Origin of the sequence: Janthinobacterium sp. MP5059B, from assembly GCF_001758645.1 — a bacterium.
Classification (GTDB): Bacteria; Pseudomonadota; Gammaproteobacteria; order Burkholderiales; family Burkholderiaceae_D; genus Janthinobacterium; species Janthinobacterium lividum.
Genome location: NZ_LRHX01000016.1, coordinates 973,899 through 1,086,387 on the forward strand (window position 1 = coordinate 973,899; position 112,489 = coordinate 1,086,387).

115 protein-coding genes (2 of these 115 only partly in view) are annotated in these 112,489 nt (G+C 61.9%); 62 read left to right on the forward strand and 53 right to left on the reverse strand.

Annotation, left to right across the window (positions count from 1 at the left end; translation table 11 throughout):
* From JAB1_RS21430 to JAB1_RS21475, 10 genes are all read right to left on the reverse strand, one after another.
* On the reverse strand, positions 1-942 hold the 5' portion of the coding sequence (locus JAB1_RS21430) for an SGNH/GDSL hydrolase family protein (protein ID WP_070281676.1). It extends 450 nt beyond the left edge of the window; 942 of the gene's 1,392 nt are visible here — the first part of the coding sequence; it begins with the start codon at positions 940-942; the stop codon falls past the left edge of the window.
* A 239-nt stretch (positions 943-1,181) separates the two neighbouring features.
* On the reverse strand, positions 1,182-2,204 hold the full coding sequence (locus JAB1_RS21435) for an L-threonylcarbamoyladenylate synthase (RefSeq protein WP_070281677.1): 1,023 nt from the start codon (positions 2,202-2,204) through the stop codon (positions 1,182-1,184).
* Positions 2,201-3,397, reverse strand: a complete 1,197-nt coding sequence (locus tag JAB1_RS21440) for a 5-(carboxyamino)imidazole ribonucleotide synthase (protein WP_070281678.1) — start codon at positions 3,395-3,397, stop codon at positions 2,201-2,203. The genes JAB1_RS21435 and JAB1_RS21440 overlap by 4 nt, the downstream gene beginning before the upstream one ends.
* Before the next feature lie 15 nt (positions 3,398-3,412).
* The gene (gene purE, locus JAB1_RS21445) at positions 3,413-3,910 is read right to left on the reverse strand and encodes a 5-(carboxyamino)imidazole ribonucleotide mutase (protein WP_034780600.1); all 498 of its coding nucleotides are present in this window, start codon (positions 3,908-3,910) and stop codon (positions 3,413-3,415) included.
* A gap of 1 nt (position 3,911) precedes the next feature.
* Positions 3,912-4,805, reverse strand: a complete 894-nt coding sequence (locus tag JAB1_RS21450; RefSeq protein WP_034780603.1) for a phosphoribosylaminoimidazolesuccinocarboxamide synthase — start codon at positions 4,803-4,805, stop codon at positions 3,912-3,914.
* Between the two features lie 104 nt (positions 4,806-4,909).
* Complete coding sequence (fba, locus tag JAB1_RS21455; protein WP_010401625.1) at positions 4,910-5,974, reverse strand: class II fructose-bisphosphate aldolase; 1,065 nt, start codon at positions 5,972-5,974, stop codon at positions 4,910-4,912.
* An 82-nt stretch (positions 5,975-6,056) separates the two neighbouring features.
* On the reverse strand, positions 6,057-7,505 hold the full coding sequence (gene pyk / locus JAB1_RS21460) for a pyruvate kinase (RefSeq protein WP_034780607.1): 1,449 nt from the start codon (positions 7,503-7,505) through the stop codon (positions 6,057-6,059).
* A gap of 112 nt (positions 7,506-7,617) precedes the next feature.
* Complete coding sequence (locus JAB1_RS21465; protein ID WP_070281679.1) at positions 7,618-8,829, reverse strand: phosphoglycerate kinase; 1,212 nt, start codon at positions 8,827-8,829, stop codon at positions 7,618-7,620.
* A gap of 77 nt (positions 8,830-8,906) precedes the next feature.
* Complete coding sequence (locus JAB1_RS21470) at positions 8,907-9,257, reverse strand: AzlD domain-containing protein (protein WP_034780613.1); 351 nt, start codon at positions 9,255-9,257, stop codon at positions 8,907-8,909.
* Positions 9,250-9,984 carry an AzlC family ABC transporter permease gene (locus tag JAB1_RS21475; protein WP_034780616.1) on the reverse strand — a complete coding sequence of 245 codons (735 nt, stop codon included), beginning with the start codon at positions 9,982-9,984 and terminating at the stop codon, positions 9,250-9,252. Before JAB1_RS21475 ends, JAB1_RS21470 begins: the two co-directional genes overlap by 8 nt.
* A 258-nt stretch (positions 9,985-10,242) precedes the next feature.
* Between JAB1_RS21475 and JAB1_RS21480 the strand changes: the two genes are divergently transcribed.
* From JAB1_RS21480 to JAB1_RS21495, 4 genes are all read left to right on the forward strand, one after another.
* Positions 10,243-10,437, forward strand: a complete 195-nt coding sequence (locus tag JAB1_RS21480) for a zinc-finger domain-containing protein (RefSeq protein WP_034780619.1) — start codon at positions 10,243-10,245, stop codon at positions 10,435-10,437.
* 74 nt (positions 10,438-10,511) lie between these two features.
* Entirely contained in the window at positions 10,512-10,937 is a 426-nt protein-coding gene (locus JAB1_RS21485) for a nuclear transport factor 2 family protein (protein ID WP_034746103.1), read from the forward strand.
* Positions 10,937-11,974 carry an alpha/beta fold hydrolase gene (locus tag JAB1_RS21490; protein WP_070281680.1) on the forward strand — a complete coding sequence of 346 codons (1,038 nt, stop codon included), beginning with the start codon at positions 10,937-10,939 and terminating at the stop codon, positions 11,972-11,974. Before JAB1_RS21485 ends, JAB1_RS21490 begins: the two co-directional genes overlap by 1 nt.
* Positions 11,967-12,557 carry a DUF2946 family protein gene (locus tag JAB1_RS21495; RefSeq protein WP_070281681.1) on the forward strand — a complete coding sequence of 197 codons (591 nt, stop codon included), beginning with the start codon at positions 11,967-11,969 and terminating at the stop codon, positions 12,555-12,557. Before JAB1_RS21490 ends, JAB1_RS21495 begins: the two co-directional genes overlap by 8 nt.
* Positions 12,558-12,560: 3 nt before the next feature.
* On the opposite strand, the gene JAB1_RS21500 is transcribed toward JAB1_RS21495, so the two are convergent.
* The gene (locus tag JAB1_RS21500; protein WP_254672206.1) at positions 12,561-14,069 is read right to left on the reverse strand and encodes a M48 family metalloprotease; all 1,509 of its coding nucleotides are present in this window, start codon (positions 14,067-14,069) and stop codon (positions 12,561-12,563) included.
* Positions 14,070-14,346: 277 nt separating this feature from the next.
* Here JAB1_RS21500 and moaC point away from each other — a divergent pair, with 277 nt between their 5' ends.
* Positions 14,347-14,853, forward strand: coding sequence for a cyclic pyranopterin monophosphate synthase MoaC (gene moaC, locus JAB1_RS21505; RefSeq protein ID WP_070281683.1), 507 nt, complete (start codon positions 14,347-14,349; stop codon positions 14,851-14,853).
* On the opposite strand, the gene JAB1_RS21510 is transcribed toward moaC, so the two are convergent.
* A complete protein-coding gene (locus tag JAB1_RS21510) occupies positions 14,854-15,234 on the reverse strand; it encodes a DUF6713 family protein (protein ID WP_070281684.1) in 381 nt (126 codons plus the stop codon). It lies immediately after the preceding gene.
* 163 nt (positions 15,235-15,397) lie between these two features.
* Between JAB1_RS21510 and JAB1_RS21515 the strand changes: the two genes are divergently transcribed.
* Positions 15,398-16,120 carry a flagellar brake protein gene (locus JAB1_RS21515; protein WP_070281685.1) on the forward strand — a complete coding sequence of 241 codons (723 nt, stop codon included), beginning with the start codon at positions 15,398-15,400 and terminating at the stop codon, positions 16,118-16,120.
* A 21-nt stretch (positions 16,121-16,141) separates the two neighbouring features.
* Here the strand turns inward: JAB1_RS21515 and JAB1_RS21520 are convergent, their stop codons facing one another.
* The 4 genes from JAB1_RS21520 to JAB1_RS21535 all read right to left on the reverse strand — a co-directional run bounded on the left by JAB1_RS21520 (position 16,142) and on the right by JAB1_RS21535 (position 19,518).
* Complete coding sequence (locus tag JAB1_RS21520; protein WP_083299881.1) at positions 16,142-16,606, reverse strand: pilin; 465 nt, start codon at positions 16,604-16,606, stop codon at positions 16,142-16,144.
* Between the two features lie 214 nt (positions 16,607-16,820).
* Complete coding sequence (gene sucD / locus JAB1_RS21525) at positions 16,821-17,702, reverse strand: succinate--CoA ligase subunit alpha (protein ID WP_034746085.1); 882 nt, start codon at positions 17,700-17,702, stop codon at positions 16,821-16,823.
* Positions 17,703-17,715: 13 nt separating this feature from the next.
* Positions 17,716-18,885: an ADP-forming succinate--CoA ligase subunit beta gene (gene sucC, locus JAB1_RS21530; RefSeq protein WP_034788653.1), complete on the reverse strand. Its 1,170-nt coding sequence runs from the start codon at positions 18,883-18,885 to the stop codon at positions 17,716-17,718.
* A 72-nt stretch (positions 18,886-18,957) separates the two neighbouring features.
* Entirely contained in the window at positions 18,958-19,518 is a 561-nt protein-coding gene (locus JAB1_RS21535; RefSeq protein ID WP_034788654.1) for a DUF2889 domain-containing protein, read from the reverse strand.
* A gap of 198 nt (positions 19,519-19,716) precedes the next feature.
* On the opposite strand from JAB1_RS21535, the gene JAB1_RS29670 reads away from it, so the two are divergent.
* Positions 19,717-19,926: a hypothetical protein gene (locus JAB1_RS29670; RefSeq protein WP_139144628.1), complete on the forward strand. Its 210-nt coding sequence runs from the start codon at positions 19,717-19,719 to the stop codon at positions 19,924-19,926.
* A gap of 83 nt (positions 19,927-20,009) precedes the next feature.
* On the opposite strand, the gene recX is transcribed toward JAB1_RS29670, so the two are convergent.
* Together recX and recA are read right to left on the reverse strand one after the other, a co-directional pair.
* Complete coding sequence (gene recX / locus JAB1_RS21540; protein ID WP_070254658.1) at positions 20,010-20,465, reverse strand: recombination regulator RecX; 456 nt, start codon at positions 20,463-20,465, stop codon at positions 20,010-20,012.
* A 227-nt stretch (positions 20,466-20,692) separates the two neighbouring features.
* Complete coding sequence (gene recA / locus JAB1_RS21545; RefSeq protein WP_034788660.1) at positions 20,693-21,796, reverse strand: recombinase RecA; 1,104 nt, start codon at positions 21,794-21,796, stop codon at positions 20,693-20,695.
* 241 nt (positions 21,797-22,037) lie between these two features.
* On the opposite strand from recA, the gene JAB1_RS21550 reads away from it, so the two are divergent.
* The 5 genes from JAB1_RS21550 to JAB1_RS21570 all read left to right on the forward strand — a co-directional run bounded on the left by JAB1_RS21550 (position 22,038) and on the right by JAB1_RS21570 (position 27,994).
* Positions 22,038-22,772 (forward strand): response regulator transcription factor, encoded by a 735-nt coding sequence (locus JAB1_RS21550; protein ID WP_034746066.1) that lies wholly within the window; start codon positions 22,038-22,040, stop codon positions 22,770-22,772.
* Complete coding sequence (locus tag JAB1_RS21555) at positions 22,769-24,307, forward strand: sensor histidine kinase (protein ID WP_230520490.1); 1,539 nt, start codon at positions 22,769-22,771, stop codon at positions 24,305-24,307. Before JAB1_RS21550 ends, JAB1_RS21555 begins: the two co-directional genes overlap by 4 nt.
* Entirely contained in the window at positions 24,300-24,605 is a 306-nt protein-coding gene (locus JAB1_RS21560) for a DUF4212 domain-containing protein (protein WP_070281688.1), read from the forward strand. The genes JAB1_RS21555 and JAB1_RS21560 overlap by 8 nt, the downstream gene beginning before the upstream one ends.
* Positions 24,602-26,650, forward strand: a complete 2,049-nt coding sequence (locus JAB1_RS21565; protein WP_070281689.1) for a sodium:solute symporter family protein — start codon at positions 24,602-24,604, stop codon at positions 26,648-26,650. Before JAB1_RS21560 ends, JAB1_RS21565 begins: the two co-directional genes overlap by 4 nt.
* A gap of 117 nt (positions 26,651-26,767) precedes the next feature.
* Positions 26,768-27,994: a 6-phosphofructokinase gene (locus JAB1_RS21570; protein WP_034788665.1), complete on the forward strand. Its 1,227-nt coding sequence runs from the start codon at positions 26,768-26,770 to the stop codon at positions 27,992-27,994.
* On the opposite strand, the gene JAB1_RS21575 is transcribed toward JAB1_RS21570, so the two are convergent.
* Complete coding sequence (locus tag JAB1_RS21575) at positions 27,991-28,839, reverse strand: IclR family transcriptional regulator (RefSeq protein WP_083299882.1); 849 nt, start codon at positions 28,837-28,839, stop codon at positions 27,991-27,993. The genes JAB1_RS21570 and JAB1_RS21575 overlap by 4 nt on opposite strands.
* 163 nt (positions 28,840-29,002) lie before the next feature.
* On the opposite strand from JAB1_RS21575, the gene JAB1_RS21580 reads away from it, so the two are divergent.
* Together JAB1_RS21580 and JAB1_RS21585 are read left to right on the forward strand one after the other, a co-directional pair.
* On the forward strand, positions 29,003-30,619 hold the full coding sequence (locus JAB1_RS21580; RefSeq protein WP_034788671.1) for a choline dehydrogenase: 1,617 nt from the start codon (positions 29,003-29,005) through the stop codon (positions 30,617-30,619).
* A 130-nt stretch (positions 30,620-30,749) separates the two neighbouring features.
* The gene (locus JAB1_RS21585) at positions 30,750-32,081 is read left to right on the forward strand and encodes an MFS transporter (protein WP_034788673.1); all 1,332 of its coding nucleotides are present in this window, start codon (positions 30,750-30,752) and stop codon (positions 32,079-32,081) included.
* Positions 32,082-32,145: 64 nt separating this feature from the next.
* Here JAB1_RS21585 and purM read toward each other — a convergent pair whose 3' ends face one another.
* Positions 32,146-33,189, reverse strand: a complete 1,044-nt coding sequence (gene purM / locus JAB1_RS21590; RefSeq protein WP_034788683.1) for a phosphoribosylformylglycinamidine cyclo-ligase — start codon at positions 33,187-33,189, stop codon at positions 32,146-32,148.
* Positions 33,190-33,377: 188 nt separating this feature from the next.
* Between purM and JAB1_RS21595 the strand changes: the two genes are divergently transcribed.
* From JAB1_RS21595 to panB, 6 genes are all read left to right on the forward strand, one after another.
* Entirely contained in the window at positions 33,378-34,460 is a 1,083-nt protein-coding gene (locus tag JAB1_RS21595; protein WP_070281690.1) for an AI-2E family transporter, read from the forward strand.
* Between the two features lie 216 nt (positions 34,461-34,676).
* A complete protein-coding gene (hda, locus tag JAB1_RS21600; RefSeq protein ID WP_058048421.1) occupies positions 34,677-35,345 on the forward strand; it encodes a DnaA regulatory inactivator Hda in 669 nt (222 codons plus the stop codon).
* Complete coding sequence (locus tag JAB1_RS21605; protein WP_070254851.1) at positions 35,345-36,016, forward strand: HAD family hydrolase; 672 nt, start codon at positions 35,345-35,347, stop codon at positions 36,014-36,016. The genes hda and JAB1_RS21605 overlap by 1 nt, the downstream gene beginning before the upstream one ends.
* Positions 36,009-37,379: a polynucleotide adenylyltransferase PcnB gene (gene pcnB, locus JAB1_RS21610; RefSeq protein ID WP_070281691.1), complete on the forward strand. Its 1,371-nt coding sequence runs from the start codon at positions 36,009-36,011 to the stop codon at positions 37,377-37,379. The genes JAB1_RS21605 and pcnB overlap by 8 nt, the downstream gene beginning before the upstream one ends.
* Positions 37,379-37,867: a 2-amino-4-hydroxy-6-hydroxymethyldihydropteridine diphosphokinase gene (gene folK, locus JAB1_RS21615; protein WP_070281880.1), complete on the forward strand. Its 489-nt coding sequence runs from the start codon at positions 37,379-37,381 to the stop codon at positions 37,865-37,867. The genes pcnB and folK overlap by 1 nt, the downstream gene beginning before the upstream one ends.
* Before the next feature lie 110 nt (positions 37,868-37,977).
* On the forward strand, positions 37,978-38,853 hold the full coding sequence (gene panB, locus JAB1_RS21620; protein WP_175445090.1) for a 3-methyl-2-oxobutanoate hydroxymethyltransferase: 876 nt from the start codon (positions 37,978-37,980) through the stop codon (positions 38,851-38,853).
* A 93-nt stretch (positions 38,854-38,946) separates the two neighbouring features.
* Here the strand turns inward: panB and JAB1_RS21625 are convergent, their stop codons facing one another.
* The 7 genes from JAB1_RS21625 to JAB1_RS21655 form a co-directional block, all read right to left on the reverse strand.
* On the reverse strand, positions 38,947-40,434 hold the full coding sequence (locus JAB1_RS21625) for an aldehyde dehydrogenase (RefSeq protein ID WP_070281692.1): 1,488 nt from the start codon (positions 40,432-40,434) through the stop codon (positions 38,947-38,949).
* Between the two features lie 36 nt (positions 40,435-40,470).
* Complete coding sequence (locus JAB1_RS21630) at positions 40,471-41,316, reverse strand: ABC transporter permease subunit (RefSeq protein WP_070281693.1); 846 nt, start codon at positions 41,314-41,316, stop codon at positions 40,471-40,473.
* Positions 41,313-42,254, reverse strand: a complete 942-nt coding sequence (locus JAB1_RS21635; RefSeq protein ID WP_070281694.1) for an ABC transporter permease subunit — start codon at positions 42,252-42,254, stop codon at positions 41,313-41,315. The genes JAB1_RS21630 and JAB1_RS21635 overlap by 4 nt, the downstream gene beginning before the upstream one ends.
* 7 nt (positions 42,255-42,261) lie before the next feature.
* A complete protein-coding gene (potA, locus tag JAB1_RS21640; RefSeq protein ID WP_070281695.1) occupies positions 42,262-43,410 on the reverse strand; it encodes a polyamine ABC transporter ATP-binding protein in 1,149 nt (382 codons plus the stop codon).
* Positions 43,411-43,547: 137 nt separating this feature from the next.
* Positions 43,548-45,008, reverse strand: coding sequence for an aspartate aminotransferase family protein (locus JAB1_RS21645; protein WP_070281696.1), 1,461 nt, complete (start codon positions 45,006-45,008; stop codon positions 43,548-43,550).
* Between the two features lie 12 nt (positions 45,009-45,020).
* Positions 45,021-46,391 carry a glutamine synthetase family protein gene (locus JAB1_RS21650; protein WP_070281697.1) on the reverse strand — a complete coding sequence of 457 codons (1,371 nt, stop codon included), beginning with the start codon at positions 46,389-46,391 and terminating at the stop codon, positions 45,021-45,023.
* A gap of 54 nt (positions 46,392-46,445) precedes the next feature.
* Positions 46,446-47,213 carry a gamma-glutamyl-gamma-aminobutyrate hydrolase family protein gene (locus JAB1_RS21655; protein WP_070281698.1) on the reverse strand — a complete coding sequence of 256 codons (768 nt, stop codon included), beginning with the start codon at positions 47,211-47,213 and terminating at the stop codon, positions 46,446-46,448.
* 282 nt (positions 47,214-47,495) lie between these two features.
* Between JAB1_RS21655 and JAB1_RS21660 the strand changes: the two genes are divergently transcribed.
* Entirely contained in the window at positions 47,496-48,641 is a 1,146-nt protein-coding gene (locus JAB1_RS21660) for an MFS transporter (RefSeq protein WP_070281699.1), read from the forward strand.
* A 6-nt stretch (positions 48,642-48,647) separates the two neighbouring features.
* On the opposite strand, the gene JAB1_RS21665 is transcribed toward JAB1_RS21660, so the two are convergent.
* The 5 genes from JAB1_RS21665 to JAB1_RS21685 all read right to left on the reverse strand — a co-directional run bounded on the left by JAB1_RS21665 (position 48,648) and on the right by JAB1_RS21685 (position 55,114).
* The gene (locus JAB1_RS21665) at positions 48,648-49,460 is read right to left on the reverse strand and encodes a hypothetical protein (RefSeq protein ID WP_070281700.1); all 813 of its coding nucleotides are present in this window, start codon (positions 49,458-49,460) and stop codon (positions 48,648-48,650) included.
* Positions 49,457-50,023, reverse strand: coding sequence for a sigma-70 family RNA polymerase sigma factor (locus tag JAB1_RS21670; protein ID WP_070281701.1), 567 nt, complete (start codon positions 50,021-50,023; stop codon positions 49,457-49,459). The genes JAB1_RS21665 and JAB1_RS21670 overlap by 4 nt, the downstream gene beginning before the upstream one ends.
* Before the next feature lie 49 nt (positions 50,024-50,072).
* On the reverse strand, positions 50,073-51,962 hold the full coding sequence (locus JAB1_RS21675) for a beta-propeller domain-containing protein (protein WP_070281702.1): 1,890 nt from the start codon (positions 51,960-51,962) through the stop codon (positions 50,073-50,075).
* 94 nt (positions 51,963-52,056) lie between these two features.
* The gene (locus JAB1_RS21680) at positions 52,057-52,680 is read right to left on the reverse strand and encodes a trimeric intracellular cation channel family protein (protein ID WP_070254674.1); all 624 of its coding nucleotides are present in this window, start codon (positions 52,678-52,680) and stop codon (positions 52,057-52,059) included.
* 4 nt (positions 52,681-52,684) lie between these two features.
* On the reverse strand, positions 52,685-55,114 hold the full coding sequence (locus JAB1_RS21685) for a PBP1A family penicillin-binding protein (RefSeq protein ID WP_070281703.1): 2,430 nt from the start codon (positions 55,112-55,114) through the stop codon (positions 52,685-52,687).
* Positions 55,115-55,252: 138 nt separating this feature from the next.
* On the opposite strand from JAB1_RS21685, the gene JAB1_RS21690 reads away from it, so the two are divergent.
* Positions 55,253-56,146 carry an HTH-type transcriptional regulator ArgP gene (locus JAB1_RS21690; protein ID WP_208672440.1) on the forward strand — a complete coding sequence of 298 codons (894 nt, stop codon included), beginning with the start codon at positions 55,253-55,255 and terminating at the stop codon, positions 56,144-56,146.
* Here the strand turns inward: JAB1_RS21690 and JAB1_RS21695 are convergent, their stop codons facing one another.
* From JAB1_RS21695 to JAB1_RS21710, 4 genes are all read right to left on the reverse strand, one after another.
* The gene (locus tag JAB1_RS21695) at positions 56,147-57,019 is read right to left on the reverse strand and encodes an ABC transporter permease (protein WP_070281704.1); all 873 of its coding nucleotides are present in this window, start codon (positions 57,017-57,019) and stop codon (positions 56,147-56,149) included. It abuts the gene before it with no gap.
* Positions 57,016-57,861 carry an ABC transporter ATP-binding protein gene (locus tag JAB1_RS21700; protein WP_070281705.1) on the reverse strand — a complete coding sequence of 282 codons (846 nt, stop codon included), beginning with the start codon at positions 57,859-57,861 and terminating at the stop codon, positions 57,016-57,018. Before JAB1_RS21700 ends, JAB1_RS21695 begins: the two co-directional genes overlap by 4 nt.
* Before the next feature lies 1 nt (position 57,862).
* On the reverse strand, positions 57,863-58,819 hold the full coding sequence (locus JAB1_RS21705; protein WP_231958498.1) for an ABC transporter substrate-binding protein: 957 nt from the start codon (positions 58,817-58,819) through the stop codon (positions 57,863-57,865).
* 91 nt (positions 58,820-58,910) lie between these two features.
* Positions 58,911-59,795, reverse strand: coding sequence for a TauD/TfdA family dioxygenase (locus JAB1_RS21710; RefSeq protein WP_070254678.1), 885 nt, complete (start codon positions 59,793-59,795; stop codon positions 58,911-58,913).
* Positions 59,796-60,006: 211 nt separating this feature from the next.
* Between JAB1_RS21710 and JAB1_RS21715 the strand changes: the two genes are divergently transcribed.
* The gene (locus JAB1_RS21715; RefSeq protein WP_083299841.1) at positions 60,007-60,492 is read left to right on the forward strand and encodes an SEL1-like repeat protein; all 486 of its coding nucleotides are present in this window, start codon (positions 60,007-60,009) and stop codon (positions 60,490-60,492) included.
* Between the two features lie 21 nt (positions 60,493-60,513).
* Here JAB1_RS21715 and can read toward each other — a convergent pair whose 3' ends face one another.
* From can to JAB1_RS21750, 7 genes are all read right to left on the reverse strand, one after another.
* Positions 60,514-61,185: a carbonate dehydratase gene (can, locus tag JAB1_RS21720; RefSeq protein ID WP_034788731.1), complete on the reverse strand. Its 672-nt coding sequence runs from the start codon at positions 61,183-61,185 to the stop codon at positions 60,514-60,516.
* A gap of 135 nt (positions 61,186-61,320) precedes the next feature.
* Positions 61,321-62,454, reverse strand: a complete 1,134-nt coding sequence (dnaJ, locus tag JAB1_RS21725) for a molecular chaperone DnaJ (RefSeq protein WP_034745985.1) — start codon at positions 62,452-62,454, stop codon at positions 61,321-61,323.
* Positions 62,455-62,615: 161 nt separating this feature from the next.
* Positions 62,616-64,559, reverse strand: coding sequence for a molecular chaperone DnaK (dnaK, locus tag JAB1_RS21730; protein WP_034745982.1), 1,944 nt, complete (start codon positions 64,557-64,559; stop codon positions 62,616-62,618).
* A gap of 91 nt (positions 64,560-64,650) precedes the next feature.
* Positions 64,651-65,187, reverse strand: a complete 537-nt coding sequence (gene grpE, locus JAB1_RS21735) for a nucleotide exchange factor GrpE (RefSeq protein WP_034788734.1) — start codon at positions 65,185-65,187, stop codon at positions 64,651-64,653.
* 344 nt (positions 65,188-65,531) lie between these two features.
* A complete protein-coding gene (gene hemH / locus JAB1_RS21740; RefSeq protein WP_070281706.1) occupies positions 65,532-66,641 on the reverse strand; it encodes a ferrochelatase in 1,110 nt (369 codons plus the stop codon).
* A 272-nt stretch (positions 66,642-66,913) separates the two neighbouring features.
* Positions 66,914-68,581, reverse strand: a complete 1,668-nt coding sequence (gene recN, locus JAB1_RS21745; RefSeq protein ID WP_070254680.1) for a DNA repair protein RecN — start codon at positions 68,579-68,581, stop codon at positions 66,914-66,916.
* Positions 68,582-68,630: 49 nt separating this feature from the next.
* The gene (locus tag JAB1_RS21750; RefSeq protein WP_231958491.1) at positions 68,631-69,590 is read right to left on the reverse strand and encodes an NAD kinase; all 960 of its coding nucleotides are present in this window, start codon (positions 69,588-69,590) and stop codon (positions 68,631-68,633) included.
* A gap of 256 nt (positions 69,591-69,846) precedes the next feature.
* On the opposite strand from JAB1_RS21750, the gene JAB1_RS21755 reads away from it, so the two are divergent.
* The 4 genes from JAB1_RS21755 to gloA all read left to right on the forward strand — a co-directional run bounded on the left by JAB1_RS21755 (position 69,847) and on the right by gloA (position 72,536).
* Positions 69,847-70,113 carry a hypothetical protein gene (locus JAB1_RS21755; RefSeq protein ID WP_034788743.1) on the forward strand — a complete coding sequence of 89 codons (267 nt, stop codon included), beginning with the start codon at positions 69,847-69,849 and terminating at the stop codon, positions 70,111-70,113.
* A gap of 51 nt (positions 70,114-70,164) precedes the next feature.
* On the forward strand, positions 70,165-71,475 hold the full coding sequence (locus tag JAB1_RS21760; protein WP_070281883.1) for a sorbosone dehydrogenase family protein: 1,311 nt from the start codon (positions 70,165-70,167) through the stop codon (positions 71,473-71,475).
* A 106-nt stretch (positions 71,476-71,581) separates the two neighbouring features.
* Positions 71,582-72,004: an OsmC family protein gene (locus JAB1_RS21765; RefSeq protein WP_034788746.1), complete on the forward strand. Its 423-nt coding sequence runs from the start codon at positions 71,582-71,584 to the stop codon at positions 72,002-72,004.
* 124 nt (positions 72,005-72,128) lie between these two features.
* Positions 72,129-72,536 (forward strand): lactoylglutathione lyase, encoded by a 408-nt coding sequence (gene gloA / locus JAB1_RS21770; protein WP_071653386.1) that lies wholly within the window; start codon positions 72,129-72,131, stop codon positions 72,534-72,536.
* A gap of 4 nt (positions 72,537-72,540) precedes the next feature.
* On the opposite strand, the gene JAB1_RS21775 is transcribed toward gloA, so the two are convergent.
* Positions 72,541-73,446: a LysR substrate-binding domain-containing protein gene (locus JAB1_RS21775; RefSeq protein WP_070281707.1), complete on the reverse strand. Its 906-nt coding sequence runs from the start codon at positions 73,444-73,446 to the stop codon at positions 72,541-72,543.
* Positions 73,447-73,537: 91 nt separating this feature from the next.
* On the opposite strand from JAB1_RS21775, the gene JAB1_RS21780 reads away from it, so the two are divergent.
* Positions 73,538-74,005 carry a DMT family transporter gene (locus tag JAB1_RS21780; protein WP_070281708.1) on the forward strand — a complete coding sequence of 156 codons (468 nt, stop codon included), beginning with the start codon at positions 73,538-73,540 and terminating at the stop codon, positions 74,003-74,005.
* Positions 74,006-74,080: 75 nt separating this feature from the next.
* Here the strand turns inward: JAB1_RS21780 and JAB1_RS21785 are convergent, their stop codons facing one another.
* From JAB1_RS21785 to JAB1_RS21800, 4 genes are all read right to left on the reverse strand, one after another.
* Complete coding sequence (locus JAB1_RS21785) at positions 74,081-75,421, reverse strand: TolC family outer membrane protein (protein ID WP_070254684.1); 1,341 nt, start codon at positions 75,419-75,421, stop codon at positions 74,081-74,083.
* A 141-nt stretch (positions 75,422-75,562) separates the two neighbouring features.
* Complete coding sequence (locus JAB1_RS21790; protein ID WP_070281709.1) at positions 75,563-75,886, reverse strand: rhodanese-like domain-containing protein; 324 nt, start codon at positions 75,884-75,886, stop codon at positions 75,563-75,565.
* A 13-nt stretch (positions 75,887-75,899) separates the two neighbouring features.
* A complete protein-coding gene (locus tag JAB1_RS21795; RefSeq protein ID WP_070281710.1) occupies positions 75,900-76,550 on the reverse strand; it encodes a protein-L-isoaspartate O-methyltransferase in 651 nt (216 codons plus the stop codon).
* A gap of 169 nt (positions 76,551-76,719) precedes the next feature.
* The gene (locus tag JAB1_RS21800; protein WP_034788763.1) at positions 76,720-77,370 is read right to left on the reverse strand and encodes a TetR/AcrR family transcriptional regulator; all 651 of its coding nucleotides are present in this window, start codon (positions 77,368-77,370) and stop codon (positions 76,720-76,722) included.
* Between the two features lie 338 nt (positions 77,371-77,708).
* Here JAB1_RS21800 and JAB1_RS21805 point away from each other — a divergent pair, with 338 nt between their 5' ends.
* From JAB1_RS21805 to JAB1_RS21845, 9 genes are all read left to right on the forward strand, one after another.
* On the forward strand, positions 77,709-78,578 hold the full coding sequence (locus JAB1_RS21805) for a head GIN domain-containing protein (protein WP_070281711.1): 870 nt from the start codon (positions 77,709-77,711) through the stop codon (positions 78,576-78,578).
* 71 nt (positions 78,579-78,649) lie between these two features.
* Positions 78,650-78,922 carry a YkgJ family cysteine cluster protein gene (locus JAB1_RS21810; protein ID WP_070281712.1) on the forward strand — a complete coding sequence of 91 codons (273 nt, stop codon included), beginning with the start codon at positions 78,650-78,652 and terminating at the stop codon, positions 78,920-78,922.
* Positions 78,923-79,012: 90 nt separating this feature from the next.
* Complete coding sequence (locus JAB1_RS21815; protein ID WP_070281713.1) at positions 79,013-79,783, forward strand: DeoR/GlpR family DNA-binding transcription regulator; 771 nt, start codon at positions 79,013-79,015, stop codon at positions 79,781-79,783.
* A gap of 33 nt (positions 79,784-79,816) precedes the next feature.
* The gene (locus JAB1_RS21820) at positions 79,817-80,965 is read left to right on the forward strand and encodes an MFS transporter (protein ID WP_070281714.1); all 1,149 of its coding nucleotides are present in this window, start codon (positions 79,817-79,819) and stop codon (positions 80,963-80,965) included.
* A 156-nt stretch (positions 80,966-81,121) separates the two neighbouring features.
* Entirely contained in the window at positions 81,122-81,967 is an 846-nt protein-coding gene (locus tag JAB1_RS21825) for an undecaprenyl-diphosphate phosphatase (protein WP_034785863.1), read from the forward strand.
* A gap of 6 nt (positions 81,968-81,973) precedes the next feature.
* Positions 81,974-83,797, forward strand: coding sequence for a DNA helicase RecQ (recQ, locus tag JAB1_RS21830; protein ID WP_070281715.1), 1,824 nt, complete (start codon positions 81,974-81,976; stop codon positions 83,795-83,797).
* Positions 83,797-84,318 (forward strand): hypothetical protein, encoded by a 522-nt coding sequence (locus JAB1_RS29675; RefSeq protein WP_139144629.1) that lies wholly within the window; start codon positions 83,797-83,799, stop codon positions 84,316-84,318. The genes recQ and JAB1_RS29675 overlap by 1 nt, the downstream gene beginning before the upstream one ends.
* Positions 84,319-84,336: 18 nt before the next feature.
* On the forward strand, positions 84,337-85,314 hold the full coding sequence (locus JAB1_RS21840; protein WP_070281717.1) for a LysR family transcriptional regulator: 978 nt from the start codon (positions 84,337-84,339) through the stop codon (positions 85,312-85,314).
* A gap of 162 nt (positions 85,315-85,476) precedes the next feature.
* On the forward strand, positions 85,477-86,763 hold the full coding sequence (locus JAB1_RS21845) for a Glu/Leu/Phe/Val dehydrogenase (RefSeq protein WP_034785857.1): 1,287 nt from the start codon (positions 85,477-85,479) through the stop codon (positions 86,761-86,763).
* 176 nt (positions 86,764-86,939) lie between these two features.
* Here JAB1_RS21845 and galE read toward each other — a convergent pair whose 3' ends face one another.
* Together galE and trmB are read right to left on the reverse strand one after the other, a co-directional pair.
* On the reverse strand, positions 86,940-87,959 hold the full coding sequence (gene galE, locus JAB1_RS21850; protein ID WP_070281718.1) for a UDP-glucose 4-epimerase GalE: 1,020 nt from the start codon (positions 87,957-87,959) through the stop codon (positions 86,940-86,942).
* Positions 87,960-88,108: 149 nt separating this feature from the next.
* Complete coding sequence (gene trmB, locus JAB1_RS21855; RefSeq protein ID WP_070281719.1) at positions 88,109-88,789, reverse strand: tRNA (guanosine(46)-N7)-methyltransferase TrmB; 681 nt, start codon at positions 88,787-88,789, stop codon at positions 88,109-88,111.
* Positions 88,790-89,378: 589 nt separating this feature from the next.
* Between trmB and dcm the strand changes: the two genes are divergently transcribed.
* Genes dcm through JAB1_RS28915 form a run of 3 tightly spaced genes read left to right on the forward strand, consistent with a single transcriptional unit; the run spans position 89,379 to position 92,414 of the window.
* Positions 89,379-90,434 (forward strand): DNA (cytosine-5-)-methyltransferase, encoded by a 1,056-nt coding sequence (dcm, locus tag JAB1_RS28905; protein WP_071653387.1) that lies wholly within the window; start codon positions 89,379-89,381, stop codon positions 90,432-90,434.
* A complete protein-coding gene (locus tag JAB1_RS28910) occupies positions 90,434-91,306 on the forward strand; it encodes an FRG domain-containing protein (protein WP_071653388.1) in 873 nt (290 codons plus the stop codon). Before dcm ends, JAB1_RS28910 begins: the two co-directional genes overlap by 1 nt.
* A gap of 1 nt (position 91,307) precedes the next feature.
* Positions 91,308-92,414, forward strand: a complete 1,107-nt coding sequence (locus JAB1_RS28915; protein ID WP_071653389.1) for a DUF262 domain-containing protein — start codon at positions 91,308-91,310, stop codon at positions 92,412-92,414.
* Positions 92,415-92,756: 342 nt separating this feature from the next.
* Here the strand turns inward: JAB1_RS28915 and JAB1_RS21860 are convergent, their stop codons facing one another.
* Genes JAB1_RS21860 through JAB1_RS21870 form a run of 3 tightly spaced genes read right to left on the reverse strand, consistent with a single transcriptional unit; the run spans position 92,757 to position 95,775 of the window.
* Positions 92,757-92,972: a hypothetical protein gene (locus JAB1_RS21860; RefSeq protein WP_070281720.1), complete on the reverse strand. Its 216-nt coding sequence runs from the start codon at positions 92,970-92,972 to the stop codon at positions 92,757-92,759.
* A complete protein-coding gene (locus JAB1_RS21865; protein WP_254672210.1) occupies positions 92,969-94,009 on the reverse strand; it encodes a phage portal protein in 1,041 nt (346 codons plus the stop codon). Before JAB1_RS21865 ends, JAB1_RS21860 begins: the two co-directional genes overlap by 4 nt.
* A gap of 14 nt (positions 94,010-94,023) precedes the next feature.
* Positions 94,024-95,775, reverse strand: a complete 1,752-nt coding sequence (locus JAB1_RS21870; RefSeq protein WP_254672212.1) for a terminase ATPase subunit family protein — start codon at positions 95,773-95,775, stop codon at positions 94,024-94,026.
* Positions 95,776-95,971: 196 nt separating this feature from the next.
* Between JAB1_RS21870 and JAB1_RS21875 the strand changes: the two genes are divergently transcribed.
* The 22 genes from JAB1_RS21875 to JAB1_RS21970 all read left to right on the forward strand — a co-directional run.
* Entirely contained in the window at positions 95,972-96,760 is a 789-nt protein-coding gene (locus tag JAB1_RS21875; protein WP_083299843.1) for a GPO family capsid scaffolding protein, read from the forward strand.
* 47 nt (positions 96,761-96,807) lie between these two features.
* Positions 96,808-97,827, forward strand: coding sequence for a phage major capsid protein, P2 family (locus JAB1_RS21880; RefSeq protein ID WP_070281722.1), 1,020 nt, complete (start codon positions 96,808-96,810; stop codon positions 97,825-97,827).
* Positions 97,827-98,543, forward strand: a complete 717-nt coding sequence (gene gpM, locus JAB1_RS21885; RefSeq protein WP_070281723.1) for a phage terminase small subunit — start codon at positions 97,827-97,829, stop codon at positions 98,541-98,543. Before JAB1_RS21880 ends, gpM begins: the two co-directional genes overlap by 1 nt.
* Positions 98,544-98,651: 108 nt before the next feature.
* The gene (locus JAB1_RS21890; protein ID WP_070281724.1) at positions 98,652-99,155 is read left to right on the forward strand and encodes a head completion/stabilization protein; all 504 of its coding nucleotides are present in this window, start codon (positions 98,652-98,654) and stop codon (positions 99,153-99,155) included.
* Positions 99,155-99,370, forward strand: coding sequence for a tail protein X (locus JAB1_RS21895; protein ID WP_070281725.1), 216 nt, complete (start codon positions 99,155-99,157; stop codon positions 99,368-99,370). The genes JAB1_RS21890 and JAB1_RS21895 overlap by 1 nt, the downstream gene beginning before the upstream one ends.
* Before the next feature lie 64 nt (positions 99,371-99,434).
* Positions 99,435-99,806 carry a hypothetical protein gene (locus tag JAB1_RS21900; protein ID WP_035820867.1) on the forward strand — a complete coding sequence of 124 codons (372 nt, stop codon included), beginning with the start codon at positions 99,435-99,437 and terminating at the stop codon, positions 99,804-99,806.
* Positions 99,806-100,366 carry a glycosyl hydrolase 108 family protein gene (locus JAB1_RS21905; protein ID WP_070281726.1) on the forward strand — a complete coding sequence of 187 codons (561 nt, stop codon included), beginning with the start codon at positions 99,806-99,808 and terminating at the stop codon, positions 100,364-100,366. Before JAB1_RS21900 ends, JAB1_RS21905 begins: the two co-directional genes overlap by 1 nt.
* Positions 100,363-100,875, forward strand: a complete 513-nt coding sequence (locus JAB1_RS21910; protein WP_070281727.1) for a lysis system i-spanin subunit Rz — start codon at positions 100,363-100,365, stop codon at positions 100,873-100,875. The genes JAB1_RS21905 and JAB1_RS21910 overlap by 4 nt, the downstream gene beginning before the upstream one ends.
* Positions 100,859-101,347, forward strand: a complete 489-nt coding sequence (locus JAB1_RS21915; RefSeq protein ID WP_070281728.1) for a phage tail protein — start codon at positions 100,859-100,861, stop codon at positions 101,345-101,347. Before JAB1_RS21910 ends, JAB1_RS21915 begins: the two co-directional genes overlap by 17 nt.
* The gene (locus tag JAB1_RS21920; protein WP_070281886.1) at positions 101,344-101,811 is read left to right on the forward strand and encodes a phage virion morphogenesis protein; all 468 of its coding nucleotides are present in this window, start codon (positions 101,344-101,346) and stop codon (positions 101,809-101,811) included. The genes JAB1_RS21915 and JAB1_RS21920 overlap by 4 nt, the downstream gene beginning before the upstream one ends.
* A gap of 287 nt (positions 101,812-102,098) precedes the next feature.
* A complete protein-coding gene (locus JAB1_RS28920; protein WP_083299844.1) occupies positions 102,099-103,151 on the forward strand; it encodes a hypothetical protein in 1,053 nt (350 codons plus the stop codon).
* Positions 103,152-103,335: 184 nt separating this feature from the next.
* The gene (locus JAB1_RS21925) at positions 103,336-104,007 is read left to right on the forward strand and encodes a phage baseplate assembly protein V (protein ID WP_254672184.1); all 672 of its coding nucleotides are present in this window, start codon (positions 103,336-103,338) and stop codon (positions 104,005-104,007) included.
* Positions 104,004-104,348 carry a GPW/gp25 family protein gene (locus tag JAB1_RS21930; RefSeq protein WP_070281729.1) on the forward strand — a complete coding sequence of 115 codons (345 nt, stop codon included), beginning with the start codon at positions 104,004-104,006 and terminating at the stop codon, positions 104,346-104,348. The genes JAB1_RS21925 and JAB1_RS21930 overlap by 4 nt, the downstream gene beginning before the upstream one ends.
* Positions 104,345-105,256, forward strand: coding sequence for a baseplate J/gp47 family protein (locus JAB1_RS21935; protein ID WP_070281730.1), 912 nt, complete (start codon positions 104,345-104,347; stop codon positions 105,254-105,256). The genes JAB1_RS21930 and JAB1_RS21935 overlap by 4 nt, the downstream gene beginning before the upstream one ends.
* Positions 105,249-105,869, forward strand: coding sequence for a phage tail protein I (locus JAB1_RS21940; RefSeq protein WP_070281731.1), 621 nt, complete (start codon positions 105,249-105,251; stop codon positions 105,867-105,869). Before JAB1_RS21935 ends, JAB1_RS21940 begins: the two co-directional genes overlap by 8 nt.
* Positions 105,866-107,554 carry a phage tail protein gene (locus JAB1_RS21945; RefSeq protein ID WP_070281732.1) on the forward strand — a complete coding sequence of 563 codons (1,689 nt, stop codon included), beginning with the start codon at positions 105,866-105,868 and terminating at the stop codon, positions 107,552-107,554. Before JAB1_RS21940 ends, JAB1_RS21945 begins: the two co-directional genes overlap by 4 nt.
* Positions 107,555-107,556: 2 nt before the next feature.
* Complete coding sequence (locus JAB1_RS21950; protein ID WP_070281733.1) at positions 107,557-108,090, forward strand: hypothetical protein; 534 nt, start codon at positions 107,557-107,559, stop codon at positions 108,088-108,090.
* Between the two features lie 30 nt (positions 108,091-108,120).
* Positions 108,121-109,296: a phage tail sheath protein gene (locus JAB1_RS21955; RefSeq protein WP_070281734.1), complete on the forward strand. Its 1,176-nt coding sequence runs from the start codon at positions 108,121-108,123 to the stop codon at positions 109,294-109,296.
* 62 nt (positions 109,297-109,358) lie between these two features.
* A complete protein-coding gene (locus JAB1_RS21960; protein ID WP_070281735.1) occupies positions 109,359-109,868 on the forward strand; it encodes a phage major tail tube protein in 510 nt (169 codons plus the stop codon).
* A gap of 39 nt (positions 109,869-109,907) precedes the next feature.
* Complete coding sequence (locus JAB1_RS21965; RefSeq protein WP_070281736.1) at positions 109,908-110,216, forward strand: phage tail assembly protein; 309 nt, start codon at positions 109,908-109,910, stop codon at positions 110,214-110,216.
* An 8-nt stretch (positions 110,217-110,224) separates the two neighbouring features.
* Positions 110,225-110,338, forward strand: a complete 114-nt coding sequence (locus tag JAB1_RS28925) for a GpE family phage tail protein (RefSeq protein ID WP_071650284.1) — start codon at positions 110,225-110,227, stop codon at positions 110,336-110,338.
* 15 nt (positions 110,339-110,353) lie between these two features.
* Positions 110,354-112,489 carry the 5' portion of a phage tail protein gene (locus JAB1_RS21970; protein WP_139144630.1) on the forward strand. The gene runs 720 nt beyond the window's last position, so 2,136 of the gene's 2,856 nt are visible here — the first part of the coding sequence; the start codon lies at positions 110,354-110,356; its stop codon lies off the right edge, out of view.

Here is a 112,489-nt window from a genome sequence, read left to right on the forward strand (position 1 = left end):
CAGTTCGGTACCCGCTTGTTTCATGGCGGCAACCAGCAAAGGCCCCTGAGCCGCAGCGTAATCGGCACCGGCCTTGGCGCCGGCGGCGTTGCCCGTCACTGTCGCATCGGCTTGCGCCTTGGCAACCAGCGGACCATATACGGCAGGCGAAGCGACGGCCGTATTACCGGCAATGACAGCAGCTTGCACGGCGGCACCAACGATGGTCGCCGACGTGGCGCCAGGCGCCGCGCTGGCCGTCTTGACGGCGGCGCCGATGGCAGCCGCTGCCGTGGCAGGGTTGGTGGCGCCGGCCGCCAGGGCCATGGTCAGGTTGGTGGCGAAGGCCTGGGCGCCAGCGGCCGCGCCAGCAGCCTGGCCAGCGGCAGTCGCGCCCGTTTGCAATGCGCCCAGCTGATACAGCACGTCATTGCCGCCTGCCATCACGAAAACGGCTTCCGTGCCGCTGAACTTGCCGCCGGAAACTGCCAGGTGGTTCGCGATCTGCGTCACCACGGGCACGGTCAGGGCGCCCAGCGGACTGCCCGTGGCCTTGTTATTCGGGCCAACCGGATTGGTGACGCGCGAACCGCCCATGGCGTAGCCGAAGCAGCCGGCATGCTTGACGCGCGCAACGGCCAAGCCCTGCGCCGCATTGCCTTCCAACCCAGTCTCGGCAGCACATGGCGCGGCCAGGCCGAATTGCGCGGCCAGGTGCTCGGTCCAGTTCTTGCCCGTCAGTTCAGGATTGATCTTGGTATTGTCGCCATTGATGGTGAACTTGCCACCACCGAGCTTGGCCACGGTACCGACGGCATACGAGCCGACATCGGACAGGCTGTCGCCGAACGACACCTGCGCCGTGTATTTGACTTTCAAGGTTTGATCACCGCCACTGGCGCCGCCGCAACCTGCCAGGACAGCCGCAGCCAGCACGGCCAGCGCGAATTTTGTTTGATGCATTTTGTCTCCTCGGTCTTTTTTCTGGTTTCTAAACGAACGGGCGTGCTATTCGCTACCCAACTAATATGCCATCGTTCCTCAGGCTTGTATAGAAAATATGTTTTAAAAATCAACGGAATAACAACACCGCCGGTGCCCTGTCACAACCGGGCGATCCGCTGAATTATGGAGGATTTACTATGTTTCGTGGCAAGCATCTCTATTGCGCTGCATCAAGAAAAAGCCCCTTGCGGGGCTTTTTATGATGGGGACAGGAATTGCTGCAAGATACCACTTGAGCCGAACGCGGCACGCCGCAAGCGGTCATTCACGCCCAGCCACGCGGGGCCAGTGGGCGGTGCTTCAACGAGTATCAGCTCGGCGCCGACCTGGTCCATCGTGCGCAGCGAGGCATACAGCGCATGTGCGTAATTTTCCGGGGTCGCCGCCAGGCGCACGCTGGCGCTGGCTGGCGGCAGATCCGAGTAGTGGATCAGGGCCACGCGGCGCCCGTCATTGAGCAGGCGGTTCAGGGTGGCGCCCACGTCGTCGCTGTGTTGCATCGCAACAGGCGTGTGCGGCGCGTAGTGCGATTCCAGGGTGCCCGAGGCGCGCGGCGCGGCTGCGTCCGCCACGGCCGGTGCGCGGCCAATGACGGCAGCGATCTGCTCGCTGCTGATATGGCCGGGACGCAACAGCACGGGACCGTGCGTGGCCAGGCGCGACAGGTCGACGATGGTCGACTCGATGCCCACGTCGCTCTGCCCGCCATCGAGGACCAGGCCCAGCAAGCCGCTATCGAGTTCCGCCGCGAATTCATCGCGCACATGCTGCGCCGTGGTCGGGCTGACATTGCCGAACTTGTTCGCCGACGGTGCCGCCAGGCCGCCGTTGCCGCCCTTGAAGGTGCGTAGCAATGCGATAGCCACCGGATGCGACGGGCAGCGCAAGCCCACCGTATCCTGGCCGCCGGAAACGGCGTCGGGAATATGCGCGGCGCGCTTGACGATCAGGGTCAGCGGACCAGGCCAGAAGGCAGCCACCAGTTGCTGCGCTTCCACGGGAATGTCGTCGGACCAGTGCGCCAGGTCGGCGCCGGGCGCCACGTGCACGATCACGGGGTGGTCCGATGGACGGCCCTTGGCTTCATAGATGCGCGCCACGGCGGCCGGGTTTTCCGCATCGGCGCCCAGGCCATACACCGTTTCCGTCGGGAAAGCGACGAGGCCGCCCGCCTCCAGCACGGCAGAAGCCGCTGCCAGGTCTTGTGCGGGCACGCTCACGGCGCGATTCCCAGGATCAGGCAAGCGTCATGCAGGCGCTGCTGCGCTTGCGGCAAGGTGGCGGCGATCAGGGTCAGATGGCCCATCTTGCGGCCACGGCGCGGGTCATCCTTGCCATACAGGTGCAAACAGGCGCCCGGCAGCGCCAGCACCTGGTCCCACGCCGGCTCGCAGGCGACATCGCTGCCGTCGGCAAACCAGGCGTCGCCGAGGATGTTGAGCATCACGGCCGGCGAATGCTGGCGCACGTCGCCCAGCGGCAGACGCGCCATGGCCCGCACCTGCTGCGCGAACTGGCTGGTGACGCAAGCGTCCATCGTGTAGTGTCCGCTGTTGTGGGGACGCGGCGCCATTTCATTGACTACCAGGCTGCCATCTTCCAGCACGAAAAATTCGATGCACAGCACGCCGACATAACCGAGTTCGGCAACCATGGCTTGTGCCGCCCGCTGCGCCTTGGCGGCGCAGTCGTCCGACACGTTCGGACCCGGCACGGTGGTGGTAAACAGCACGCCGTCGCGGTGCACGTTTTCGGCGATCGGATACACGACCGATTCGCCGTCCACGCCGCGCGCCGTCAGCACGGACACTTCATATGCCAGCGGCAGCATCTTTTCCAGCAGGCAAGTTACTTGTCCCATTTCCGCGAAGGCGGCGCGCACATCGTCGCGCGTGCGCACACGGAACTGGCCCTTGCCGTCATAGCCCATGCGCACGGTTTTCAAGATGCCCGGCAGCAAGTCGTCGTCGATGGCATCGATGTCGTCCTGCGTGGCGATGACCATGTGCGGCGCCGGCAGCACGCCCGACTTGCCCGCACAGTCGACAAAGAAACGTTTTTCCGCGATGCGGTCCTGCGCCACCGACACGCCGTGGGCATCCGGCGCCACGAAGACGTGGTTGGCCAGGCGCGACAGGCTGTCGGCCGGCACGTTTTCGAATTCCGTGGTGACGGCCAGGCATTGTGCCGCCAGGGCGTCGAGACCCGCCACATCGTCATAACCGGCATTGACGAGGCGCTGCGCCACCTGCCCCGCAGGGCAGGCATCGGACGGTTCCAGCACAGCTACCTGGTAGCCCATGCTCTGGGCGGCCTGGGCAAACATGCGGCCGAGCTGGCCGCCGCCCATCACGCCCAGCCACGCCGGTGGATGAGCGGCGGGCAGCAATGGGGAAGTCGATTTACTATTCATTATTTTTCAAACACATTATTCAGGCAAGACCATGGCCTTGGCGGCGGCCGTTTGCGTGGTGCGGAAGGCTTCCAGGCGCTCGGCCAGGGCGTCGTCATTGGCCGCAAGCATCGCCACCGCCGTCAGCGCCGCATTTGCCGCGCCAGCTTCGCCGATGGCGAAGGTGGCGACCGGCACGCCCTTGGGCATTTGCAGGATGGACAGCATGGAATCTTCGCCACGCAAGTATTTCGATGGCACGGGCACGCCCAGTACCGGGACGATGGTCATCGCGGCCACCATGCCAGGCAGGTGGGCCGCGCCGCCGGCGCCGGCGATGATGGCGCGCAAGCCGCGCGCGCGCGCGCTTTTCGCGTACGCATACATTTCGTCGGGCATGCGGTGCGCGGAAATGACTTGCGCTTCGTACGGCACGCCAAACTGTTTCAGCATGGCAACCGCGTTCTGCATCACGTCCCAGTCCGAGGACGAACCCATGATGACGCCGACCAGCGGCTTATTTTGCTCGCTCATCTCAGGCCTTCAGCTTCTCGCCCGTCAGGCGTTCGATGGCTTCGAAATACTTGGCCTGGGTTTTTTCGATGACGTCGGCCGGCAGGGCTGGCGCCGGTGCGGTCTTGCCCCAGGTCAGGGTTTCCAGGTAGTCGCGCACGAATTGCTTGTCGAACGACGGTGGCGAAATGCCAGGCTGATACGAATCGGCAGGCCAGAAGCGCGACGAATCGGCCGTCAGCACTTCATCCATCAGATGCATGACGCCATTGTCGTCCAGGCCGAATTCAAACTTGGTGTCGGCGATGATGATGCCGCGCGTGGCAGCGTATTCAGCGGCCGTCTTGTACAGGGCAATGGCGACGTCGCGCATCTTGGCGGCCAGGTCGGCGCCGATGCGCTCTTCCATTTCAGCAAAGCTGATGTTTTCATCATGCTCGCCCAGTTCGGCCTTCGCCGCCGGGGTGAAGATCGGTTCCGGCAGTTTTTCCGCTTGCTGCAGTCCGGCTGGCAAGGCGATGCCGCAGATGCTGCCCGTGTCCTGGTAATCTTTCCAGCCCGAACCGATGATGTAGCCGCGCACGACTGCCTCGACCATGATCGGTTTCAAGCGCTTGGCCACCACGGCGCGGCCCTTGACTTGCTCCACTTCCTCGGGCGCCACCACGGATTCCGGCGCCACGCCGGTCAGGTGGTTCGGCACGATATGGCCCAGTTTCTCGAACCAGAAGTCGCTCATCTGGTTGAGAACCTTGCCCTTGCCGGGGATAGGCTCGTTCATGACGACATCGAAGGCCGACAGGCGGTCCGTGGTGACGATCAAGATCTTGTCGTCGCCAACGGCGTAGTTGTCGCGGACCTTGCCGTGGCCCAGCAATGGCAGGGAGTGGATGGAAGTCTGATAGAGGCTGTTCATAGCGGGGGAATAGTTGGATGAAACGAAACCGGCAGGCAGGGGGTGCCCGCCGGTCGAGAAAATCGGGCACGGAGCATTGCATCCGGCCCGTTCCAGACAGAATTTTACTTCACAATTTGCGACAGCTCGCCGGCCTTGTAGCGCTCGGCCATTTTTTCCATCGTGATGACCTTGATTTTCGACGCCTGGCCTTCGCAGCCGAAAGCCTGCATGCGCGCGCGCACGATTTGCTCGGCGGCGGTGCGGGCTGGCTTCAGGAAGTCGCGCGGGTCGAATTTCGACGGGTTCTCGAACAGGTACTTGCGGATCGCGGCCGTCATCGCCAGGCGGATGTCGGTGTCGATGTTGATCTTGCGCACGCCGTGACGGATGCCTTCCTGGATTTCCTCGACTGGCACGCCGTAGGTTTCCTTCATGTCGCCGCCGAATTCGCGGATGATGGCCAGCAATTCCTGCGGCACCGACGACGAGCCGTGCATCACCAGATGGGTGTTCGGGATGCGCGCGTGGATTTCCTTGATGCGGTCGATGGCCAGGATGTCGCCCGTTGGCTTGCGCGTGAATTTGTAGGCGCCATGCGAGGTGCCGATGGCGATCGCCAGGGCGTCGCACTGGGTGCGCTGCACGAAGTCGGCCGCTTGCGCCACGTCCGTCAGAAGTTGCTCGCGGGTCATGGTGCCGTCGGCGCCGTGGCCGTCTTCCTTGTCGCCCTTCATGGTTTCCAGCGAACCGAGCACGCCCAGTTCCGCTTCCACCGTCACGCCGATGGCGTGCGAGAATTTCACCACTTCACGCGACACTTCCACGTTGTATTCGTACGATGCGACCGATTTTCCGTCCGCTTCCAGCGAACCGTCCATCATGACGGACGTGAAGCCCGAACGGATGGCGGCCATGCAGACGGCCGGCGACTGGCCGTGATCCTGGTGCATGACGACGGGAATGTGCGGATACGCTTCGACGGCGGCGTCGATCAGGTGGCGCAGGAACGCTTCACCGGCGTACTTGCGCGCGCCGGCGGACGCCTGCATGATCACCGGGCTGTTGAGCGCATCGGCGGCAGCCATGATGGCTTGCACTTGCTCCAGGTTGTTGACGTTGAAAGCAGGAATGCCATAACCGTTTTCGGCGGCATGGTCCAGCAGTTGACGCATGGATACGAGAGACATGGTAATACTCCAGATAACAATAGAAACCGTTGCGGCGCTTCGCGGTGGTCAATAACCGCGCCGGCGCCTGAATTCTTGGGTCTTATTCAAATTCGCCCACTGTTACAATCTTCAAGGCATTCGTGCCGCCCACCTGGCCCATCGGCTCACCCCAGGTGACGACGATCATGTCGCCCTTGCGGACGATGCCCTGCGCCACCAGCAGCTCTTCCGCCTGCTTCAGCACTTGCGCGCTGGGGGCGTTCTGCATCAGATGATACGCCCGAACATTGCGGTACAGCGCAGCTTTGCGCAAAGTCGTCACGCTGGGCGTGAGCGCATAGATCGGCGTATCGATACTGTGGCGGCTCATCCACAAGGCGGTGGAACCCGATTCCGTCAGCGCCACGATGGCTTTCACGCGCAAATGGTGGGCCGTAAACAGCGCGCCATACGCGATCGACTGGTCGATGCGGGTAAATGTGACGTTGAGGAAATCGGCATCGAGCTTGTTGTATTCGGACTGCTCCGCTTCCACGCAGATGGCGGCCATCATTTCCACCGTCTCGATCGGGTACTTGCCCGAGGCCGTCTCGGCCGACGTCATGACGGCGTCCGTGCCGTCGAGCACGGCATTGGCCACGTCGGACACTTCCGCGCGCGTCGGCACGGCGTTGACGATCATCGATTCCATCATCTGCGTGGCCGTGATGGCCAGCTTGTTCGACGCGCGCGCCATCTTGATCATGCGTTTCTGCAAGGCCGGCACGGCCGCATTGCCCACTTCCACAGCCAGGTCGCCCCGCGCCACCATGATGCCGTCGGACGCATCGAGAATCTCTTGCAGCGCGGGAATGGCTTCCGCGCGCTCGATCTTGGCGATCATCATCGGCTTGTGGTGGTACGGTTCGCCGGCGATATTGGCCAGCTGGCGCGCCATTTCCATGTCGGTCGCGCATTTCGGGAAGGAAATGGCCAGATAGTCGGCCTGGAAACTCATGGCCGTCTTGATATCTTCCATATCCTTGGCCGTCAGCGCGGGCGCGGACAGGCCGCCGCCCTGGCGGTTGATGCCCTTGTTGTTCGACAACTCGCCGCCGATCTTGACGGTGGTGTGGATTTCGCTGCCGTGGATGCGCTCGACGATCAGCACGATGAGGCCGTCGTTCAGCAGCAGCACGTCGCCCTTGTGCAAATCGCGCGGCAGGGCCTTGTAGTCGAGGCCGACGCGCTCCTGGTTGCCCAGTTCGCCGTTTTCGCCCCACTTGGCGTCGAGGATGAAGCGCTCGCCCGCTTCGAGCTGGATGCGCGTGTTTTCAAACTTGCCGACGCGAATCTTCGGCCCTTGCATGTCGGCCATGATGGCCACTTCGCGCCCGCACTCGGCCGCCGCCAGACGCACCAGCGCCGCGCGGTCGATATGGTCTTGCGCCTTGCCATGGGAAAAATTCAAGCGCACCACGTCGACACCCGCACGTATCATCTTCACCAGGATATCGAAGTCGGTGGAGGCAGGGCCGATTGTTGCTACGATTTTTGTACCGCGTGGCATAGGAGTCCTTGTGCGCGAGCGAAGGTGAGCAAGGCCGGCTCGATGCTGCATCCGGCAAGGTAAAAGCGCAGCGGTCAGGCTGCGCTTGGTATTGCACTACAGTCAGGCTTTATCAACCAGCACGTTGCATGAGAATTTCTACTGCGGGCAAAGTCTTGCCTTCCAGGAACTCCAGGAAAGCGCCGCCGCCCGTCGAGATATAGCTGATTTTATCGGTAATGTCGTATTTGGCAATCGCCGCCAGGGTGTCGCCACCGCCAGCGATGGAGAATGCTTTCGAATCGGCAATGGCCAGGGCCAGGGTCTTGGTGCCGTTGCCGAACTGGTCGAATTCGAACACGCCGACCGGGCCGTTCCAGACGATGGTGCCGGCGGCGGCGATCTGCTGTGCCAGCAGGGCCGCCGTTTTCGGGCCGATATCGAGGATCATGTCGTCGTCCGCCACGTCGGCCACGTCCTTGACGGTGGCAACGGCCACAGGCGAGAATTCCTTGGCGCACACGACATCGACAGGAATCGGCACTTGCGCGCCGCGCTTGGCCATGATCTCGATGATGGCCTTGGCTTCCTCGACGAGTTCCGCTTCCACCAGCGACTTGCCGACGTTCAAGCCGACGGCTTTCATGAAGGTGTTGGCGATGCCGCCGCCGACGATCAGGTTATCGACCTTGTCGGACAGGGCTTTCAAGATGGTCAGCTTGCTCGATACTTTCGAACCAGCAACAATGGCCAGCAGCGGGCGGGCGGGCGCGTGCAAAGCTTTCCCCAACGCATCCAGCTCGGCGGCCAGCAGCGGGCCGGCGCAAGCGACGGGCGCGAACTTGGCGATGCCGTGCGTGGACGCTTCCGCGCGGTGGGCCGTGCCGAACGCATCGTTGACGTAGATATCGCACAATGTCGCCATTTTTTGCGCCAGCTCATCGCTGTTTTTCTTTTCGCCCTTGTTGACGCGCACGTTTTCCAGCAGGACGACCTGGCCGGCAGCCAGGGATTCCAGGCCGGCACCGTCGACCCAATTTTGCTTCAATGCAACTTCCTGGCCCAGCAGCTCGGACAAGCGGGCGGCCACGGGCGCCAGGCTGTCGGCCGGCTTGAACTCGCCTTCCGTCGGACGGCCCAGGTGCGACGTCACCATGACGGCGGCGCCAGCGTCCAGCGCGGCGCGGATGGCCGGCACCGAGGCGCGGATGCGCGTATCTTCGGTGATCTTGCCACTGTCATCTTGCGGGACGTTCAGGTCGGCGCGGATAAACACGCGCTTGCCTTGCAGTGCATTTTGGGCGATCAAATCTTGCAGACGAATGAAGTTGAGAACAGCTGACATGGCGATCCAGATGACGAGTGGAAGGAAGTGCGCTATTTTACCGCAATGCCCAGCGCAAATCCCCGATTTGTCCTGCTTTACTGAAAAACGTGCAACAGTCGCAAGCCCGTGAAAACCAGCATGCCAAACACGATGGTTTGCAGCATATTGCGGCGGATCACAAAAAAGAGCGTGGCGGCAATACCGGATAACAGTTTCAAATTGGACAATTCAAGGTGCACTTGCTGACCCTCCATCAGCATGTCGGGCGCGATGATGGCCGCCAGCGCGCAGGCCGGCGCATAGCGCAGCATCTCGCCCACGCGGCGCGGAATGGTGATGTGATGGCCGATCAGCCAAAAGGTGCTGCGCGTGGCGGCTGTCGCCACTACCAGCACGGCGATGGCGATCCACACGTCGGCCCTGCCCCAGTCTATGCCGTCAAACATGGCGTTTTGTCCATTTTTCCGTCAACTCTTCCACGGCCATGGCGCTGACCATGCCCACCACCACGGCCACCAGCAAGCCCAGCTTATACGGCAGACTGAAGGCCAGCACGGCGACCGTGCCCGCCACCAGCACGCCGCACAGGGCGGCGCGGCTGAGGATCAGCGGCACCGTCACGCACAGGATCGCCAGGGTGCCGGCAAAGCCCAGCCCCCATTCGGCCGGCACGACGGCGCCCAGCACGATGCCGATGAAGGAACCGATTTGCCAGGCCAGCCAGTTGGGATAGATCAAGCCTTTCAGGAAAGGCAGCTTGGCCGGGTCCGGCGTTTCATGGGGGTAGCGCTGCAGGAACAGGCCCACGGTGATGTCGCCCGCCACATAGCCGAGCGCAAAGCGCTGGCGCCACGGCAGATGCGAAAAATGGGGCGCCAGCAGCACGGAAAAGATGACAAAACGCAAATTGACGACGAGGGCCGTGGCAAAGATCACCCACACGGGCGCCTGCGCGGCCAGCAGCGGCAAGGATGCGAGCTGGGCCGAACCGGCAAAGACAAACAGGGTCATGGCCCCCGCCTGCGCGACAGTCAGGCCGCTTTTCACCATGGCCACGCCCACCACCATGCCCCAGGCGGCGATGCCCAACAGGGTGGGCGCACCCAGGTTCAGCCCGGCGCGCCAGGCGTCTTTCAGCAGGGCATCGTCGCTGGCGGCCGGGACGGCGTTCACGCGATGCTCCTGCAGGCGTATTGTGGTAACTGCACAACAATGGTGCGCGGAGAAAGACTCCGCAACGGCGATACCGGCAAGGCAAATCCAGTCAGTGTGGCGCTGCAGCTGCCATATTTCCGTAAAAACCCGCGCCGCAGCCGAAGATGATCGAGCCGCCATTTTAGCCATGATTTTTGCTGTCTGCCTGAATCCGTTAAAATCGTGGTTTTGGCAGCAGCCGACTTCCTTCCATACAGCCTCACGGAGCATGACAAGATGACAAAAACCACCCAGCCAGCGGTCGAACTCGACAGTAAAGACCTGCCAGCCCACTGCCCTAACCCGGCCATGCCGCTGTGGTCGTCGCATCCGCGTGTGTTCCTGGAATTCAACAAGGACGGTATCGCCAAGTGCCCTTACTGCGGCACGGCCTACACTCTGAAGGAAGGCGCCAGCGCCGGCCATCATTAAACTGCCCAGCGGCGCGCCCCCAGCGCGCCGTTTTCATTTACACAGCTAGCTGTACCGATCAAGCCGGAGTCGTCATGAAACGTCTGAAAGAACTCAATGGCAGCGCCGCCGAAGTCGAAGCAGCGTTCTACGATGCCTTGCACCGCGCCGACCTCGAAGCGCTGATGGCGCTATGGGCCGACGATGAAGAGATCGTCTGCATCCACCCGGGCGGCGCGCGCCTGATCGGCCACGCCGCCATCCGCGCCTCTTGGGAAACCATTTTGGCCGGCGGCGGCCTGCACATCGTGCCGGCGCAGCTGCATGAAACGCACAATCTGATGAGTTCAGTGCACACGGTGATCGAAGGCGTCACCCAGGAAGAAGGCGGTCCGGCGCATCTGCTGGCCACGAATGTGTATGTAAAAACGCCGCGCGGCTGGCGCATCGTGCTGCATCACGCCTCCATCGCCCCCGGCGGCGCACCGGCCGACGCCGCGGGGACGCAGATCCTGCACTGATGTCTTTGCCTCTTATCTACAACGCCCCCTACACCGCCCCGCTCTGGCTGCCTGGCGGCCACGCGCAGACGATTTATCCTGCCGTGTGCCTCGCCAAGCCGGCCGTGGCCTTCCGCCGTGAACGCTGGCAAGCGCCCGATGGCGACTTCGTCGACGTCGACCTGGTCGATGGCCAGCCGGGCCAGCCCTTCGTGGTGCTGTTCCACGGCCTGGAAGGCTCGTCGAACAGCCATTACGCGCGCGCTCTGATGGCCGAGGTGGCGGCGCGCGGCTGGTCGGGCGCCGTGCCGCATTTTCGCGGCTGCTCAGGCGAAGCGAACCTGGCGCCACGCTTCTACCATTCGGGCGACGCGCAGGAAGTGGACTGGGTCGTGCGCACGCTGCGCCCGCGCGCCACGGGAAAATTTTACGCGGCCGGCGTGTCGCTGGGCGGCAATGCTCTGCTGTGCTGGCTGGGCCAGTCGCAGCACCAGGCCGATTTCATCGATGCGGCGGCGGCCGTGTCCGCCCCGCTGGACCTGGCGCAAGGGGGCAAGGCCCTGTCCTCCGGCGCCAACCGGCTCTACACGCGCATGTTCCTGAACACGCTCAAGCCGAAATGCCTGGCTAAGCTGGAACAGTTTCCCGGCCTGTTCGCGCGCGACGCCATGCTGGCCGCGCGCGACTTGCACGCCTTCGACAATGTCGTCACGGCGCCCCTGCACGGCTACCGCGACGCCGACGATTACTGGCACCGCGCCAGCGCCAAGCACGTCTTGCACGACATCACCGTGCCGACCCTGGTACTGAATGCGCAAAATGACCCCTTCCTGCCCGGGCGCTTCTTGCCGCGCAGCGCCGCGCCGCAGGTCACGCTCGAATATCCGCGCCACGGCGGCCACGTCGGATTTGCCGCTGGCAAGTTGCCGGGAAGCACACGCTGGCTGCCGCAACGCCTGATCCATTTTTTTGAAGGCGGCAACACGGCGCCATCGGCGCCGCAAACCTGTCACGCTGACGGCACGCGCACTCACACGGAAAACGCTACACATGGATGAACTCGTCAAGCAGGCCCTGGCCAAATGGCCGAACGTGCCCCACTGCTACGGATGGCTGGGCCTGGACGCGCGCGGCCACTGGCGCATGCGCGACCAGCATGCGCAACAGCAACAACTGCCAGGCGACAAGATCGCCCACGTGGCCCTGCTGGGATTTATCAACCGCAATTACGATCATGACGAACGCGGTTGCTGGTTTTTCCAGAACGGCCCGCAGCGCGTGTATCTGAATCTGGAAGCGACGCCGTATATCGCCCGCAGCGACCCGCAGCACGGTTTTGTCTTGCAGACGGGTGCGCCGCTGGAACAGATCGAGCAAGTGTATTGGTGCGATAACGGCGCGCTGATCCTGCGCCACGGCGACATCGTCGCGCAGGTCGATGACCGCGACATGGCCCAGGTGCTGCCTACGCTGCGCCTCGACGGGCAAGCGGTGGGCGACGAAGCGCTGCTGGCCTGGCTGGAAGATGCGCAAGGCAATTTGATGTTATTGCATAACGGCAAGGAGATTGCCGTGCAGCCGCTGGCCTATGCCAGCGTACCGCAGACCTTCGGCTTCCAGCAGGCGCCGCAAGCCGAATAAGAGTCAGCCCTTCTGGTCCTTGATCTGTTCGCGGCGCTTTGCCTGCAATTCCCGCTCGCGCGCATCGATCACGGCCTGGTCATAAAAAGTCGCGTCCGTCGACTTGCGGGCGATCGTCAGCTGGTCCAGCGCGGCCATGGTGGCGCCCTGCAGCACGTAGGATTCGGCCAGCGCCATGTGCTGCAAGGTCATCTTGCCCTGGTCCGCATAGGCTTTCGCCAATAAATCGTAGAGTTCCGGCTCTTCCTTGTAGAGCTGCACCTGCTCGCGCAGATACAGGGTGGATTGCTCCAGCTTGCCGGCAGCCATCAGCGCTTCCGCATACTGGTGGGCAATGCCGCGCGAGAGGGGGAACTGCTGGCGCGCAGCGTCCGCCGCCTTCAGGGCCTGTTGCGCCACTTCCTTCTTTTGCGCCGGCATCAACAGCACTTCCAGCGCCATCGCCGCCAGCAGGGAATTGGGATCCTGCGTGCCGCCCGAGGTAAACACGTTCGGCCCGGCCGGCTGGTGCAGGGCGGCATTGGCCGCATCGAGTTCCTTTTGCGCCTCCGCCGGCTTGCCCTGCTTGACGGCAACAAAGGACAAGCCATAGTGGGCGGCCGTCACCTGGAAGCGGCTTTGCTGTTCCAGCTGCGTCTTGAAGACGGCCTTGGCGTTCAACAGGCCTTGCACGCTTTCATCCTGCAGCACGCGGGCGCGGGCCCGGGCCAGGTGAAAACTCAGGCTGTCCGCGCGTTGCTTGTAGGGCTGCTCGCGGATGCGCGCCTGGATGTCGGCGATGCGCTCCGTCGTCAGCGGGTGGGTCTGCAGGTAGGCGGGCATCAGGTCGCTGTACGAACGGCTGGCCGCCTGCATGCGGCCGAAGAAGGCCACCATGCCGGTGGTATCGAAACCGGCCTCGCCCATGATCTGGAAGCCGATGCGGTCCGCCTCGCGTTCGGCGTCGCGGCCAAAATTGAGCTGGCGCTGGATGGCCAGGCCCTGGCCGGCGGCAAACACGCCCATCGCCACGTCGCCGCCTGCCCGTGAAGCGAGCGCCGCCAGCAACATGGCCGCCAGCGGCATCAGGGCATCCTGGCGCTGCTGGCCCAGCATGCGCGCGATATGGCGCTGCGCCACATGGCCGATCTCGTGCGACAGCACGGACGCCAGTTCCGCCTCCGTTTGCGCCGCCAGCACCAGGGCCGAGTGCACGCCGATGAAGCCGCCCGGCAAGGCAAACGCGTTCAGCTGAGGGTCGCGCACGGCAAAGAAGAAATAGTCGTAATTCGTTTCGCCGCGCACGCTGGGGCGCGCCGCCACGAGCGCGTTGCCGAAGGTATTCAGGTATTCCAGCAAGGGCGCGTCGTCGAGGTAGTCGCGGTCGCCGCGGATGCCCCGCATGATTTCCTCGCCGATCTTGCGCTCCATCGCCGGCGACAGGTCTTCGCGCGACGTGTCGCCCAGATTCGGCAAGTTCGGCGCCGGCGGCACGGCCAGCGGCGTCCAGCTGCTGGCCGGCTTGGCGGACACGCTGGCAGCCGGCGCCGCTGGCGCGGAGGTATAGGTTTGCGCCAGCGTACAGGGCGCAGCGCAGCAGAGGATGGCCAGCACCGATGCGCGCCGTGAGCCGCGCAGCCATGCCGCAGCGGCGTTTTCAAGGACGATCGGAAGGGAAGTTTTTGAATTCACGGGTGCTATCATACCTTGTTCGCGGCACCCATTCCCACGCACCAAGCATGCGCCATGCCAGTGGCATGAAGTCGTGGTCCGGCGTGCCGCGCCCCCACCCCTCACCTATTTTGACGCCATGACAACAGCAGACAAGCAAGCCCCCGCCGGGGAACTGACCCATTTCGACGCCACGGGCCAGGCCCATATGGTGGACGTGGGCAGCAAGGAAGACACGCGCCGCAGCGCCGTGGCCGCCGGTACCATCCGCATGCAGCCCGCCACCCTGGCATTGATTATTTCCGGCACCGCCAAGAAAGGCGACGTGCTGGGCATCGCCCGCATCGCCGCCATCATGGGCGCCAAGCGCACCAGCGACCTGATTCCCCTGTGCCACCCGCTGGCCCTGACGCGCGTCACCGTCGATTTTGAAGTGGACGAAGCGGCCAACAGCGTGCACTGCCGCGCCCAAGTCGACACGACGGGCAAGACGGGCGTGGAAATGGAAGCGCTCACTTCCGTGCAGATCGGTTTATTGACGATCTACGACATGTGCAAGGCCGTCGACCGGGGCATGGTCATGACGAATGTGCGCGTGCTGGAAAAGCATGGCGGCAAGTCGGGCGACTGGCACGCCGAGGTGTAATCACGCTGCCTGGCGCGCAAGATGGAGCTTGACGCGGCGCAGGTCGCGCAGCAGCCACACGGCACACGCTAGGCATAGCGCGATGACGGCCACGGACAGGGGCAAGTGGAACTGTTCCATCCCCGCCAGCGCAAAGCCGGCATGGATCAGACACGTTCCCACTCCCAGCGCGGCGCATACTGCCGCATAGCGGGACGCGTGTCTGGTGTTCAGCAACACATGCCGGTAACCGGCCAGCACCAGGGCAATCGCCGCCAGGTTAAACACCAGGAAACCCTGCACGCCGCCCGGCACATGAAACATCTCCCACTCTTTCCAGTAGGCCGCGTCGATTTGATGCAAGATCAGGAACAACATGGTCCAGAAGTAGCTGCGTTGCATAAGGTTTACGTTCGTCAATATTGACGCAATTGTAAAGCCTGAACCGCGCACCTGCACCTGCGCATGGCATTTTTCGATGCCAATATGAATTTCATTGATATAAATGCTTTTTCATCAAGAAATCATGCATACTGCGAGTCGTCCATATCCAGATGAGCATCGCATGACAAGCAACAAACCCACCGCAGAAACCAAGCTCCAGGACTTCGAATTCGAGGCCATGAATCTGCAGGTGGGGGGACGCATCCAGTTCATCACGCACCGCACCATCAAACCCATCCAGCATTTCTCGACCGTGATCGGCTATGTGAAAGACGAGTACCTGATCGTCAAGATTCCCATGGAAAACGGCGCGTCCATCGTCCTCAACGAGGGCGACAAGCTGACCATCCGCGTATTTTCCGGCGTCACCGTCTGTTCGTTTTCCTGCAGCGTGCTGCGCATCTTTGGCCGCCCCCTCAATTACGTCCACCTGAGTTTTCCCGACGCCATCCAGGGCACCAGCCTGCGCACGGCCATGCGCGTGAAAGTGGAAATTCCGGCGCAGCTCAGCTATCGCGACGTGGCGGCCGTGCCCGTGTTCATCGTCAACCTCAGCGTCTCGGGCGCGCTGATCGAGGCGCCCAGCATGCTCACGCCCGATGACGAGGGCGTGGCACTGAGCTTTACCCTGCTGGTGCAGCCGAACAAGCACCAGATGCGCGTCAACACGCGCGCCCGCATCCAGAACGTCAGCGTGGGCAAGCCGTCGAATGGCCATGCCGCCGGCGTGGCGGAAATCTATACGTATGGCGTGCAATTCATCGACCTGGAACCGACCCACTACACCCTGCTGCAAAACCTCACCTATGAAGCGCTGATTGCGGACCGGCAAAAAATCGTCTGACGCTGGCGCGGCAGGCGCCACTTACAGCGTCGGCGTCACCTCGGGAATGTTGTTTTTGGTAATCGCTTCCTTCGCTGCCGCATTCGTCACGGTGGTGCTATTGAACCAGGTCAGGCTGCTCGTGCCCGGCTTCATGGTCATCGTCACGGTTTGTCCACCGATACCCGTGCCCAGGTCGGACGCCAGGGTCAGCACGATATCGCCCTTGTCCACTGTGGCGCTGGCCACTTCGCGCGTGGCGCTGAACACGGGGATGGCGCTGGGCACGGCCTGGGTGGGGGTGCTGCAGGCGGTGGCCAGCCCGCCGTTTTCCTGCACGCACAGGGCCACGGCCGTTTTCAAGGGGGCAGCGGCCGCCAGCACATTGCTGACCTTGGCCCGCATCGTGTAGTCGCCATATTGGGGAATGGCCACGGCCGCCAGGATGCCGGCGATGGCCACCACGATCATCAGCTCTATCAGGGTAAATCCGCTTTGCGCGCGCATCGTATCCTCCCATTGTGCATTGCTCACGCCGTGCATGGTGCAAGCGCCATGCCAGCGGCGCGCCCGGGCAGCGGCGGCGCACGTGGAAAGAAAAGCGACGCATTTGGGCCGATTCGGACCAGCGACGTCGTCCCGGGCCGGGATGCGGCCTGTCTTGCGGACAAAAAAAAAGGAGCCGAAGCTCCTTTTTTGTACTGCGGTGGCCGGGCTGGAATTACAGCATGGCTTTCAGCAGACGCGCCATTTCCGACGGGTTTTTGGTCACGGTGATGCCGCAAGCTTCCATGATTTCCAGCTTGGCTTGTGCCGTATCGGCACCGCCCGAGATCAGCGCGCCGGCGTGGCCCATGCGCTTGCCTGGAGGAGCGGTTACGCCAGCGATGAAGCCGACGACCGGTTTTTTCATGTTGTCTTTGATCCAATAAGCCGCGTTGGCTTCGTCCGGACCGCCGATTTCGCCGATCATGATGACCGCGTCGGTATCTGGATCATCATTGAACATCTTCATGATGTCGATGTGCTTCAGACCGTTGATCGGGTCGCCGCCGATGCCGACTGCCGACGATTGGCCCAGGCCCAGTGCGGTCAGCTGACCCACTGCTTCATAGGTCAGGGTGCCCGAACGCGACACCACGCCGATACGGCCCTTCTTGTGGATGTGACCTGGCATGATGCCGATCTTGATTTCGTCTGGCGTGATCAAGCCTGGGCAGTTAGGGCCCAGCAGCAAGGTTTTGCTGTTGGCTTTGGCCATGCGGTCTTTCAAAGCCATCATGTCGCGGACAGGAATGCCTTCGGTGATGCAAATGGCCAGATCCATTTCAGCTTCGACAGCTTCCCAGATCGCCGCTGCCGCGCCTGCTGGCGGTACGTAGATGACGGAAACGTTGGCGCCGGTTTCTTTTTTCGCTTCGGTAACGTTAGCGAAAATAGGAATGCCTTCGAAATCTTCGCCGGCTTTCTTCGGGTTCACGCCTGCCACGAAGGCAGCTTTGCCGTTCGCGTAGTCGCGGCAACCGCGGGTGTGGAACTGGCCGGTCTTGCCGGTGATCCCTTGGGTAACGACTTTGGTATCTTTATTGATCAGAATGGACATGTTGATTCCTTAATTAAGCTTGACCGGCAGCAGCGGCAACGACGCTCTTGGCTGCATCTTCCATGGTGTCGGCTGCGATGATAGGCAGACCGGAATCGGCCAGCATCTTTTTGCCCAGGTCTTCGTTGGTGCCCTTCATGCGCACGACCAGCGGTACGTTCAGCGAGACGGCTTTCACTGCGGCGATAACGCCTTCAGCGATCACGTCGCAACGCATGATGCCGCCGAAAATGTTCACCAGGATAGCTTTCAGGCCTGGGTTTTTCAGCATGATCTTGAACGCTTCGGTCACTTTTTCTGCCGTGGCGCCGCCGCCGACGTCCAGGAAGTTGGCTGGCTCGCCGCCGAACAGTTTGATCGTGTCCATGGTGGCCATGGCCAGGCCGGCGCCGTTCACCAGGCAACCGATGTTGCCGTCGAGCGAGATGTAGGCCAGGTCGAATTTCGACGCTTCGATTTCAGCTGGATCTTCTTCGTCCAGATCGCGCAGGGCGATGATTTCCGGATGACGGAACAGGGCGTTCGGGTCAAAGTTGAACTTGGCGTCCAGGGCGATGACCTTGCCGCTGCCGGTGACGATCAGCGGATTGATTTCGGCCAGCGAGCAATCGGTTTCCCAGTATGCCTTGTACAGGCCTTGCAGGTTGACGCGGGCGTCGACGATGGAACCGGCAGGCACGCCGATTTTGGTCGCGATGTCGTCTGCCTGGGCATCGGTCAGGCCAACGCTCGGCTCGATGGTGACGTGGTGGATCTTCTCTGGGTGGCTCTCGGCCACTTCTTCGATGTCCATGCCGCCTTCGGACGATGCCATCAGGACGATTTTCTGGGTAACGCGGTCGGTGACCAGCGAAACGTACAGTTCCTGTTTGATGTCGGCGCCTTCTTCCACCAGCAGGCGGTTGACTTTCTGGCCTTCGGCGCTGGTCTGATGCGTGATCAGCTGCATGCCCATGATCTGGTCAGCGTATTCCTTGACCTGTTCCATCGATTTTGCCACTTTCACGCCGCCGCCCTTGCCGCGGCCACCTGCGTGGATCTGCGCCTTGACAACCCACACCGGGCCGCCCAGGGTTTCCGCAGCCTTGACGGCTTCTTCGACGGACATGCACGGAATACCGCGTGGTACCGTCACTCCGAATTGCCGGAGGATTTCTTTGGCTTGATACTCATGGATTTTCATGCTGGCTTCCCTTCTGATACTGATGTGTAAAAATACGGTTAGTGGTGCAAAAAAAACAGGAAAGCGCCGGGGTCACGGCTTGGCTACCCAGCGCGGGTAATACTGTGCAACTGCCCCGCCATCCGTGCGCAGGGCGTGGCATTTGTCGAGTTGAAACGGCTTTTCATGCGATAAGTCAGCATTCGCACCGTCGCGGGTCGACCAGACATCGCCGGCAAATGCCTGAACCGTCGCAGTCGGCAAGACTTGCGCCAGTTCGGTCAAATGGGTACAGCCGGCGATTCCCGCCAGGCGCTGTTTCAAGTCGCGGCGGAAATTCTTCAATAAATTCAGACCGATCAGCGCCCTGTAAGCGGGGCCGATGGTATCGCAAAAACCGGGATAGGGTACGGCATCGGAGGCAGCCTCGGCCTCGACAATGTTCAGTTCGCGATCGACGGTAATGCGTAAATGGAGGTCATGCAGAGGGGCGCCGGCGGGACGGGGGCCGGAGGCCAGGGTCGCGTCATAGCTTTTGATATCGGTGATATGGGCGTCAATATCCCACAGGCCGTCGTCGCGCACATACGCTTGGACGTCGATAACACGGGAGTGCCGTAGGGCGCGCCGGGATACGGGAGTTGACAGGGGCATAAGACCGATGCCGCTTGCGCGGCCATAATTTAGTAAGCAGCCATGTGCCTAAAGCACTCTGTTCGCAGCTTCTACGAACAGCAACCGCACCTGCGGCGCCGCAAAAACCCTAAAAGTGTAGCACACTGGGCGCTGGTTGCGCCGCAACATAATTTTTCATTGCTTCGATAAAAACATTTCAAAGCATAAAGAATACACATGGAAATTCACACCGTTATCACGGATGGTGATGATAGATATGGCCGATGGATGCCGCGAAATACCTCAGATTGCCGCGCCGGCCCAGCCGACAGCAGCGCGGCCAAGCCCGGCCCCATGCAGCGCAACAATATGCCATCCGATTGCCAGGCGGATGGCAAGGAAAGTGAACTTACCAGTAAAACAATGATCTGGAGCGAGCTTGCCTGACAAGCAAGGTACAGGGCAGCCCTGAACTGTTGCAGATGGAACACAGCGAGACCAGGGCCAGCTGGACGGTCAGCGGCGCGCACCTAGTCGTCCTCGGGCTCCAGTCCCTTCAAGGCCACCTGCACGGCACGCTGGGAAAAACCGCGCTGCATCAGGAAGCGCATCTGCTTGTTGCGCTGCTCGGCATCCTGCGCCACCTCGCCAAATTTGCGGCGCCACACCTCGCAGGCGCGCGCAACCTCCCCTTCGGCCAGGCCCGCCTTGAGTTCCTGCAAGGCCTCGCCCCCGATGCCGTGGCTTTGCAATTCCGCCATGATGCGGCTATTGCCGAAACGGGCCGAGCGGCGGTGGATCAGCGACTCGGAAAAACGCTCCTGCGACAGCCAGTTCGCTTGCTCCAGGCTGTCGAGCAAGGCTTCCACATCATCGCCCTCCTGCGCATGGCGCTGCAGCTTGCGCCGCAATTCCATGCGACTATGTTCGCGCATCGACAGAAAGCGTAGCGCCCTGCCTTTCAGGCTTAGTTGTACTGCGGCCATACACCCACCTTGTCTTTCATTCCACAATCAAGCCATCCAAACACAATCGCCGCCCGGCGCAACAGCGCGGGACGGCGATCGTGGTCATACTATGCGGCGAGCCGCGCGTAGGTCGGATTAGGCCCCTTGGGCCGTAATCCGACAACATTGTTGGCGTCTGCTCCGACAACATTGTTGACGTCTGTGGTGTTGTCGGATTACGCGCGGCTTTGCCGCGCTAATCCGACCTACTCTGCCTTGGCTTCCGCAGCCTTGGCGGCCTTGTCGGCGGCTTTATCCGCTTTTTCCGGCTTTTCAGCGGCCAGCGGCGGCAGTTCGCGCACGCCCAGCGAAGCACGGACCTTGTTTTCGATTTCGCGGGCCAGCGCCGGACGCTCTTGCAGGAAGGCACGGGCGTTGTCCTTGCCCTGGCCGATGCGTTCGCCGTTGTAGCTGTACCACGAACCGGATTTTTCCACGATCTTGGCATCCGAGCCCAGGTCCAGGATTTCGCCTTCGCGCGAGGTGCCGGCGCCGTACAGGATGTCGAAGTGCGCTTCCTTGAACGGTGGCGCGATCTTGTTCTTGACGACCTTGACCTTGGTTTCGTTGCCGATCACTTCATCGCCGGACTTGATCGAGCCGGTGCGGCGGATATCCAGGCGCACGGAGGCGTAGAATTTCAGCGCATTGCCGCCGGTGGTCGTTTCCGGGCTGCCGAACATCACGCCGATCTTCATGCGGATCTGGTTGATGAAAATGACCAGGGTATTCGTGCGGTTGATGGAACCGGTCAGCTTGCGCAGGGCTTGCGACATCAGGCGCGCTTGCAAGCCTGGCAGGGAATCGCCCATGTCGCCTTCGATCTCGGCGCGTGGCGTCAGTGCGGCCACGGAGTCGATGACGACGAGGTCGACGCTGCCCGAACGCACGAGGGCGTCGCAGATTTCCAGTGCCTGCTCGCCCGTATCCGGTTGCGAGATCAGCAATTCATGCAGGTTCACGCCCAGCTTTTGCGCGTAACCGACATCCAGCGCGTGCTCGGCATCGATAAAGGCGCAGGTGCCGCCCAGTTTTTGCATCTCAGCGATGGTTTGCAGGGTCAGGGTGGTTTTACCCGACGATTCCGGACCGTAGATTTCCACCACGCGGCCACGCGGCAAACCGCCCACGCCCAGCGCGATATCGAGGCCGAGCGAACCGGTCGACACGACTTGCACTTCTTCGATCGCTGCGCTGGCATCCATGCGCATGACCGAACCTTTGCCAAACTGCTTCTCGATCTGCGCCAGTGCGGCGGCGAGCGCCTTGGCTTTTTCCGATGCGGGTACTACAGCTTTTTTATCGTCCATATGTTCTTTCAGCCGTTCTACAGTTGCGGATTCACGTGAATCCCGCAGCCTGCGATAGCGCCAGTGGGTTAAATTCTTTACACAGACAGTACTGTATAAAAAAACAGTGATCAATGCAAGCGGAACGTGGATTTGTTTTGAAACAGATCAATACAAGCCTGGTTTCTCACAAAAACTCGCCACCTTGCGGAAAATGAAACACAATACAAACTTCTACCGCCGCAAGCATAGGAAGTGCACCATGCGTATTTTACTTGCCGAAGATGACAGCGTGCTGGCCGATGGCCTGACCCGCTCGCTGCGCCAGTCCGGTTATGCGATCGACTACGTCAAGACGGGCCAGGAGGCCGATACGGCCCTGTCCACCCAGGAATTCGACTTGCTGATCCTCGACCTGGGCCTGCCCAAGATGTCCGGCCTGGAAGTGCTGCGCCGCCTGCGCGCGCGCGCCTCGCTGCTGCCGGTGCTGATCCTGACGGCCGCCGATTCCATCGAGCAGCGCGTGAATGGCCTCGACCTCGGTGCCGATGATTATATGGCCAAGCCGTTCGCCTTGTCGGAACTGGAGGCAAGAGTGCGCGCCCTGACGCGCCGCGGCGCCGGCGGCGGCGCCACCATCATCAAGCACGGCCCCCTCAGCTACGACCAGGTGGGGCGCAGCGCCTACATCAACGACCAGATGCTCGACCTGTCGGCGCGCGAACTGGGCTTGCTGGAAATCCTGCTGGGCCGCACCGGCCGCCTCGTCTCGAAAGAACAACTGGTCGACCACCTGTGCGAATGGGGCGAAGAAGTGTCGAACAACGCCATCGAAGTGTATGTGCACCGCCTGCGCAAGAAGATCGAGGTGGGCGGCGTGCGCATCGCCACCGTGCGTGGCCTCGGCTATTGCCTGGAAAAATACTCGGAAGCGGCGCGCCTGAACGCCGAAGCGGGCGAATCGGCAAGCCCGGCCAGCGGACCCGCCAGCAAGTGAAGGTGCGCGAGGCGCCAGCAGACGAAGCGGACGACGACGACTGGTTCGAGCCGCCGACCACGGAGCAGGACGACACCATCGAGCATTCGCTGTTTGGCGAAATCCTCGACTGGATGCTGGCGCCCTTGCTGCTGCTGTGGCCGATGAGCATCGCCATCACCTATCTGGTGGCCAAGGGCATCGCCAATCAGCCGTTCGACCATGCGCTGGAAGACAGCGTGACCGTGCTCACGCAGCAGGTCAAGCAGGCCGACGGCGCCATGCTGCGCCGCGTGCCGGAAAAGAACAGTAACAACAAGGGGCGCGACTTCCTGCGCGGCGACGATATCGACACCCTGTATTACCTGGTGGTGGGTCCGCGCGGCGAATACCTCGACGGCGACCGCGATTTGCCGCCGCCGCAGGACCCCGACAAATACCGCAGCGGCATGGTGCTGTTTCGCAACGACACCATCCATGGCACGCCCGTGCGCGTGGCGTTCAGCTATCTCGACATTCCGTCCAGCAACAACGACGAGCCGCAGCGCGCGCTGGTGCAGGTGGCGGAAACCCTGGAAAAACGCGCCCAGCTGGCCAATGAAATCATCAAGGGCGTGATCTTGCCGCAGTTCATCATCCTGCCCGTGATCCTGGCCCTGGTCTGGTTTGCCCTGGCGCGCGGCCTGTCGCCGCTGGCGCAATTGCAGGAACGCATACGCGCCCGGCCGCCTGACGATTTATCGCCCATCGAATCGGGCCAGGTACCCGAGGAAATCACGCCGCTGGTCGGTTCGCTCAACGAGATGCTGGCGCGCCTGTCGTTGTCGATCGACATGCAGAAGCGCTTCATCGCCGATGCCGCGCACCAGATGAAAACGCCGCTGGCCGGCATGCGCATGCAATCCGAGCTGGCGCTGCGCCAGACCGACCACGACGAGATCCACCGCTCGCTGCTGCAACTGGCGAAAAGTTCGGAAGCGGCCACGCGCCTGGTCAACCAGCTGCTGGCCCTGGCGCGCGCGGAAAACCAGCCTCAGGCGGGCACGGCGTTCGAACCGATCGAGCTGAGCGAACTGGCGCGCGGCGTGGTGCAGGACTGGGTGCAAGCCTCGTTTGCCCAGCATATCGACTTGGGCTTCGAGCAGCCCGCCTATGCGATCATGATTTCCGGCAATGCCATGATGCTGCGCGAGCTGCTGAGCAACCTGATCGACAATGCCCTGCGCTACACGCCGTCGGGCGGCAGCGTCACGGTGCGCGTGCGCAGCACCCTGGAACTGGCCATCCTGGAAGTGGAAGATACGGGCCCCGGCATACCGCAAGCCGAGCGGGCCCACGTCTTCGAACGCTTTTATCGCATTCTCGGCAGCAATGTCGACGGTAGCGGCCTGGGCCTGGCCATCGTGCGCGAAATTGCCCAGCAGCATGGCGCCGAAGTCGATATTTTTAACAATCCGCGCGCGCACTCGCCGAAGCTGCCGGGCACCCTGCTGCGCCTGAGCATCGCCCTGCTGTTGCCGGACGCGCCAGAAGAGGATGAGGTCACGTATGGATAAGCCCAGCCTTCCCGCAGTGCCGTTGCGCACGCCCAACCCCGAACTGCAGGCGCGCCGCGATATCCACTGGCGCAAGACGCGGCGCCTGACGGCCATCCTGCTGCTGGTCTGGCTGCTGACGGGCTTCCTGACCGTGTTTTATGCGCGCGAACTGTTGCATTTAAATCTGTTCGGCTGGCCGCTGCCCTTCTATATGGCGGCCCAGGGCGCCTCGCTGGTGTACCTGGCCATCATCGCCTTGTATGCCTGGCGCATGCAGCGCCTCGACCGGGCTTTTCATGCAGAGGAGCACGCATGAGCGACCAGCGCAGCTTCTTTGCGCGCCTGTGCCGCTACTATTTGCTGTTTACGGCCGGTTTTGCCGCCTTCCTGCTGGCCCTGTCGGTGCTGGAACAGGAAGGCATGCCGCGCGCATGGATCGGCTACCTGTTCATGCTCGTCACCATCACCCTGTACGCCACCATCGGCGTCATCAGCCGCACCTCGAACGTCACCGAATACTATGTGGCGGGACGCAGGGTACCAGCCATGTTCAACGGCATGGCCACGGCTGCCGACTGGATTTCGGCGGCCAGCTTCATCAGCCTGGCCGGCGGCCTGTACCTGAACGGCTTTGACGGCCTGGCCTTCATCATGGGCTGGACGGGCGGCTATTGCCTGGTAGCGCTATTGATCGCCCCCTACCTGCGCAAGTTCAGCCAGTACACGATTCCCGATTTCCTCGCCGCCCGCTATGGCAGCGGTACCGACAAACGGGGTGCCAGCGTGCGCGTAGTGGCCGTGGCAGCCACCATCATCGTCTCATTTACGTATGTGGTGGCGCAGATCTACGCCGTCGGCCTGATCGCCTCGCGCTTCACGGGGGTGGATTTTTCCGTCGGGATCTTCCTGGGCCTGGCCAGCATCCTCGTCTGCTCCTTTCTTGGCGGCATGCGCGCCATCACCTGGACGCAGGTGGCGCAATACATCATCATCCTCGTCGCCTTCCTGATTCCCGCCATGTGGCTGTCGGTCAAGCATGCGGACAATCCCGTGCCGCAGATCGCCTACGGCAAGGTGCTGCCGCAACTGAGCGCGCGCGAACACGTGCTGGAAACGGACCCGAAAGAAAACGAGGTGCGTGCCATCTTCCGCCAGCGCGCCATCAGCTACCAGGCGCGCATCGACGGCTTGCCCGCCTCCTGGGAACAAGGCCGTCTGACGGCCCAGCGCCAGCTCGACAGTTTGCGCCAGCGCAATGCCTCGTTGTTCGACATCCGCAATGCGGAGCGCTACCTGATCGCCTATCCAAAAAGTCCTGATGAAGCACGCGCGCTGTGGCAGGCCGCGCAGGCGCACAACCAGAAGCGCGCCGAGCCGATCATTCCGCACGCACAGCCATTTCCCGCCGCCGACCGGGAGCAGTCCGACATCAAGCGCAACAATTTCCTGGCCCTCGTGTTTTGCATGATGCTGGGCACGGCTGCCCTGCCGCATATCCTCATGCGATCCTACACCACGCCCTCCGTGCACGAGACGCGCGTCTCCGTCTTCTGGACCCTGTTCTTCATCTTGTTGATCTACCTCACGATTCCCGCGCTGGCCGTGCTGGTCAAGTACGATATTTACTCGGCTCTTGTGGGCACGCAATACGCGAACCTGCCCACCTGGGTGTCGTACTGGGCCAACGTGGACAAGCTCAGTCCCCTGATCAGCATCGTCGATGTCAACCGCGACGGCATCGTGCAACTGGCGGAAATATCCATCGATGCCGACGTGCTGGTGCTGGCCACGCCCGAGATCGCCGGCCTGCCTTACGTCATTTCCGGCCTGGTGGCGGCCGGCGGCCTGGCTGCGGCCCTGTCGACGGCCGATGGCTTGCTGCTGGCCATTTCAAATGCCCTGTCGCACGACATCTATTACAAGGTGGTCGATCCCAGCGCTTCGACGCAAAAGCGCGTGACGATTTCAAAATTGCTGCTGCTGGCCGTGGCCTTCATCGCCGCCTATGCGGCCTCGCAAAAGCCGGCGGACATTTTGTCGCTGGTGGGCGTGGCGTTTTCCCTGGCCGCCTCGACCCTGTTCCCGCCGCTGGTACTGGGCGTGTTCTGGAAACGCGCCAACTACCAGGGTGCGCTGGCCGGCATGCTGACGGGCTTTGGCGTATGCCTGTATTACATGCTGCACACCAGCACCATGTTGGGCGGTAATGCCAGCGGTCAATGGTTTCATATCGCCCCCATCTCCGCCGGCATCTTCGGCGTGCCGGCCGGCCTGGCCGCCGCCGTGCTGGTCAGCTGGCTGACACCGGCGCCTGGACGCCGCAGCACGGGGCTGGTCGAGCATATCCGGGCACCGGAGTAAAAGCCGATCAAGGCCTGGGGTGGCGTGGAAAAATTCCGTGACAGAACCATCGGAAAAGACAGCGCCCCGGTAAAAAAGGAGTAGGCTGGAGGGCCGTTCCACTTACGAGGAAATCCCATGCCGTCTGGAAAAATTCTTGTTGCCCAGGGAGGCGGCCCCACTGCCGTCATCAACCAGTCGCTGGTGGGCGTGGTGCTCGAATCGCGGCGCTTTCAACATGTCACGCGCGTGTATGGCGCGCTGCATGGGGTGCGTGGCATCGTCAATGAAGAGTTCGTCGATCTGACGCAGGAAACCAGCCATAACCTGGAACTGGTGGCCGCCACGCCCTCGTCGGCCCTCGGCTCCACGCGCGACAAGCCGGACATTGCCTACTGCCAGCAAATCTTCGAAGTGCTGCGCGCGCACGAGATCGAACATTTTTTTTACATCGGCGGCAACGACTCGTCCGACACGGTGCGCATCGTCAGCGAGGAAGCGCACAAGGCCGGCTATCCGCTGCGCTGCATCCACATTCCGAAAACCATCGACAACGACCTGGTGGGCAGCGACCACACGCCAGGCTTTCCGTCTGCCGCGCGTTTCGTCGCGCAGGCGTTCGCCGGCGCCAACCTCGATAACGCGGCCCTGCCCGGCGTGTACGTGGGCGTCGTGATGGGCCGCCACGCGGGATTTCTGACGGCCGCCTCGGCATTGGGCAAGAAGTTTCCCGACGATGGCCCGCACCTGATCTATCTGCCCGAGCGCGTCTTCGTGCTGGAACAATTTCTTGCCGACGTGAAGGCGACCTATGAAAAACATGGCCGCTGCGTGATCGCCGTCTCGGAAGGCATCCACGACGCGTCGGGCGAACCGATCGCCAGCTTGCTGGCCAAACAGGTGGGCAATGAAGTGGAGCGCGATGCGCACGGCAACGTGCAATTGTCCGGCACGGGCGCGCTGGCCGACCTGCTGTGCGACGAGATCAAGGCGAAACTGGGCATCAAGCGCGTGCGCGGCGATACCTTCGGCTATCTGCAGCGCTCCTTCATCGGCTGCGTCTCTGATGTAGATCAACGCGAAGCCCGCGAAGTGGGCGAGAAGGCGGTGCAGTTCGCCATGTGGGGCGACCGCGATGGTTCCGTCGCCATCAAGCGCACGGGCTTTTATTCCGTTGATTATGAATTGCTGCCGCTCACCGAGGTAGCAGGCAAGACGCGCACCATGGAAGACGAATTCATCAGCGCCAGCGGCACGGACGTGACGGATGCGTTCCGCCTGTATCTGCGCCCGCTGCTGGGCTCGGGCATGCCCGATGCGTTCCGCCTGCGCGCGGCGAAAGTGGCCAAGGTCTTGAAACCCTAGCTGTTTTCCGCCAGCAACAGCGGCCGCAACTTGACGGCCGCCTCCTTGAGCTGGGGCACATGCTGCATCAGCTGCTCCACGGACTTTCTCGCCACGGGCGCGTGGCAGGCGACGGCCGCCACGATGCGCCCGTCGGCCGCGCAGATGGGCACGGCCACGGCTACCATACCGTGCACGAATTCCTCGTCGTCGATGCCGATGCCCAGGCGGGCGATGCGCACGATCTCGCGTTCCAGCAGCACGGGATCCGTGATGCTTTTCGGCGTGCGCGCCTGCAGGGTCAGCATGGCCAGCAACTCGCGCCTTTCCAGCAAATTCATATGCGCCAGGAATAGTTTCCCACTCGCCGTGCAATGCATGGGCGCCCGGCTGCCCAGCACCAGATGCAGGCGCAGCGGTTCCTGCGTTTCCACGCGGTCCACATAGACGATCGCATTACCCTCGGGAATGGCCAGGTTGCACGTCTCGCCCGTGACCGCCACCAGACTGCCCAGGATGCTGCGGCTCACGCGGATCAGGGCATTGTTGCGCAGGGTGGCCAGCGCCAGGTTGGTGGAAGCGGCACCGGGCACGTAGCCGCGTCCCACGGGCGTGCGCAGCACATAACCATGTTGTTCCAGGGTATCGAGCAGCCGCATCATGCTGGCCTTGGGCACTTGCATGCGCGCGGCCAGCTGCGACAAGGTCAATGGCTGGCTGGCGCTGGCCAGGTGCTCGATCAGGCGCAGCACGCGCAATCCCCGCGCCTCGTCGCCATGGCTGGCCGCCGCACTGGCAACTACCGCGCCACCCGCCGAGCTGTCTTCTTCGGCCTCGGCCTGCCGTTTTTGAAACGCATCATGCATGTTCTGTTTCACCTCTCGCGTATGCGGCTGTTTCCGCTTGTCCCGGTGCTGCACGTCTTTTATAAATGGAACCAGACGTTCCAAAAATAATCAATAAAGACCAGTGTATCGCAAAAAACGCCCATCGAGGCGGCTAGATACCGCAACGCAGGAGACAAGAGCAATGTTGCAAACACACTACGATTACATCGTGGTCGGCGCCGGTTCCGCCGGCTGCGTGCTGGCCAACCGCCTGTCGCACGACAGCAACAATCAGGTATTGCTGCTGGAAGCAGGCGGCAAGGACAACAATCCGTGGATACACGTGCCGGTCGGCTATTTCAAGACCATGCACGACCCCAGGCTGGACTGGTGCTACCGCACGGAAGCGGACGCCGGCATCGCCGGGCGCCAGCTGCAATGGCCGCGCGGCAAGGTCTTGGGCGGCTCCAGTTCGCTCAACGGCTTGCTGTACGTGCGGGGGCAGAAGGAAGATTACGACCGCTGGGCCGAACTGGGCAATGCAGGCTGGAGCTATGCCGACATCTTGCCCTATTTCAAGAAATCGGAAGACCAGGAACGGGGCGCCAGCGATTACCACGGCGTGGGTGGCCCCTTGAAAGTGTCGGACTTGCGCCTGCGCCGTCCCATCGCGGAACACTTTATTGCCGGCGCCACGGAAAGCGGCATTCCCTTCAATGCCGACTACAACGGCGCCACGCAGGAAGGCGTCGGCTATTTCCAGCAAACGGCCAGCAAGGGTTTGCGCTGGAGCACGGCCAAAGCCTTTTTGCGGCCGGCCCGCAAGCGTGCCAACCTGCGCGTGGAAGTGCGCGCGCAAATCACGCGCGTGCTGTTCGAGGGCAAGCGCGCCGTCGGCATCGAATTCCGCCAGGATGGCCAGCTGCGCCAGGCGCGCGCCAGCGGCGAAGTGATTTTATGCGCGGGCGCCATCGGCTCGCCGCAAATCCTGCAATGCTCGGGCGTGGGCCCACGCGCCCTGCTCGAGGAAGTGGGCGTGCCGCTGGTGCACGACTTGCCCGGCGTGGGACAGAACCTGCAAGACCATCTGCAAATCCGCCTGGTCTTCAAGACGCGGCTGAAAACCCTGAACGATGAAGTCAACAGCCTGTGGGGCAAGCTGTGGGTGGGCATGCAGTATGTGTTTTCCCGCTCGGGGCCCTTGACCTTGGCGGCCAGCCAGGTGACGGTGTTTACCAGGTCGTCGCCCGAGGTGGAGCGGCCCGACATCCAGTTCCACATGCAGCCACTGAGCGCCGACAAGCCGGGCGAAGGCGCGCATCCGTTTTCCGCCTTTACGTCGTCCGTGTGCCAGCTGCGCCCGCACAGCCGTGGCCACGTGTCGATCAAATCCGCCGATCCCCTCGCCTATCCGGGCATCTATCCGAATTATCTGTCCGACCCGCGCGACCAGCAGACGGCAATTGCCGCCCTGCGCGTGGCGCGAAAAATCGCCGCTGCACCGTCGCTGGCGCCGCACATCATTTCCGAGTTCGTGCCCGGCCCGCAGTTCGAGACGGATGCGGAATTGCTGGACGCGGCGCGGCGCTTCAGCCAGTCGATCTACCACCCGAGCGGCACCTGCAAGATGGGACATGACGCCATGGCCGTCGTCGATGACCGCCTGCGCGTGCACGGCATGCAGAACCTGCGCGTGGTCGACGCGTCGATCATGCCGGAAATCGTCTCGGGCAATACGAACGCGCCCACCATCATGATCGCCGAAAAAGCGGCCGACATGATCCTGGCGGACGCCGTGCGGCTGCCCAAGGCTGCCTAGTCCGCGCCCCACGCCACCTCACCCGGGAGGATGCCAGCGGCGGGCAGACGGCCCCGCCCCTCAATGACTTGGCAATCAGCCAGGCATCAAAAAAACACACATAATCGATATCGATTGGAGACTAGATATTATGGATAACAATACGAACAATCCGAAAAAGGCCAAAGAGCTACGGAAAGTCGTGATGGCCAGCGTGATCGGCGCCACCATCGAGTGGTACGACTTCTTTTTATACGGCGTCGTCGCCGGCATCGTGTTCAGCAAGCTGTATTTCCCGGGCGGCGATCCGCTCGTCTCGACCATGCTGGCCTACGGTACCTTTGCCGTGGGCTTTCTGTCGCGCCCCATCGGCGGCGTGATCTTCGGCCACTTCGGCGACAAGATCGGCCGTAAGAGCATGCTGGTGATGACCCTGATGATCATGGGCATCTCCACTTTCCTGATCGGCGTGCTGCCCACATATGACCACATCGGCTACTGGGCGCCCGGCCTGCTGCTGTTCCTGCGCGTGCTGCAGGGTATCGGCCTCGGTGGCGAATGGGGCGGCGCCGTGCTGATGGCGTATGAATATGCACCGCCCAAGGAGCGCGGCTTCTACGCCAGCCTGCCGCAGATCGGCCTGGCCATCGGCCTGTGCCTCGCTTCCGGCGTGGTGGCGATCCTGTCCTACAGCCTGACGGACGCGCAGTTCCTGTCCTGGGGCTGGCGCGTGGCCTTCATCCTGTCGGCGGCTCTCGTCTTCATCGGCATGTGGATACGCCTGAACGTGATGGAAACGCCGGAATTCCAGGCCGTCAAGGAGAAGAACGCGGAGACGCAGATTCCGTTTTTCGACCTGTTGAAACGCTATCCAGGCAACGTCTTGAAAGGCATGGGTGCGCGCTATATCGATGGCGTGTTCTTCAATATCTTCGGCGTGTTTTCCATCACCTATCTGACCAACACCATCAAGATCGACCGCACGGAAGCGCTGATGGGCGTGATGGCGTCGGCCGTCGTGATGTGCTTCTGCATTCCTTTCTTCGGCCGCCTGTCGGACCGCATCGGCCGCACCAAGGTGTTTTTCTGGGGTTCATTGATCACGGGCGTGTCGGCCATCCCCGCCTTCTGGATCATGCTCCATCACGCCGACAATCCGCTGCTGCTGTGGTGTTCCGTGATCATCCCGCTGGGCGTGCTGTATTCGGCCGTGTACGGCCCGGAAGCGGCCCTGTTCTGCGACCTGTTCGACGCCAAGGTGCGCTACACGGGCATCTCCTTCGTATACCAGTTCTCCGGCATCTTCGCCAGCGGCCTGACGCCCATCATCGCCACCTATTTGCTGAAAACGGGCAATGGCGAACCGTGGCACATCGTCGGCTACATCCTGTTCGCCTCCCTCGTCTCGGCCGTCAGCGTGGCCATGATCGGCAGGGGCGGCTCGCAACCGGATGGCCGCATGAAGCCGGCGCACGCGCGGTAAGCGCAGGCACGTAAAAAAAGGCAGGCCTCTCGCGAGTGCCTGCCTTTTTTATGTCGATTAAGACTTAGATGACAATCGTTTGATGCTCGTCACCCACGCGGGCGCGGATGGTGCCGATGCGCGAGACGGTTTCGCCGGCCGCTTGCAATTGCGCGATGGCGGCGTCCGCGTTTTCCTGCGAGACGATGACGGTCATGCCGATGCCGCAGTTGAAGACGCGGTGCATTTCGGCGTCAGCCACGCCGCCGTGCTGCTGCAGCCACGTGAACAGCGGCGGCATGGTCCATGCCTTCGAGTCCAGCTCGGCCACCAGGCCAGGTTGCAGCACGCGCGGGATGTTTTCCACCAGGCCGCCGCCGGTGATGTGCACCATGCCCTTGACTTCCATGGCATCCATCAGCGCCAGCAGCGGCTTGACGTAGATGCGCGTCGGCTGCATCAGCACGTCGGCCAGCTTGCGGCCGTGGAAGTCGCCTTCCAGGTCAGGTTTCGCCACTTCGATGATCTTGCGCACCAGCGAGTACCCGTTCGAGTGCACGCCCGACGAGGCCAGACCCAGCACCACGTCGCCCGGAGCGATCTTGGTGCCGTCGATGATTTTCGATTTTTCCACGGCGCCGACGGCAAAACCTGCCAAGTCGTATTCGCCGGCCGGGTACATGCTCGGCATTTCCGCCGTTTCGCCGCCGATCAGCGCGCAGCCTGCCTGTTCGCAACCCTGGGCGATGCCCTTGATGACGTCGGTGGCGATCGCCACGTCCAGCTTGCCGCATGCGAAGTAGTCGAGGAAGAACAGCGGTTCGGCGCCTTGCACCAGGATGTCGTTGACGCTCATGGCGACCAGGTCGATGCCGACCGTGTCATGGCGGTTCAGTTCGAACGCCAGGCGCAATTTGGTGCCCACGCCGTCGGTGCCCGAGACGAGCACAGGTTCCTTGTACTTCTTGCTGATTTCAAACATGGCGCCAAAACCGCCCAGGCCGCCCATCACGCCTTCGCGCAGGGTGCGCTTGGCAAACGGCTTGATTGCTTCGACTAAAGCGTCGCCTGCGTCGATATCGACGCCAGCGTCACGGTAGGAAAGGGAAACATTAGAAGTCTGGTTCATGGTGTGGTGGCAGCGGAGGCGGTAAAATAGAAGGCGGATACCCGCCGGCACGCGCGCGCAAGCATGTTTTTCAACATCGTGCGGCAGGACGCCAGCGGGTGAATTCGGTCGATCAAGTCGCTATTTTATCAAACTGCCCCGCCATTTCGTAATTAACTGCCTTTTTTTAACGCAACAGCACAAACTACATGCCATTCGCCATCACCGCCGAACAGAAGCAAACAGCATTTTGGATCGCGGTCTGGCTGGCATTTTTGCTGCTGCTCGTCAGCCTCGGTCCCATCCTGACGCCCTTCCTGGCCGCCGCCATCCTCGCCTACGTGCTCAATCCCGGCGTCGACCGGTTGCAGCGCCTGCATTACAAGCATTTTTACGTGCCCCGTCCGCTGGCCGTGCTGGTCGTCGTAGTGTTGTTTTTCCTCGCCATTACGGCGCTGGTGCTGATCGTCGTACCCGTGCTGCAAAAGGAAATCCCGCTGCTGCAGGCGCAAATCCCGCAATTCCTGAACAAGGCGAACGATTTCCTGGCGCCAAAGCTGCGCGACCTGGGCATCCGCGTGCGCCTCGATGGCACCGGCATCAAACGCATGCTGAGCCAGCAGATGGCCACCAGCGGCGATGAAATCTGGAGCACGGTACTTGCCTCGGCCCGTATCGGCGGCACGGCCGTGCTGGGCTGGCTGGCCACCGTGGTGCTGATTCCCGTGGTGCTGTTCTATCTGTTGCTGGATTGGCATCCGATGCTGGCGCGCATCGCCGGCGCCGTGCCGCGCCGCTGGGTCGGCCGCACGGTGGGCATGGCGCAGGAAGTCGATACCCTGCTGGCCCAATATCTGCGCGGCCAGCTGCTCGTCATGCTGGTGCTGGCCATGTATTACTCGGTGGCGCTGGCCATCGCCGGTTTTGAAGTCGCATTGCCTGTGGGCATCATCACGGGCTTGCTGGTGTTCATTCCCTATCTGGGCTTCGGCCTGGGCCTGATGCTGGCGCTGATCGCCGCCCTACTTCAGTTTGCCGACTGGAGCGGCGTCATCGCCGTGGCCGTCATCTATGGCTGCGGCCAGGTCATCGAAGGCTTTTTCCTCACGCCGCGCCTGGTGGGCGAGCGCATCGGCCTGAACCCGCTGGCAGTGATCTTTGCCTTATTGGCTTTCGGACAATTGTTCGGTTTCGTCGGCGTTTTGCTCGCTTTACCCGCTTCTGCCGTCCTGATGGTCGCTTTTAAGCATCTAAGACGCCACTACCTGTCCAGCACCTTCTATAATGCGTGACAAGGTGACTGACATAAGCTACTGCGCGTCGCACTTTGCGGCCGGCGATGCTCACCGTACTACAGTACGGTTGCGCTTCTCGGCCACAAATCGCTGCCGCTCGCTACGCTTCTGCCAGGCACTCGATACGACTACAATGTTAAATTAATAAAAATCCAACAACAAACGCGATGACGACGCACAAGCAGTAATGAAAAACAGGACAAGGCGTACGCCATGAAACAACTGGTGCTCGATTTAGGCACAGACCAGGCGCACAGCCTCGATACCTTCGAGGTGGGACAGAATGCCGAAGTGGCGCAGCTGATGCGCCAGTTCGCCGCGCGCACTTCGCGCGAACATTTTGCCTACCTGTGGGGCGAACTGGCCGCCGGCAAGAGCCACCTGCTCAAGGCCCTGGCCAGCACCGAGCGCGCGCGCTACATTTCGCCATTCTCGATCGAGTCCGAATTCGTGTATTCGCCTGATGTGGATTTGTACCTGCTCGACGACTGCGAAAAACTGTCGCCGCTGGCGCAGATCGATGCCTTTGCCCTGTTCAATGAAATCCGCGCCAACAAGGCCTTCATGGTGTGCAGCGGCGCCGTGCCGCCGGCCGTGCTGCCCGTGCGCGAAGACTTGCGCACACGCATGGGCTGGGGCCTGATCTATCAAATCCACGGCTTGACGGACGATGAAAAAATCGCCGCCCTGACCCAGGCGGCCACCACCCGCGGCTTGACCTTGTCGCCCGGCGTGTTACCCTATCTGCTGTCCCATTTCCGGCGCGACATGCGTTCGCTGTCGACGATGCTGGACTCTCTCGACCTCTACTCCCTTGAAACCCAACGCCCGATCACCTTGCCATTGTTGCGCGAGTTGCTGCAGGCGGAAGCGAAAGAATGATGAATCTGGCCCTGTTTGACCTCGACCACACCCTGCTGCCCATCGACTCGGATCACGAGTGGGGCGAATTCCTGGTACGCATCGGTGCCGTGGACGCCGCCGAATTCACCCGCCGTAACGACGAATTTTTCGCGCAATACCAGGCCGGCACGCTCGATCCGGTGGAATACCTGGAATTTTCCCTCGGCACCCTGGCGCAATTCCCGCGCGAACGCCTGGAAGCGCTGCACAAGCAATTCATGGCTGAAGTGGTCATGCCGGCCATCCGCCCGGAAGTCGTGGCCCTGCTGAAACAGCACCAGGACGCAGGCGACCTGCTGGCCATCGTCACGGCCACCAACCATTTCATCACCAAGCCCATCGCCGATGCGCTGGGCGTCGAGCACCTGCTGGCCGCCATGCCCGAATATGACACGCAAGGCAATGTCACGGGCAAGCTGGTAGGCACGCCGACCCTGGGCGCGGGCAAGCTGACCCACACCTACGCCTGGCTGGAAAAGATGGGCAAGGAACTGGGGCAGTTCGAGCGCAGCTATTTTTACAGCGATTCGCACAACGACATTCCCCTGCTGTCGGTCGTGACCCACCCTGTCGCGACCAACCCCAATACCGCATTGAGCGCACACGCATCCCTCCACGGCTGGCCATCACTTCACTTATTCAATGATTAAAAAATTCATCCGCAAGATCCTCGGCGTTAAAAAAGAGGCAGCGCGCGACACCACGGCACCCATCGTGCTCGGTCCTGCGCAACACGGAATCGACCCGAAACTGGTGTCGTCGAATGCCATCCGCGTCACCAGCAGCCTGCAGGAAGCGGGCTTCGAGGCCTTTGTCGTCGGCGGCGCCGTGCGCGACCTGCTGCTGGGCGTGAAACCGAAAGACTTCGACATCGCCACCAACGCCACGCCGGAACAGGTCAAGCGCTTGTTCCGCCGCGCCTTCATCATCGGCAAGCGCTTCCAGATCGTGCACGTGATGTTCGGCCAGGATTTGCTGGAAGTGACGACCTTCCGCGGCGCCGGCGCCGACTCCGCGCCCAAGGATGAACATGGCCGTGTCCTGCGCGACAATACCTTCGGCTTGCAGCACGAAGATGCGCTGCGCCGCGACTTCACCATCAACGCCATGTACTACAACCCGGCCACGCAGGAAGTGCTGGACTACCACGGCGGCGTGGAAGACATCCGCGCCAAGACCTTGCGCATGATCGGCAAGCCGGAAGAGCGCTACCGCGAAGATCCCGTGCGCATGCTGCGCGTGGTGCGCTTTGCCGCCAAGCTGAAATTCACCATCGAGCCGCACACGGCCGCGCCGATCCCCATCATGGCACCGCTGATCAACAACGTGCCCGCGCCGCGCGTGTTCGATGAAATGCTGAAACTGCTGATGAGCGGCCACGCGCTGGCCTGCCTGCAGCAGCTGCGCAAGGAAGGCTTGCATCACGGCCTGCTGCCGCTGCTCGACGTGGTGCTGGAACAGCCGCTGGGCGCAAAATTCGTCACCCTGGCGCTGGACGCCACGGACGCCCGCATCGCCGCCGGCAAGACCGTCTCGCCGGGCTTCCTGTTCGCTTCGCTGCTGTGGCACCAGGTACTGGAAAAATGGACGGCCTACCGCGCCGCCGGCGAATCGACCATTCCCGCGCTGCACCTGGCGGCCGACGACGTGCTCGATTCGCAGACGGAAAAGCTGGCCTTGCAGCGCAAGATCGGTTCCGACATGCGCGACATCTGGTCGATGCAGCCGCGCTTCGAGCGCCGGGTCGGCAAGGCGCCGTACAAGTTGCTGGAGCACCTGCGCTTCCGTGCCGGCTACGACTTCCTGCTGCTGCGCTGCGCCTCTGGCGAGATCGACATGGACATCGGCGAATGGTGGACGGCCTTTTATGAAGGCGACGAGGAAACGCGCGAAGCGCTGCTCGTCAGCGCCAATGCCGCACCGGGCACCGTCAAGAAAAAGCGCCCGCCACGCCGCAGTACGCGCAGCAAGACCGGCGGCGGCTCGGCCACCGGCGGCAGCAGCGACGAATGATGGACGCACCTGTGCTGGTCACCGCTTACATCGGCATCGGTGCCAACCTGGGCGACGCGCGCGCGAATGTGCAGGACGCGATCGCGCGCCTGGCGCGCCTGCCAGGCGCCAGCTTGCTGGACGCCTCGGCCAGCTACCGCACGGCGCCCATCGATTCGAGCGGTGACGACTACGTCAACGCCGTGGCGCGCATCACGACCACCCTGCCGGCAGAGGAACTGCTGCTCGCCCTGCACGCCATCGAGGCGGCGCATGGACGCGAGCGGCCTTACCGCAACGCCCCGCGCACCCTGGACCTGGACTTGCTGCTGTACGGCGATGAACGGATCGCCAGCGCCACGCTGACGGTGCCCCATCCGCGCATCACCGAGCGCGCCTTCGTGCTGGTGCCGCTGCTCCAACTGGCGCCCGCCGTCATCGTGTCCGGACTCGGTCCGGCGCAGGACTACCTGGCGGCCGTGGCCGATCAGGCCATCAGTCAGCTCTGACCCCAGCTCCAACCCGTTTCGCTCCCATCCTCTACAATGCCGCTCCTGCAGCAGACCGCATAAAGTACTACACTAGCGGCGTTGCACCCCTTTCACTCTAGAGAATACCTATGTCCGCTTATTTGCAAGGAACAGATCTGGCCGCAAAAGACAAGGCCGCCACACCGGCGCCGGCGCCATCCAAGCCTGTCGCCAACAAGGCCGTGACCATCCACACCCTGGCCACGCTGCGCGCCGCCGGCGAAAAGATCACCATGCTGACCTGCTATGACGCCAGCTTTGCGTCCCTGATGGACCGCTGCGGCGTGGAGATCCTGCTGATCGGCGATTCGCTCGGCATGGTCTGCAATGGCCACAACTCCACCCTGCCCGTCACCGTGGCCGAACTGGCCTACCACACGGCATCCGTGGCGCGCGGCAGCAAGTCCGCCATGATCGTTGCCGACCTGCCGTTCGGCGCCTACGGCACGCCTGAAACAGCCTATGCCAACGCCGTCATCCTGATGCAGGCTGGCGCGCACATGATCAAGATCGAGGGCGGCGCCTGGCTGGCCGAGATCGTCCGTTTCCTCACCGAACGCGGCATCCCCATCTGCGCCCACATCGGCCTGACACCGCAATTCGTGCACCAGCTGGGCGGCTATAAAGTGCAGGGCAAGAGCACGGAAAGCGCCACGGAGCTGAAGAACGACGCGCTGACGCTGCAAAACGCGGGCGCCGCCATCGTGCTGATGGAAGCGATGCCGTCGCAGCTGGGCAAGGAAGTGACGGACATGCTGACGATTCCGACGATCGGCATCGGCGCCGGTCCCGACTGCTCGGGCCAGGTCCTCGTCATGCACGACATGCTGGGTGTCTTCCCAGGCCGCAAGGCACGCTTCGTGCGCAACTTCATGGAAGGCGCGACCAGCATCGACGACGCCGTCATCGGCTATGTCAAAGCCGTCAAGGATGGCAGCTTCCCGGCGCTGGAACACTGCTTCTGACGTCGTTTGTTTTAAGTCGGCTTACGCGCTGCGCGCTAAGCCGACCTACGAGACTTCTGATCGGGGTCAGACCCGACGGGTCTGACCCCGGACCTACCCCACCTGTATCCAAGTCGTCTTCAGCTCCGTGTACTTGTCCAGCGCGTGCAGCGACTTGTCACGCCCATTGCCCGACTGCTTGTAGCCGCCAAACGGCACGGTGATATCATCGCCATCATACTGGTTGACGTGCACGGTGCCCGCACGCAGGGCGCGCGCCGTCTGGATGGCTTTGCTGATGTCCGACGTCCATACGGCCGCCTGCAAGCCGTACGGCGTGGCATTGGCCTGTTTCACCGCCTCGGCAATATCCGTAAAGCCCAGCACGGACAGCACGGGGCCGAAGATCTCTTCGCGCGCGATCGTCATGCCCGCGTCCACGCCAAAGACGGTGGGCTGCACATAGTAGCCCCCCGTATCAAGGCGCACGGCCTCGCCACCGCCCAGCAGCTGCGCGCCTTCGCTCTTGCCGGCCGCGATATAGCCCATCACGGTTTGCATCTGCGTGGCGTCGACGATGGCGCCCATGACGGTGGCTTCGTCGAGCGGGTCGCCGGGCTGGAAGCGCGGCAGCATGGCCAATGCCTTGGCCAGGAATTCTTCCTTGATCGATTCTTCCACGAACAGACGCGATGGCGCATTGCAGCTTTCGCCCTGGTTGAAGAAGATGGAGCAGACGGCGGCCGCCACGGCCTTGTCCAGGTCAGGGCAATCGGCGCAAACGATGTTGGCGGACTTGCCGCCCAATTCCGTCCACGCCCGTTTCAGGTTTGACTGGCCCGCCATCTGCACAATCAATTTTCCCGTGCGCGTGGAACCCGTAAAACCGATGCAATCGACATCCATGTGCAGCGCCAGCGCGGCGCCGGCCTCGTTGCCGTAGCCGGGCAGCACGTTGAAAACGCCGGCCGGCACGCCCGCTTCCAGCGCGATGTCGGCCAGGCGCAAGGCCGTCAATGGGGATTTTTCGGAGGGTTTGAGGATCACGCTATTGCCTGCCGCGAGGGCCGGCGCGATCTTCCAGGCAGCCATGATCATCGGGTAGTTCCACGGCACGATGGCGGCGACGACGCCCACCGGTTCGCGCGTGATCAGGGCCAGGCTATTGGCGGGCGTGGGCGCGATTTCATCGTAGACCTTGTCGATCGCCTCGCCATACCAGCGCAGGCAGTTGGCCGTGGCGCCCACGTCCACGCTCTGGCTGTACTTGATCGGTTTGCCCATGTCCAGGGTTTCCAGCAAGGCCAGCTCGGGGCCGTACTTCTGCACCAGGTCGGCGAACTTGATCAGCACGCGCTTGCGCTGCGCGGGCGATTTCCCTGCCCAGCGGCGGTCCTCGAAGGCGGCGCGCGCGGCCTGCACGGCCGCATCCACGTCCGCCCCATCGCAACGGGCCACTTGCCCCAGGAGACGCCCATCGATGGGCGACAGATTGTCGAACGTCTGGCCGGACTTCGCCGCCATCCGTTCGCCATCGATGAAGGCGCGGCCATCGATTTTGATCTCTGCGGCCCGTGCATGCCAGCTGGTGTTTTCCGTCATGGTCGTCTCCTGCAAGGTGAAAACGCCAGCTTACTCCTAGTCTGCCAAATAAGCCGCAGACATCTGCTTGCGCCGTCTCCGGTCGGCGCGCGCCAGCATCACGGCATACGCGATCACGGCAAGCGTCACCACCAGGATGGTCAGCGCGGCAATGGCATTGACGCGCGGATCGAGCCCCAGGCGCGCGCGCGAGAAGATCACCAGCGGCATCGTCGTCGAACCGGGACCGGACAAAAAGGCCGACAGCACCACGTCGTCCAGCGACAGGGTAAATGTCAGCAGCCAGGCCGACGCCAGCGCCTGCGTGATGTTCGGCAGGGTCACGAGGAAGAATACCTGGTGCGCGCGGCAGCCCAGGTCCATGGCCGCTTCGGCCAGGGATTTACTCATCTCCTGCAGGCGCGACTGCACCACCACGGCCGCATACGCCATGCCCAGCAGGGTGTGGCCGAGCCAGATGGTCAGCACGCCACGTTCGGGGAAACCGAAGACCTTTTGCATGGACACCAGCATCAGCAGCAGGGACAGGCCGATGATCACTTCCGGCATCACCAAAGGCGCGCTGACCATGGCGGAAAACACCGTGCGGCCACGGAAGCGCTGGTAGCTGCTCAAGGCGAAGGCGGCAAACGTGCCGAGGATGACAGACGAGGTGGCCGACATGAAGGCGATCTTCAGGGACAAACCGAAGCCCGAGATGATTTCCGTGTCGCTCATCAACTCGCTGTACCAGCGCAGCGAAAAGCCGCTCCACACCATGTCCTGGCGCGAGCTGTTGAACGAAAAGACGATCAGCACGATGATGGGCAGGTAGAGGAACAGATAGCCGAGCGAGAGCCAGCCGCGGCCGAACCAGCGCTGCAGGAAATTACGTCCGTTCATGTGCGTTCCTCCGCGTTCTGGTCCGTCTTGTATTTGTTAAAAATGGCCATCGGCACGAGGATCAGCAAGACCACCAGCACCGTCACCGACGAAGCCATGGCCCAGTCGTTGTTCGTGAAATATTCATCCCACAGCACGCGGCCGATCATCAGAGTTTCCGGGCCGCCCAGCAGCTCGGGAATCACGTATTCGCCCACGGACGGGATGAACACCAGCATGGCGCCGGCGATGATGCCCGATTTCGACAGGGGCACGGTGATGCGCCAGAACGCCTGCAAGGGCGTGGCGCCCAGGTCGGCCGCCGCTTCCAGGAAGCGCATATCCATTTTCACCAGGTTCGCGTACAGGGGCAGGATCATGAAGGGCAGATAGGCGTACACCATGCCCACCACCAGCGAAAACGAGGTGTTCATCATGTGCAGCGGTTCGCTTACCACGCCCAGCGCGATCAGCAGGTCGTTGAGCAAACCGTGGTTGGCCAGGATGCCCTTCCACGCATACACGCGCAGCAGGAAAGAGGTCCAGAACGGCAGCATCACCAGCATCATCAGCACGGGCCGGATCGATGGCCTGGCGCGCGCCATGAAGTAGGCGAACGGGTAGCCGATGAAGAGGCAGATGGCGGTCGTGATGGCCGCGTATTTCAATGAACTGAGATAGGTGAGCAGATACAGTTCATCGGCGGCGATGAACAGGTAGTTGGCGATTTTGACCTTCAGCACGACGATGCCGTCGACATACGACAGCAGGCCGCCGAAGGGGCTGCCCGCCGTGTCCATGTCGGACAGGCTGATACGCAGCACGATCAGGAAAGGCACGAGGAAGGCTGCCGCCAGGAACAGCGAGGGCACGGCGATGACGGCGCCGCGGCCCGCATTTCTTCCCGTTATCCAGCGCAAGGTGACCAGACCGCGCAGCATTTGCAAAATGGACGTCATGATGGCCTCAGCTGGTCAGCACGACGATGTCGGCGCCATCCCACCACACCCACACGCGCTGTTCGCGCTCGAGGCGCGCGGCCTCGTGGCGGGCCGCGTTGGTGCGCGAGACTTTCACCACCGTGCCGCTGTCGAGGCGCACGTGGTAGCTGGTTTCATTGCCAAAATATGCCATGGCGACGATCACGCCCTGGGCGCAGTTGTAGCCGTGTTCCGCCGGCGACGCGCGCTCGTGCAAGGCGGGTGGCTCGATCTGGATGCCGATTTTTTCGGGGCGCACGGCCACCGAGACATCCATGCCCAGGTTGCCCGTGATGCCGTGCGAAACATAGTGCTCGCCATCGGCGGTGGCGATGACCACGTGGTCGGGTTCATCTTCCGTGATGCGGCCATCGAACAGGTTGACGCTGCCGATGAAGTCGGCCACGAAACGGCAGTTCGGCGTCTCGTAGATTTCGCCGGGAGCCCCCACCTGCAGGATGCGCCCTTCGCTCATGACGGCGATGCGCGTGGCCATGCTCATGGCCTCGTCCTGGTCGTGCGTGACCATCACGCACGTGACGCCCACCTGCTCGATGATATTGACCAGTTCCATCTGCGTGCGTTCGCGCAGTTTTTTATCCAGCGCGCCCAGCGGCTCGTCGAGCAGCAGCAATTGCGGCCGCTTGGCCAGGCTGCGCGCCAGCGCCACGCGCTGCTGCTGCCCGCCCGACAACTGGTGCGGCTTGCGCTTCGCATACTGCCCCAGCTGCACCAGCGCCAGCATCTGCTCGACCCTTGACGCCACTTCCGCCTTTGGCAAGCCATCGCGGCGCAGGCCGAAGGCGATGTTGTCCCACACGGACAAATGGGGGAACAGCGCGTACGACTGGAACATCATGTTGATGGGGCGCTGGTGCGGCGGCACATCGACGATGCTGTTGCCCGCCAAAGCGATGCGCCCCGACGTCGGCGTCTCGAAACCGGCCAGCATGCGCAGCAGGGTCGACTTGCCGCAGCCTGAACTGCCGAGCAGAGCAAATATCTCGCCCTTGTTGATCGTCACGGAAATATCATTGACGGCGCGCACGCCATCGAATTCCTTGACCAGTTGATCAATCAGCAAGAAAGGCGCTGGGGCGTCGCTGGCCGACGCGGCGGGTGTTGCTATCGTCATTGTGGGTAGCTTCTGGGTAAGAGGGTGTCAAAATGAAAAACTGGCCGCTACAAAGAGCGGCCAGGATGGAAGTTTAGCGGAACTGCCGCGATTCTGGTCCAAAAAATGCGCAGATGGCGGCAAAATGGGGCAAAAACCTACACCCAGCCCTTCGCTTTCACGTCCGCATGCGTCTTGTCGAGGCACACGCGTATCAAGCCCACCATTTCATCGATCTGCGCGCGCGTCATCACCAGTGGGGGGGCGACGATCATGCGTTCGCCCACGGCGCGCATGATGACGCCGTTGTCGAACATGTGGCCGCGGCAGATCATGCCCACGCCCTGGTCCTCGTCGAACAGCTCGTTGTCATGCACGGTGGCGCCCTTCTTGCGCACGAGGTTCAGGCCCGCGACCAGGCCGCAGCTGTCCGCATAGCCGACCAGCGGATGTTCGCCCAGGCTGGCGAAGCACTGCTTCAGGTACGGTCCCGTATCGTCGGCCACCTTCGCCACCAGCTGCTCTTCCTCGATGATGCGGATGTTTTCCAGCGCCGCCGCGCAGGCAACGGGGTGGCCGGAATACGTGAAACCGTGCGTGAATTCGCCGCCCTGCTCGATCAGCACCTTGGCTACCCTGTCTCCCACCAGCACGCCGCCCAGCGGCACATAGCCGGAGGTGACGCCCTTGGCAAAGGTGATCAGGTCGGGCTGGATGCCGAACAGTTCGGAGCCGAACCAGCGCCCCAGGCGGCCGAAGCCGCAGATGACTTCATCGGCGATGAGCAAAATGCCGTACTTGTCGCAGATGCGCTGGATCTCCGGCCAGTACGTCGATGGGGGAATGATGACGCCGCCGGCGCCCTGCACCGGCTCGCCGATGAAGGCGGCCACCTTGTCGGCGCCGATTTCCAGGATCTTGTCTTCCAGCCAGCCAGCCGCCTTTACACCGAATTCCTCGGGGCTCAAGCCGTGGCCCGACTCCAGGTAATTGGGCTGGCCGATATGCGCGATGCCGGGGATGGGCATGCCGCCCTGCGCATGCATGCCATCCATGCCGCCCAGCGACGCTCCCGCCACCGTGCTGCCGTGATAGGCATTGTGGCGGCTGATGATGGTATGTCTCTCCTTGTAGCCGAGGATATCCCAGTAGCGGCGCACCATGCGCAAATTCGTGTCGTTGCCTTCGGAGCCGGAACTGGTGAAGAACACGTGCTGGAACTGCGGCGGCGAGATTTGCGCCAGCTTGGCGGCCAACTGCGCGGCCGGCACGTTGGTCGTGCCAAAGAAGCTGTTATAGAACGGCAGCGTCTCCATCTGCCGGTACACGGCTTGCGAGATCGACGTGCGGCCGTAGCCCACGTTCACGCACCACAGGCCCGACATGCCGTCGACGATCTTCTTGCCCTGGCTATCCCACAGGTAGACGCCGTCGCCGCGCACCATCACCCTGGCGCCCTTGCTTGCCAGGTCCTGGAAATCAGTGAATGGATGCAGGTAGTGGGCCGAGTCCATTTTCTGGATGGCGGCCGTGTCATACACCTGCGGCGCCGCGTTTTTCTGCGCCACGGAGGCGACCAGGGCAGCGCTCGGCGCCAGCGGATTGTTTGTTGTACTCATTGCGATCCTTTCTTAAACGTGGAGCAGAAGATGCTCGCGCTCCCACGGGCTGATGACGGTCATGAACTCCTGGTGTTCCAGGTCCTTGATGGCCGCATACACGTCGATGAAGCGCTCGCCCAGCACCGTGCGCAGCTTGTCTTCCGCGCGCAGCAGCTGCAGGGCTTCGGGCAAGCCTTGCGGCAGTTCGAACTTCATGTCATAGGCGCTGCCCACCATCATCGGCGTCGCTTCCAGCTGCTCCGTCATGCCGAGATAGCCGCAGGCCAGCGTGACGGCCAGGGCCAGGTAGGGATTCGCGTCGGCGCCGATGATGCGGTTTTCCACGCGCCGGTCCTGCACGCCCGATTCGGGCACGCGGAAGCCCACCGTGCGGTTGTCCAGTCCCCACTGGATATTGATCGGCGCGGCCGTATGGCGCACGATGCGGCGGTAGGAATTCACGTAGGGTGCGACGATGGCCATGGCCGACGGCATGTAGCGCTGCAGGCCCGCGATGTAATGCTTGAAGATGGGCGCGGCCGAACCGTCCTCGTTGCTGAAGATGTTCAGGCCCGTCTTCGCATCGACGACGCTCTGGTGCACGTGCATGGCGGAACCTGGCTCGCCGGCCATCGGCTTGGCCATGAAGGTGGCGTACATATCGTGTTTCAGGGCCGCTTCACGCAGGGTGCGCTTGAAGAAAAACACCTTGTCGGCCAGGCCCAGCGGATCGCCGTGCAGGAAGTTGATTTCCATTTGTCCCGCGCCGATCTCGTGGATCAGCGTGTCGACGTCAAGGTTCATCAATTCGCAGTAATCGTAGATATCCTCGAACAGGGGATCGAACTCGTTGACGGCGTCGATGCTGTACACCTGGCGGCTCGTCTCGGCCCTGCCGCTGCGGCCGATGGGCGGCTTCAAGGGCAAGTCCGGGTCCGTGTTTTTCGCCGTCAGGTAGAACTCCAGTTCCGGCGCCACCACGGGTTTCCAGCCCTTGTCCGCATACAGTTTCAGCACGCGCCGCAGCACGGATCTTGGAGCGAAATCGACCAGCGCGCCGTCGGCGAAATAGCAGTCGTGGATGACTTGCGCGGTGGGATCGGTTGCCCACGGCACCATGGTGATGGTGGTGGGATCGGCCTTCAAGATCATGTCGCGGTCGGTGCTGGAAATGGCGCGGTCGTAGCCGCCATCGTCGATCGGGTAATTGCCCGTCACCGTCATGCCGAGTACCGCTTCCGGGATGCGCATGCCGCGCTCCTGGGTGAATTTCCCGCGCGGCAGGATCTTACCGCGCGCCACGCCCGTCAGGTCGGGTACCAGGCATTCGATTTCCGTGACGCGCTTTTCATTGAGCCACAAATCCATATCCGTATAGGTGAAATTTTCACGTATTGCCATGTTTCCCTCTCGTTGGTCTTGATCGAACACCGCGTACTGCGTGCGGCGCGCCTGTCATCCTGTCTTTCTATGCTGCTGTTCCTGGTAATCGCGGCAAGCCTGGCCGAAGGCGCCGAACAGGCGCATGGAATGCGGATTGTCTACCACCTGCCATTCCGGGTGCCATTGCACGGCCAGCGTAAAACCGGCGGCGCTGGCCACCGTATACGCCTCCACCAGGCCGTCGTCGGCCAGGGCTTCCACCAGCAAGCCATCGGCCAGCCGGGCGATGCCCTGGCCATGCAGGGAGTTGACCATCATTTCGCTCTCGCCGCCCAGCAGGCGTGACAGCAGGCCGTCGGGCATCAACTTGATGCGGTGCGCTGGCGCGTACTGGCGCGCCAGGGGATCGAGCACGTTCTCGCGATGGTCCTGCATGCCCGGCACCGCATGCACGGCCTGGTGCAGGCCACCGCCCAGGGCCACGTTGACTTCCTGGAAGCCGCGGCAGATGGCGAGCAGGGGCAGCTGGCGTGCCAGCGCGGCGCGGATCAGGGGCAAGGTGGTGGCGTCGCGCGCGGGGTCTTGCGGCAGATCGGGATGGAGGATATCTTCGCCATACAGGCGCGCGTCGACGTTCGAGGCCGAGCCGGTCAACATCACGCCATCGGCGATCTGCAGCGCCGCTTCCAGGTCCGCATCCGCGCCCAGGGCGGGCAGCAGCAGCGGCATGCAGCCGGCGCCGCGCAGCACGGCGTGCAGGTATTTGTCCTGTGCCATGTGCCAGACGTGGCTGCCAAGCTGGCGCTGGCAGGCGGGAACGAGAACGATGGGACGGCGCATAGAGCTTCCTCGCTGGCGTGACGATCCAATGACAGCGCCGTGACGGCGCTGCCGCTCGCTTCACTGTACAGCAGAGCCGGCAGTGGCGGCCACACGGATGGACGTGGCCAGCGGCGGCTCACATCGCCTACACTACGGCTTTGCAGTATTGTCCTTATTAAAATCATCATATGCCCGTCCGGCGCCAAACACCAGCGCCGCAGGCAAAGTCCCTTACTTTCCCATGCATCCACACCGTTTTCCAGCCATACCGAACACCTTTTCCACCCTGCGGGGGCAGCCATGAAGCACATGCCGTGGCGCGACTTCTTCGCCCTCGTGGTGAGCATCGGCGTGGTCGGCCTGGGCCTGGGCGCCACCATGCCGCTCACCGCCCTGACCCTGCACCAGCGCGGCGTGGGCACGGACATCATCGGCATGATCACGGCCATCAGCGCCCTCGGCATCCTGGCCGCCTCGCCGTTCGTCTCGCGCTGGGTGGGGCGTTTCGGCGCGCGCGCCACCATGCTGGGCGCCGTGTGGGTGGCGTCGCTGGCGACGATCGCCATGCAGTTTACCGACCACCTGCTGGCGTGGAGCCTGCTGCGTTTCCTCTTCGGCGGCGCCATGGGCGTGCTGTTTACCATCGGCGAAGCGTGGGTGAATCGCCTGGCGCCCGATAATTCGCGCGGCCGCGTGGTCGCCATGTACACCACCAGCTTTACCTTTTTCCAGCTGATCGGCCCCGCCCTCGTGGCGCTGTTCAACGACAAGATCAGCTGGAGCTTCGCCGCCTGCGGCCTGCTGTTCTTGCTGGCCGTGCCGGGCTTGATGCTGATCTCGAACAGCGGCCCGGAACGCGAACCGGAAGAACACGGCGTGAAGTGGACCCTGATCCTGCCGCGCATGCCGATGATCGTGCTGGGCGCCGCCTTCTTCGCCCTGTTCGATACCCTGGCATTGAGCTTGCTGCCGCTGTACGCGATGGAGCACGGCATCGGCACGGACCTGGCACTGCTGTCGGCCACCGTAGTGCTGGTGGGCGACACGGGCCTGCAATTCGCGCTGGGCTGGATGGCCGACCGCTTCGGCCGCGCCAAAGTCCATGCCGGCTGCGGCGTGGCTGTCTGCCTGCTGCTGCCGCTGCTGCCGTTTGCCGTCGGCACGCCGTGGCTGTGGTGGACATTGCTGCTGTTGCTGGGCGCGGCGGCGGGCGGCATCTACATGCTGGCGCTGGTGGCTTGCGGCGAGCGTTTCACGGGACTGTCGCTGACCAGCGCCAGCGCCATCGTCAACGCCACCTGGGGCGTGACCAGCGGCGGCGGGCCCCTGCTGACGGGGGTCCTGATGCAATCGGTGGGCGTGAACGCCCTGCCGGCCGTGATGTGGGTATGCGCCGCCATTTTCGTGGGCAGCGCCGTGTGGGAGCGCAGGAAGGGAATCGTCTAGCGTTTTTTACTTATTCTCCAGCCGCTGCCGCAACTCCTCGGCCACAGGGTAGTCGGGATAGGCTTGCCGGAACGCCGCCCATTCCTCCTGCGCCAGCGCACCTTCGCCCGCCTTCAAGAGGGCGTCAATCTTCACCAGCCATACGGAAGCGTCGAGCTTTGCGGGCGGCGGCATCGGCGCGGAGCGGGCCGCAACGGGCGCGGGCTTGGCCAGCGCCCGCTGCACCGGTGCCGGGCGCTGCATGCTGGCCTCGGCCTGCATGGCCGCTTGCTGCTCCATCGCCTGAGGCATTGCCGTGGCAGGGGGCGGCGGGGCCGGTGGCGCTGGCGCTGGCACGGGTATTGGTACTGACACGGGTGCCGGCACTGGCTCGGCCTGCGCTGGCATCCTGGCTGCCGCCTTGGCCATGGCACGCGGTGCCGACGGCGGTGGCGCAGACACCGTCGCGGGCGCAGCGGCCGGTTCGGACATCACCTCCTGCGTGACCGGCTCCCCGACCACGGGAAATTGCGCCGGCTTCGAGCCGAACCAGTCCACGCCGATCAGGTTCACCGTCAACAGCACGGCCGCGGCCAGCCCCAGCGGGACGCGCCAGCGCTGCAGAGAGTCCGATGATTTCTTGGCAGGCAAGGTGCGCAGCACGCCATCGGCGCTGTCGTTCGCCGCTGCCGGCTTGTGCAGGGCTTTTTCCGCGTCCGCCAGAATGGCCGCATCGAGCGCGCTGGAAGGCGCGGGCTGCGGCAGGCTGGCCAGCAGCGCGTTCAATTCTTCGTCGTGATGATCTTGAGGATCTTGAGGGTCCGTATCGTGCGTATTCATGCCTGTCCTCCCGCGCCAGCGGCGCTGTCCAAGCCCGCGCGCAATTTCTGCATGGCGTAGCGCAGCCGGCTCTTGACGGTTTCCGCCTCCGCCCCCGTCACCACGGCGATCTCGAGGATGCTCATGCCGCTGAACTGCTGCAGCACCAGCGCTTCCTTTTGCTCCACCGGCAGCGCGGCGATGGCGGCATGCAGCAGCGCGTGCTGCTGTTTCTGCTCCAGCGATTGCGGCGGCGATGTGCCCTCGTCCGCCAGTTCGCCCACGTCGTCGTGTTCCTGTCCTTCCCGCTGGCGCAGGATGTCGATCAGACGGTTGCGCGCGATCTGGTACAGATAGGTGCGGAACGCCGCCTGCGGCTGGTAGCCGGCGCGCGCCGCATGCAGGCTGGCCCACGCGTCCTGCGCGATCTCGTCCACCCACGCGCGGCGCGGCGAACGCCAGGCCACGAAGCGGTACAGGCCCTGGCTATGGCGCCGGTACAGTTCGCGAAACGACGGCAGGTCGCCAGCGCTGTAGCGCAGCATCAGGTCTTCATCCGTCGCAGTGATCAGGGTATCGGGCATAAGAACCAGTGTAGCCGAACTACGCGGCGGCGACAATTTCGCTACGCCGTCAGCGTGCAGCGGGCGCAATGGGTGCATAGCTGATGCGGCGCACTTCGCGGATCTGTCCATCCTTGAACGCCCCTTCCACCAATTCATAGCCGAGCAAAGCGAAGACCCTGCCCTGCAGGAACAAGGGGCGCGCATTGCCGTACCAGTCCACGCAGGACGCGCGGCAGCCATCGTCCGGCGTTTGGCCGGACCGCGCCGCCAGCGCGCCCAGTTCCGTCAATTGCAAGCCGCTGTTGCGCAGATAGAGAACGGATGCGGCTGACTTGTTGAGGCCTGGCCGCTCGTCCGCGCCCAGGATGGGCAGGCCGATCATGCCCTCGCCGGCCGCTTGCGGCTTGTAGAAAAAGCCGTGGCTGCGCGACTCGCCCTGCGCCGCATCAACGCGGATATAGCGCGCGGCAACCGCCGCCTGCGCTCCCAGGCGGATGCTACTGAAGTGCAGATCCCGTCCCTGCGCGCCGATCACCACGGCGTCATCGCCCAGCGCCTCGATGCGCTCCACGCCGTGCGGCAGCGACAAGGCTTGCACGCTGCCCGCATCGGCCCAGCGCACGGCATACAGGGGCTGGCGCGGCCAGGCCTGATCCGCCTGCCGGCGCCCGGAATTTCCCGGATTGCCGTACAACAGATAGGATCCCACATAGCGGTTCTGCAGTCCATAGCCACCGCCACCGGGCAGCGCCTTGTAGCTGCTGGCGGGCGCGCTGTCGCGGCCATCGGAAAACGACGCCAATGGCACGCGCAGCAAGGCCATGTCGCCCCGCCCTTTTGCGCCATCCCACATGCCATCGCCCTGGCCTTCGGCACGCAGCAGGACGTTCAGATGGCCGTCAACGCTTTCCAGGAATGAGAACTGGTCGACGGGGGCACCGGCCACTTTCAGGGCGCTGGGCGCGCTGCCATCGAGGGGAATGCGGAACACGCCCGAATCGCTGCCGCGGCGGGTGGTCCACACGAATACGGATTCGCCCGACACATAAAACACGCGGCCCTGCGGTCCCATCACGGCGGTCGCCTCGCAGCGCATGTCGCGCTGCGCCAGGTCGCACACGGTGACCGTATGCAGGGTCAGGCCGGCGCCCATCTCGGGCTCTTCATCGGTGCGGTAGATGCGCGTGGCCGGAGCGATGCGCTTGAAGTCGGACGGCACGGCGTCGGGGCGCCAGCGGCGCAGCGCGGGAAAACCGCTGAACGGGTCGCCACGGCGCAAGTTCAGCGACAGGGGCGAATAGAACACCAGTTTGCTGCCGACCAGGCGGCTCGCGTAATTGCGCGAGGAATAATAATCGTTGGAGCGCAAGTGATAGGTGGAGCGGTAGGCCAGCTTGCCGTCCGCGTTGACGTCGAACAGGCCGATCTCCGTGCCGCCACGGCTGTAGCTGTAGCCGATCACCACCACCGTATCGCCGTCGATCAGCATCTCGTCATACCAGCTGCCCGACGGGTCGCTGCCCGGCGCGAACGCGTCGAGCGAAGACACAGGCTGCAAGGCCTTGCCGCCCACCTGCACGGTGAACAGCTTGCCGCGCCTGAGCATCACCAGGTGCTTGCCATGCAGCTTGACGATGCCGCCTTCGTCCACGCCTGCCGTCTGCACATTGGTGACCGATTCCGCCGCTTCTGCCGATGCTGCCGGCGCGGCTTTCGCCGCCATCGGCGCGGGAGGGGCCGGCGCTGATACCGCCATGGACTGCGCCGTGGCGCGCTGCAGTTTCTGCTGCTCCCTTTGCAGTGCCGCCTGGCGCGATTGCAACTGCTGCAGATAGCTGCTCAAGGCCTGCTCGCTGGCAAACGGCGCCAGGGTCTTGCGCGGCGCCGTGCCGGCGGCGTGGCTGCCTGTCGACAGCAGCAGGGATAGTATCAATGTGATCTTGAGGGCGCTGGACATCGCTTCTTCTCCGGTTGGCTGGGGTGTCCAACATGAAACGCAGCGACGGAGAAAAAGGGGTTAAAGGCGCGTGAAAATATTCACGCCGCTGCCGTTACTCGAAACCGCGTATGCGGTCGCCATTGAAATTCGGCAGGCGCCATTCGAAGTGCAAGGCCAGGAAGCGGAACAGGAAACCGGCGCCGATGGACGCCAGCTGCGCCACGGAGCTGTCGACCTTGAAGTACAGCAGGCCCACATACAGGCTGCCCGTGAACAGGGCCACGGTGGCATACACTTCGCGCTGCAGCACGAGGGGGATCTGGTTGCACAGGATATCGCGCAGCAGGCCGCCGAAGACGCCCGTGATCATCCCCGCCAGCACGACGATGGCCGGGTGCATCTTGGCCGACATGGCGATGTCGCAGCCGATCACGCAAAACGCCACCAGGCCCAGTCCGTCGACCAGCAGGAAGATGGCACGCAGGTGGTGCAGGTAGCGCGCGACAAAGGCCGTGACGACAGCCGCGCCGATGGTAAACAACAGGTATTCGGGATGCGCGATCCAGCCCAGCGGATAGTGCCCCAGCAGCACGTCGCGCACGGTGCCGCCACCGAGCGCCGTGACGGTGCCGATCATGCAGATGCCGAACAAATCCATGCCGCGCCGCATGCCCATGATGGCGCCGGACATCGCTTCGGCAACAATCGCCACCAGGTAAATCGTATATAACAGCATGCTCTTACTCTTCCGAAAATGATTTGAGAATTTGTTCGCGTTCGCGCGCTTCGCTCAGGGTGCGCGCTTCGTGGCCCGTGCCGCTGGTGCCGCGCTCTTCGCCGTTGGCCAGGCGCGTATCGGCGCCCAGGCTGCCACCGCCGCAGCTGACGCTGCTGTGGATAAAGGCATGGTTATCCTTCAGGCAGTCGCCGGCCAGGTATTCCGCATACACGTAATCGCCATCGAGCAGGGACAGGCCAGACGGTTCCGCCAGCACCTGTTCGCGGCGGCCCTGCACGGCCACCTGCATGTAGTCGCGCCAGACGGGCAGCGCCAAAGTCCCCCCGGTGGCGTTGCCCAGGCTTTTCGGCTGGTCGTAGCCGAGCCAGACGACGGAGACCAGGCCCGAGGAATAGCCGGCGAACCAGGCGTCATACGCGTTGTTCGACGTGCCCGTCTTGCCGGCCGCGTCGCCGCGTCCCAGCGCCAGCGCGCCGCGTCCCGTGCCGCTCTTGACGACGTCGCGCAGCATGCTGTCCATGACGTAGGCGTTGCGCGTGGAGATCACTTGCGTGCCCGGCGCCGGCTCGCCCTTGGCGCGTGGCGCCGCATCGCTGAACAGCACTTCGCCGCTGCGGCTGCGCACTTCCTTGATCAATTTCGGCGGCATCTGCACGCCGCCATTGGAGAAGACGGCATACGACTGCGCCAGCTGCAGCGGCGTGACGGCGCCCGCGCCCAGCGCCAGCGGCAGGGAGACGGGATTGCGCGCGCCCTCGAAACCGAAGCGCGTGGCGTAATGCTGCACGTAGCCGGGGCCGGCCGCCTGCATCAGGCTGACGGCGACGAGGTTCTTCGAGCGCACGAGGCCGCGCCGCACGCTGATGAAGCCTTCATAGTTGTTGCCGTAATTGCGCGGACGCCAGGGCCGCGCGCCCGTTTCCTGCGGCAGCAGCAGGCGCTGCGTATCGTCCACGGCCGTGCCGGGGAAATATCCCTTTTCCAGCGCCGCCGAATACACGAAAGGCTTGAAGCTGGAACCGGGCTGGCGGTAGGCTTGCATGGCGTGGTTGTAGTGGTTGCGGTAGAAATCGAAGCCGCCCGCCATGGCGACGATTTCGCCGCTGTGCGCCTCGACGGAAATGAGCGCGCCTTCCATCTCGGGCAACTGGCTCACCAGCCAGCGCTTCTTTGCCGCGTCGTGCATCACGCGGATCACGCTGCCCTCGACGATGGCGCGCTTGCCATCCCACTGCAGCTTGCCACCCAGGCGCGCATCCGATGCCGCCAGCACGATCTCGTCGCCATTGCGCAGCTGCGCCGTCACCTGGCGCTTGCCGGCGGTTTCCACCTTGCGCACGAGGGCGGCGCGCAATTCTCCGCTGTCCGGGTAGGCGGCCAGCTGGCGCGCCACGCTGTCTTCGGAAGCGGCCAGGCGCGCTTCCGGGCCACGGTAGCCGCGCCGCGCCTGCGCATTCAATAGCCCGTCGCGCAGCGACTTGTCGGCCGCCCGCTGCGGCGCCATGCGGATGGTGGTCGTCACGTCCAGGCCCATGCTGTAGGCGCCTTCGGGATAGCTTTGCAGGATCAGCTGACGCGCTTCCTCGACCGCATACGCGGCCGCGTGCACGGAGCTGTTGCGATCCTTGTTCAGGGCCAGTTTTTCCGCCACCGCCGCATCGTATTCGGCTGGCGTGATGTAACCGAGTTCGCGCATGCGCTGCAGGATGTAATGCTGGCGCACGGTGGCGCGCTGCGGATTGGCGACGGGGTTGTAGGCCGATGGCGCCTTCGGCAAGCCGGCCAGCATGGCCGCTTCCGCGATGCTGACCTCGGCCAGAGGCTTGTCGAAATAGATATTCGAGGCGGCGGAAAAGCCATAGGAGCGCTCGCCCAGGTAAATCTGGTTCATATACAGTTCCAGCAGCTTGTCCTTGCCGTAGTGCTGTTCCAGCTTGTAGGCCAGCAGCATCTCCGTCAGCTTGCGCTGCACGGTTTTTTCACGCGACAGGAAGAAGTCGCGCGCCACCTGCATGGTGATGGTGCTGGCGCCCTGCGCGTGGTGGCCCGTGACGACGTTGGCGAGCGTGGCGCGCGTCAGACCATAGAAATCGACGGCGCCATGCTCGTAGAAACGCGCATCCTCGATGGCCAGCAAGGCCTGGCGCATGCGCAGCGGGATGTCTTTCAATGGCAGGAATTCACGGCGCTCTTCACCGTACTCGGCCAGCAGCTCGCCTTCGCTGGAGAAAATGCGCAGCGGCAGGGCGGGCTTGTACTGGGCCAGGTGCTCGACGGCGGGCAAATCCTGCCACGCCTGGCGCAGCCACCAGCCGCCCGCCAGGGCGGCGGCCATGCCCAAGCCCAGGGTCAATCCCAGGCCGAATTTCAGATTGCGCGCCAGCTTAGACTGGGGCTTGCGGGGGGTGCTGCCGTTCGCTTGTGCTTCCATGGTGGTATTCCCTTGCTGCCAGGAGGCCGCACGCTGGCGCGTGGCACTCCATCAAAGAGGTATTGTGCACTGCAACACACCCATCCTTATCAAAAGTAAGTATTATTTAGTATTGATAAATTTTTCTTATGTAAGGCAGTGACCATGGATCTCAATCCCAAGCACACGGAAGCGTTTCGCGCCGTCGTCGAAACGGGCAGCTTCGAGCAGGCGGCGCTGCGGCTGCATCTGACGTCGCCCGCCATTTCGCAAAGGGTGCGGGCGCTGGAAAGCCAGCTGGGCAATGCCTTGATCGTGCGCAGCCGTCCCGCGCGCGCCACGCGCATGGGCCAACGCCTGATGCAGTATCTGAAGCGCGCCAAGCTGCTGGAAGCGGACTTGCAGGCGGAACTGGCGGTGCAGCAGGATGCCCCGCTGACCCTGGTGCTGGCGCTGAATGCGGATTCGATGGGCACCTGGTTCTTCCCCGCCCTGTCCGAGGTGCTGATACGCGAGCGTGTGCTGCTGGACCTGACCGTGGAAGACCAGGACCACACGTATACCTTGCTGGAAACGGGCATGGCGATCGGCTGCATCAGCACGGAAGCCAAACCCATGCGCGGCTGCACGGCCGAGCCGCTGGGCGTGATGCGCTACTGGCTGGTGGCCACGCCCGCGTTTCGCCAGCAGTGGTTCGCGCACGGCCTGACGCGCAAGGCGGCGCGCACGGCGCCCGTCGTCGCCTACACGCGCAAGGACACCTTGCAATCGTCGTTCCTGCAAGAAGCGCTGGGGCTGCCCGAAGGCGCCTACCCCTGCCATTACGTGCCGGGCGCCACCTCGCACTTCAACGCCATCCGCTATGGCCTCGGCTACGGCATGGTGCCCGAGCTGTTATTGAAGGCGAACACGGATGGCGAGCTGGTGGAAATGCTCACGCCCAAGACCCCGGCCGACGTGGCCCTGTACTGGCACACGTGGAAAGTGCAGTCGCCGCGCATGGAGCAACTGTCGCGGCAAATCATCGCGGCGGCGCGCAGCATGCTGAAATAACTATCGTTGCATGCCCCAGCGTTTCAAGGTGACGCGCTCCAAAGTGCGAAAGCCGATGTTTTCCACCAGCAAGCCAATGACGATGACGGCCGCCAGGCCGGCGAACACCTTGTCCGTATACAGCTCGTTGCGGTTCTGGAAGATGTACCAGCCCAGGCCACCTTGCCCTGAGGTGGTGCCGAACACCAGCTCGGCCGCGATCAGGGTGCGCCAGGCAAACGCCCAGCCTATCTTCAGCCCCGAGACGATGGAGGGCAAGGCGCCCGGCACGAGGATGTGCAGCACCAGGCGCAAGCCGTTCAAGCCATAATTGCGGCCCGCCATGCGCAGGGTCTCGGGCACGCCCTGGAAGCCCGCATACGTGTTCAGGGCCAGCGGCCACATCACGGAATGGACGATGACAAAGATCAGGCTGGCGCGGCCCAGGCCGAACCACAACAAGGCCAGCGGCAGCAGGGCGATGGCCGGCAAGGGATTGAGCATGGCCGTCAGGGTTTCCAGCACGTCGCGTCCGATGCGGCTGGACACGGCCAGCAAGGTCAGCACGAAGGCGGCCAGCACGCCCACGGCATAGCCTTGCAGCAAGACGACGAGGGACGCGGCTGTGCGCGTGAGCAATTCACCACTGGCGATGCCGCCGATAAACGCCTGCGCCGTCTGCAGAAAGCTGGGCAGCAATAAATCGTTTTGCGTCCAGCGCGCCGCGCCTTCCCACAACAGGGCCAGGCTGAGCAAAATCAAGGCCTTGCGCCATAACGCATGCTGGCCCAGGCGCTGGCAGCGCGACAGCGGCCGCTCGACGGTAACGCCGGCCGGCGGCGGCGCCGCGTAGACGAATTCCTGGCGGATGGGCGGCTCCAGCAGCGCGCTCATACGGCCTCCCTGCGTGCCGCGTCAGCTTGCTGGGCGGGAGCAACGTCCTCATCGAACAGCAAACCATGGATGCGGGTGCTGGCAGCCTGGAATTCCGCGCTGCCGGCGCTGTGCAGGCCGAACTGGTGACTGTTCAGTTCGGCGCGCACGCGGCCCGGATGGGGCGACAGCAGCAGGATGCGGTTGCCCACGACCAAGGCTTCCTCGATCGAATGCGTGACGAACACGAGCGTAAAACGCAGCTCTTCCCACAAGCGGCTCAGTTCTTCCTGCATCTTGCGCCGCGTCAAGGCATCGAGGGCGGCAAACGGCTCATCCATCAGCAGCACTTCCGGCTGCATGGCCAGGGCGCGGGCGATGGCCACGCGCTGCTTCATGCCGCCCGACAAGGTGTGCGGATGGGCATCTTCAAAGCCGGCCAGACCCACCTTGACGATCCAGTGATGGGCGCGCTCGCGGGCCGCCACCTTGTCCAGCCGCCTGCTGGCCAGCAAGGGGAACATGACGTTTTCCAGCACCGTTTTCCATGGCGGCAACTGGTCGAATTCCTGGAACACGACGACGCGGTCTGGCCCCGGCTTATGGATGGGCTGGCCTTGCATGGCGATGCTGCCCGCGCGCGGCGCGATGAAGCCGGCCACGGCTTTCAGCAGTGACGACTTGCCGCAGCCGGATGGCCCCAGCAGCACGAAACGGTCGCCGCGGAACACGTCAAAACTGACGTCATGCGTGGCGCGCACGGTGCGCTGCTCGGTGCGGTATTCCAGGCTGACATGCTTGACACTGAGCAAGGGCTGCAAGGTGACCGGAGGACGTACCAGGTGAAAAGCGGGCGCGTTCATGTCAGCCTCCCTGCGTGATGGCGGGGTCGTCAAAAAAGTAATCGCGCCAGCTGTCGGGCAGGTTGCGGATGGCGCTCACGCGGTGCAGGAATTGCGCCAGGCCATAGGTGTTTTGCGGCGCGATCTTGAATTGCACTTGCGGGTTGGCAAAGATTTTCAGCAGCAGATTGCGGTCCACTTTGCTTTTATTCACCTTGATATAGATGTCGGCCGCGCCTTGCGGGTTGCTGCTCGCATACTGCGCCGCTTCCGCCAGGGCGGCGATGAAGGCGCGGTAAGTCTTGGGATTGTCCTTGCGGTACTTTTCCGTCGCATACAGCAGGGTCGACGAGCTGGGCCCGCCCTGCACATCATACGAGTTCAGGATGATGTGGGCGTTCGGGTTTTGCGCCAGTTCCTGCTCCTGGAACGGTGAATTGCCGAAGTGGCCGGTCAGCTCCGTACCGCCGGCGATGATGGCGGCGGCAGCGTCGGGGTGCGGCAGGGTTTGCGTGATTTTATCCAGGCGGGCGAATTCCTTGTCGCCCCACTGCTTTGCCACCGCCATCTGCAGGATGCGCGCCTGCACGGAGACTGACACGGCCGGCAAGGCGATGCGGTCCTTGTCCGTCAAGTCCGCCAGCGTTTTCACCTTGGGATTATTGCTGACCAAGTAGTAGGGGAAATTGCCGAGCGAAGCCACGCCGCGCACGTTCTGCCGGCCTTTCGTCCGGTCCCAGATGGTCAACAGCGGGCCCAGCCCAGCCCCTGCAATATCGATATTGCCCGACAACAAAGCGTCATTGATGGCCGGGCCGCCAGACAGGGTGATCCACTCGACTTTCACATCGACGCCCTGCTGCTTGCCATGCTTTTCGATCAGCTTTTGTTCCTGCGCAATATTGAGCAGCAAGAAGGTGATGCCGTGCTGGCCCGCAATGCGGATCTGACCTTCGGCCCGGGCCATGGGCATGGCCATGCACAGCAGGGCGATGGTGGCGAGCAGGCGGCGGGAAAAGGTAAAGATCGGCAACATGGACACTCCTTGAGTCAGATCAACAGTCAAAAAATCAGTACGGCGCATCGCCTTCGATGGTGGTTCGGTAGAGCTTGCGGCGCTGGTCGGGCGGACAGCCCGTCGCCAGGTGCATCAGCGAACGGTTGTCCCAGAACACCAGGTCATGCGGCTGCCAGCGGTGCACATACAGGTGCTCCGGGCGCACGCTGTGGGCAAACAGTTCGTCGAGCAGGGCGCGGCTTTCATCGTCGGGCAAGCCGACAATGCGCGTGGTGAAGTGTTCGCTGACGAACAGGGCGCGCCGTCCCGTTTCCGGATGCACACGCACGACGGGATGGGTCACGGGTTTGACTTCATCGATCTGCGCCTGCGTCAGGGCGGGGCGCCATGGGTTGCGGCGGCGCAATTCTTCATACTGGCTAAGGTAGCTGTGCTCGGCACGGGCGCCGCGCACGGCGTGGCGCAGCGCGGCCGGCAAGCTTTCCCAGGCCAGGTGCATGTTGGCAAACACGGTATCGCCGCCCTCGTCCGGCAACTCTTGCGCATGCAGCATGGAGCCGAGGCTGGGCACTTCCTTGTACGACAAGTCTGAATGCCAGAAATGGCCCGCGTCGCCCAGGCCGATGGGCTGGCCGTTTTCGACGATGTTCGAGATGATCAGCACTTCCGCTTGCGTGGGCAGCTGGAACTGGCGCAGCACGTGGATTTGCAAAGGGCCGAAGCGGCGGCTGAAATCGACTTGCTGCTGCGGCGTGATGCGCTGGTCGCGGAACACCAGCACGTGATGGTCGAGATGGGCGTGGTGCAGGCGCTGGAAGTCGCCCAGCGACAGCGGCTGCGCCAGGTCCAGCCCCAGCACTTGCGCGCCCAAGGGCGCATCGAAAGTCTCGATACGGAAGTGGCTGGTGGACTGCACGGGTTTCAGGACGGCCGACATGGGAACTCGACTAGAGTCAGGGGAAGTCCACTGTATGCCGGCCAGCCTTGCTTGCAAACGAAGCATTTACTATATGGATATGCGCGGCGCGTTGCGCCAGCTTGCAACACAGGCTGTCACGCAATGGCACAGCAGCACCGGCTTTGCCCGGTAATGGCGCTAGCACGCAACTTGCTTATCTACCAAGCTTTAACCATCGTCCAGGAAAGCCATGCCCACCTACGCCCTGCTGCTCGCCTTGCTGTTCCCTGCTTCCATCCACGCCCAGGATAGCCAGGGTGAAAGTGATCTCAGCTACAAAGCCTATGTGCACAGCGACAAGCGCATCAAGTGTTTGTACGGCTATGCGGCCGACAAGACGGGCGACCATGCGGCCGCCGTCGCCATCTTTGAAGATTGCATCCGGCGCTGGAACGATGTGTACTCGATGATTTGGCTGGCCCAGTTGTATGAAACGGGCATCGGCGTGACTAAGGACCTGGCGCAGGCGACGGCGCTGATGCGGCGCGGCGCGCATACGAATGATGACGCCGCCTATGCGCGGCTGGCGCGCTACCACTATGGCGTGGCGCTGGCCGAAGGACGGGGCACGCCGCAGGACATTCCCCAGGCCAGAACCTGGCTGCGCCAGGCGGCGCAAGAGGGCGTGCGGGAGGCGGCCGACTACTTGGGCCGCCTGGAAGGCGCGGCACCTTAGCGCCGCGCCCGCATTGCTTGCTTACGCTATTGCTTCGTAGCGGGCCAGGCGGGTCGCCATGCGCGGCGCCAGCTCGTGGCCGGCCGTGACGGTCACTTCCAGGTCGTTCAGCAAGCCATCCTTCAAGCCATAGACCCAGCCATGGACGCTGAGTTCCTGGCCCCGTTCCCACGCATCTTGCACGACGGTGGTCTGGCACACGTTCAAGACTTGTTCGACCACGTTCAGTTCGCACAGGCGGTCACCACGCTGGCGGCTCGTCAGCACGTCGCCCAGGTAGCGCTCGTGTTTCTGGCCCACGTCCTGGACGTGGCGCAGCCAGTTGTCAACCAGGCCAATACGCGTGCCCGTCATGGCCGCATGCACGCCCTTGCAGCCGTAATGGCCGACGATGATGATATGTTTGACTTTCAGCACGTCCACGGCAAATTGCAGGACGGACAGGCAATTGAGGTCGGAATGCACGACCACATTGGCGATATTACGGTGCACAAACACGTCGCCAGGCGCCATGCCCAGCAGTTCGTTGGCGGGCACGCGGCTGTCGGAACAGCCGATCCACAGGTATTCAGGCGACGTTTGCGCTTCCAGGTTCTTGAAGAAGTTCGGGTCTTTCGCCACCATCGAGTCGGCCCAGCGGCGGTTACGCTGCAGCAGTTCCGCCAGGGCCGGGCCATTTTTCTGTTCGGTCATATCGCTCCCATTGTGTGCATACGACTGAATTGGCGGCAGATCGCGCCCATAGGCCGGCGATGCGCGCACATTTTCAGTCGTGGTGAAAAAAACGCCGGGATGTGTGAGCATCCCGGCGCATGGTATTACGTGTGCTTACTCAAAAAAATCCTTGACCTTGTCTTTCCAGGTCTTGCTTTGCGGACTGTGCTTGGCACCGCCCTCGGTCGTCGACTTTTCAAAGTCGCGCAGCAGGTCTTTCTGTTTTTCCGTCAGTTTCACCGGCGTTTCGATGGCCACGTGGCAGAACAGGTCGCCCGCGTAACCGGAGCGCACGCCCTTGATGCCCTTGCCTTTCAGGCGGAAGGTCTTGCCCGACTGGGTGCCTTCCGGGATCGTGAACGACACTTTGCCGTTCAGGGTAGGCACTTCGATTTCGCCGCCCAGTGCCGCCTTGGTGAACGAGATCGGCATTTCGCAATGCAGGTCGTCGCCTTCGCGCTGGAACACGGCGTGCGGCTTGATGTGGATTTCCACATACAGGTCGCCCGACGGACCGCCATTCGTGCCCGGTTCGCCGTTGCCGGACGAACGGATACGCATGCCGTTGTCGATACCGACTGGAATTTTCACTTCCAGGGTCTTGTTGCGCTTGATGCGACCGGCGCCGCCGCATGGCGTGCACGGGTCGGTGATGACCTTGCCGCTGCCATGGCATTTCGGGCAGGTTTGCTGGATGCTGAAGAAACCTTGCTGCATGCGCACCTGGCCGTGGCCACCGCAGGTACCGCAGGTGGTTGGCGAGGTGCCCGGCTTGGCGCCGCTGCCGTGGCAAGTGTCGCACTTGTCCCAGCTCGGCACGCGGATGGTCGTGTCGAAGCCGTGAGCAGCTTGCTCCAGTGTAATTTCCAGGTTGTAGCGCAAGTCGGCGCCACGGTACACCTGTGGCCCCGCATTGCGGCTGCGTCCACCGCCACCGCCAAAGATGTCGCCGAAGATATCGCCGAAGCTGTCGGCAAAGCCGCCAGCACCGCCGCCGAAGCCGCCACCGCCGCCCATGTTCGGGTCCACGCCAGCGTGACCATAGCGGTCATACGCATCGCGCTTTTCCGGATTGGTCAGCATCTCGTAGGCTTCTTTGACTTCCTTAAACTTTTCTTCCGATTCCTTGCTATCCGGATTGCGGTCCGGATGGTATTTCATCGCCAGTTTACGGTAAGACTTTTTGATCTCTTCTTCCGAAGCATTTTTTGCGACACCGAGTGTCTCGTAAAAATCACGCTTTGCCATGTTGTCGGCACCTTGCAGTCTATCTACTGATGTAAAAATTACACGAAAAAGCCGAGTCGAGTGCTGCACTGGGCAACGACTCGGCTCGGCCGGTCTTCGCGGCTAATCCCGCGATGTAGCGTTCAGCCCGGCTGCCCCCAGTTCATGGGAGCGCAAGACAATTACTTGCTGTCTTTGACTTCTTTGAAGTCAGCGTCAACAACGTCGTCTTGCTTGGCGCCTGCGTCCGATGCGCCAGCAGCTTGCTGTGCACCTTCCGCGCCGCCGGCAGCTTGCTGCGCTTGCATGTCGGCATACATTTTTTCGCCCAGTTTCTGCGATGCGCTCGACAGTGCTTCCACCTTGGCGTCGATCTCAGCCTTGTCGCCCGCCTTGATGCTTGCTTCCAGGTCGGTGATCGCCGCTTCGATCTTCTCTTTCTCGCCCGCATCCAGCTTGTCGCCGTATTCGGTCAAGGATTTCCGGGTCGAGTGTACCAGAGCATCGGCCTGGTTGCGCGACTCGGCCAATTCTTTGACCTTCTTGTCTTCTTCCGCGTTCAACTCGGCGTCTTTCACCATCTTCTGGATTTCAGCCTCGGTCAAGCCGGAATTGGCCTTGATCGTGATCTTGTTTTCCTTGCCGGTAGCCTTGTCTTTCGCGCCGACATGCAAGATGCCGTTGGCGTCGATGTCGAAGGTCACTTCGATCTGTGGCGTGCCGCGCGATGCTGGCGGGATGCCTTCCAGATTGAATTCGCCCAGACCCTTGTTGCCGGCGGCGATTTCACGCTCACCCTGGAAGACCTTGATGGTCACCGCAGGCTGGTTGTCGTCGGCCGTCGAGAAGACCTGGCTGAACTTAGTCGGAATCGTCGTGTTTTTGTGGATCATCTTGGTCATCACGCCGCCCAGGGTTTCGATACCCAGGGACAGAGGAGTAACGTCCAGCAACAGCAAGTCCTTGCGTTCGCCCGACAGGACCGAACCTTGAATCGCTGCGCCCACGGCGACGGCTTCGTCCGGGTTCACGTCCTTGCGTGGATCCTTGCCGAAGAATTCCTTCACTTTTTCCTGCACCTTCGGCATACGCGTCATACCGCCGACCAGGATGATGTCATCGATGTCCGACACTTTCACGCCAGCATCTTTGATAGCGATGCGGCATGGCTCCATCGTAGCCGTGATCAGCTCTTCCACCAGCGATTCCAGCTTGGCGCGGGTCATCTTCAGGTTCAAGTGGACCGGTGCGCCGTTCGCCATGGCGATGTACGGCTCGTTGATCTCGGTTTGCTGCGACGACGACAATTCGATCTTCGCGCGCTCGGCCGAAGCCTTGATGCGCTGCAGGGCGATCGGATCTTTTTTCAGGTCGATGCCGTTGATCTTCTTGAACTCGTCGATGATGTAATCGATGACGCGCTGGTCGAAGTCTTCGCCGCCCAGGAAGGTGTCGCCGTTGGTCGACAGCACTTCAAATTGTTTCTCGCCATCAACATCTGCGATTTCGATGATCGACACGTCGAACGTACCGCCACCCAAGTCATACACGGCGATTTTACGGTCGCCTTTTTCGGTCTTGTCCAGGCCGAACGCCAGCGCTGCCGCGGTTGGCTCGTTGATGATGCGCTTGACGTCCAGGCCAGCGATACGGCCGGCATCCTTGGTGGCTTGACGCTGCGAATCGTTGAAGTACGCAGGCACGGTGATGACGGCTTCGGTGACTTCTTCACCGAGGTAGTCTTCTGCCGTTTTCTTCATCTTGCGCAGAACTTCAGCCGAAATTTGCGGCGGCGCCAGTTTTTTGTCGCGTACGCCGATCCATGCATCGCCGTTGTCGGCTTTCATGATTTGATACGGCATCAGCGCGATGTCTTTTTGAACTTCTTTTTCGTCGAACTTGCGACCGATCAAACGCTTGACTGCGTACAGCGTGTTTTTCGGATTGGTCACGGCCTGGCGTTTCGCTGGCGCGCCGACGAGAATTTCGCCATCTTCTTGATAAGCAATAATCGACGGCGTCGTGCGTGCGCCTTCAGCGTTTTCGATTACCTTTGGTTGACCGTTTTCCATGATGGAAACGCAGGAATTCGTGGTTCCCAGATCGATACCGATAATTCTACCCATGATTTATTTCCTTTTATTTGCTAGATTTCAGATGGTTCTTATATGTGGCAAAGCGGCATGGTTTCAAGGCTTGCTTGATGCCGCCCTCTGATTATTTTGCTTGCGCGGTCGTTACAATGGCTGGACGCAGCAGGCGGTCCGCAATCATATAGCCCTTTTGCAGGACTGACACGATGGTATTGGCTTCCTGCTCTGCTGGCACCACGGCAACAGCCTGGTGTTTCATCGGATCGAGCTTCTCGCCCTGCACTGGCAACACTTCCACCAGGCGGTTGCGCTCGAACGCGGCGTTCAGTTGCTTCAGGGTCATCTCGACGCCTTCTTTCAGCGATTCGATGGTCGGTGCTTCCACCGTCAGCGCCGTTTCCAGGCTGTCTTTCACCGGCACCATGGCTTCGGCAAAGCTTTCCACTGCGAATTTATGCGCTTTAGCAACATCTTCCTGCGCGCGGCGGCGGATATTTTCACCATCGGCCTTGGCGCGCATGAAGGCATCGTGCATCTCTGCAAGACGCGCTTCGGTACTCGCCAGCTGCTCTTCCAAAGTAGGCTCTGCGGGAGTCGATGGGGCAGTCGCCGCGGCGTCCGCTTGCGGATTAGGTACAGCTTGGTTTTCCTGATCTTGCATCTGAAAAGCTCCTACAATCAATGACTTAAATGAGTTAGTCTAACTATCTTTACAACACTAACGGGCAGATGGGGCTATATCCTATTGTTTCAAGGGGTATCCGTGGCAAAACCAGGATTACAGCGATCCATGTTACAGCTTATTACAAAACGCTACCCATTTCGGCCAGCGATCCGTGCGCGCGCCCCCTTGATTTTCCAGGCTTCCCATGGCAAAGCGGGCATTCTACCAGCCCCGCCGCGGCCATCGCCACTGGCGGTGTTGCTATTTGGAAAGCCCCTTGGCCGCGCCAGACATGACAAAGCCGCGCAAGCGCGGCTTTTAGATGGCGAAAAATGCAGTTGTCAGTTGGTCGCGCCCAGCGCCAGTGCCGCCGTGCGCGCCTGCTCGCCCGCTTTCCTGTCCGCTTCGCGCTGCGGTACCGTCTTCATCGTCGGCCAGCCAATCATGTGCTGTTCCGCAATTTCCGCCATGCCTGCGATCCAGGCGGGTGTTTCGTTCAAGCAAGCGATGTAATGAAACTGCTGGCCGCCGGCCGTTTCAAAATCATGCTTGGCTTCCATGGCGATCTCTTCCAGCGTTTCCAGGCAATCGCTGGTAAAGCCGGGACACAGCAGGTCGACGCGCTTGACGCCCTGTTGCGCCAGCGCCACGAGGGTGGGCGCCGTGTACGGCTGCAGCCATTCGGCTTTGCCAAAGCGCGACTGGAAAGTCACCACATATTGCTCTTTACTTAATTTTAACTTTTCCGCCAGCAGACGCGCCGTTTTCAGGCATTGGCAGTGGTAGGGATCGCCCAGCAGCAGGGTGCGCTTGGGCACGCCATGAAAACTCATCACCAGTTTTTCCGGACGGCCATGCGCTTCCCAGTGGTTCAGCACGGAGTCGCGCAAGGCGTCGATATACGTGTCGTGCTCGTGATACTGCTTGATAAAGCGCAATTCCGGCACATTGCGCACGTTGGCGTAATGGGCAAACACGGCGTCGTAGATGGAACCCGTCGTCGTACCCGAGTATTGCGGATAGGCAGGCAGGATGGCGATGCGCTCGCAGCCTTCGCTTTTCAGCCTGGCCAGCACCTCGGGCAAGGAAGGCGAACCATAGCGCATGGCCATGGCCACCGTCACGCCGTCGTGACCCCGCTCGGCCAGGGCGCCGGCCAGCAACTTGGCTTGCTTTTGCGTGTGCACTTTCAGGGGCGAACCTTCGCGCGTCCAGATCGACGCGTATTTCTTGGCCGACTGGCCGGAACGAAAGGGCAAAATGATCAGGTTCAGGATGAACCACCAGACGATGCGGGGAATCTCCACCACGCGCGGATCCGACAAAAATTGCTTCAGGTAGCGCCGCACGGCCGACGACGTCGGCGCATCGGGCGTGCCCAGGTTGACCAGCACCACGGCGCTGCGGTCGATACTGCCATGCGTGTACGGAGGTTCTGTTTGAAATGACATGAAGGCTCTTCGAAGGCGTTGGATGGATTAGCCGACCATTATAGTTACATTGCGTCAACATCGGGAAAGATGGAAAGGAACGGCATAAGGTTAACTGCTATTCTCGCCAGACCGGTTTACGCTAACAACGCCTAACAAAACCGTAGCGAGCGGCAGCGAGGCTCGGCGCCCCCGTTGGCCCGAGAAGCGGAGCTGTGCGAAGCATGGGGCCGCCGAGGCAGTGAGCATCACAGGCCGCGACCCACGACGCGCAGTAGGTTTGGTTAGGTGTACTAGATAGCCAGCAACTCGCGCGCATGCTTGCGCGTGGTGGCCGTGATTTCCAGGCCGCCCAGCATGCGCGCCACTTCTTCCACCCTGGCCTTGGCGTCGAGCATGTCGATGCGCGACGCCGTCTTGCCATTGTCCAGGGTGCTTTTTGCCACCTGAAAATGCTGATTCGCCTGGCTGGCCACTTGCGGCAAGTGGGTCACGCACAGCACTTGGCGTCCCTGCCCCAGGCGTTTCAACAGGCGGCCCACCACTTCGGCGACGGCGCCGCCGATGCCGCTGTCGACCTCGTCGAAGATCAGGGTCGGCGTGGTGGTGGCGTGCGAGGTGATGACGGAGATGGCCAGCGCGATGCGCGCCAGTTCGCCGCCGGACGCGACTTTCGCCAGCGAGCGGGGCGCCGTGCCCGCATGACCGGCGACGAGAAACTCGACCTGCTCGAGCCCGTGGGCGGCCGGCTCGCACGGGTGCAGGGCGATTTCAAAGCTGCCGCCCGTCATGCTCAGTTCCTGCATGGCACGCGTGACGGCGTGCCCCAGTTCCAGGGCCGCGGCGCGGCGCGTGTCGGACAAGCGCTCGGCAACGCCGCGGTACTCGGCCTCGATCTTCGCTTCCTGGCGCAGCAAGCCTTCGATGTCGGAAGCGTCGGCCAGGTGCTGCAGCTTTTCCGACAGCTTCGCGTGTTCCTCGGGTAATTCTTCGGGCGTGACGCGGAATTTGCGGGCCGTGCTGTGCATGGCTTCCATGCGAGCGTCGAGCTGGTGCAGGCGCTCCGGATCCAGCTCGACCCGGTCCAGGTAATTGTTCAGCGCGTACACGGATTCCTGCAACTGGATGCGCGACGATTCGATCAGGTCGACAATCGGCTGCAATTCCGCGTCGACGGACACGAGCTTGCCCAGCTTCTGGTTCAGGGCCGACAGTTGCGACACGATCGGGTGGTCTTCCGACTCGGAAATAGTCGACAGGGCTTCCTGCGCCCCTTCCAGCAGGCTGGCCGCATGCGACAGGCGGCTGTGCTCGTTCGTGATGTCCGTCCATTCACCGGGCTTGGCGGCCAGCTTTTCCAGTTCCCCCACTTGCCATTCCAGGCGTTCGCGCTCGTACAGCACGTTGGCGGCGTTGGTTTCGAATTCTTCGCGCTGGCGCACGAGGGCGCGCCAGCGCTTGTGCAGGGCCGCCACTTGCCGCGCATCCTGTTCCGCGCCCGCTTCGCGTGCCGTCGCCTGGCCATCGAGCAAGGCGCGCTGCGCTTCGCTTTTCAGCAGGGACTGGTGCGCGTGCTGGCCGTGGATATCGACCAGCATGTCGCCCAGTTCGCGCAGCTGCGCGGCCGTGGCAGGGATGCCGTTGATATACGCCTTCGAGCGGCCCGCATTGTCGATCACGCGGCGCAACAGGGCGCCGCCATCGTCGTTGGCGAATTCATGCGCCACCAGCCAGGCCTGCGCCACTTCGCTGACGGAGAAATCGGCCGTGATGTCGGCCTTGGCCGCACCTTCGCGCACCACGCTGGCGTCGCCGCGCCCGCCCAGCGCCAGGGTCAGCGCATCGATAAGGATGGACTTGCCGGCGCCCGTCTCGCCCGTCAGCACGCTGAAGCCGGCGGAAAATTCCAGTTCAATGGTATCGACAATGACAAAATCGCGGATGGACAGTGTATGGAGCATGGCTTCTGTGGTTAGGCGGCGCACCGCGGGTTGACGTAGAGAAAACTAGTTAGCTGAGCTTGCCCTCGCCCGACGGGTACTCATTCCAGTGCAACTTTTCACGCAGGGTGTTGTAGTAACTCCACCCTTCCGGATGCAGGAAGGTAATCGTATGCGGCGAACGGCGGATGAGGATGCGGTCTTGCTGCACCAGGCTGGCAAAGGTCTGCATGTCGAAATTGACGCTGATATCGCGCCCGCGCACGATTTCCACGACGATCTGGCTGGAGTCGGGCAGGACGATGGGACGGTTCGACAACGCATGCGGGGCGATCGGCACGAGCACGATGCCGCCCAAGGTCGGGTGCAGCAATGGGCCGCCGGCCGACAGCGAATACGCGGTCGAGCCCGTGGGCGTGGAAATGATCAAGCCATCCGAACGCTGGTTGTACATGAAGTGGCCATCGACCTCGACGCGCAATTCGGCCATGCCGGCACCGGCGCCGCGCGAGACGACGACATCGTTGACGGCCATGCCCACGTGAATCGACTCGCCGTCGCGCAGCACGCTGCCTTCAAGCAAGGTACGGCGTTCGGCCTTGAAGCGGCCACCGAGAATTTGCGCCAGCACGGGCAGCATGCGCTCGAGCGGGATATCGGTCATGAAACCCAAACGTCCTTGATTGATGCCGATCAAGGGTACGTCGAATGGCGCCAGCTGGCGCGCAATGCCCAGCATGGTGCCGTCGCCACCCATGACGATGGCGCAATCGGCGGCGGCGCCGATCTCGGCAGGTGACATGGCGCGCACGCCGGGAAACGCCAGGTTCAGATGCGCCGCCGTCTCCGCCTCAAAGACCACCGTGTGGCCCAGCACTTGCAGGAAATCGACGATGCTTTTCACGGGTTCGGCAATGCCATCCGTATTCTGGCGCACGACCAGGGCGATGGTCTTGGCGCCCAGGTTGAAGCGTTCGCCCGGGGCTGGCGAGGGCGCGGCTGGCTGTTCGGCGGGTGTATCGACGGGCATAAGAGTCTCGGTAGTAAATTCGGTGGCAAACCGCCCCAGGCTGTCGCGTCGCACGCCTGCATCGCATGATACTGTATATATGAACAGTATAGTGCGGCTGCCGTGTGCCCGCAAGGGGCGTTCTTGGTGTTGCACGCAGTGTAGCGCAGAAAAAGATTCGTCCATGCGTGCGCCAGCGCTCCCTGCATGGACAAATCCGCTTGCAGGCGGCCTGGCGCGGCGGGACACTGGTTTCACTTTACTGCCAGGAGGCCATATGCATACCCCACCAAGCGAACGCAAGATCAATACCGATGAAAAGGTCAAGAATGACGGCGTCGACCGCCTGCCGCACGAGCGCGACGAGTCCCCCGATGCGCAAAACGCACGCCCGCGCAAAATCATGCAGCAGGCGGCCAGCGACCTGGAACAGGGCCTGGTCGATACGGATCGGCGCGCCCAGCCCGGCGTGGAAAAGGTCAAGCCGGCCGAACCGAAACAGGCCCGTCCCGACGCGCAACTGGAACCAAAGAAGGCGCGCTGACTCCAACTGTCACGCGCCGCTGCCCGCATTGCTAGTGTTATGGAGTACGCCATGCACCGTTATGTCTGTTCATTCCTGGTGGCCGCTGCCTGCGGCACCACGGTCGCCCACGCCCAGGCGCCCGCCATGCCCGTGGGCTTTGGCCCGCAACCCGCCCTGCCTGCGCCTGACAAGCAACTGATTCCCACCGTCAACGTAGCGCCCGTGCAGCGCTGGACGGCCGCACAGCGCCCCGTGGTCGCGGCCGGCCTGGTCATCCATGCATATGCGCGCGACCTCGACCATCCGCGCTGGCTGTACGTGCTGCCGAATGGCGACGTGCTGGTGGCGGAAACGAATGCGCCGCCGAAACCGGACGACAGCAAGGGCATCAAGGGCGCCATCATGCAGATGCAGATGAAAAAAGCGGGCGCGGCCACGCCCAGCGCCAACCGCATCACCCTGCTGCGCGGCACGGATGGCAACGGCGTGGCGCAGACGCGCAGCGTGTTCCTGCAAGGCTTGCATTCGCCATTCGGCATGGCCCTGGTGGGCAACGATCTGTATGTCGCGAATGCCGATGCCTTGATGCGTTTTCCTTATAAGGAAGGCCAGACAGCCATCACGGCGCCAGGCGTCAAGGTGATGGATTTGCCAGGTGGCCCCATCAATCACCACTGGACCAAGAACATCGTCGCCAGCGCCGACGGCAAATTTCTCTATGTATCCGTCGGTTCGAACAGCAATGTGGGCGAGAACGGCATGGCGGCCGAAGATGGCCGCGCCGCGATCTGGCAAGTCACGCGCGCCACGGGCAAGGCGCGCGTGTATGCGACGGGTTTACGCAATCCGAACGGCATGGCCTGGCAACCCAAAACGGGCGCCCTCTGGACGGCCGTCAATGAGCGCGACGAGCTGGGCAACGATCTGGTGCCCGATTACATGACATCCGTCAAGGACGGCGGCTTCTATGGCTGGCCCTACAGTTATTTCGGCCAGCACGTCGATGCGCGGGTCAAGCCGCCGCGCCCCGAACTGGTGGCCACCGCCATCGCGCCCGACTACGCGCTGGGCGCACACACGGCTTCGCTGGGACTGGCGTTCTATGACGGCGCCTTGCTGCCCGAACGCTACCGGGGCGGTGCCTTCATCGGCCAGCACGGCTCGTGGAACCGCAAGCCCTTCAGCGGCTATAAAGTCATTTATGTACCATTCGCCAACGGCGTGCCCAGCGGCCCGCCGCAGGACGTCATCGCCGGTTTCCTCGACAGCAATGGCAAGGCGCAGGGGCGCCCCGTCGGCGTGGCGGTCGACAAGGCGGGCGCGCTGCTGGTGGCGGACGACGTGGGCAATGTCATCTGGCGCGTGACGCCGGCGCCGTGAGCGGCCGTGCCCCGTGCCGCGCATGCTCCCACAGTGTGACGCAACGAACGGAAGCGCCAAGCCCTGGCGCGCATGATGGACGCTCGAACCACGCAAGGAGTACATCATGAAAAAAACAGGATCAGCCGTCTGGAGTGGCGGCCTTAAAGATGGCAAAGGGTTTATTTCCACCCAAAGCGGCGCGCTCGACAATGTGGCCTATGGCTTCAACACACGCTTCGAAGACGGTCCCGGCAGCAATCCGGAAGAACTGATCGGCGCTGCCCATGCGGCCTGCTTCACCATGGCCCTGTCCGGCCAACTGGGCGAAGCGGGCTTGCGTGCCACAGCACTGAAAACCACGGCCGATGTCAGCCTGGAAAAAATCGATGGCAGCTATGCCATCACGGCCGTGCACCTGACCCTGGTAGCCAGCATTCCCGGCGCCACGGAAGAAGCGTTCCAGGATGCGGCCCTGCGCGCCAAGCTCGGCTGCCCCGTGTCCAAGTTGCTGGCCACGGAAATCACGCTGGATGCCCATCTGGAGTAAATCCAGCGGCACTAACGTCACCGTCCGCTGCTGTCCTGCACCAGGACAGCTGGGGCGGTCTCGGCAAGAAAGCCGTAAAACGCATAAAATCCTGCCATTCCCCTATCATCATCAAGGATTTACGATGCGTATTTTGCACACCATGTTACGGGTCGGCGACCTGCAGCGCTCCATCGATTTTTACACCAAGGTCCTGGGCATGACATTGCTGCGCACCAGCGACAACCCGGAATACCAGTACACGCTGGCCTTCGTCGGCTATGGCTCGAATCCCGACCACGCGGAACTGGAACTGACGTATAACTATGGCACCACCAGCTATGAGCTGGGCACGGCGTACGGCCACATCGCCATCTCGGCCGACGACATCGTCGCCGCGTGCGACGCGGCACGCGCAAATGGCGGCAACGTCACGCGCGAACCGGGTCCCGTGAAAGGTGGCAACACGGTCATCGCCTTCATCACCGACCCGGACGGCTACAAGATCGAATTGATCGAGCGCAAGTTCGACGGCCAGGGCGGCGGCCTGTAATACCTCAGCCTGGCTCAGCGGCCTGTGCAATGGCCGCGCGCAGCCAGGCGATGCCCGCATCGCCGTCCGTGCGGCGGTGCCGTATCACTTCAAACGCAAACGGCGCGATGGCAAACGGTGCAGCGTACTGCGCCAGCCCTTGCGCCGCACTGCCCTGCAAGGCGCGCCGCGCCACCGTCAGGATCAAGTCCGTTCCCATCACCACGTCCGGTGCGACCGTCCAGTACGGCACACGCACGGCGATGCGGCGCGTCTGTCCCAGCTGGGCCAGGGCCGCGTCGACTTCGGCCGCCATGCCGCCTTCGCTGGACGCCACCAGCACGTGCGGGCGCGCCAGATAGGTTTCCAAGCTCAGCATTTCACCGGCCGCCAGGCTGGCCGGATCGAGCGCGCACACGAACGTTTCCTCGAATAAGGTTTCTCTATGGAGATGCTCGGGCAGTTGCGGGAACACACCGAGCGCCAGGTCGATCTCGCCATCCTGCACGCCAGCGATCACGGCGGGACGGCTGGCGTAACTGATGGCCAGGTCGATGCCGGGCGCGTCCACGCGCAAGCGGCGCAACAGGCGGGGTAGGATCAACGCCGCGCCGTAATCCGACATGGCCAGGCGAAACACGCGCTGCGCCGTGGCCGCCTCGAAGACGGCACCGCCCAGCACCGAGCGCACGCTTTGCAAGGCTTCGGCCAGCGGCCGCGCCAATTCCAAAGCCCGCGCCGTCGGCTGGAAGCCGCCCTTGCCGCGCAGCAGCAGCGGATCGCCGAGCAGGTGGCGCAAGCGGGCCAGCGCATGGCTGACGGCAGGCTGGCTCATGTGCAAGCGTTCGGCTGCGCGCGACAAATGGCGCTCGCTCAGCAGCGCGTCCAGGATCACCAGCAAGTTCAAATCGACGGCGCGCAGATTATTCATTTGGTGCATAGTTAGATGACAAACTACGAATTGGATTTAATCACCACAGCATAATACGATGCCCCCATCAACTCAACTGTGGGAGTCGCACATGCATGGATGGATTACCGTATTTGCCCCGCTGGCCATGCTGGCCGGCGCCGTCGTCCCCTTCCAGGCGGGCGCGAATGCCGCGCTGGGCCGCAACCTGGGCCACCCGCTGTGGGCCACCCTCGCCTCGCTGGCCGTCAGCGCAGTGCTCGCTTCGCTCGTGATGCTGGTCTGGCGGGTGCCGGCGCCCGATGTCAGCCTCGCCATGCGCGGACCGGGCTGGTCCTGGCTGGGAGGCGCGGCCGGCGTGTTCTATATTACGGCTGCGCTGATGCTGGCGCCACGCATGGGGTCCGGCCCCTTCATGGCAGCCGTCATCGGCGGGCAAATGCTGGCCGCGCTGGCCATCGACCGCTACGGCTTGCTGGGCTTTGCCGTCAAGCACATTTCTCCACTGCACTGGGCCGGCGCGGGGCTGGTGGTGGCCGGCGTGATCGTGACGCAAGTCGCCAATACCCGCACCGTGTGAAAACACGTCAAGACGAAAAAAAACCAGCGCCGCTGCCGGTGCTGGTTTTATTTGAAGTTGACAGCAAGACCGCGCTTACTTGTCGAGCAAGGCATTCACCGGCATCAAGTCCGTTTCCTTCAGGGTGCCGGCTGCTGCCTTCAGGCGCAAGCCGTTCATGATGGTGTCGTAGCGGGCTTTCGACAGGTCTTTTTGTGTCGAGAACAATTGTTTCTGCGCATTCAAGACGTCGATATTGATGCGCACGCCCACTTGATAGCCGAGCTGGTTCGACTCCAGCGCCGACTTGCTCGACACTTCCGCCGCTTCCAGCGCCTTGACTTGCGCCAGGCCGCTATTAACGCCGAGGAAAGCCTGGCGCGCGCCTTGCGATGCCGTGCGGCGTGCCGTTTCCAGGTCGTTGCGGGCCTTGTTTTCCAGCGCGATCGATTCGCGCACCTTGCTGGTGACGGCAAAGCCGCTGAAGATCGGGATGCTCCACTGCACGCCGATGGCATTGTTGTTATTTCCGCTGCCATTGCCGCCACCGGAAGTGTAGCTATGGCCCGTGTTGGCGATCAGGTCCAGGGTCGGGTAGTGGCCGGCGCGGTTGCGGCCGATGTCGCGCTTGGCCGATTCCACGTTGAACTGGGCCGTGACGACGCCATAGTTCTGCTCTTCAGCGGATGATACCCACGGCTCGACGGCAGCCGGTTCCGGCGCGCTGATGACCACGCCCGTGCGCATCGGCGCCAGATTCGTTGGCGCCTCGCCAATGATCGTTTGCAAGGCGCTGCGCTTGTTGGCCAGGTCATTGATGGCGGCAAACTCCTGCGCCACCACCAGGTCGTAGGCCGCCTGCGCCTCGTGCGTGTCGGTAATCGTTTGCGTGCCGACTTCGAAGTTGCGCTTGGCCGATGCCAGCTGCTCCGTCGTGGCGACCTTTTGCGCCTGCGTGGCGCCCAGGTTGTCCTGCGCGCTCAGCACGTCGAAATACGCCTGCGCCACGCGGGTGATCAGGTCTTGCTGGACTTGCGCAAATTGCGCTTCAGCAATCGCTTGCGCCAGCTTGCTTTGCTGATAGGTTTCCCAGCGGTCCCAGCGGAACAGCGGCTGCGCCAGGGTCAGGTTGTAGCTGTTCGTGCGCACGTTCACGGATGGCGAAGTGATCTTGTTGCCGCCATTGTTCTGGACGATCTGTTCCTGATTGCCGCGCGTATTGCTGCCTGAAGCAGAGATTTGCGGCAGCAAGCCTGCCAGCCCCTGCGGAACCCGCTCCATCCCGGCCGACAGGGCCGCCCGCGCGCTCGCATACTGCGCGTCATTGGCCAGCGCCTGCTGGTACACCTGGATGAGATCGGCCGCCTGCGCTTGCAGCGAGTATGTCATCGAGACAAAGGCGCTGGTCATCAGCACGGCGATAAGGGGTTTCCGCATTGCATTTCTCCGTTGGAGTCGTCAAAAGTTGATGGAATCAAAAATCTGCTACCGCTTGCCTTGCGCCCGCCGGGTGAGCGGGGTACAGGCCTCCGCAGGCATGCAGGAAAACATGCCTGGGTGCATCTACTGCAAAATAACTTAGTATTTAGGCATCGCGCTATCGACTTGCAGCGCCCAGGCATGCACGCCGCCCGTCAAATTACTGATCTTGCCAAAACCATTGCGCTCCAGGAAGGCTGCCACTTGCATGCTGCGCATGCCGTGATGGCAAATGCAGACGATCTCGGCGTCTTCATCGAGGTCATCGATGCGCGCAGGAATGGAGTTCATCTGCATCAGGGTGGCACCGTCGAGGTGGCACAGGTCGAACTCCCACGGTTCCCGCACATCCAGCAAAAACGGACGCGGGCGGGAAGGGTCAGCCAGCCAGGCGGCCAGCTGCGGTGCACTCAAATGCTCCATCGAATCGGTCGCCTCAGAACTGGAAATGCGACGGTGCCACGGCTTGCAGCGGCGTGACATTGGTTTCAAACAGCTTGCGCGTGTCGTAAGCCTTGTCCGAGCTGCGCGTGATCAGGTGCGCCGACATGATCGGCGCCTCGCCGATGATGGCCAGGATGCGGCCGCCGACTTTCACTTGTTGCAACAGTGCTTCCGGCAACACGGCCAGGGCGCCGGACACGACGATCACGTCATACGGTGCGCCCTTGCTCCAGCCTTGCGCGCCGTCGCCCAGTTCCACGGTGACGTTCGTCACGCCGTTGGCGGCCAAGGTCTGTTCGGCCAGGATTTTCAATTGGGGAACGATTTCCACGCTCGTCACATGACGCGCCTTGTGCGCCAGCAAAGCCGCCATGTAGCCGCTGCCGGTGCCGATTTCCAGTACATTTTCATGCTTTTTGACGGCTACGTCTTGCAAAATGCGCGCTTCCAGCTTCGGCGTCAACATGCATTCGCCGCCGCCCAGTGGGATTTCGGTATCGACGAAGGCCAGGTTTTTATAGGCGGCCGGCACGAAATCTTCACGCTTGACCACATTCAACAGCTCCAATACGTCGATATCCAGTACGTCCCATGGACGGATCTGCTGTTCGATCATATTGAAGCGGGCTTGTTCGATATTCATCTTTGGACTCGGTAAGTGAAGTAATAATCCGCCATTTTATCGTTGAACTGGCTGAAAGCACATGTTAACCATAAAGACGGGGAATGGAGGAAATTTGCGACGATCTGCAGATTTGAGGGGGCGAACCTTGGAAAAGGGGCAACTGAACGGTAGAGGCAAGCTCAGCATGTCAACTTTTCCCGGGCGCCTCCACCTGCAGACTGCGCAAGCTCATGTCGATAAAGGCATCCATATAGGCGATCGGATCGATGTTCTTGACCTCGCACGGCAGGAAGGAATGCGTCCACATCATCAGCATGGTGACGGGCGCGCTGAGGATGGTACTGACCAGCACGGGATCGACCTGGCGGAATTCGCCCCGCTGCATGCCCCGTTCCAGCAGGCTGACGATCAGCCCATTGCCGCGCGTAACAACTTCTTCGTTGTAAAACTGCGCCAGTTCCGGGAAATTGTTCGCTTCGGCCAGCATCAGCTTGGTCAAACCGGCCAGCTTGGTGGCGCCGAACTCTTCCCACCACTGCATCATCACCTTGCGCAACAACTCGGCACTGCTGCTGTCCGAGGCGGCCATGCTGTCTTCCGCCTCGCCGATCGACTGCACAATATTGTCGCGCACCACGGCCTTGAACAGCTCTTGCTTGTTCTCAAAGTACAGGTACAGCGTGCCTTTCGACACGCCGGCCCGCTTGGCCACATCCTCCAGGCGCGTCGATGCGAAGCCCCGTTCGACAAACAGGTCGAGGGCGGCGGCGAGCAGTTCCTGCGGGCGGGCATCCTTGCGCCGCTCCCAGCGGGGCTTGGTATCAATCGGGGCTTGCATGTGTCTTTCCAAGTAACTTACTTTTGAGTCATTAATGGTAGACCGGTCTACCGTCAAGGTCAAGCGCTGGCCGTACCACCACGCAAGACACTTGGCCAGGCTGCCAACTCCCCGTATTGTACCCTCCGCGCCAGGGTCGGCGGCACCGCCCTTTGCCGCCCTGACCTTCGGTAACGGGTGAGCCAGAATGCGTTTCAGCCCCCATTTTGCGCAGTTCATCGCATTTCCCTTCAAACCACCGTGCCGCCTTGCTATCTTCTCATCGACAGCACGGCAGCCGCGGCGCGGCAGCCGGCTTTTTTCTTGTCCTGAACTAAAACAATCATAAAGGAAACACCATGCGTACCTTGCTGGCTCTGTGCTGTGCCGTTGTCCTCGGCGGTTGCGCCATCGTCATCAACCCCAACGACGGCGAAGTGCGCTATGCCGAATCGGGCGGCAATGCCATCCGGGGCAACGGGCAAGCAAGCCGCGACGTGCGCCAGGTCGGCAACATCACCGCGCTCGACATCGACAACATGAAGCGCATCGATATCAAGATCGACGTGCGCGTCGGCCCGGCGGCATCGCTGGTGATCGAAGCGGACAGCAATCTGCAACCGTTGATCCACAGCGACGTGAACGGCAATACCCTGCGCATCTGGAGCGATACGAACATTCGCAGCAGCAATGGTATCCACGTCATCTATACGACGCCACAATTGAAGAAGATCAACATCTCCGGCTCGGGCCGCCTGGTGGTCAGCGGCCTGAATGGCGACGATTTCAGCCTGGAGCAGCGCGGTTCGATGAAAAGCGAACTGTCGGGTAGCGTGGGACGCTTCGACGTGGCCAACAATGGTTCCGGCAGCATCAACGCGGCGGCCCTCACCAGCGGCAATACGGACGCGGTACAGAACGCTTCGGGCAGCATCCAGGTGGGCAGCGTGCGCGGCGAACGCATCAACGTGGCCGTCAATGGCTCGGGCAGCATCAGCGCCAGCGGCATCGTGCAGCGTCTCGATGCCAACGTGAATGGCTCGGGCGATATCAACCTGGCGTCTCTGCGCAGCGACGTTGCCTATCTGGCGAGCAACGGGTCCGGCGACATCGACGTCACCGTCCAGCATGAAGTCAATGCCCGTGCCAGCGGTTCCGGCCGCATCACCGTGCATGGCGATCCTGCCCGCCGCACCCTGTCGGGCAAGCGCGTCAGCATCGTGCGTTAAAAGAGTCCCCGGCAACGCATGGGAGCCGGCTTGCTATACTGTCGGCTCCTCACCCGCCCGTCTGAACTCCCATGTCACCATCTGCCACCCTGGCATGCCGCCCCTCCTGCGGCGCCTGCTGCACCGCACCGTCCATCACCAGCCCGATTCCCGGCATGCCGGATGGAAAACCGGCGGGCGTGCGCTGCATCCAGCTGGCTGACGACAACCGTTGCAATATTTTTGGCCAGCCGGAGCGGCCCGCCTTTTGCGGCGGCTTGCAGCCATCGGCAGACATGTGCGGCAGCAGCCGCGAATATGCCATCCGCTGGCTGGCCGAGCTGGAAAGGCTGACGGCTCCCTGAGTGGCACGACGACGGCTGACAGATAACTGTTGACCGCAATTGCACGTTTGCGTATATTCATGCACATTCCTGCACGTTTCAATATGCCCCATGTCCGCCACCCTGCTCCTCAAACAACGCCACGCACTGATCCAGCAACAATTGCACGCCGACGGCAGGGTACTGGCGCTGGACCTGGCCCGCCAGCTCGACGTTTCCGAAGATACGATACGCCGCGACTTGCGCGAGATGGCGGCGGCCGGCCTGTGCCAGCGCGTGTATGGCGGCGCCCTGCCGCTGGCGCCTGATGGCGGCACCTTGAGCCAGCGCAAGCAGGAAGCGCCCGAGCGCAAGGCGCGCCTGGCGCAGGCCGCCGTGTCCCTCGTGCGCGCGGGCCAGGTGCTGTTTCTCGATGCGGGCTCGACCAACCTGGCCATCGCCAGCGCGTTGCCAGAGTTGGCGCTCACTGTCGTCACCAATGCGCCAGCCATTGCCATGGCCCTGATGGAACGCCCGGAAATCGAACTCATCATGGCTGGCGGCAGGGTCGACCGCCGCGCCGGCGCCAGCCTGGGACCACAAGCCTTGCGCACCGTCGAGCGCATGCATCCCGACCTGTGTTTCCTCGGCGCTTGCGGGGCCGACGCGGACGCGGGCGTGACGGCGTTCAACTACGACGAGGCCGAGTTCAAGCGCAGCATTGCCGGCGCCAGCAAGGCGGTGGTGGTGGCCGTCACCAGCGACAAGCTGGGCACCGCCGCGCCCTTCGGCGTGCTGGCCACAGGCTTGCTGCAGCACCTGGTGCTGGAAGCCGATGCCGACGCTGCCCACGTGGCCGCCTTTGAACGGCTGGGCGTGCAAGTGCTGCGCGCCCGCGCCTGATTTTATCCACCCCGACCTTTGAAAAGTTCCATCATGCATCTCACCGGCACCCTGCAACAACGCGCCACGCGCCTGGTCTTCTTCGCCGCCGGCCTCGGCATGGCCGCCTGGGCCCCGCTGGTTCCCTACGCCAAGTCGCGCCTGGGCCTCGATGAAGCCACCCTCGGCATTTTGCTGCTGTGCCTGGGCGCCGGCTCGCTGTGCGCGATGCCGTTTACAGGCATGCTCGCCAGCCGCTTTGGCTGCCGCAAGGTCATCGTCGGCGCCGGCCTGCTGCTGACCGCCGTGCTGCCCGGCCTGGCGCTGGCGGCCACGCCGCTGCAGCTGGGCCTGGTGCTGCTGGTCTTCGGCGCAGCCATGGGCACGTTTGACGTGGCCATCAACATCCAGGCCGTGATCATCGAAAAAGCCAACGGTGGCGCCATGATGTCGGGCTTTCATGCCCTGTTCAGCGTAGGCGGCTTCGCCGGCGCGGCCTGCATGGCCTTGCTGCTGTGGCTGGGCCTGACGCCGGCCTGGTCCTGCGTAGTCGTGATGCTGCTGCTGTGCGGCGTGCTGGGCGCGGCGCAAGGCCATCTGCTGCCGACGGCGTCCGCCTCCGGCGAAAAGACGCCGCTGTTCGTCATGCCGCATGGCGCCGTCATTTTCATCGGCTTGCTGTGCTTTATCGTCTTCCTGGCCGAAGGCGCCATCCTCGACTGGAGCGCCCTGTTCCTCACCACCACGCGCGGCGTGGAAGAAGCCAAGGGCGGCCTCGGCTACGCCGCCTTCGCCATCGCCATGACGGTAGGCCGGTTTACGGGCGACAAGGTGGTCAGCCGCTTTGGCGGCAAGCGGGTGCTTACTTTGGGCGGCCTGTGCGCAGCGGCAGGCTTCTTCCTGGCCGTGCTGGCGCCGCACGCCGGCCTGGCCATGCTCGGCTTCGTGCTGATCGGCCTGGGCGCGGCGAACATCGTGCCCATCCTGTTCACGGCGGCAGGCCAGCAGCACGCCATGCCGGCCAGCCTGGCGGTGGCGGCCATCACCACCATCGGCTACGCGGGCATCCTGGCCGGCCCGGCCGTCATCGGTTTTGTGGCGCACGCCACCAGCCTGAATATCGCCTTCGCCATGCTGGGCGCCGCCCTGCTGCTGGTGGCGGCCAGCGCGCGCCTGGTGGCGCCGGCAAAACAGGCTGCCTGAACCCTCCCCTTGCCTGGCGGGCGGCGGCAAAAAACCGCTGCCCGCCAGCGCCCAAATCGGCTCGACGGGCCTCCGGCATGGTAAGCTTCGACCCCGCGCACATTGCTGGCGCCACGCGGTCACCCCATCCTGCCACTTATACCCGTTTATACATCTATGGATCTCATTCTTGCGTTAAAAGCCATCATCATGGGGCTGGTCGAAGGTTTTACCGAATTCTTGCCGATTTCGTCCACGGGACATCTGATCCTGGCCGGCAGCCTGCTCGACTTTACCAAGGATGTATCGAAAGAAGTCATGGATGTCTTCGAGATCGCCATCCAGGCCGGCGCCATCCTCGCCGTGTGCTGGGAATACCGCCAGCGCATCGGCAGCGTGCTGACCACCTTTGGCAGCGAAGCGAAGTCGCGCAAGTTCGTGCTGAACGTGGCCATCGCCTTCCTGCCCCTGGCCATCATCGGCCTGGCCATCGGCAAGATGATCAAGCATGCGCTGTTCAAGCCGGTACCGGTCGCCATGGCCTTCATCATCGGCGGCATCGTGATTTTGCTGGTGGAGCGCCGCGCGCGCACCAATCCCGTCACCGTGCGCGTCAACTCGGTCGATGAAATGACGCCGTTCGACGCCTTGAAAGTGGGCTGCGCACAGGCGTTCGCGCTGATCCCCGGCACCAGCCGTTCCGGCTCGACCATCATCGGCGGCATGCTGCTGGGCCTGTCGCGCAAGACAGCCACCGAATTCTCGTTCTTCCTGGCCATCCCGACCCTGCTGGCGGCCACCTTTTACTCGCTGTACAAAGCGCGCGACATCCTGTCGGCCACCGACGTGCCCCTGTTCGGCCTGGGCACCGTGTCCGCCTTCATCTCCGCCTTCCTGTGCGTGCGCTGGCTGCTGCGCTATATCAGCTCGCACGACTTCACGTTTTTTGCCTGGTACCGCATTGTGTTCGGCTTGCTGGTGTTGGCCAGCGCCCACTACGGCTGGGTTGTTTGGGCAGAATAAGGCACTATGAATCAAGATCTTAATCAGCGCGCGCTGCACCTGCTGCAAACGGTTTTCGGCTACCCGGCCTTTCGCGGCCAGCAAGCCGACATCGTCGACCACGTCAGCCACGGCGGCGACGCGCTGGTACTGATGCCCACCGGCGGCGGCAAGTCGCTGTGCTACCAGATTCCCGCCCTGCTGCGCGACGGCGTCGGCGTCGTAGTCTCGCCGCTGATCGCGCTGATGCAGGACCAGGTGGATGCGCTGGAAGAAGTCGGCGTGCGCGCCGCCTTCCTCAATTCCACGCAGACCTACGAAGAAGCGAGCCGCATCGAGCGCCTGGTGCGCACGGGCGGCATCGACGTCGTCTACGTGGCGCCCGAGCGCCTGATGACGCAGCGCTGCCTGGACCTGTTCCAGGCCTCGAAGATCTCCCTGTTCGCCATCGACGAGGCGCATTGCGTGGCCCAGTGGGGCCACGACTTCCGCCCCGAGTACATCAAGCTGTCGGTGCTGCACGAGCAGTTCCCGGACGTGCCGCGCATCGCGCTCACGGCCACCGCCGACCCGCAGACGCGCGCCGAAATCGCCTTGCGTTTGCAGCTGGAAGACGCGCGCCAGTTCGTCTCGTCCTTCGACCGTCCGAACATCCGCTACCAGATCGTGGAAAAGGCGAATGGCCGCAAGCAGCTGCTCGACTTCATCAACACGGAACACGCGGGCGACTGCGGCATCGTCTACTGCCTGTCGCGCAAAAAGGTCGAAGAGACGGCGGAATTCCTGAACCAGAGCGGCATCCGCGCCCTGCCCTATCATGCGGGCATGGAGTACGCCAAGCGCAGCGCCAACCAGGCGCGCTTCCTGCGCGAAGAAAACATCGTCATGGTCGCCACCATCGCCTTCGGCATGGGCATCGACAAGCCCGACGTGCGTTTCGTCGCCCACCTGGATCTGCCGAAAAGCATCGAGGGCTATTACCAGGAAACGGGGCGCGCGGGCCGCGATGGCATGGCCGCCAACGCGTGGATGGCGTACGGCTTGCAGGACGTGGTGCTGCAGCGGCGCATGATCGACGAATCGGAAGCGGACGACACCTTCAAGCGCGTGCTGGGCGTCAAACTCGACGCCATGCTGGGCCTGTGCGAAACGCTAAGCTGCCGCCGCATGCGATTGCTCGAATACTTCGGCGAACCGGCTTCGCCGTGCGGCAATTGCGATACCTGCCTGGTGCCGCCCGTGTCGTTCGACGGCACGGTACCCGTGCAAAAACTGCTGTCGGCCATCTACCGCGTCGACCAGCGCTTCGCCGGCGGCCACGTGATCGACGTGCTGCGCGGCGTGGAATCGGAACGCATCAAGACCTGGCACCACGATGCACTGTCCGTCTTCGGCATCGGCTCGGACCTGGGCGAAGCGGAATGGAAATCGATTCTGCGCCAGGCCATCGCGCTGGGCCTCGTCTCGGTCGACCATGAGCAATACAGCTCGCTGAAACTGACGGACGCCTCGCGCCCCGTGCTCAAGGGCGGCCAGAAGGTGCAGCTGCGCCAGTACCAGAAACCGGTAAAAACCAGCAAACGCAGCACCAGTGTGGCGAAGGGTTATGTCGAGACGGATCTGTCCACCAGCGAGCAGGCCATCTTCGACAAGCTGCGCTGGTGGCGCGTGGAGACGGCGCGCACGCACAACGTGCCGGCCTACGTCATTTTTGTCGATGCCACCCTGCGCGAAATCGCCAAGGCCAAACCCACCTCGCTCGAGCAGATGCGCGGCGTGAGCGGCGTGGGCGAGAAAAAACTGGCCTCGTACGGCGACGAAATCGTCGCCATGATCCTGGAGATGATTTAATGGAAGATTTGATGGAAGCACTCTCGTCAGACCTGATCTATCAAGCCGTGAAAATTCTCGGCGCCCAGCCCGACGCCGAAGACGAGGTGGAAGCGCAAGTACGGTTACTGGTGCAGGACGATCTCACCGTGCGCCGCCTGGCCGACGTGGTGCCGGAAGCCTTCGGCCTGGTGCTGGTGTCGCACCTGCCCGGCGCCGACAACATGACCCTGCCCGATACCTTCTGCGCGCAGGACGAGGACGGCGAGTGGGTGGAGTTCCCCCCTGCGCCGCGAGCCGATCTTTGTCGTCGCCGCGGATATCGCCCAGCATACCTTCCACAACGGCCCGCGCGCGCTGATACAAAACCTGGCCAGCCGCAGCTCCTTGCTGTCGGCCATCAACAAGGCGTTGAATGCGGGCGGCTCGCTCGAAGGCACGACCCTGGGCCCGCCGTCCTTCTTCGGCCTGCCCGCCGCCCTCTATCAGCCGGCGGCATCGCCCGATACGCCCTGACCACTTTACCTTGCCTCTGCCCTTGATAACGGAATGCTGCCGCGATGGAAACCAAATGGCTGGAAGACTTCATCTCGCTCGCTGAAACGCATAACTTCAGCCGTTCCGCGGCCCTGCGCCACGTCACTCAGCCAGCATTCTCGCGGCGCATCCAGTCGCTGGAAAACTGGCTCGGCATCGACCTGGTCGACCGCACGTCCTACCCGACGCGCCTGACGCCGGCCGGCGCCGTATTCTACGAGCAGGCGCTGGAAATGCTGGGGCAAATCAACGGCGTGCGCGCCCTGTTGCGCGGCAAGCGCGCGGCCACGCAGACGAGCGTCGATTTCGCCGTGCCGCATACTTTGTCGCTGACCTTCATGCCGAAATGGCTGACGGCACTGGAAGAAGGTTTTGCGCCGATCAACAGCCGCCTGATGGCGCTGAACGTGCACGACGCCGTGCTGCAGCTGGTCGATGGCGGCTGCGACCTGCTGCTGTGCTATCACCATCCGCGCCAGCCGGTGCAGCTGGATCCGGGCCGCTACGACATGCTGGTGATGGGCCGCGAAACCCTGCGCGCGTATGCGCGCTGCGGCCAGGACAAGGTGCCCGACTTCGTCCTGCCCGGCAGCGCCAAGGAGCCGCTGCCCTTCCTCTCCTACACCAGCAACGCCTATCTGGGACGCATGGTGGAATTGCTGGTGGCAGACGCCAAGGCGCCCCTGTTCCTGGAAACCTGCTATGAAACGGACATGGCCGAAGGCTTGAAAATGATGGCGCTGGAAGGCCGCGGCATCGCCTTCCTGCCCGAGTCGGCCGTCATGCGCGACGTCAAGTACAAGCACCTGGCGCGCGCCGATGGCGGCGCGCCAGGCTGGGAAATCGAGCTGGAAATCCGTTTGTACCGCGAACGCCCATCGAGCCTGCGTCCCGGCAAGCAGATCGTCGAAAGCCTGTGGCAATACCTGGTGCAGGCGCAGGACGGCAAGGCGCGCATGGGCAAGCGCCGCAAACGCGCCACCGAGGCCGTCCGGTCCTGACTGGCAATCCTGGCAACACAACTATGCAATAAATGCATAACCGGATGCGCACAAAGCATTGGCCGGGGCATGAGGCTATCGCCTACGATGCGGTTCCGCTGCGCGCAGCTGCATATCGGCTGTGCCTCTAACGTATTCGTATTGTCCAGGAGCTTATCAAGCATGACCAGCAAGCACGCACTTCCTTCCTACCTGAATCCTGAAGACCTTGGCCCATGGGGCGTCTACCTCGAGCAGATCGACCGCGTTACGCCGTACCTGGGCAACCTGTCGCGCTGGGTGGAAACGCTGAAGCGTCCAAAGCGCATCCTGACGGTCGACGTGCCTATCGAGCGCGATGACGGCACCATTGCCCACTACGAAGGCTACCGCGTGCAGCACAATCTGTCGCGCGGTCCGGGCAAGGGCGGCGTGCGCTTCCACCAGGATGTGACCCTGTCGGAAGTGATGGCCCTGTCGGCCTGGATGACGGTCAAGAATGCAGCGGTCAACGTGCCATACGGCGGCGCCAAGGGCGGTATCCGTGTCGATCCGAAGACCCTGTCGCGCAACGAACTGCAACGCCTGACCCGCCGCTACACGAGCGAGATCAGCATGATCATCGGACCGAACAAGGATATCCCGGCGCCGGACGTCAACACGAATGAACAAGTCATGGCGTGGATGATGGACAGCTACGCCATGATCGGCGGCAATATGTCGACCGGTGTGGTGACGGGCAAGCCAATTTCGCTGGGCGGCAGCCTGGGCCGCCGCGATGCGACGGGCCGCGGCGTCTTCGTCGTCGGTTGCGATGCGGCAGCCAAGGTCGGCATGTCGCTCGAAGGCGCGAAAGTCATCGTGCAAGGTTTCGGCAACGTGGGCGGCGTCGCTGCACGCATGTTCGCTGAAGCCGGCTCGAAAGTGGTCGCGGTACAAGACCACAAGACCACCGTGGTGCATGCCGGCGGCCTGAACATCCCGCAACTGCTGGCACACGTGGCCGAAGTAGGCAGCGTCGAAGGCTTCCCGGGCGCCGAGGCATTCGTGCCGCGCGAAGATTTCTGGGGCATCGATTGCGACATCCTGATCCCGGCCGCGCTGGAACAGCAGATCACGGCCGAACGCGCACAAGTCATCCGCGCCAAGATCATCCTGGAAGGCGCCAACGGCCCGACCCTGCCGGCAGCGGACGACATCCTGACCGACCGCGGCGTGCTGATCGTGCCGGACGTACTGGCCAACGCCGGCGGCGTGACCGTCAGCTACTTCGAGTGGGCGCAGAACTTCTCGAGCTTCTTCTGGACGGAAGAAGAAATCAACAGCCGCCTGACCCGCATCATGCGCGAAGCGTTCGACGCGGTATGGCAAGTGTCGCAAGAGAAGAAAGTGTCGATGCGTACCGCGACCTTCATCCTGGCGTGCACGCGCGTCCTGCAGGCTCGCGAAGTGCGCGGCCTGTACCCATAATGGCTGCCTGAGAAAATGCCTGGGGCGTTGTTGCTTCGCCTCGCCGTACTAGCGTACTGTCTTCGGCTTTGCGCCTAGCCCCAGACATTTTTCAGGCGCCATTGGGTTGTTGGCACTTTTAAAAAATCCCGCCACACTTGCGTGTGAGCGGGATTTTTTGTATCTGTCGGGCTTGTTTACGCCGCGTAGCCTTGCGGGTTCTGGTGCTGCCAGCGCCAGTGGTCGCGGCACATGTCGTCGATGTTTTTCTGCGCTTGCCAGCCCAGTAATTGCTTCGCCTTGTCAGCCGAGGCGTAGCAGCTGGCGATGTCGCCGGGGCGGCGCGGCACGATATCGTAGGGGACTTGGCGGCCGCTGGCCGCCTCGAAGGCGCGCACGGTGTCGAGCACGCTGTAGCCGTGGCCCGTGCCCAGGTTGACGGTAAAGCCGCCCTCGGTGGAGAACAGGCGGTTCAGCGCGGCCACATGGCCCAGCGCCAGGTCGACCACGTGGATGTAGTCGCGCACACCCGTGCCATCCGGCGTATCGTAATCGTTGCCGAACACGGCCAGGCGCTCCCGGCGGCCCACGGCTACCTGGGCGATGAAGGGCATCAGGTTGTTCGGAATACCGGCTGGATCTTCGCCGATCAAGCCGCTGGCATGCGCGCCGACCGGATTGAAATAGCGCAGCACGCCGACTTGCCATTGTGCATCGGCATGCACGAGATCGGCCAGGATCTGCTCGACCATCAGTTTCGAGCGGCCGTAGGGGTTGGTCACGGACAGGCGCGACGCTTCCAGGATCGGCAAGGCTTCCGGGTCGCCATACACGGTGGCCGACGAGCTGAATACAAAACGCTTCACATTCGCCGCCGCCAGCACTTCCAGCAGGGCCACGGTGCCCGTTACATTGTTGTCCATATACATCAGGGGCTGCGCCACGGATTCGCCCACCGCCTTCAAGCCCGCGAAATGGATCACGGCATCGATGGCGTGTTCGCGCAGGACGGCGGCCATGGCCGCGCGGTCGCGCACGTCTGCTTCATAGAAGGGCACGCTTTTGCCGGAGATGCGCTCCACGCGCGCCATCGCTTCGCGCGCGCTATTGCACAAATTATCCACTGCAACGACATCAAAGCCGGCAGCCAGCAATTCGACACAGGTATGCGAACCGATGAAACCGGATGCGCCGGTCACGAGTATTTTCTTGGACATAATATCAATCAATGCAAAAAAGATAAGACTACCGTAATTCGCCCACCTTGCCTAGCCAGCGCACGATAGCGCGCGCATTAAAAAAGCCTGCGGCGTCGCCGCGGCAGGCTTGTTCTCGTGCAAACGGCACAGTTGGGCAAACCGCCAGGTTATTTCTTGATGAACACCAGATCCCACACGCCATGGCCCAGCTTCAAGCCACGGTTTTCAAACTTGGTCAGGGGACGATACGCCGGTTGCGGCGCATAGCCGTCGGCGCTATTGTGCAACTGGGGCTCGGCGCCCAGCACTTCCAGCATTTGCACTGCGTAATCTTCCCAATCGGTGGCGCAATGCAGATAGCCGCCCGGCGCCAGGCGATCGGTCAATTGCTTGACGAATGGCGACTGGATCAGGCGGCGCTTGTTGTGGCGCGCCTTGTGCCATGGATCGGGGAAGAAAACGTGGATACCGGCCAGCGAATTGGCCGGAATCATGTGCGTCAGCACTTCCACCGCATCGTGCTGCAGCAGGCGCAGATTCGTCAGCGATTCTTCGCCGATCAGCTTCAACAGGCTGCCGACACCGGGCGTATGCACTTCAACACCGATGAAATCCTTCTCCGGCATGGCTTTGGCGATATGTGCGGTCGTCGCGCCCATGCCAAAACCGATTTCCAGGATCACGGGCGCCTGGCGGCCAAACACCTGCTCGAAATCCATCGGTTCTTTGGCGAAAGGCACGAGGAACTGCGGCCCCAGGGTCTCGAGCGCGCGCGCCTGCGCGACAGACAGCCGTCCCGCGCGGGTCACGAAACTGCGGATGCGGTGTTCGGTCGGATCGTACATCATCGGCCGCGCCGGGCCGTTTGCTGGGGTATCAGAAGACATGGGAATGGAGAAATAAGTGGCCGCGCCGCATCAAGCCAGGCGCCAGCGAAAAATGGAGCGGGTGAAGGGAATCGAACCCTCGTCGTAAGCTTGGGAAGCTCGACAAGGAACTCAACAACCATGCGGGCTTGCGGCCCGTTTCTGCTCCGCAAAGGTGACATTATAGCAGCCACACAAGCAGCCATCCATGTGGCAAATTTTGTGTTTGTGGAGCACATTTTTCTCACGCGATTAGCTTACCGATACTGTATACTCGATCAAACTTGTATTACATTAAGCCGCCAGCCATCAGGTTCGTGGCTTTTTTACTTTTGTGATTACGAGAGCCTTACTCTGGAAAATGTGAAATTTCGAATTGGGAAATTTGACATATATGAAGTTCATCAATCCGGTGACTCCCAAGTTTTCATAGTGCAGCAGTAAGCCACAAATCAGCAAAACCAGTACTTTGCCTATGAATGCCTTTCAGGCCAATGGAGCGATGTTTTTTTGCCATTAGGATCTTTGCACTCGTGTTACTATTTCAGCAGTGCAATGACTGGCGTATGCAATGAGAACTTTCCCGGATAGCGACTTGCCATTAAATAAAATACAACAAAATGAAGCCTCGACAGCAAAAAATTTGCCTTTCGACGTCGTATCTTTTTTTGCCGGGTGCGGAGGACTTGACCTGGGTTTTCAAGGAGGCTTTAAGTATGGTAAAGAAAATTTTAAAAAATTACCTTTTAAAATTGTTAAAGCATACGACATAGAAGAAGCCTGCAATACTACATATAGCCTGAATATTGGAAATCATTTTGAAGTTGCAGATTTGGCAAATGCAGACGTAAAATTAATGCCGAAAAGCGACGTTTTAATCGGTGGATTTCCTTGTCAAGAATTTTCAATATGCGGACCAAAGGGTGGATCTGACAGCAAACGTGGCGCGTTATTTCGAGCCATGTCTCGGTATGCTAAGCAGCATAAGCCAATGTTAGTCATTGCGGAAAATGTGGCTCATATCTTAAGAATAAATAATGGAAAAGATTTAGAGACAATTTATCGCTCCTTTAGTCAGGCAGGGTATAGGCATATTTTATGGAAAGTGTTTGCCCCTGATTTTGGAATACCGCAAGCGCGGGATAGAATAATATTTGTTTTTGTCCGGAAAGACATTAAAATTGATCCGATTCAACCTAAGGCAACTCATATAGGAAAGCACCGTTCTGTAGAGTGGGCAATAGGAGATCTTATGACGATTGATGATGAAAGCGTAGCCAATCAGAGCCAATATTTTAAAGCTGGATTGGCAAAATCTGGAAATGGGCAAGGTGATGAAATAAGTCCACGCAATGCTCCTGGTTATACTGTTCGCGCAAATGCAAAGTCAAGAGTTCAGTTTCATTACGAATTAAAACGTCGCTTGACGATTCGTGAGTGCGCACGATTACAAACTTTCCCCGACAACTTTGTTTTTCCACACGCTGCAACAACAAATATTCGACAGATTGGAAACGCCGTCCCGCCCATCTTAGGCCATGTCGTAGCAAATTCTATTCAAGAATTCCTATCTCGGCCAGAATTAAAGAAAATTCGTGATGAAAAAGAGCCAGGAGGAAAGATTTAATGGGTAAGCCAAAAGAAGTGCACGTTGATTCGCTAACGGCCTTCACTAAACAAATTGAAACTTTACTTAACAAAGCAAGTCTTGCACATGGGGCAGGTGCCTACGATGGCAATTGGTATAGAGGTGTTGGGGCTGCAAATTCACATTCTCTAGGTCCAACTCTATACCGACATCCGAAAACAGTTGATATAACTCAACTCTTGATTTTGGAACGGCGCATGATGGAGGACTTCGAACGCCAAAATGTCCTTCATACAGCAGCCAGTGCAACAGCTGTATCACACAATGATCTAAGAACACTGTTTTATATGCAGCACTATCAAGTACCGACTAGGTTACTTGATTGGTCAAGCAACCCTTTCATATCTCTATATTTCGCATTAAGTAGCGCACGCATTGACGAAAAGACAGGAAAGTTTCCGGAAGATGCTGCAGTATGGGTTCTTGACCCCGTGTCCTGGAATCGAATTGCCCTTGCGCACTCTTCACACGGGGACAGTGGACCTCTGTCGGAAAGTACAGCAGCAACGAACTACGGCCCACGTAAAGTAATTAACAACGTTCTTGAGCCAACCGGGCTAGCCACCCTGAACGAGAGACCTGCGGCCATACTTGGCGCTTCAAATAATGCTAGGATGTTTGCTCAACGAGGTGTCTTTACAATTTTTGGCAAAGATACAACACCGATGGAGCAGCAGTTTGATACGAATAAGTTCCCGCTTGGAAGTCTCACAAAAATTGTGATTGATAAAGATAAAATTTCCGAACTTTTAACATTGCTTTTGCGTATTGGATATACCGATTCTGTCTCATATCCAGATCTACACGGGCTAGCTATGGAAATTAAGCGTTTTAGAGGATTCAGGGTCTAATATGTTTAAAGTCGAACCTTATGAAGAAAGAAATTTGCGCTGGTGGTATGAACAATACCTAAGCGGTCGAATTGACATGGCTCCGCCATATCAGCGAAAAAGTGAGATTTGGAGCAAGTGGAAACGTGCTCATCTCATCGATTCCATATTAAATGATTTTGACGTACCAAAATTTTATGTCGCTACATCTGTAGAGCATCATTCTGCACGAATGAAAAAACAGACAAAAGCGCTTTCAATCATTGATGGCAAACAACGGATGCAAGCCATTTTTGATTTCTTTGCTGATGAAGTTCCTTTAAATGCTTCATTTGTTCTGGATGGTCATCCAGATCTAAATATGGCTGGCCTCAAATACTCTCAGGTGAGTACTAAAGCTGCTTGGCTAGTCGAAAAAATACAGAATTTCACGCCATCCGTCATGAACGTACTTACTGACGAACCGCATAAAATTGAAGAACTATTTGTACGTTTAAATAGTGGAGAAGCTGCAAACGGTTCCGAACGTCGAAACGCGATGAAAGGCCCGATCCCACCGATCTTAAGAGACTTGGTTTTACACCCATTTTTTCAGCGGAAAATTAAATTTGGAACTCAACGCATGCAGGAGCATAACCTTGCTGCAAAGTTGTTACTAATTGAGTTGAGAGAAGGATTCGTTGACACAAAATCAAAAAATCTAAATGATTTGGCTGAGTCAGCGGCAAAATGGGAAGAAGACAATCCGGGAAAGGTTAATACTGAAATTGATCCCTATGCACGCGCAAGAGATAAAGTAATACAAGTTTTAGATCTTTTAGCTAAGGAATTTAACGACAAAGATCCATTACTAGCATCACAAGGAAGCATTCCTATTTATTACTGGGTTGCACGAGAAATGCCTAAAAAGGTTAATGAACTTAGAGATTTTATAGAAGAATTTACTAAGGAAGTTAAGGAAGCATTTAATGTGCAAAAAATAGATCCGGCTGCAGCAGATCCGGAATTGGTTTCCTACTATACGATGTCTAGAACAACCAATGATCAGGCTAGCTTAGAAGGTCGGTATAAATTGCTAATGAGGCACTTCATAAAATATCGTGATCCAAATAGCATTAAGAGGCGCTAACTAAGAATGTCCTGTGCATCCCCTAAGATGGTGGAAAATATGACGTTTACTGAGTCAAAATGCGTCAAAACGCATCTGCCATCTTTGAGGGCACGCGCCAGTCCTCATGCGCCTTTGGCCATGGCGCAAATTTGAGTCAAAAGAGCCCTATATAGCGGGCAGGTGTGGAGGGGGGACAACTGCGCGCGCCGCGCCGAAATGGGCTTTTTTCTTGCCTTTGGCGCAACATCAATCGTCGGGACGTGAAAAAGCCGCCTCGTGGGCGGCTTGTGCGGTGGCTGGGGCGCGCTGGCGCGGCGAGACTGTCGCGGCCCTGCCCTACCGGCTATCGCGGCGTGGCGCTCATCCTGCCCGGCCGGCGCGCGCCTTGGCCGCCTGCTCCTTGTCGTAATCGTCGCGGCAGTCCACGCCGCAGAACAGCAGCGCGGGCGCCAGCGCCTCGTCGCAGTAATGGCAGCAGCCATGCGCCACCAGGGCGGGCCGGCCGCGCACGGCGGCCAGGCCACGCGCCACTTCGGCAAAGATGATCTTGTCGGTGTTGTCGACATGGTCGCTCATTGCGCGCCCTCCCCGCCCTTGGCCAGGTCATACGGGGCGAAACGCACCACTTCCACGCCGGCCCACTCGTTGATCGCTTCGAACTGCGCCTGCAGCGGCACCAGCTCATTGCGCGCGAAAACGCGCGCGGCCGGCTCGACGGCGCCGAAGCCGCCGGCATTGTTCGGCAGGATGCCCATGAGCTGGGGCGGCACGCGGTGCGCGGCCAGCTGGTCGTCGCGCGTGACGCTCTTGATGTTGAAAAACTCGTCCTTGGCTGCCACGTCCGACACCGGCAGAATCTGGATGCCATCCTTCTTACCGTTCGGCGCGTACATGAACAGGTTGCGGAAGTTGCCCGGCCCCTTGCTGTCGCGCATGGCCTGGCGCAGGTTGTCCACATCCTGCGTGTTGGCGGCGGCGTCCGTCATGTAGAACACGAAACCGGCGTGCGAGCCGTTCTTGTAGTACTTGCGGCGGAACAAGGTGGCCGCCTCGTTGAGCCAGGCCGATTGCAGCGCGCTCAGGTACTGCGGCACGCCGTACAGCTCCTGATTCACGTCCGGTTCCATCAGGTGGAAGACGCTGCCCTTGTCGAACTGGTGTACGGCCTGGTAGCCATTGATGAAGAAATAGGTATCCAGATCGACGCCGCGCCGCATGTACTTGGCCAGCGCGTGCTGGTACGCCAGCGCCTTGCCACTGCGGCTGGGCCGGTCCTCCAGGTAGGCATTGCCGAACGTCAGGAAGTCCAGCGCCATGCGCTTGAAGGCGTCGCGCGACAAATACTTGCTGGGGATCAGCGTAGACGCCAGCACATTGGCCTTGAAGTGGATCGCGCTGCTGTGGTGCACGCCGGCATTGAAGGACTTGGCCAGGCCCGCCAGGTTGACGGGCGGCTCGTACCAGTGGCCGTTCTTCCAGCATTCGAAGCAGTCGAGAATGTCGGCGTGCTCGAGCACGGGCGTCGGATCGCCGAAGGAAAACGCCTCGATGCCGGCGGCGGCCGGCGCCGTGGCCGCTGTTGATGGCGCGCCCTGGGCCTGCCGGCCGCGCAAGTGTCGTGCTTTGCTCAAGAATAAATCTCCATGAAAGAGTGGTGGTTGTCGGTGGTGCCTTCGAAGGGCTCGTGATCGAGGGCGTGCATGCAGGCCCACGCCAGATCGGCGTGGCCGGTTTCATCGCTGCGGCCGGCGACATAGGTCACGTGCCGCCCGCTGGGGGTGAGGGTCTTGTGGATGGCCATAAAGGATTGCGCGATGTCGGTCCAGCCGGCGTCAAACTCCAGCCGGCCCTTGCTGATGATGTTTTTCGCCTTCAAGACCATGCGGGTTTTGACTTCGGGCGAGTAGTTCAGCGGCGTGACGGCCGGGAAGAAGCCGCGCACGATGGGCAGCACGCCGATGCCCATGCCGGTCGTGTCGATGCCGATGTATTCGACGTTGTAGCGCTGCGTCATTTGGCGGATAGCGTCGGCGTGGTCTTCAAAGCTCTGCCCGCGCCACTGGTGGCGCTCCAGGATGCGGAACTTGCCGCCGGCCGTCATGGGCGGCGCCAGCACGACGCAGCCGGCGCTGTCGCCGTTCAAGGCCGGGTCATAGCCGATCCATACGGGCCGGTTGCCGAACGGGCGCAGGCCCAGCAAGGGCTTGTAGTCGTCCCATTCCACCCAGGAATCGACCATGCAGCGCTGCAGCTCGGCCAGGGGAAAGACCGAGGCCGAGTCGTCGATAAAGTTGCACATCAGCAGGTTGTCGAACTGGTCGGGGCTGTATTCGAAGTTGCGCAGCTCGTCGATGTCGAACAGGTTGCAGCCGCCGCGCTCGGCGTCCAGGATGGTGACGATCTGGCGCCAGATTTTGTCCTCGCCCGTAAAACCCGACGACAGGCGGCCATGGCTCACATCGATATTCACCTGGTCGGCCTTGGCCCGGCGCTTGTTGAACAGCTCCCCCGTCCAGAACGGGTAGGCTTGGTGCGTGGTCGAGGATGGCGTGGAAAAGTAGGTCTTGCGCCACTTCTTGTGGATGGCCATGCCCGAGGCCACCTTGTTGAGTTCCTGGAAGTTCTGTGTCCAGAAGAATTCATCGAAGTAGAAATTGCCGTGGTAGCCCTGCGCCGTGCGCGCATTCGTGCCCAGGAAATACAGGTGCGCGCCGTTCGGCAACACGATGGGATCGCCCGTCAACTCAATGCCGGCCGCCTCGCGCGCGAATTGCACGATGTATTGCTTGAAAACGTGCGCCTGGCTTTTAGAGGCGGACAGGAAGATTTGATTGCGGCCCGTCGCCATGGCGTCGGCCAGCGCCTCGCGGGCGAAGTACCAGGTGGCGCCGATCTGGCGGCTTTTGAGGATGGCGCGCGTGCGCTGGTCGCCGTTGCGATACCAGACCTTCTGGTAGTCGAAGAGCGAATCTTGGAAGGCGTCGAGCAGCTGAATTTTCTGTTCTTCGCTAAAATCGTTGCGGGTCGGTTTCTTCTTCGGGCCGGCATTGCGGTTCGCCAGCTTGGGGTTGAGATCGACCTCGTTGCCGCCCGGCTGCTCATAGCGGCGCACGCGCGCCATCTGCACGATGGTGCGCGCCAGCAAGTCAATTTCCTTGTAATCGCTGCCGCTCTTGACCTCCTTTTCGATCAATTTCACCAGGCGCAGCTCGGCCGATGCCTCGACGTGCTCGATGGCCTGCGCCTTGTCCCATTCGTCGCGCAGCTTCCAGCTATTGATGGTGCTGCGCTTTAGCCCTAAGTGTCGGGCGATGGACGAAATGCGCCAGCCCTTCCAGTACAGGGCGCGCGCGGCGCGTCGTGGCTCGGATTCGGGCATGGCCAGTTCACCGATGATTCCATCGACGGTTTGTTCGCTTGTTTTCTCGATTGTCAGCATGCCGCCAGCGTAGGCCGCGCGCGCGCGGAGCGGGGAAAGGCAAAGGTCGCTATGGCCCATAGCAACCCGCACCGCATTGAATCGCGGCGCCAAGACGTTGACCATGGCGTTATCCGATCAACCGAGAACGCCCACCATGTCCAAATCGAAATTTTTCCGCGTCGCCACCGAAGGCGCCACCACGGACGGCCGCAACATCGACCGCGCCACCATCGAGCAGATCGCCGCCACCTACAACCCGAAGACCTACGGCGCGCGCATCTGGCTGGAACACATTCGCGGCATCCTGCCCGACAGCCAGTTCAAGGCTTACGGCGATGTGATCGCGGTGAAAGCCGAGGAAGTGGATACCGACAGCGGCAAGAAACTGGCCCTGTTCGCGCAGATCGAACCCACGCCGGAACTGGTAGCCATTAACAAGGCGAAACAGAAGCTGTACACCAGCCTGGAAATCCAGCCCGACTTTGCCGACTCGTCGCAGCCCTATCTGGTCGGCCTGGGCGTCACGGACAGCCCGGCCAGCCTGGGCACCGAAGCGCTGCAATTCTCCGCCAGCCGCAAGCAGCAGAGCACCAACCTGTTTACCTCCGCCGTCGAGGTCACGCTGGAATTTGACGAGCCGCAGGGCATCAAGCTGGCCGACGCCGTGAAAAACCTGCTGTCGCGCTTCTCCAATAAATCCGGCGCCGACGCCGCGCAGTTCGCCGACATCAGCGAAGCCGTGCAGGAGCTGGCCGGCCACGTCGTCACCGCCAACGACAACTACACGGGCACCCTGGCGCGCCTGGAAAAAACCGAAACGGCATTAAAGGCCACGCAGGACGAGCTGGCCGCCTTCAAGGCGCAGATGGACGAAGCACCCGGCAACGGCCCGCGCCGCCCGGCCGCCACCGGCAACGACGGCGCCGTGCAGACCGAGTTTTAAGCGCCCCTGCCCTTTCTTCCCCCCATTCAACAACGGAGCACTGATTTATGAAAAAGCAAACGCGCCAGGTATTTGGCCAGTATGAAACCCGCTTGGGCCAACTGAACGACACGGACAACGTGGCCAAGACCTTCAGCGTCACGCCCGGCGTGCAGCAAAAGCTGGAAACGAAAATGCAGGAATCGAGCGAATTCCTGTCGAAAGTGAACATCATCGGCGTGACCGAGCAGGAAGGCGAAAAGCTGGGCCTGGGCGTGTCCGGCCCGATTGCCGGCCGCACCAACACCAAGGACAAGGAACGCAAGACGCGCGACCTGTCGACCCTGGACGGCACCAAATACCGCTGCGAGCAAACCAACTTCGACACGCATTTGAACTATGCAAAACTGGACGCCTGGGCCAAGTTCCCCGATTTTCAATCGCGCGTGGCCAATGCCATCTTGACGCGCCAGGCGCTCGACCGCATCGTCATCGGCTTCAATGGCGTGAAAGCCATGGCCGACACCGATCTGGACGCCAATCCGCTGCTGCAGGACGTGAACAAGGGCTGGCTGCAGCACCTGCGCGAGCTGGCGCCCGAGCGCGTGCTGGGCCTGGTGGCCGCCGGCATGCCTGGCAAGGTCATCATCGGTGACGTGGACGGCGCCGACTATGCCAACCTGGACGCGGCCGTCACCGATGCCGTCAACCTGCTGGACCCGTGGTATCAGGAAGACACCAATCTGGTGGCCATCGTCGGGCGCAAGCTGTTGAACGACAAGTATTTTCCATTGGTCAACACCAAACAGGCGCCCACGGAAACCCTGGCGGCTGACATCATCATCAGCCAGAAACGCATCGGCGGCTTGCCTGCGGCGCGCGTGCCCTTCTTCCCGGACAACGCCATCCTCATCACGCGTTTCGACAATCTATCGATCTACTTCCAGGAAGGCGCGCGCCGCCGCCGCGTCGAAGACGTGCCCAAGCGCGACCGCATCGAAAATTACGAGTCGTCCAACGACGCCTACGTGATCGAAGACCTGGGCCTGGCCGCACTGGTGGAAAACATCGAGCTGAAAGACAAGTGATGGCGAACCAGTCCCCCGCCCTGCGCCACCGCGCGCGCATGCTGGCCGAGCGCACGGCCGGCGCCGCCGCGCCGCAGGGCGTCACCACCGGCACGGCCTACGAAATGATGCTCTACAAGCTGGCCGATGACCGCCGGCGCCTGAAAGCCATCCAGTCGGTAGAACGCAAGATCGAGGTCAAGGCCACCTTGCTGCCGGATTACGCGCAATGGATCGACGGCGTGCTGGCCGGCGGCAAGGGCGCGCAGGATGACGTGTTTGCCACCCTGCTGGTGTGGCACATCGACACGGGTGAGTACGAGCGCGCCCTGGTCATGGCCGCCTACGCCTTGGAACACAAGTTCACCCTGCCCGAGACCTACAGCCGCGACATCGCCACCCTGATGCTGGACGAGTTTGCCGAAGGCTACTTGCATGGCAAGCTGGCCGCCGATCCGCAGCATGCGGCCCAGGTCTTGGGCACCGTCGAAGAGCTGACGGCCACCAGCGACGCGCCCGACCAGGCGCGCGCCAAGCTGCACAAGGCCATTGGCCTGGCCATGATCGCCGTGCTCGATCAGGCCGACGACACCGACATCGCCCCGGCGCTGGTGGCGCAGGCGGAAAACGCAATGGGCCAGTTGAAACGCGCCCGCGCCCTGTCCGAGTCGTGCGGCGTCAAGAAAGATATGGAACGGCTGGAACGGCGCATCAAGCGCGCGGCCGGTTCCACGTAAAGAGCATCCCCCGCTGCACGGCGGCACGGGGGGATTCTGGCCAACGCATTGGCAACAATCTCGGCCTGATGAACCCCGTCCACCGCCCCATTTTTGAAAGCGCCCCGTATGTCCTTCATGGCCCTGCCCCCGTCCATCCCGCCCGGCACTGCACCGGCGCCGCCCGCGCCGGCCGCCGGCATCATCGAGAACGACGGCTGGTTTCCCGACATCCTGCTCACCGATATGCGCGACGCCATGCGCCTGGATGGCACCGTCACCGACGCGCGCCTGGTGCAAGCCGTGGTCGATGCCATCCTGCACGTCAACCGCGAACTGGCCGACTGGCAGGGTAAGCAGGCTGCTACCGGTATCGCCGCCTTGGTGGACGTGCCGGCCACGCGCATCAACCGCGAATCCCGCCTACTGGCGCAGTACCGGCGCGCCGTCTACAGCACGGCGAAGGCCGATCTGATCGAGCGTTACCGTGACTACGACAGCACGGCCACGTCCGTCAGCGACAAGAAAAGCATGGAATGGCTCGACGAGGCGCCCGGCGCGCAGCGGCGCAATGCGCAATGGGCAATCGCCGATATGGTCGGGCGCACGCACCTGACCGTGGAATTGATCTGATGCAGGTGTGCACGCAGCAGCACGACACGGTAGACGCCCTGGTGTGGCGCTACTTGGGCGACGGTGCGGGCTATGTCGAGCAGACGCTGGAACTGAACCCGGCGCTGGCGCGCCACGGCGCCGTGCTGCCGGCCGGGCTGGTCGTCACCCTGCCCGAGCCGGCGTCCAGCATGGGCCAGGTGGCCGCAGCCGATCTTGTGCAGCTATGGGATTAGCTCAGCAATCCACCTTTTATCCATCATGAAAAATCTATCCCCCCTCTCACCGGAGAATCAAGCAATGTCCGCAGAATCGTTTGGTGGTTTCGCCACCCTGGTCAAACTGTACGGCTTCAAGGCGGCGCTGGGCATGGTCGGCGCGGCCATGCTGTACATCGTGCTGCCGCCGCTGAACAGCGACGGCACCTTCAACAAGGGCGAATTCGTCGCCCGCCTGGCCTGTGCCGGCGTGTTCTCGTGCCTGCTGGGCGGCACCGTCTACCAGCTGCTGTGCGCCCAGCTTCCGGCCATCGGCGCCATGGTCAACGCTTCCGCCATTGATCTGATCGTCGGCGCGCCCGGCTGGTGGGTATCGCGCGCCGTGGCCCTGTGGTTCCAGCGCCGCAGCGACAAGGACATCGCCGAGCTGGTCAAAGATGCGAAGGAACACTGATGGCCACCCCGGAAAATCCCCTAATCGCACGCGTCATCGACGCCATCCTGCGCGCCGAAGGCGGCTATGTGAACGACCCGCAAGACAAAGGCGGCGAAACCAACTTCGGTATCACCGTCGCGGTGGCGCGCGCCAGCGGTTACACGGGGCCGATGCGCGAGTTGCCCGTGGCGGTAGCGCGCGCCATCTACACGGCCCGCTACATCACGGAACCCAAGTTCGACGAGGTGCTGGCCATCCATGCCGGCATCGGCGCCGAAGTGATCGACACGGGCGTCAACATGGGACCGCACCGCGCGGCCGAGTTCCTGCAGCGCTGGCTGAACGGTTTCAATGACACGGGCGCGCGCTACCCGGCCCTGTTCGTCGATGGCCGCCTGGGCGCGCAGTCGCTGGGCGCGCTGGCCGCTTTCCTGAAATGGCGCGGCCAGGACGGCGCCACCGTGCTGCTGCGCGCCCTGAACGGCCTGCAGGCGGCGCGTTACCTGGACATCACCGAAGCCAACAAGACCCAGCGCCGTTTTCTGTTCGGCTGGATCAAGGAACGGGTGGCCATGTGACCACAACCACCTGGCGCCCGCTGGCCGCGTGCCTGCTGTGCGGCGCCATCGCGGGCTGGACGACGCAGGGCTGGCGCAAGGACGCCAGCATCGCCGAACTGCAGCGGGCGGCCGCCACCAGCAAAACCAATGCCGCCACCGCACTGGCCCAGGCCACCGCCCGCGTGCTCACGCTGGAGCGCGCGGCCGGCGCAGCCATGGCGCAGCGCGCCGACCACCTCACCCAGGAGCAAACCCATGCGAAAACCGAGCGTGACCGTTTTAACGATGATGTTCGCAGCGGCGCTGTGCGCCTGTCAATCCCCGTCGCCGGCGGCCAGTGCGCCGCAGTTGCAGATTCCACCGCTACCGCAGGCCATCGGCGTGAAACGCGCGCCGAACTTGACCCAGCGACTGCGGCAGCTCTTGATGCCATTGCCGGCGACGGCGACGACGCCACCCGCCAGCTAAACGCCTGCATCGACGCCTACAACCTAGTACGAGACACCTACCATGTACAAACCGAATAGCCTGCGCCAGCACTTGGCCGCCGCCATCCCCGACCTGCAGCGCGACCCCGACCGCCTGCTAGTCTTCGCAGACGAGGGCAACGTGGTGGCGAGTGCCACCGCCTCGCTGTCCTTCGAATACCGTTTCAAGCTCAACCTGATCGTCACCGATTACGCGGGCGACGCCGACGCCATCATGGTGGCACTGATCGCCTGGCTCAAAGTCCACCAGCTCGACCTGATGGCCAACGAGGAAACCCGCAAGCACGGCATCGCCTTCGAAGTGGACTTCAACAACCACGAAACGGTCGATATTTCGATCAAGCTGGACCTGACCGAGCGCGTGGCCGTCAAGGCCGGCGAGGCCGGGCGCCTCGACATCAAACACCTGGCCGAGATACAGCACATGCCGGCCTACGCGGACGAGTTTTGGAAGCTGTATGACGGCGAGACCCTTCTGGCCGAATGGCGCATGCCCGAGGCGACGGCATGAGCGACGACCTGCACACGCTGGAAGCCTGGGCCGGCGCCCTGCTGGCCAAGCTGCAGCCAGGCCAGCGCCGTGCCATCAATCACAAGGTGGCCATCGACCTGCGCCGCAGCCAGGCGCAGCACATTAAGGCCCAGCAGGGGCCGGATGGCGCGGCCTATCCGGCACGCAAGCGGCGCAAGGAATTCAAGGGCAAGAATGGACGGATCAAGCGGCAGAAGGCGGCCATGTTCGCCAAGATTCGTGCCGCCAAACACCTGAAAGTAAAGGCGACCGGCGACCAGATCGAAGTTGGTTTCTTTGGCTGGGTAGCGCGCGTGGCGGATGTGCATCAGTTTGGCAAGCAAGATCGCGTTACCAAAAAAGGGCCCGTTTTCAAGTACCCGGAGCGGCCGCTGCTGGGCTTGAGCGAGCCGGATCGGACATTGATACGCGAATCGCTGCTGCATCACATAGAAAAGACCTAAGATTTTTCAAGGAAAACTTCAACTGACATTAGTTGCCAAATGAGTTAGAGTCGCATGATACCGACCGCTTCCGGCCAATAACTTCCGCTACTAGCTTGGCCATATTATGCATGACTATAGCGTAGAATTTGATAAACATATTGGAAATGAACGTCCTACAGTAGTGGCCATGACTCCTTCAAATACAATCCTGGAAAGAATTTATAATAATCATGCAGGATATTTCTTTGCCCACCAAATACCTAGCATGAAATTTTAAGAAATTTAATTTAAAATATAATATAAATATGAGTAAAATTAGCAACTCTACCGCCCCAGTTTGGCACCGAGAAAACCTGTCTTTATTTCAAGGATTTTCTGAGATATTGAACGCTTCCATATCCAACTTACTAAAGTCGCAAAAAATTTCTCACTTAAGCGTTACAGTGAGAGTAAAAAATCTTGATAGTCTTATCGAAAAAATAGAAAGAAAAGGCTATAGCAAAGAAGAAGAAATAACTGACATGGTAGGAGTAAGAATAATTACTTACTTGGAGGCAGACGTTAAAAAGGTATGCGATCTATTAGAATCGACTTTTGAATTTCATGAAGAAAAAAGTGGAAATAAAGCAGAAAATTTGCAGATTGATCAAATAGGATATAGATCTGTACATTATGTCTGTGAACTCGGCAAGGATCGTACCGCACTACCGGAATTGAACCAATATAAAAAAATTATGTTTGAAATTCAGGTTAGAACAGTCTTGCAGCATGCATGGGCAGAGATTGAACATGATAGAAATTACAAGTTCTCTGGCGAACTTCCTTCCGCGATCAAGCGCCGTTTAAATTTGCTCGCTGGGACTTTAGAATTAGTTGACCGCGAATTCGATGTCTTGGCGAAAGAAGTCGATCTACATGAGAAACAGGCGAAAGTTGTTGCGCACTCTGGCAATCTAAAAGGAGTAGAACTTACCTCGGCTGGACTAACTGAATTAATAATGGCAAATGAAGAAATCACCAAACTAATTAACTTCCCTGGCGAACAAGAACTTTGGCCAGAAATAATTTTCAAGGAACTTCGATCTTATGGCGTAAACACATTAGAAGAATTCGATAAATTAATCAACCCAAGTTTTTTACAGGCTTACAAGGAAGCCATGGGTCATAAGTGGATAAATGGAATGGGCTTTGTTCGTTATGCAATGATATATGATGATATGGATACGTTCCTTGATAAGGTAGATAGGACTTGGGGAGTATTAGGCGAATCCTCTTTCGTCCTTCTAGAAAAAAAATATGGAAAGGAAAAAGTCGATGCTACTCTTAAATCTAGAAATATATTAGTAATGCCCGATTGAACTAGTATGCACCAAAAGAAAAAAGAGTAGAGCATAAAATATGCGAACTTCCGTTTCGAGGTGGACACACTCGCCACATCGTTCCCTTCAAGTGAAATATATGCTTATATCTCACGGGCACTCATAGTCACTAAGCCACTTATCAACCCGCCCCCGCGTGCATCCGCACGCGGACTTCGGCAACATGCACTGCATGAACGCCGACCTGTCCGACCTCCTCCGCTTGCTGCAAAACCTGATCCGCCTGGGCACCATTGCCGAGGTCAACGGGGCCAAGGCGCGCGTGCGGCTCGGGCCGACACTCATCACGGAATGGCTGAAATGGGCCACGCCCCGCGCTGGCAGCACGCGCACCTGGTCGGCGCCCACCGTGGGCGAACAAGTGATCGTTTTTTCCCCCGGCGGCGACCTGACGCGCGGCATCATCCTGCCGGCGCTGTACTCGCAGGAATTTGACGCGCCTGAAACCAGCGACACCATCCACACCACGCACTATCCTGACGGCGCCGTGGTGCAGTACGACCACGCGGCCCACGCCCTGACGGCCACCCTGCCCAGCGGTACCGCCACCATCACCGCCGACAAGGTCACCTCCAACGCACCCAGCACCATCTGCACGGGCGATCTGACCGTCATGAAAAACCTGATCGTCATGCAAGCGGCCACCGTCAACGGCGCCACCGCGCTGAATGGCGGCGTGAACGCCAAGGCCGGCGCCGCTGGCGGCGTGGCCATGGCCGTGCAAGGGACGATCAAAGCGACCGAGGACGTGCTGGCCGGCGCCATCAGCCTGGCCAAGCATTCGCACGGCGGCGTCAAGGCTGGCGGCGACAAGTCGGGCGGGCCGCAAGCATGATGGGCATGCACTCCGCCACCGGGCACAGCCTGACGGGCCTGGGCCACCTGCGCCAGTCGGTCACCGACATTCTCACCACACCCATCGGCTCGCGCATCCGGCGCCGCCGCTATGGCTCCGAAGTGCCTGAGCTGATCGACCAGCCCCTGAACAGCGCCACGCAGTTGCGCATCTATGCCGCCACCGCCTTTGCCCTGCGCCGTTGGGAGCCGCGTTTGCAACTTGCCAGCGTGCAGCTCACACGCGACACGGACGGCGCCATCGCGCTGCTGCTCGATGGCACGGCGAATGGCCAGGGCATCACCCTGTCCGTGCCCGTCAAGCAAGGCGGCGGCGTATGAGCACGCCCATCGACCTGACCCAATTGCCGGCGCCCAGCGTGGTGGAGGTGCTGGACTTCGAAACCATCCTGGCCAGCCGCAAGACGCACCTGGTCAGCCTGCTGCCGGAAGCCAAGCGCGCGGCCGTCACGGCCTTGCTTGAACTGGAATCGGAGCCGGCCACCAAGCTGCTGGAAGAGAACGCGTATCAGGAAACCATCCTGCGCAACCGCGTCAACGAGGCGGGCAAGGCCGTCATGCTGGCGTTTGCCCTCGATGGCGACCTCGATCAACTGGGCGCCAACGTCAACGTGGCGCGCCTGGTCATCACGCCGGCCAATCCCAACGCCCTGCCGCCCGTGGCCGCCGTCATGGAAGACAATGACGCCTATCGCCTGCGCATCCAGGAAGCGCCGGACGGCCTGTCCGTGGCCGGTCCGAAAGCGTCGTATGAATTCCACGCCCGCAGCGCTGACGGCCAGGTCAAGGACGCGAGCGCCACCAGCCCGGCGCCGGCATACGTCACCGTCACCGTGCTGGCCAACAACACGACCGGCATCGCCGACGCCGCGCTCTTGGGCACCGTGGCGCGCGCGCTCAACGCCGAGGACGTGCGCCCCCTGGGCGACCGCTTGAGCGTGCAGGCCGCCCAGGTGATCGACTATCAGATCGAGGCCACCTTGTTTATCGGCGTCGGCCCGGAAGTGCCCATTTTGCTGGACGCAGCGCGCGCCAACGCCGTGCGCGTGTCGCAGCCGCGCCGCCCGCTGGGCCACAGCATTTATCGATCCGCCTGCAGCGCTGCCGTGCACGTCGAAGGCGTGCGCAAGGTCGTCTTGACCAGCCCGGCGGCGGATATCGAACTGAATGCCACCCAGGCCGCACGCTGCACGGCCATCAAACTGAACGTGGTAGTGCTCGATGAATAGAACCGTGCCGACACTGCCGCCCAACTCCACGGCGCTCGAGCGCGCCATTGCTGTGGCCTGCGCCGAGCTGGTCAACGTGCCCGTGCCGCTGCGCGACCTGTGGAATGCCGACCGCTGCCCCGTCAATCTGCTGCCGTTTCTGGCCTGGGCCTGTTCCGTCGACCGCTGGGACGACGCCTGGCCCGAGTCGATCAAACGCGGCACCATCAAGGCGTCCTATTTCATCCACAAGCACAAGGGCACGATTGCCGCCGTGCGCCGCGTGGTCGAGTCGCTGGGCTACCTGATCCGCATCACCGAATGGTGGCAAACCACGCCACCGGGCGTGCCGGGTACGTTCCGCCTCGACGTGGGCGTGCTGGACACCGGCATCACGGACGCCATGTTTCAGGAAATGGAACGCCTGATTGCCGACGCCAAGCCCGTCAGCCGCCACATGACAGGCCTCGCCATTTATCTGGAAAGTCGCGGCAACGTCTACGCGGGCGCTTGTGCGTACCACGGCGACGCCATGACCGTGTATCCCTGGATCGCGGAAACCATCGAAGTGCGCGGCACGCTATTGCAGGCCGGCGCATCCCATACCATCGACACCCTGACCATCTGTCCATGAGCACATATTTCGCCATTCTCACCGAAGTGGGCGAGGCCAAGCTGGCCAACGCCATCGCCCTGGGTCAAACCCTGAAACTGAAAACCATGGCCGTGGGCGACGGCAACGGCAATCTGCCCATGCCCGAGCGCAAGCAAAAGGTGCTGGTGCATGAAGTGCGCCGTGCCGGCCTGAATCAACTGACGGTCGACCCGACCAACGCCAGCCAGATCATCGTCGAGCAAGTCTTGCCCGAGAATGTGGGCGGCTGGTGGATACGCGAAATCGGTATCTTCGACGAGGCCGGCGACCTGTGCGCCGTGGCAAACTGCCCGCCCAGCTATAAACCTGTGATGGCCGAGGGCAGCGCGCGCACGCAAGTGGTGCGCATCGTGCTGATCGTCGCCAGCACGGCCGCCATCGAGCTGAAAATCGATCCGTCCGTCATCCTGGCAACACGCCAGTATGTCGATGACCAGGACATTACCGTGCGCGCCTACAGCGACGCGCAACTGGCCAAGCACCTGGCGGCAATGAATCCGCATCCACAGTACAGCATGAAGGAGGTGGAGACACTGCCGAAAGCTGACGCGTCGAAAAAGCTGGCCAGTGCTGATTTTGTGCAGCAGGAACAGGGAAACCTTGCCGGCATTTTGGCTTTTCCTAATTCGCGCGCGCTGGCCGCCGCCGATTTTGGCAAGGCTTTTTATTTTACCAACGGCTCCGTGCTGGCGACCCTGCCTCGCCCCGACAGTCTCGGCAACGGCCAGATCATCGGCCGCAAGGTCACATTCTTTGGTTTCAACAAGATCAGCGGCACCGTCGCCCCGGCCGCCAATGCCTCTCTTCGCTATGACGTTGCAAGCATCGCATCCATGCTGGTGAAGGTCGGCCAGTCCGTATCGGTGGTAGCTGTCACGGCGGATACATGGCAAGTCATCGACTCAACTGCTGAAATGTGGCGCAACGCCGACTTTGAAAACTACTTCAACAACACGGCTCCGACACAACCACAGTTCGACAGCAGCACCAAAATCGCCACGACCGAGTTTGTCCAGAAAGCGGCCGGTGCCATTGGTTCAATGGGCGTCGTCGCCACCTCCCGAAATTTGATTGCTTCTGATATTGGAAGCAGTCTGTTTTTCAATTTTCAGGGTTTGACATTGACCTTGCCAAAGCCTGCTGATTTAGGGCTTGTTAGCGGCACGGGAAAGTGTGTTTATCTATTCGGAACAGTCGCCACGGGAACGATTACGCCAGGTGCTGGGGTCACTCTCGGCTTCAATGGGGTCTCCGTACCATCGCTCACCTTGAAGCCTGGGCAATCCATCGCTATGACCGCCAACGGGCCTAGTGCCTGGCAAATCCTCCATTCCACGGCCGATATGTTTCGCAACCTGGATTTTTCTGGCGAGCTTGGCGTACTAAGAAATTGGCGGCGCCTTCCGAATGGCGATATCGAACAATGGGGAACCGTCGCGGGATCCGCCAGCATGGCGCCGTTCACGCCGAACCTGACGTTTCCCATCGCCTTCCCGAATGCCTGCCGCGCCATCACGGTGCAGTGCATGAATGAACTGTCGTCGGCTGGTTACAGCGGTCGAACGACAGATAAAACACTTTCACGCACCGGCGCGTGGGTTTCCAACTCCAACGGCGTGACTGCCGTTCCCGACGTTCTCTGCTGGCGCGCGATTGGCAACTGAGCATGACATCCATTATCGAAAGCGAGTCCACCATGTACTTTTCAAGCAATACGCGCGGCTTCTATCCAGAGCAAATGCGTGCCGACTACGATGCCGCAGGCACCTGGCCAGATGATGCCGTTGAGGTATCGCCCGACGACGAAGCGCGCCTGCGCGACGCCATCGCCACGTGCGCAGCCATCCGCATGACCAATGGCGGAAAGTGGAAAATCACCGCCGCCCCGCCGCCACCGTTTGCCGTGCTGGTCGCGCCAGTTCTGGCCAGCGTGCGCCAGACACGCGACGCCATCCTCAACCGCCTGGCTGGCATCGGCTTTGCCGCCATGGTCGACGGCGACGCAGATACCGTGCAAGCCATCGCGGCGGCGCGCGCCTGGCTGCTCGACATCACCATCTGCCCGACGGTTGCCGCCGCGCAGGACATCGAGGCGCTGCAAGCCGCCGTCAACGCCGAATTCGCGCGCATCGCTGCAACGCTGACCGGCGACGGGCGGCGTGCCTTCGATGATACCGCCGGCATGGCATCCACCCAGTAACGCCCATTCACCACCTACCAGGAGAGCCACATGGCCACCGACTACCACCATGGCGTGCGCGTCATTGAAATCAACGAGGGTTCGCGCCCGATCCGCACCGTCTCCACAGCCGTGCTGGGCCTGATCGCCACGGCCGACGATGCCGACGCGGCCGCCTTCCCGCTGAATAAACCCGTGCTCGTCACCAACGTGCTGGCCGCCATGGGCAAGGCCGGCAAGAGCGGCACCTTGTACCGCGTGCTAAAAGCGATTGCCGCGCAGACCAAACCCCTGACGGTCGTCGTGCGCGTGGCCGAGGGCGAGACGGAGGCCGAGACCACCACCAACGCCGTGGGCGGCGTGTCGCCGGACGGCCAGTACCTGGGCGCCCAGGCGCTGCTGGCCGCGCAAAGCAAGCTGGGCGTGAAACCGCGCATCCTGGGCGCGCCGGGGCTGGACACTCAGGCCGTCACCAACGCCCTGGCCAGCGTGGCACAGCGCCTGCGCGGCTTCGTGTATGCCTCGGCCTATGGCTGCGCCACCGTCGCGGCCGCCACCACCTATCGCGGCCAATTCGGCCAGCGCGAGGTGATGGTGATCTGGCCCGATTTTGTCAACTGGGATACCGCCATCGATGCCGAGGCCAGTATTTCCGCTGTGGCCTACGCCATGGGCCTGCGCGCCAAGATCGACGAGGAAACGGGCTGGCACAAAACGCTGTCCAACGTCGTCGTCAACGGCCCGACCGGCATCAGCAAGGACGTGTTTTTCGACCTGCAAGACCCGGCCACCGACGCAGGCGTGCTCAACGCCAAGGAAGTGACCACCCTGATTAACATGGGCGGCTACCGCTTCTGGGGTTCGCGTACCTGCGAGGCGCCGGGCGGCTTTTTCTATTTCGAAAGCTACACGCGCACGGCCCAGGTGCTGGCTGACACCATTGCCGAGGCGCACTTCGCCTATGTCGATGTGCCCTTGCATCCGTCCCTGGTGCGCGACCTGCTGGAAAGCATCAACGCCAAGTTCCGCGACCTGAAATTGCAGGGCTACATCATCGACGGCCACGCCTGGTATGACGAGCAATACAACGACAAGACGGCGCTGAAAGACGGCAAGCTGGCCATCGATTACGACTACACGCCCGTGCCGCCGCTGGAAAACCTGAAATTCCAGCAACGCATTACCGACCGCTACCTGGCCGACTTCGCCTCGCGCATCGCCGCGTAACCGTCCAATCACCACCCTGCCCGCGCCCGCGCGGGCGCCCCTGACCACCACTGGAGAAAATTATGGGCATGCCCCACAAACTCAAGCAATTCAACGTGTTTCAAAACGGCGTGCTGTTCATGGGCATGGTGCCCGAAATCACCTTGCCCAAGCTCAGCCGCAAGATGGAGGAGTACCGCGCCGGCGGCATGAGCGGCCCGGTATCCGTCGACTTCGGCAACGAGGCGCTGTCGCTGGAATGGAGCGCAGGCGGTCTGATCGCCGACGCCCTGAAGCAGTACGGCGCGCATGCACACGGTGCCGTGATGCTGCGCTTTGCCGGCGCTTACCAGAACGACGAAGACGGCAACGTAGCTGCCGTCGAGGTTGTCGTGCGCGGCCGTTACAAGGAAATCGACATGGGCGCGGCCAAGATGGGCGACGACACCACCCACAAATACACCATGGCTTGCAGCTATTACAAGCTGATGATCGACGGCGCCACTGTCATCGAACTGGACTTCATGAGCGGCACCGAGAACTTCGGCGGTGGCGACACCAATGCGGCCATCCGCAAGGCCATCGGCCTGTAATCCCCTTTTTAGTCACCACCCACACACAAGGACAACACCATGAACACCGAAAACAACAATCAAGCCGTCATCGAACTGGACGAACCGATCAAACGCGGCGACAGCGTCATCACCTCGCTCACCGTGCGTAAACCCAAGGCCGGCGCCCTGCGCGGCATTTCCCTGATCGAGCTGGCCAACTTGAACGTGTCGGCCCTGCAAATCGTGCTGCCGCGCATCACCGAGCCAACCTTAACGGCGCACGACATCGCCAACATGGACCCGGCCGACCTGCTGGCCGTGGGCGCCGAGGTCGCCGGTTTTTTGGCGAGCAAAGCCGATCGCCTTTCGGTATCCCCGGCGAAGTAGAAGACGCCATGGCCGACATTGCCGGCGTCTTCCACTGGACGCCGGCAGCGATGGACGGCTTTACGATTGATGAACTGATGGCCTGGCGCGAACGCGCCAGGCAACGAAGCGGAGCGGAATAGATGGCTGGTCGGGATTTGAAATTACAGGTAGTGTTTGCAGCGCTGGACAAGATTACCGGCCCGCTGAAAAAAATCATGGCCGGTTCCAGCGACACGGCCAAGGCATTGAAGGCGACCAGCGACCGCTTGCGCGACTTGAACGCACAGCAAAAGAACATCAGCAAATTCCGCGAGCTGCATGGCGGCCTGGACGCCACCCGCACAAAACTGGAAGCGGCGCAGCAGAAAGTGGCCAGCCTCGCCACCAAGATGAAACAGGCGGAGGCGCCTACGCGCGCCATGACGCGCGAGTTTAACGCCGCCGTCAAAGCGGCCAGCGCCCTCAAGACTGCCGGCCAGCAGCAGGCGCAGCAACTGCAGGTCATGCGCGAGCGCCTGGCGGGCGCCGGCATCGGCACCAAAGACCTGGCCAACCACGAGCGCACCTTGCGCCGAGAAATCGAGGCCACCAACAAAACCATGACGCTGCAGCAGCAGAAGCTGGCCAACGCTGCCGCCAAACAGCAGCGCGTCACCAATGCCACCCAGCACGCGGACAAGCTGCGCAACAAGGCGGGCAACCTGGCCATGGCCGGCGCTGGCGCGACCGCCACGGGTGCCGTCATCGGCGCGCCCGTCGTCAAGGGATTGAACGAGGCCAAGCACTATCAAACGGAAGTGGGCCGCGTCAACGCCCTGGGCCTGGGCGACAAGGTGTCAGCCGAAGCCGTCGCCTTCGCGCGCAACATGAAAACCTACGGCACCAGCCAGCTCGACAACCTGCAGTTGATGCGTGACGGCATGAGTGCCTTTGCCGATGTGCACCACGCGGAAATGGTCGCCCCTACCCTGGCCAAGATGAAGTTCGCCAATCACGCCTTCTTTGGCGAGGCCGAAGGCGCCGACAACGAACGCAAGTTCATGGACATGCTCAAGGTGATCGAGCTGCGCGGCGGCCTGGAGAGCAAGGAAAAGTTCGAAGCCCAGGCCAATATCGTGCAGCAGGTCATCACCGCCACGGGCGGGCGCGTCGGCCCGAATGAATGGCTGAACATGATCAAGACGGGCGGCATCGCCGCCAAGGGATTGAAAGACGACGCCTTTTACTACCAGATGGAGCCGCTGGTGCAGGAAATGAGCGGCAATCGCGTCGGCACTTCCCTGATGAGCGCCTACCAGAACTTATACCAGGGCCGCACGACGAAACGGTCGGTCAAAAAGCTGGATGAGTTCGGCCTGATTGGTGACAAAAGCAAAGTCACGCCTGACAAGGCGGGGCAAATTGCCTTCCTTGATCCCGGTGCGCTGCTGGGTTCCGAGTTGTTCCGCGAAAATCAGTTCGAGTGGATGGAAAAAGTGCTGTTGCCGCAACTGGCCAAGAAGGGCATCACGGAGAAAAAGCACGTGCTCGATGCCATCGGCAGCATTTTTTCCAACCGCACCGCGTCGAACCTGTATTCGCAGATGTACTTGCAGCGCGTGCAGATCCATAAAAATGAAAAACTCAACCGTGGCGCCGCCGATATCGGCAAGCTGGAAAAACTGGGCCGCGACTCGGCCGCCGGCAAGGAACTGGAAGCGCAGTCCAAGCTGGCCAACCTGAAACTGACCATGGGCGAGAAAATCTTGCCGCTGTACGCGCAGGGGCTGGAAATGGCCATCAGCGCCGTGCAGCGCCTGAACGGTTTCATGGAACGCAACCCGACCTTGGCCAAGGTCATGATTACCGCCTTCGCCGTGCTGGCCGGCCTGCTGCTGGTACTCGGCCCGCTGATGCTGGGTATCGCCGCCATGATCGGCCCGTATGCCATGCTGCACGTCATGTTCGCCAAGATGGGTGTGAAGGGCGGCGTGCTCACGCCCATCTTGCGCGGCCTGGGCGGCGCCTTCATGTGGGCCGGCCGTGCCGTGCTGTGGCTGGGGCGCGCCCTTCTGATGAACCCGATTGGCATTGCCATCACGGTCATCGCCGGCGCCGCCTTCCTGATCTATAAATACTGGGAGCCGATCAAGGCTTTCTTTGGCGGCCTGTGGTCCAGCGTCAAGGAAGCGTTTGCCGGCGGCTTCGTCGGCATCAATAGCCTGATCGCCGACTGGTCGCCGCTGGGCCTGTTCTATCGCGCCTTCGCGGGCGTGCTGGGCTGGTTCGGTGTTGCGCTGCCGGCCAGGTTC

Coding starts and splice junctions, on each gene's coding strand:
- JAB1_RS21920 (WP_070281886.1), top strand. CDS start 101,344: ATGAGCGACGACCTGCACACGCTGGAAGCCTGGGCCGGCGCCCTGCTG.
- JAB1_RS21480 (WP_034780619.1), top strand. CDS start 10,243: ATGACAAAAACCACCCAGCCAGCGGTCGAACTCGACAGTAAAGACCTG.
- hemH (WP_070281706.1), bottom strand. CDS start 66,641: ATGTCATTTCAAACAGAACCTCCGTACACGCATGGCAGTATCGACCGC.
- potA (WP_070281695.1), bottom strand. CDS start 43,410: ATGACGATAGCAACACCCGCCGCGTCGGCCAGCGACGCCCCAGCGCCT.
- JAB1_RS21685 (WP_070281703.1), bottom strand. CDS start 55,114: ATGGAAGCACAAGCGAACGGCAGCACCCCCCGCAAGCCCCAGTCTAAG.
- JAB1_RS21810 (WP_070281712.1), top strand. CDS start 78,650: ATGTCACCATCTGCCACCCTGGCATGCCGCCCCTCCTGCGGCGCCTGC.
- JAB1_RS21575 (WP_083299882.1), bottom strand. CDS start 28,839: ATGCATGATGCGTTTCAAAAACGGCAGGCCGAGGCCGAAGAAGACAGC.
- JAB1_RS21645 (WP_070281696.1), bottom strand. CDS start 45,008: ATGAGTACAACAAACAATCCGCTGGCGCCGAGCGCTGCCCTGGTCGCC.
- recN (WP_070254680.1), bottom strand. CDS start 68,581: ATGCTCCATACACTGTCCATCCGCGATTTTGTCATTGTCGATACCATT.
- JAB1_RS21655 (WP_070281698.1), bottom strand. CDS start 47,213: ATGCGCCGTCCCATCGTTCTCGTTCCCGCCTGCCAGCGCCAGCTTGGC.
- JAB1_RS28925 (WP_071650284.1), top strand. CDS start 110,225: ATGGCCGACATTGCCGGCGTCTTCCACTGGACGCCGGCAGCGATGGAC.
- JAB1_RS21780 (WP_070281708.1), top strand. CDS start 73,538: ATGCATGGATGGATTACCGTATTTGCCCCGCTGGCCATGCTGGCCGGC.
- dcm (WP_071653387.1), top strand. CDS start 89,379: ATGAGAACTTTCCCGGATAGCGACTTGCCATTAAATAAAATACAACAA.
- JAB1_RS21470 (WP_034780613.1), bottom strand. CDS start 9,257: ATGTTTGACGGCATAGACTGGGGCAGGGCCGACGTGTGGATCGCCATC.
- JAB1_RS21565 (WP_070281689.1), top strand. CDS start 24,602: ATGAGCGACCAGCGCAGCTTCTTTGCGCGCCTGTGCCGCTACTATTTG.
- JAB1_RS21665 (WP_070281700.1), bottom strand. CDS start 49,460: ATGAATACGCACGATACGGACCCTCAAGATCCTCAAGATCATCACGAC.
- JAB1_RS21925 (WP_254672184.1), top strand. CDS start 103,336: ATGCACTGCATGAACGCCGACCTGTCCGACCTCCTCCGCTTGCTGCAA.
- purM (WP_034788683.1), bottom strand. CDS start 33,189: ATGAACCAGACTTCTAATGTTTCCCTTTCCTACCGTGACGCTGGCGTC.
- JAB1_RS21900 (WP_035820867.1), top strand. CDS start 99,435: ATGTCCGCAGAATCGTTTGGTGGTTTCGCCACCCTGGTCAAACTGTAC.
- JAB1_RS21820 (WP_070281714.1), top strand. CDS start 79,817: ATGCATCTCACCGGCACCCTGCAACAACGCGCCACGCGCCTGGTCTTC.
- JAB1_RS21825 (WP_034785863.1), top strand. CDS start 81,122: ATGGATCTCATTCTTGCGTTAAAAGCCATCATCATGGGGCTGGTCGAA.
- dnaK (WP_034745982.1), bottom strand. CDS start 64,559: ATGGGTAGAATTATCGGTATCGATCTGGGAACCACGAATTCCTGCGTT.
- JAB1_RS29675 (WP_139144629.1), top strand. CDS start 83,797: ATGGAAGATTTGATGGAAGCACTCTCGTCAGACCTGATCTATCAAGCC.
- JAB1_RS21495 (WP_070281681.1), top strand. CDS start 11,967: ATGGATGAACTCGTCAAGCAGGCCCTGGCCAAATGGCCGAACGTGCCC.
- JAB1_RS21945 (WP_070281732.1), top strand. CDS start 105,866: ATGAGCACATATTTCGCCATTCTCACCGAAGTGGGCGAGGCCAAGCTG.
- JAB1_RS21440 (WP_070281678.1), bottom strand. CDS start 3,397: ATGAATAGTAAATCGACTTCCCCATTGCTGCCCGCCGCTCATCCACCG.
- JAB1_RS21875 (WP_083299843.1), top strand. CDS start 95,972: ATGTCCAAATCGAAATTTTTCCGCGTCGCCACCGAAGGCGCCACCACG.
- JAB1_RS21535 (WP_034788654.1), bottom strand. CDS start 19,518: ATGCCCCTGTCAACTCCCGTATCCCGGCGCGCCCTACGGCACTCCCGT.
- JAB1_RS21560 (WP_070281688.1), top strand. CDS start 24,300: ATGGATAAGCCCAGCCTTCCCGCAGTGCCGTTGCGCACGCCCAACCCC.
- JAB1_RS21940 (WP_070281731.1), top strand. CDS start 105,249: ATGAATAGAACCGTGCCGACACTGCCGCCCAACTCCACGGCGCTCGAG.
- JAB1_RS21870 (WP_254672212.1), bottom strand. CDS start 95,775: ATGCCCGAATCCGAGCCACGACGCGCCGCGCGCGCCCTGTACTGGAAG.
- JAB1_RS21635 (WP_070281694.1), bottom strand. CDS start 42,254: ATGACGTCCATTTTGCAAATGCTGCGCGGTCTGGTCACCTTGCGCTGG.
- recX (WP_070254658.1), bottom strand. CDS start 20,465: ATGGCCGCAGTACAACTAAGCCTGAAAGGCAGGGCGCTACGCTTTCTG.
- pyk (WP_034780607.1), bottom strand. CDS start 7,505: ATGCCACGCGGTACAAAAATCGTAGCAACAATCGGCCCTGCCTCCACC.
- JAB1_RS21700 (WP_070281705.1), bottom strand. CDS start 57,861: ATGAACGCGCCCGCTTTTCACCTGGTACGTCCTCCGGTCACCTTGCAG.
- hda (WP_058048421.1), top strand. CDS start 34,677: ATGAAACAACTGGTGCTCGATTTAGGCACAGACCAGGCGCACAGCCTC.
- JAB1_RS21760 (WP_070281883.1), top strand. CDS start 70,165: ATGCACCGTTATGTCTGTTCATTCCTGGTGGCCGCTGCCTGCGGCACC.
- JAB1_RS21905 (WP_070281726.1), top strand. CDS start 99,806: ATGGCCACCCCGGAAAATCCCCTAATCGCACGCGTCATCGACGCCATC.
- JAB1_RS21765 (WP_034788746.1), top strand. CDS start 71,582: ATGAAAAAAACAGGATCAGCCGTCTGGAGTGGCGGCCTTAAAGATGGC.
- JAB1_RS21450 (WP_034780603.1), bottom strand. CDS start 4,805: ATGAACAGCCTCTATCAGACTTCCATCCACTCCCTGCCATTGCTGGGC.
- gloA (WP_071653386.1), top strand. CDS start 72,129: ATGCGTATTTTGCACACCATGTTACGGGTCGGCGACCTGCAGCGCTCC.
- recQ (WP_070281715.1), top strand. CDS start 81,974: ATGAATCAAGATCTTAATCAGCGCGCGCTGCACCTGCTGCAAACGGTT.
- JAB1_RS21465 (WP_070281679.1), bottom strand. CDS start 8,829: ATGTCAGCTGTTCTCAACTTCATTCGTCTGCAAGATTTGATCGCCCAA.
- sucC (WP_034788653.1), bottom strand. CDS start 18,885: ATGAAAATCCATGAGTATCAAGCCAAAGAAATCCTCCGGCAATTCGGA.
- JAB1_RS21935 (WP_070281730.1), top strand. CDS start 104,345: ATGAGCACGCCCATCGACCTGACCCAATTGCCGGCGCCCAGCGTGGTG.
- JAB1_RS21660 (WP_070281699.1), top strand. CDS start 47,496: ATGAAGCACATGCCGTGGCGCGACTTCTTCGCCCTCGTGGTGAGCATC.
- JAB1_RS21795 (WP_070281710.1), bottom strand. CDS start 76,550: ATGAATATCGAACAAGCCCGCTTCAATATGATCGAACAGCAGATCCGT.
- pcnB (WP_070281691.1), top strand. CDS start 36,009: ATGATTAAAAAATTCATCCGCAAGATCCTCGGCGTTAAAAAAGAGGCA.
- dnaJ (WP_034745985.1), bottom strand. CDS start 62,454: ATGGCAAAGCGTGATTTTTACGAGACACTCGGTGTCGCAAAAAATGCT.
- JAB1_RS21705 (WP_231958498.1), bottom strand. CDS start 58,819: ATGGCCATGCCCATGGCCCGGGCCGAAGGTCAGATCCGCATTGCGGGC.
- folK (WP_070281880.1), top strand. CDS start 37,379: ATGGACGCACCTGTGCTGGTCACCGCTTACATCGGCATCGGTGCCAAC.
- JAB1_RS28915 (WP_071653389.1), top strand. CDS start 91,308: ATGTTTAAAGTCGAACCTTATGAAGAAAGAAATTTGCGCTGGTGGTAT.
- JAB1_RS21595 (WP_070281690.1), top strand. CDS start 33,378: ATGCCATTCGCCATCACCGCCGAACAGAAGCAAACAGCATTTTGGATC.
- JAB1_RS21585 (WP_034788673.1), top strand. CDS start 30,750: ATGGATAACAATACGAACAATCCGAAAAAGGCCAAAGAGCTACGGAAA.
- JAB1_RS21880 (WP_070281722.1), top strand. CDS start 96,808: ATGAAAAAGCAAACGCGCCAGGTATTTGGCCAGTATGAAACCCGCTTG.
- JAB1_RS21675 (WP_070281702.1), bottom strand. CDS start 51,962: ATGTCCAGCGCCCTCAAGATCACATTGATACTATCCCTGCTGCTGTCG.
- JAB1_RS21840 (WP_070281717.1), top strand. CDS start 84,337: ATGGAAACCAAATGGCTGGAAGACTTCATCTCGCTCGCTGAAACGCAT.
- purE (WP_034780600.1), bottom strand. CDS start 3,910: ATGAGCGAGCAAAATAAGCCGCTGGTCGGCGTCATCATGGGTTCGTCC.
- JAB1_RS21605 (WP_070254851.1), top strand. CDS start 35,345: ATGAATCTGGCCCTGTTTGACCTCGACCACACCCTGCTGCCCATCGAC.
- can (WP_034788731.1), bottom strand. CDS start 61,185: ATGACCGAACAGAAAAATGGCCCGGCCCTGGCGGAACTGCTGCAGCGT.
- JAB1_RS29670 (WP_139144628.1), top strand. CDS start 19,717: ATGGAAATTCACACCGTTATCACGGATGGTGATGATAGATATGGCCGA.
- JAB1_RS21950 (WP_070281733.1), top strand. CDS start 107,557: ATGACATCCATTATCGAAAGCGAGTCCACCATGTACTTTTCAAGCAAT.
- JAB1_RS28920 (WP_083299844.1), top strand. CDS start 102,099: ATGAGTAAAATTAGCAACTCTACCGCCCCAGTTTGGCACCGAGAAAAC.
- JAB1_RS21965 (WP_070281736.1), top strand. CDS start 109,908: ATGAACACCGAAAACAACAATCAAGCCGTCATCGAACTGGACGAACCG.
- trmB (WP_070281719.1), bottom strand. CDS start 88,789: ATGATGTACGATCCGACCGAACACCGCATCCGCAGTTTCGTGACCCGC.
- JAB1_RS21755 (WP_034788743.1), top strand. CDS start 69,847: ATGCATACCCCACCAAGCGAACGCAAGATCAATACCGATGAAAAGGTC.
- JAB1_RS21515 (WP_070281685.1), top strand. CDS start 15,398: ATGACAAGCAACAAACCCACCGCAGAAACCAAGCTCCAGGACTTCGAA.
- JAB1_RS21930 (WP_070281729.1), top strand. CDS start 104,004: ATGATGGGCATGCACTCCGCCACCGGGCACAGCCTGACGGGCCTGGGC.
- JAB1_RS21860 (WP_070281720.1), bottom strand. CDS start 92,972: ATGAGCGACCATGTCGACAACACCGACAAGATCATCTTTGCCGAAGTG.
- JAB1_RS21800 (WP_034788763.1), bottom strand. CDS start 77,370: ATGCAAGCCCCGATTGATACCAAGCCCCGCTGGGAGCGGCGCAAGGAT.
- JAB1_RS28910 (WP_071653388.1), top strand. CDS start 90,434: ATGGGTAAGCCAAAAGAAGTGCACGTTGATTCGCTAACGGCCTTCACT.
- JAB1_RS21485 (WP_034746103.1), top strand. CDS start 10,512: ATGAAACGTCTGAAAGAACTCAATGGCAGCGCCGCCGAAGTCGAAGCA.
- JAB1_RS21490 (WP_070281680.1), top strand. CDS start 10,937: ATGTCTTTGCCTCTTATCTACAACGCCCCCTACACCGCCCCGCTCTGG.
- JAB1_RS21960 (WP_070281735.1), top strand. CDS start 109,359: ATGGGCATGCCCCACAAACTCAAGCAATTCAACGTGTTTCAAAACGGC.
- JAB1_RS21915 (WP_070281728.1), top strand. CDS start 100,859: ATGTACAAACCGAATAGCCTGCGCCAGCACTTGGCCGCCGCCATCCCC.
- JAB1_RS21805 (WP_070281711.1), top strand. CDS start 77,709: ATGCGTACCTTGCTGGCTCTGTGCTGTGCCGTTGTCCTCGGCGGTTGC.
- JAB1_RS21520 (WP_083299881.1), bottom strand. CDS start 16,606: ATGCGCGCGCAAAGCGGATTTACCCTGATAGAGCTGATGATCGTGGTG.
- JAB1_RS21955 (WP_070281734.1), top strand. CDS start 108,121: ATGGCCACCGACTACCACCATGGCGTGCGCGTCATTGAAATCAACGAG.
- JAB1_RS21625 (WP_070281692.1), bottom strand. CDS start 40,434: ATGACGGAAAACACCAGCTGGCATGCACGGGCCGCAGAGATCAAAATC.
- fba (WP_010401625.1), bottom strand. CDS start 5,974: ATGTCTCTCGTATCCATGCGTCAACTGCTGGACCATGCCGCCGAAAAC.
- JAB1_RS21845 (WP_034785857.1), top strand. CDS start 85,477: ATGACCAGCAAGCACGCACTTCCTTCCTACCTGAATCCTGAAGACCTT.
- JAB1_RS21890 (WP_070281724.1), top strand. CDS start 98,652: ATGTCCTTCATGGCCCTGCCCCCGTCCATCCCGCCCGGCACTGCACCG.
- JAB1_RS21630 (WP_070281693.1), bottom strand. CDS start 41,316: ATGAACGGACGTAATTTCCTGCAGCGCTGGTTCGGCCGCGGCTGGCTC.
- JAB1_RS21580 (WP_034788671.1), top strand. CDS start 29,003: ATGTTGCAAACACACTACGATTACATCGTGGTCGGCGCCGGTTCCGCC.
- panB (WP_175445090.1), top strand. CDS start 37,978: ATGTCCGCTTATTTGCAAGGAACAGATCTGGCCGCAAAAGACAAGGCC.
- JAB1_RS21895 (WP_070281725.1), top strand. CDS start 99,155: ATGCAGGTGTGCACGCAGCAGCACGACACGGTAGACGCCCTGGTGTGG.
- JAB1_RS21790 (WP_070281709.1), bottom strand. CDS start 75,886: ATGGAGCATTTGAGTGCACCGCAGCTGGCCGCCTGGCTGGCTGACCCT.
- JAB1_RS21710 (WP_070254678.1), bottom strand. CDS start 59,795: ATGTCGGCCGTCCTGAAACCCGTGCAGTCCACCAGCCACTTCCGTATC.
- grpE (WP_034788734.1), bottom strand. CDS start 65,187: ATGCAAGATCAGGAAAACCAAGCTGTACCTAATCCGCAAGCGGACGCC.
- JAB1_RS21715 (WP_083299841.1), top strand. CDS start 60,007: ATGCCCACCTACGCCCTGCTGCTCGCCTTGCTGTTCCCTGCTTCCATC.
- JAB1_RS21670 (WP_070281701.1), bottom strand. CDS start 50,023: ATGCCCGATACCCTGATCACTGCGACGGATGAAGACCTGATGCTGCGC.
- recA (WP_034788660.1), bottom strand. CDS start 21,796: ATGGACGATAAAAAAGCTGTAGTACCCGCATCGGAAAAAGCCAAGGCG.
- JAB1_RS21570 (WP_034788665.1), top strand. CDS start 26,768: ATGCCGTCTGGAAAAATTCTTGTTGCCCAGGGAGGCGGCCCCACTGCC.
- JAB1_RS21785 (WP_070254684.1), bottom strand. CDS start 75,421: ATGCGGAAACCCCTTATCGCCGTGCTGATGACCAGCGCCTTTGTCTCG.
- JAB1_RS21550 (WP_034746066.1), top strand. CDS start 22,038: ATGCGTATTTTACTTGCCGAAGATGACAGCGTGCTGGCCGATGGCCTG.
- JAB1_RS21695 (WP_070281704.1), bottom strand. CDS start 57,019: ATGAGCGCGCTGCTGGAGCCGCCCATCCGCCAGGAATTCGTCTACGCG.
- galE (WP_070281718.1), bottom strand. CDS start 87,959: ATGTCCAAGAAAATACTCGTGACCGGCGCATCCGGTTTCATCGGTTCG.
- JAB1_RS21775 (WP_070281707.1), bottom strand. CDS start 73,446: ATGAATAATCTGCGCGCCGTCGATTTGAACTTGCTGGTGATCCTGGAC.
- JAB1_RS21815 (WP_070281713.1), top strand. CDS start 79,013: ATGTCCGCCACCCTGCTCCTCAAACAACGCCACGCACTGATCCAGCAA.
- sucD (WP_034746085.1), bottom strand. CDS start 17,702: ATGTCCATTCTGATCAATAAAGATACCAAAGTCGTTACCCAAGGGATC.
- JAB1_RS21680 (WP_070254674.1), bottom strand. CDS start 52,680: ATGCTGTTATATACGATTTACCTGGTGGCGATTGTTGCCGAAGCGATG.
- JAB1_RS21750 (WP_231958491.1), bottom strand. CDS start 69,590: ATGCCCGTCGATACACCCGCCGAACAGCCAGCCGCGCCCTCGCCAGCC.
- gpM (WP_070281723.1), top strand. CDS start 97,827: ATGGCGAACCAGTCCCCCGCCCTGCGCCACCGCGCGCGCATGCTGGCC.
- JAB1_RS21510 (WP_070281684.1), bottom strand. CDS start 15,234: ATGCAACGCAGCTACTTCTGGACCATGTTGTTCCTGATCTTGCATCAA.
- moaC (WP_070281683.1), top strand. CDS start 14,347: ATGACAACAGCAGACAAGCAAGCCCCCGCCGGGGAACTGACCCATTTC.
- JAB1_RS21650 (WP_070281697.1), bottom strand. CDS start 46,391: ATGGCAATACGTGAAAATTTCACCTATACGGATATGGATTTGTGGCTC.